Origin of the sequence: Ruminiclostridium sufflavum DSM 19573, from assembly GCF_003208175.1 — a bacterium.
In the GTDB taxonomy this organism is placed as follows: Bacteria; Bacillota; Clostridia; order Acetivibrionales; family DSM-1351; genus Ruminiclostridium; species Ruminiclostridium sufflavum.
The window spans coordinates 1-115,343 of record NZ_QKMR01000003.1; the positions used below are offsets into that span (position 1 = coordinate 1).

The window sequence follows — 115,343 nt, forward strand, 5'->3', positions numbered from 1 at the left end:
AGGTATCTTCTGGTTGGAGCAGGAACATATTTTTCATAAACACCCTTAACATGATCCTGCAATTCTTTCTCAATTGTGCTATCCTTTTCTCCAAGATAGAACTTTAAAGCCTCCAGTTTTTCCTTTGAAAAGCTCACCTGCAGTACTGCTTTTTCTGATCTGATAGTCATAAAAATCACTCTCCCATATTCATAAGATTTATTGTATTTTGTTTTAAATTTTTACAGTAATCAAGGTATATGCTCATATCATAGCAGCCATCTTCCTCTGCTATTTCAGCCATTTCCTTTCTGCTTTGGAGCTCCGATAACAGCATATTTGCTATGCCATTGTTCTCTTTTACAGTTAGCGTAAATTGTTCGCTTATTTCTTCAAAAGAAACAGTCCAGTTTCCGTCTGGTGTATTTTCTGCCGCAGTACGTATGATTTCGTTTGCCGCAAGTAAAATATTTTGTTCGATATGGGCCTTTATATTGGGCATGAAACAAACATATCTTGCATAGTCATATCCGCTGCTATTTATTAAAATCCCGTCACCGCCTTCCTCATCCATAGCAAGCAGGCAGTGAATTCTGCCGGACGAATCTGTAAACATATCCTCTGTCCTGTCTGAAATAAATGCCCTATCCGTTAACAGATTATATTTAAATTCTTTAAATGCTTTGCTGCTCATTAACTCAACTGCCTCTATAACACAAGGAGTTGTCCTCAGTGCATCAATTTTTCTTTCAAATATTGCGTTTGTTATTAGCATACTCTGCTTCATCTCCTATTTTTTTATATGCGGCCTGCCGTACAGAACCTGCTTGTTTGAATTGAATAAATCCCTGTAAACTACCATGCCTTCAGAGGAGGATGCATCTATTACTTTTCCGTCTCCGGCGTAAATACCCACATGGGTTATGTTCATAAACCTCCCGTTCGGCCTGTAACTCCAGAACACCAAGTCACCGGGCAGCAAAAAATTTTTAGATATTGTCAGTTCGTTTTCTGCACAGAATTTCCCCTGCTCTGCTGCCGTTCCAGGAATATAAATCCCCGCTTGCCTGTAACACCACATAGCCAGATAACTGCAGTCAGTGTACCTTTCAATGCCTCTCTTTTCCTGTGAATACGGATTGCCGAGCCTTGACAGTGCATACTTTACAATTTCTCCGCCCTTGCTGCCTGCGGGCAGATTATGCTGCAATTTTTCTTTTTCTTCTGCTGATAATTGATATGTCCAGCCATCCCATCCTTCAGTGCTGTCATCCTCAAGAGGTGCGGGAATTCCATATGCGATGCGATAATATATTTCATTTGCATTCGACATTTCCTTATAATCAACGGTTTTACCCAATGTAAAATTAATTTTTTTATAGACTTCAAACATATCCTTTATTGGCACGGCAACCGTATAAGTTTCCCGGGATGCTGTGCCATCTGATTTTTTGACAGTTCTGGTGCGTTGTTCGTATGTAACAAAGCAGTTAATATATTTGCTGCTGTCAAGCATAAAAGGCTGGTCTGAACCGAAATATAGAGAATAAAAAACAGCCTTGACCCTTATTGAGTCGAGACTGTCGCCGTTCTCCATCCTTGCATTGACTGCCGATATTTTTTCATCAATTACTGTAAAGCTGCTGCGCATATCTTCTATGTGTTTTCGATAATCTTCCGGTACATTCCCTGATATTACCCCTCCATGGAAGCACAGATCAAGCACTTTGTTATTATGGTCTGCGCCTCCTGAAAGCATTCCGAATATAACAATCAGTATTACTACTACGGGTGAAAGTATTGCTGCTATTGTCCAACCGATTCCTTTTCTTATTTTCTCATCACTTAATAACGTTGCTGCTGCCTTGGCTATTAGAACAGGATCAACCATAAGTTATCACCACCATTTCAGTCCAAACAGCTCCTCCTGTTCAGGCAGATTCTCCTGCTCAACAGCCATTTTTTCTGCGGTATGTGCAATAGCATCTTTAAGTATTGAAGTATCAAATCCCGCTGTCTTGTAGCCTTCCTCTATTGTTCTTTTGTAAGACTCAGACGGCATACCGAGCTGGTGACCATCTGTCATGACATACACAAAGGCGGAGACTGTTTTTCCCTTTAGCTCAAGTTCCATGCTTTCTTTTTCATAAAAAATCGGATAACCCTCATAACGATCAAGTGCGATTTCATCCTTTGGCTTTACCCTCCAGAGCAAAACAGGAACAGTACCTCCTTCGCAAGGTTCAATCGTTGCATATGAACCTGTTTTTGAACCCCTGAACAACAGTGCATAGCCTTTGATTTCTGATATTCCTGCCACTTTTGCTGTTGGACAGCGGTATTTCATTTGCCTTAAATTCAGGTTGCTGCCGTAGGCAATATAAAATTTTTCTTTCTGCATTTTAACCTCCTATGTTCCCAAAGTCATAGAAAAAGCAGGAGAATTTTCCTCCTGCTCATTTAGCTCTATATTTTCTTCTTCCTGACTATGCTGTTCTGTCTGATCTGTTTCTGCTTCGCTGCCCTGCTGCAGCTCCTGTTCTCTTTTTTTACGGATTCTCTCCTTTTGTGCCTCTGCTTGTCCAGGTGATTTCCAGGCTATATTTCCATCCAGGTGGTCAAGGAGATGCTTTCTCGCTGTTTTAAAATCATCACCGATTAGTCCAAGGCGAAGGAGCCATACACGAAAAGTATATTTTTCATTCTCCGAAACGGTTTTAATAGGGCTTGCCGATCTTTGGTTATATGCCTGCGCTGTTATTGCCATGCAAAATTGTATATATGCTTTTAATTTTCCGGCATGAATAGAGCCGTTAAAGGCACGAAATTCTATTGTCCCTTTTTGAAACACTGAATGCAGATTAAGGCAGTGATATCTGCTGCCATGGTAATGCTGACGGCTGCCGTCCCTGCCGTTATACCACAAATCCTGCAATTCACTTCTTGTATTTGGCTTCCTGCGGTTTAATCTTTCCAGAAAGTCGGAATCAATTTTCTTGCAATACCGGTTTTCACGCTCTGAATCAACCTGCAAGGCACGATAAACCAAGTCTTCCTTAGAGGCAATTATATTAACAAGATTTCTCAACTGATATGCCTCAAACGGTTCGGCATTAATGTGGATATGAATGCCGCAGGACTTGTTACAAAATGCTCCTACCTCCCTGAGTAACCGTACCATCTCCTGTATTTTCTCAATATCCTCATACTCACAGATCGGGCTTACAAACTCAACGCTGTATTCCCGGTCAGCAGCCAGCTTTCGGCTGCCAACCTTCTTCTGGCACTGAATGCTGGCATCACTTACAAGTTTCCATTTCCTGTTCTCCCTGTCAGAAACAGAATATGCTCCGTATGAACCGCCTTCATAATCAGGCTCAGCACTAAAATATTCTGCAATTACCTGTGCGGCTCTTAGCCTTGTAATTCCTGTGATTTCAATTTCTATTCCGAATTTTTGTTCCCTCAAATCCACAAAATCACCGCCTTACCATGTGCGATGCTCATTAATGATGTTTTTTACACCGTCACACTTTACAGTTCTGCCTGCCTCCTCAAGGAAGGCGATTAGCTTTTCACGCCTGTATGTATCAATCATGTGTTCCCGGCAGCTTGAATTAATATTGTTGAGTTCATTCACAGTTTTCAGGACAATTTGTCTGGTTTTGAAGGGTTCTTGACGGCATACTGCAATGTAATCGATGAATTTATTGAGAATCTGGTCAAGCCTTGAGATGTCATCCTGAGAATAACAGTAATATACCTCAAAAGGGTTTTCATAAGCTTCTCCGTCCATACACCTTCTTATCTGGTTAAGAAGCCTCGGCCTTTTTTCTTTTTCTGCCTTTAGATACTGCTCCATAAGGCAAAGCAGGTCATCCTCCTGATTCGGCGTATATGTAATACAGGCTTTCAAATCCTTAACGATTTCCTCTTTTTTCTTCCGCAGCTCTTCCAATTGGCTTTGAATGTTCATCATCTCCCACCTGCCTTTCCGAATAATTTTTCTTTGTATGCCGGGGCATGGACTGCCAGATTATATCGTTCATTTCCGCATTTATACAGGCATACACCTCTCTGCGGAAACTTAATCAGATTGTATTCCGACTCCTCTAATTGCAAGGTGTCAATATAAAATTGCTTATCAATATTTCCTGCATTAAATAAAAACGAATGCGTTGGGATGGAGAATAATGGCTTGGTAAGCTCTCTGATACCCTCTATGTTGAAGTCCTCAAGGTTCTGAGAGCTCAGAATAACCGCTGATTCCTTCTTACGCACTCGTTTCATAAAATTTCGGATATATTCAATTGCTGTGAGATTTGTCAGGAACAGATACAGTTCATCAATGCCTGCAGCTGTGTTACCTTCCGTCAGAAGCTTGTCACTCATAAAGGAAAGGACATTAAACAGTAAGGCGTTTTTAACATTCCGGCTTGCCTGCAGCAGACCCTTCACTCCAAACACAATAAAGCGGCCAGAGGTGATATTGGTATGTCCATTAAAGAATTTACTCTCCGCTCCCTGACACATGGAATGAAGCCCAAGCAGTATCTCTTGAAGTAATTCTGCCGTATACAGCTGATATTTCGTTTTGTCATAGCTTTTGTATTCTTCATCTATCAGCTTGTAGAGGTCTGAAAGGATAGGATAATCAGAAGAGCCGAGGCTGCTGAAATCAGCGCAGTCGCTGATATTCCATTTGCTGTACAGCTTGCCGAGCATAATCTCTATTACGTCAATATGCTTATCGCTAAAATCCTTATAGCATCTGAAAAAGTCTTTAAGAAATGAGATATGCTGACTTAACTTTGTTGCCTGCCGGAATGTTATCGGTGCCTCCTTGTCATGAGGTGAGCCTCCCTCATCCCAAGTCTTTGGCTCTAGCGGGTTTATCATATACTCTCCAGACATCAGATCCACAAAACAGCCTCCAATATTTTCTGCAAGCTCCACATACTCATGCTCGGCATCCAGGCAAATTACATTCTTTCCAGACTCCAATATGTTGCACAAAATTAGTTTCAAAAGATAGCTTTTGCCTTGCCCTGAGTTGCCCAGAATAAGGATGCAGGGATTTGTTTTATCATCCTCTCTCTTATCAAAATCCACAAGAATATTTGAGCCGAACTTATCCCTGCCCAAATAAAAACCGTTGCCATCTGTTTTTCCTGAATAATTAAAGGGATATAAATTGGCAACGGAGGATGCCGGGAGCACTCTTTCAAACTGGCTGCCGAATATATTGCTGCCTGTCGGACCGACACACAGAAAGCCCTGCTGCTGGCGAAGCATTAGGCGGTCAACATTTAGTTTGCTTCGCACAAGCTCAGTCAGAACGTCGGTCTGCAGAAGTTTCAAACTGTCATAGTCATTTGCAGAAAGCTCAATATATACAGCACAGTGCAGCAGTGGCTCTCTGTTCCGATGCATAACAGATACCATTGTCACCACATCCTGCAGATTGCTTTCCGCTGTAACAGTTTGCTGCAAGTCATTTGTATTTGTCGTATTCATGCGGTTCTTATTGGCTGCATTATGAATTATTTTCTTTTCTTCTGTCGGTGTTACCTGCCTTGTGTAGATGCGCAGAGTCACTCCATCCTTCTCTCCTAAATGGCGTAGAATGGCCTGCTCGCTTGTACTTGTGGGATACTCACGGAGTGCCCATACACAGCGGAAGGTGTTTCCGCATATGAAATGGTCTACATTGAATTTGATGACGGAGGGGGCTATCATGTCTATAAATGTTTTGATAACACTGCTTGGCTCTGCTGTGTTTTTTGTTCCTATCATTGGATCATCCTTTCTTGGTATTAAAAAAACAACCTCTCGTGTGGAAAGGTTGTTTTATACAAATTAAAGTTTATTAAGTTATTAAATCACAGTTTCGTCCTAAAAGTTAAGCCGTTAGATAAGTTGGAATTTGCCAGTCTCACATCAAGCTCATTAGCCTCGATAGCCATAAATAACAAATGTACCGCTTAACTCTTCAAATGGTATGCCGTATTTCTCTAAAATAGATAAAAAATCTTTAGTTTCATCGATTACTTCATCAGAGATTAGTCGTCCTCGCTGCTTTGTATAGCGCGGTCTGACTTTTATGTATTCGACCGCATAAAATGGTGTTGCATACATGTCTCCACCTAAATAGTTATCCAGATAAAGCCCCCAATCTCCATGCCAACTTACATCTTCATCAAATTGATGATATGCTGTTTCTTCTTCATCAACAGTTTTGATAACGAATGGAGGGCAGAAGGATAATTCGGCTACTCCGTTTTTTAATTCCCTCCATTTTGTGTTGTTCATCATTGAATATAGTCCTTTTGATTGAACAATAGACATAATTTTTTCTTTATAATCTTTCTTGTTAGACATATATCATCCCTCTTTATCATTAGCTATTATAAATAACCCTTAATTCAAAACTGCCTGATAAATTCTTATTTATCTACATAATTTTAAAATCCATATTACTATATTTGATATTACTTAACAATCGTATGCTTTTTAACAAGTTCGGCTATTGTTTCGTTGACCAGTTTATCATTTCCCACACAACGCCTTATTCTATCCTTATCAGCATCTGTAAGCGGCATTCCTTTTATAGACATTGAGCCATTAACCTCATTAATCAGTCTTTCCAAGTCTTTCGTACAATCCACTTCTCTATGCAACAAAAAATCAATCATCCTCACTGTCCTCTTCTCCGTACAGATATTTCTTACGCAAATATACTGCCTGTTCTTCTGTAATACGACCTCCCCAGAAGTTTGCATTAATAGACCCATACACTTCATCCGCCAAGCAATCCAGATGCAGTACATGTTCTTTTTCTCCCTGTATATAATCATCAATTGCCTTCTGTAAGCTTCCCGGAAGGTCAGTTTCCAGATAGCTCTTGTCAGTCGGCTTCCCATTTGAACCTATATCTTTAGGCTCTGTATCCAGTGACAACAACTCCTCCAAAGTGAGTTCAAGTGCTTTAGACAGCTTCATAAGAGTCCCTGCGCTGCACCTTTCCAGATGTGTTTTCCCTGAACAGATATCCGCTAGTGTCGCCCATGGTATTCCACTGCTTTTTGATAAACTGTAGCGTGAAAAGCCCTTTTCCTTCAAAATTTGATTGATTGTCAATTCTACCACCTCTATAGATATTGTATAGGTGTTCTGGCATAATATCTATACAGAAATCAATTTAATGCTCACGAACAATCCACCTCTCTCCATCATAATCCTCATATTTCTCTGTAGTAACATTCTGCTCATAGTAAACTCCAAGCAGTCTTTTAATATCTGCATTATCGGATCGTCTTGTAGTAAATCCCTGATCCTTCAGGCTTTTTTCTATCCTTGAAAGGTAAGAAAAAATGTCCGCTTCCTTTTCATTTTTAAGCCGGATAATAATCAGAAACTCTCTGGCGGTTGCCATCTGGACCTGCATACGGTCGAGGTTTGAGCTGTCCTGCTGGAGCAGTTTTTGTATGACGGGGTTCGTTTCGTCTTCAATTCGTTTTTTCAGATATTGCTTGTTATCATCAAAATTCTCTTTTGAATTGAGGCAAAGCATTTCAATTTCCGCAATCCCTTTCAGAACAGTCATCAGCGCATATATCCTTGCACTGACACTTGTATCTGAAAGTACTGATATATTTGTTGGGCGGATTATAAAGTAAATAAGCTCTCCTGCCGGAGTTTTTATGCTGTAATCCGTAATTTCATTAATCCCCATAAGATCTCTGGTTGATTGCTTTTGCTTTTCATTTTGTTTCAAAATTAAGACCTCCATTCATACATCTGCTGTTTGAAAATAAAAAAGGCACAGGCATAGCGGATAAAATCCAATATACTTGTGTCCTCAAACCGTATTGACAAGAAGGCATAGGCTGCGGTTACCACAATCGGAAGCATAAATCCAACCTGTGACAGCGCAAAAACAGAAATGAGTAAACCTACACCGATAATTCCAATATCTCTTAACTCCCAAAGCCACAAAGTTGCCTTTGCCTTCAGGTTGTCTGGATACATATACATTTTGCTGACCTCCTTTATTATATCAACGCATCTCCATGCACAGCTTATTATCTACCTGTACCATATCCATGCTCTGAATCCTTTTTACAGGGATGTTATTCTGCCTTGCAAACTCTATTTCTTCAAACATCCCTTGTGAAATTCTGTTTCCGAAAGCCCACAGTTCATCGCACTTCAAAAGCAGCTGCTTTCCCATATTTAAACCGAGTTTCCGCTCTTCCGGCTCGTTGTCATCTAGAACCTGTGGGTATAACAGATGGGGACAAAAAAAGGCATTGCCTGTGGTGATTACATATTTGCAAGCCTGTTTGGCAAACTCTATGTTATTTTTAACATCTCCTGCATACGGAGATGCGATATATATAATTTTCATAAGTCCTCCCGCGTTTTGTTATTTTGGAACCGCCTGCACTATTGTTTTTGTGACATTTACAGCTGCCTGTGCTGTATGAACGGCACCCATAATATTTGCTTTTGTTGAAGTATCAAGTCCGAAGGCTCCTGCTATCCTTGGTACTTCTCCGGCTGACAGCATTAGTCCCAAGCCCAGCAGTGCATGATCTTTCAGTACCATTAATCCAGCTGCAAGTATGGTAGCCTGTAAAAACGATGTAAGGCACAGCCCTATAATTTGCTTTGTCCATTGCAGGAAGCCATCAACATATCCTCTCGGAACAGAAAACATATACAAGCTTCCTACTGCGATCTGTATAATCAGTATTCCACCTCTTTTTAAGTTGGCAAAGAATACTTTGATAATGGCATATCCCATCATTATTATAAGGAACAGCGCCATTATTGAGCTTTTTATCCCGGGCATGCCTCCAAAGATTCCTGAATTTCCTATACTTGCAGCATCCTTTACATTGAGCAGCCCTCCGATAATTCCATTTGCAAGGTCGCCTATCCCGTTTTTGTGTCCTGTTATTCCATAGCTCAGGCTTGCCTGCAAATTGACAGACAGCTTATACAATTCAATCGGAGCAACTGTAAATAAGCTGACAGCCATAAAGCCTTTGATTGCATTTAAAGCTGCATCTTTGACACTGCCTCTGCCGTATTGGTATTCTATTCCGGTTTCAAAGCAGGATACAACAAGACCTGTCCCATAAAGAGCCCACGCCAGATAAGAGAAAAACAAAACGATACTTTTAACCCAAGTTAAATCAAACAGCTCTACACCCATATTTCCCATTTGTGCAAAGAAATCAGCAAGAAAAGCTACAAACTGATTGTATCCCCAATCAATAAACTGATCCATTACCTTTCCCATGACAAAATCCCATATAAACATTCAGTTATCAACTCCTTCCTTTAAAATTAAAAGGCATACCGCTTTTATCCGGTATGTCTCACTTTTTACATCTATTGTTTATGAAAAAAACATTTTTCGTTTACTGCAGCTCCTCTTTGGCATTTCTTATATTCCAGAAATCTTTCAGACAATACCCACATAATAATGGTGAAATTACTAGTGCAAATATACAACTTTTAAAAATTAGTTTGCATTTCATTTTAAAGCATTGTATTGTGAAAAAGGACCGGTCACAATGTTATGAAAGAGGATTAAAATACAATGAATATGAATATTGAAATCATCCCATCATGCTCTATTGCGTATATACGTCAAATAGGAGCTTATGGTGCAGGAAATATCCGAACCATGGAACAATTGAAGCACTGGGCGAGAGCAAACAACCTAATGAATAATAAAACTGTGATTTTTGGTATTGCACATGATAATCCGCAAACAACACCGCCTGAGAATTGCCGATATGATGCCTGTATTCTCCTTGCGGATAGACACTTCCCGGCAGACAGCAATGTACAGCATTGTGATATTGCTGGAGGAAAGTATGCGGTTTTTACAGTGAAACATACCGCCGAAGCTGTAGAACAGGCTTGGGTAGAAATCTTCCCTGTATTAGCCGAAAGCTGCTGCCTTCTTGACACTACGCGACCAATTTTGGAGCGTTATGCAGCCGAAAAGGTTGAGAAGCATCTCTGCGAAATCTGTGTCCCAATTATTTGATTATCAATTGTAACGTTAAAATGATATTGTCATCAAAGAAGCACATGTTGGTATAACCAAAACCCATTATGTGCTTTTCTTGTTTCCTACATCCCGAGATTCTTCCAAAAGATGCTTGCATAAAGGCAGTGATAATGTGTTATTTGCTTCCTTACACAATTCATTCAACTGACCTATTATTCAACAAAGTGATATACAAAGCAAAAAAGCGGCTGAAAGTTTCGTCTTAATCTAACTTTTTTACATATAAGTTTATACTACAATTTCTACCAAAAGTACGACTTGTTCTGGACAGGTATATGCAGTAGAATATACGGTATGTCAGATATTTATTTGTTGCATCGGAAGGAATGATCATAATGGGAAAATGGAAAAGCCTTTTAAAGCTTAAGCCCTTTCTAAAAAAATATAGATTGATTCTGTTTGCCGGGATTGTCGGAATTATCCTGAGTTCCGTGCTTACTACACCTGTTCCGTATTTCATTGGACATCTGCTCGACAAAGTTCTTATGGGAAATAAAAGTTATCACGATCTTTACCTATATGTTGGCGTAATAGCCGCGCTGTATCTGTTGGATTACGGTATTTCTCTGATTTCGAAAAATTTGTTCGTTCGCATTAACAACTCCGTTGTAAATGAAATGCGGTATTCTGTGATGGGCAAAGTAATGGATCTACCGATGAGTTATCTTTCCAACACCGAAAAAGGGTATGTTCAGGGAAGAATATCGGAATGCAGCTCGGTCGGCGGCATATTCTCCCCGATGATTGTCAGCATGCTTCTCAGTGTGATTAGCGCAATGTTTGCTGCTGCCACGATGTTTGTCATCAATTACAAGCTTGCTCTTGTGGTTCTGGCTCTGACTCCAGTCTTTTTCTTTTCCTCGAAAGCCTCTACAAAAGGGTTCGTGAAAAACACAAAAGACATGATGGAATCCAGTGCAGTTTTGAATGGTGAGTGTTTTGAAATCATGAACGGCATTGAGGATATCAAAGTACTGGGTGGAAAGGAAAAACATCTTTCCAAATTTCAGGCCAAGATCAGTGAATTAGTTCATTATAGTGTAAAACAAAGCAAATCCATGATCCTGTTTGTGCAAAACATCAGCCTGATTAACAACGCCGGTACCCTTTTGATTCTGCTGATTTCCGGTATCCTGATTTTAAAAGGGCAGTTTACCATTGGCCTTTATACCTCGTTTTCCCTGTACAGTGTGAAAGTATTTGCAAGTACGCAGGGAATCGCCACATTGGGCACCACACTAAAGCCCATTTGCCTTAGTATTGAAAGAATTTATGAACTTTTGGACATGAAAGATGAAAACAGCGGGAAGGACAAAATATTGGATTCTGTCATTGAAACAATCGAATTTGAGCAAGTCGGTTTCCGATATAAGGACAATTTGCCCGATGTATTCAGAGAAATCAGTTTTCACCTTCAAAAAGGAGACAGCGTGCTTTTAGAGGGCGAAAATGGTTCTGGAAAAACGACACTAATCAAACTTTTACTTGGACTTTACCAGCCGACGTCAGGTATCATCGTAGTCAATGGGCTGAACACTGCAACCTTGAACTGTGACAGCCTGCGGCAGCGGATCGGTGTTGTTTCGCAAAATATTTTCCTGTTTCGAGGAACGGTATTGGACAATATCCTATATGGACAAAACGAAAAGACTCGGCAGGACGTACAGGATCTGGTCGAGAGCCTCAGTTTACAGGACTACATTGGCAGGCTGACAAAGGGGCTGGATACGGAGATCAGCCAAAACACTTCCGGTGTATCAGGCGGTCAGGCACAAATTATTGCTTTCATCCGGGCGCTGCTTTCCCAAAAAGATGCTATCATTCTGGATGAACCTATCTCAAATGTTGACGCTGAAACCCGCAATCTGATACTTCATATTCTGAAAGAGAAAAAATATGATGGTATTTTAATTGTGATTTCGCATCAGACCGAAGGAATGGATTTTCTGAGCAAAGTTATTGAAATCGAATGAGTCCAACAGATCATCAATTATTTTGGATGATCTGCAATCTCTTTATTACATACCGAGAATCTTCCAGAGTATCCTTGCATAAGGGCAGTGATTTATTTGACTTACTATCTTTTTCTTCTGCCATAAAATATCCATATTTTAGTTTTCGTATAAGACAGCGATATCGTGTATTCTGCGTTTCATTTCTGTGCGTATATACAATGGCTCTAAACACTCGCATTTATTTCCAAAACTAAGAAGAATATCAAAATAGTAATCGTTCTCTATAAAAGGGAAATCAACAATGTAATACTCGTCGCCATCTGGAGCAAATTCTTCATAAGCACAATAATCAAGCACCCGATCCATCACAGCTTTATGAATGCGAATTTTAATTTTTGTTTGCATTGTCTCTAAAATATCCAAAAATTCTAAAATCGGTTTGTGATAATCTCGTGGTATAAAAGATTCATCTTTTATTTGTAGATTTGATATACGCGATAGTTTGAATAAGCGATAATCACTCCTCTTATGGCAGTAGCCTTGTAAGTACCAATGGCTATTTTTCAATACAAGCTGATACGGCTCGACTACTCGTGCAGTTTTATTTCCGTGGTGAGCTGAGTATTGGAACGAAATCAACCTGCTTTCCTGTAGGGCTGTTTTGATAATTTCCAAATACGGCCCTATATTTCTGTTACCTGTCCACGGGCTTAAATCTATATGAATTTGATTTACTTTTAATTCTATGTCTTTCGCTTTATCGGCAGGGATAAAGCTCTTGACTTTTGCAATGGCATTTACCAATTCATCACCTCGTACTGTGTTTGAAAGGCTGGAAAGCCCCATTAAGAGAGCAGAAAGATCAGTCGTGGAAAAAACCTTTTTATCAAGTTTATAGTTTCGCATAATTTCAAATCCTCCACCTACTCCCGATGCGGAGTGGACAGGAATACCTGCCATATTAATTGTATCTATATCACGGTAAATTGTGCGGGGTGAAACTTCAAACATATCCGCTAACTCCTGTGCACCTACCCGTTCTTTATCAAGAAGTATCATAATCATACTAACAAGTCTGTCTATTTTCATTTAACCAATATTCTCCTTTTCTAATTGTTGCCACACTGTTGTCAACAATCATATGATACAATAAAAAAGCAAACAAAACAATATTACACATCCATTGGAGGAAATTTATGATTACAATCTATGTTTATATTCTTGATACTTTAGCTGACTGGGAATTGGGATATGTTACTTCGGAGCTAAATTCCGGTCGATTTTTTAAAAAGGATACACAGAATGTATCTCTCAAAACGGTCAGTTATTCGAAAGACCCAATCCATACAATGGGCGGACTTATAATTGTGCCTGATTGTCTAATTGAGGATATGGTTGCAAGTGAAACAAGTGTATTGCTATTGCCAGGCGCAAATACTTGGAGCGACCCAAAGCATGGAACTATCATCGAAAAAGCAAGTGAATTCCTTTCTGCAGGTGCGGTGGTGGGTGCAATCTGTGGAGCCACTGCTGCGCTTGCCAATGTTGGGCTTTTGGATAATCGTCCGCATACCAGTAATGGAGTTGGATTTCTTGAAATGGTTTCTCCCTGTTATAAAGGCCAAAGTTTTTATATAGACGATATGTCTGTAGCCGATAACAACCTCATTACCGCCGGTTCTACCGGAGGCTTATTGTGGGCAAAGCAAATCATTGAACATTTAGGCATGTTTCAACCAAACACACTGGAAGCCTGGTACAAGTATTTTAGTACCGGTAAGCCTGAACATTTCTTTGCGCTGATGCAGACTTTGCCATCTAACAATGAAAATTGATACACCTTTGACTTAAGCAGAACAGTTGTTAAATCCGTATGAAATTGAGGACAGCCTTGCTGATAATGCAAGACTGTCCTCGTTATATTTCCACCGTCACATCCCAAGTATCTTCCAGATATAAATAGGAGCAGTCAAAGTAAACACCAGACAAGCAAATAATATTGCTGGTGCCGCCCAGTCGAATTGGCCACTTTTCCGATAATCAAAATAAGCAAGCCCAAGTTTAGCAAAGAAAAAAACCGCCAGAATAAGGTCAATTGCCGGAAATACAACCTTGTTAACAACGGTTTTTATTTGACTTGATGCATCTGTCCATGTTCCCTCAATAGCTCCTGCCACATCACCGCTTCCTGCCGCAAACGCTATAGTACTAAAAATCATAGTTAGCAACAATGCCATACAAAGCACAGATGCAATTTTTTTATATTTATTCATATATATTTTCCGCCTTTCATTAGTAGTTGATATTATCTTGAATTCCTGAGACTACGGATTCAACGGCGCAAATGACGATAGGTAATCTTTTGATGTCATCGCTAGATTTTCCCCCGCCTCACACCGTGCACGAGAGTTTCCCCTCACACGGCGTTCCATCGGGAATTACATCTGGTATTACAAAGCAGTTGTCAACAATAGCAAGCTTTCGTAACGCGTTTAACTTTTTGATTTGAGATTTATCAGGATTTAAGCTTTTTAACAATCGAAAAATCGTATCACCATTGTTAGCGTGTATCAGCTTGTGAATAGTTTCGGAAACAATGATGAGATTTTGATAGTTGTCTTTGCCACCTAAATGCCGTGGCTTTTTGTGATGGCAATATACATCATCTTTTTCCAATATCATTTTGCTGACAGCACATTTTCCTTGCTGTGCACAGTAAAGAGATAAACGGTTGTCGTTGTATTCTATGGTTTTGTTTTTAACAGGATTTCGCATTAAATAATGCAAAATATTTTTGTCAATTCGTTCTAATCCTTTGTGTATGCTTGCTCTACCCTCGGCGGTGTATTTATTGATAACTTTTGCTTTTGCCAAAGGCTTTTTGTGAGATACGTACCCAATAGGAACTAAAACCTTATCGTTCCCAACAAAACGTATCTGTTTACTTTTTCCGTAAACCTCCTGTATGTGTTTAGGCATGGTATACTTGATTTTCTTATTGTCAAGCTGTCCTCTCGTTTTTAATCTGTCACGAAGTCTTACTTTTAGGCTCTTTTGAATAGGAAAGGCAATTTTTCTGAAGTCCTTTTGAACGTGAGTAGCCATGTCATAATAATTATGTACACCTATGACAAAAGAATTGTACATATAGGTTGCTGTAAACTGACCATTTCTGTCCTTTGGATATTCGATTTCATAAATCAATGTATGTGCTTTTTGAACAATCTTTTCTGTTGCCTTTTCAGTGATATGACTCTGTACAATATATTTTGGTTCACCGTTTCTCTTTGTTCCTCGTCTGTTTAGCTTCATTTTGAAGCCAAGAAATTCCGAATACCGCTTTTTGAGATTAACTATCTGTGATTTTTGCTCGTTAATCTCTAACCCTAATCGGTGCTTCAACCAATCCCTTGTAGCGAAATACAGTTTTTCTGCATCACTTCTGGTCTTGCAGAAAAGTCTAAAATCATCTGCGTACCTTACAATGTAGCACTCTTTTAAATGAGTTTTTAGCCTAAGTGAACCATATCTGCTACTGTGTATCAGAGTTCCGTTAGCACTTACACCGACTGCATACTGCTTTTCTGTTGGCATAGCTACCCATTGACTATTTATCCACCAATCCAATTCGTTGAGTACAATATTAGATAATAAAGGGGATATGATACCGCCTTGCGGTGTGCCTTTTTCGGGAAAACCAATGCCTGCAACCTCTGCTTTTAACATAGCTGATATAATGGAAATCAAAGTTTTATCCCTGATTCCCATAGCCCACATTTGCTTTAACAGTTTACCATGATTGACATTATCGAAAAATCCTTTAATGTCTACATCAACTACAAATGAGCAATGGCTTAACTGCATCAGCTTGTATGCTTCTGCAACGGCGTGTTCAGTACTTCGGTTTGGTCTAAAACCGTGACTGCTGTTATGGAATTTTGCTTCACAGATAGGCTCTAAAATTTGCAATACACATTGCTGTATCAGCCTGTCCATAATTGTTGGTATTCCAAGCGGTCGTTTCTTTGTAGGGTCGTTCGGTTTTGGAATTTCCACTCGCCTCACGGGTTGCGGTTCGTACCAACCAAGTTTCCTTTGAACGAGGTAAATTAAACGCTCATCACTTAATTTAGCAAGATTTTTAATTGTTCGATTGTCTGTGCCTGCTGTTTTACTCCCTTTGTTCTTCTTTAAAGTGCGGAATGACAGCTTTATATTTTCTTCTGCTGTGATTAACGGCATTAGATTTTTGAACATCTTACCGTTTTGACTATCCGCATAAAGAGTATCTAAGGTATCTTGTAGGTCGTAATATTCAGCATAGCGTAATTTTGCCTTTTTCCTTTGCTTACCTTTTGTTGCCATAGTCGGCTCACCTCACTTTGGGTGTGGTTTGCCTTTCTTATTCTTACTCGAACCTATGATTTGTCTGCTTTTGTTTTACTATTTTTCAGTATAATTCTCGACTTGTGGCTATCCCTCCACTATGTTTCCATAGTTTCAACGGTACTGTGCCACAACTTTCAGTTAGATAAAAGCAAGTTATATCCTATGGACTTTCCTTGCCACCGTTTCACAGCGTTGTAATCCGCTCCGCGTTCTAACCTTACTACGTTCCGATATTCCTATCTGTGCATATACCCTTAGGTTGTCCTTTGGGCCTGTACGATTGATGATACCTGTAATATCATAAGGTTTTTCATGGGCACTATTTTACTAGACCTCACGTACACCGTACGTTGACGGTTACAGCATTTCTACTGTATTGACTTTTAGACCCTTTCATTCGGACGTTTTGTCAGTGAGCTTCCAATCTCACATTCTCACCATAGGTATTTTGTAGACCTCCGGCATATAGGCAACACCATTCACCTCTGAACAGCTTTCGTACAAGGAAAATCCTTGCTTACGGTCACTTTCTGCCGACTTCACCGAGCTTCATACACGAAACTATTACACATTTTCGTGCATGTCGGAGTATTAAGGGGGCGTTTCAAGGCGTTACCCTATCATTCCACCCATTGGAATATCAGTTCTCCTAAACTGAACATTTTACGTTCTTTTGTTTAGCGCCTAACCTTTTCAGTTAGGAACGTATCGCACTATGCCAGTCATCCCATAAGCTACCCTTTATTACCAACGAGTCAGTTAAATTCATTGACAGCATTCCAACCGGGGTCCATGAATCTATAACCCATGTATTCACCGTATAGCTTCCGTCCGGCATCCAGACAGGTGTAAAGTGGGTTCGATTTTTATAGGTGCTGTATGGGTTTTTTTGAAACTCAAATTTTGCTGTTGAACCGCCTTGCATCTTTTCAAGCAGCCTCCAGTAAGTTTTGTATTGAAACTCAGGGAAGTAGGATACTGCATTTTGAGGGCATGTGACGGCAGTACTTTGGTTACTGCTTACCGATGCAGTTACAGTTTCATTGATTCCATAGCCGCTTTTCATTGTTCTACCACTAGCTGTTGGATTTTTACTGTCACAGCTGATGCTCATATCAGCAGAAAAAGAGGCATAGTACCTGTCAAGGTCAAACTCCCACCAGCCTCTGTCCACCCAGTTTGCTATCCAGTCGCTGCTCGTATGTGTTTCCCCCTTACTGTCAGTCCAAGTGTAGCTGTTCCAATGTCCTTCATCCACCCAGTGCTCCTGCCACCACGGACGCCAGATAGTCCAGTCAGCCCTTTCTTTTTCTGGCCTTGCCGGGACAGCAGAAGGAGAATAGGAATCATTTGTATCATCTGCTGTGGGATTCGGAGGCGGATTTTTGTCAAGATCCACAATCTTTACATGGATAACTGCTTTTGAAATGCTACCCGGGCCTCTAACTGAAACTTGAATATCCATATTCTGTTTGGTTACTGGTGTTCTCCATTTTACCCAAGCAAGCTGTGACTCTCCATCTGGATAGAACACATTTGAGACATTATACGTCGTCCCACCGATGTTAAAGCTGACCAGAGTCGGATTGTCAGGATCAGATTGTCCTCCGGAAACAGTTACCGCTGTGATAACTTCCGTATTCACCCGGTATTCATAATCATGCGTACTTATTATTGGTGCTTCTGCTGCCTCATCATTGAAACGGACAATCCCAAGACCCAAGGAAGACTTGATATCCGCATCGGAAGCCGGAGTTGTCCTGCTTCCGTTCCACGCAGGATACCCCAAATCTCCCACCTCTAAAAACATTGACAGCGGCAGATTCTTATGAGTCAATGAAACCATTCTTCTTCGCAATAATCCGTTTATCTGCTCATCATATATTGCTGCTTCAGTAGCGGTTGTTGCAATCATGACCCCTTCAAATTTGTAGAAAGCAATCGGCTCAAGAAGTAATTTATATTCTCCGCTGATCAAAATATTAAAATCCATTCCGGTTAATACCGCAATTGAGCGAATTACTTGCTCATCTGTGAAATAACTTTTTATGGCCTGTATATTATTTTTGCCATTTACACTTATTATTTTGGGGATTGCTTGTTTTGGTTTTACACATTTATAGCCGCCTTTTACCGGAGATATGCTTCTTCCTGAAGAGTATTGAATTTTGCTTACTTTTCCAAAGTTGTATATTGAAGTGTTTGGCGGCTTGTTTGTAATATCAATCGGAGTTGTAACTACTGCATGGTCACTTGCTCGAATAACAGTTACCCTAACCCCTTCATCCCTCGAAGACCATCTATTATTGCTGTTCCCTTGCCCCAGTCCACCGCCTCCGGAATCAATATTTCCGTCCCCAACTGCAAATACTTTTGTAGTAATTATTAAGCTACAAAGCATAGTACTTAAAATAACAGCTTTAAATAAACGCTTCATTTTCCCTCCTTTGCAAACAAAAAGCACCGCATCTCTGCAGTGCCGATTTACTTGCTATATTTTTAATTCATATCACCTATCTTATTTCCGTTTTCGTACATACCACTTGCTTCGGTTACTTTGTTTGCTCCTCCATCCGGTACATTATCAAAACCCGGAAGTCCGCCGGAGGTCTGACCTTTTGTACCTGTTTTCTTTTCTGGCTTGGTTGGCTTTGATGGTTGTACAGGCTGTGAAGGCTCATCTTTTTGTTTAGTAGGTTCTACCGTTTTTGTACTTGGTTCTTTAGTAGAAGCAAAAGACGGCTCTGTCGGTTTTTTAGGTACATCACTCTGAATCTTCTGATCAGTACCGGTATCGACTGCTCCATTATCCTTTTGTGTCTCTTCCGAAACTGTTGCCGGTGTTTTTGCAGTACCCGTTACTTCCGTTGGATTTTGACTATCTGCAGCAGCAGTGTTGTTTTGAGTACTTTGCGCCGGAATATCAACCTCTTTTACAGGTTCCTTCTTAAATTGTGATGCTATCAATATTATAAGCACAATGCTTATTACAAGTCCGACTGATACAATCAGACGTTTTTTTATTTTATCAGTTGTATTTTTCATAAGCAACTGCCTCCTCATTTCTTAAATTATTTCGCTCTTTGAGGCTCACCCTACCATAATTGTCTAAATAAGTCTACTATTTTTTTCTAAACTCTAAAACTCAGGTGTATAGCCTGCACTGTTTTTTACTTTTATCTGCATGCATGGCAGCAGTTTTCCTCCAAATGATACGGGAACCTCAAGTATAATTGAACTGTCAATTTTAAATCGCTGTCCTGACTTGTCACCATCGGCAAAGGGGGCATTTTGTATTTCCACATCTAAATCCCATATTTTAAATTCCGTTTTGCCCTCACTGGATATTTTTGAATGGTATTCACCGCTTTGATTTAAACCAAGGCTTGTATCCATTTTATCATAAATATTTCCATAATCAACCGATTCCTCGAAATCTGAATCTATAGGCTGATATCCTCCCGAGTAGCCTTCACGGACTCCATGATAAACATCATCGTAGTTTTCACTGACAGTGGAAATAACAGCATTTTGCAGTGTATCACAAACACCCTGCGATATAATCATGAGCTTTAAGTACTCAGATACTCCTGCAAATACCATGACGAGACAGAGAGTAACTGCCACTGCAAGAGGAAATCCGCTACCTTTGTTATTTACCAATGCCCTACGTGCCTTATTTATTTCCAATAGACTTCCCCCTTTCCTGCCGCATCAGCCCGCAAGGTAACCGGGAAAGAACCGAATCCCCCAAAAAGGCCTATGTTTACATCATAAGTCACTGTCAATGATATTTCTTCGTTTAACTGAATCTGGCCTGTCTTTGACCATTGAACAGCAGGGGATATTCCTGTTTTCTCTCTTAGTAAAACCTCACGTCTTGATGTTTCGCTTCCTATTCTGCCTGCAATTTCTGCTTCTCTCACCAGCTCCGTTGCGAAGGTATCCACCTTCTGTTTTGCTATGTATGCCGGAAATACCTTGACAGCGGCTGCAATTACAAGCATTGCACACATTACAAGTACGACAGTGTCAATATATCCTTCGCCACGATTGTTTTTTAATAACTGTTTCATCGTTCGCCTCCTTAGAACATTCCGCCAAGCGAGCGGAGAATTTCAGAGACAATAACTGCCGCATAAGTCATGATAAAACACAAAAGCATAACAAAGCTGAACACTCTAATTTTGGGAGGAATTTTCATTGCTTGGGCTTTCAGCCTTTGGAGTTCCAGTTGTTTCATGTCATGTGCAAGCATTTGAAAGTACATTGCTCCATCATCCCCACGAAGAACACCAAGCAAACCTCTTGTTATGTCTGAGAGCATAGGAGAACCGATTTTTGCCTCAAACCTTGTAAGTGCGGCTTCATAGCTGCTTGAACGCATGTCCGCTGTTAAGATATCAAGTTCATTTTCAAATTCCCATCCTGCATTCTTTTTGAAATTTTCCAAAATGCCAAGCACATCTCTGCTTGCCTTCAGCTCCTGTGTTATCGTTGCTGCAAATCTCGGCAGCTCTGCCTCAATCTTTTCTCTTTTAGCGGAAAGCTTTTTATCCGCTTTTTGTGTTTCCTTAAAGTAAATCATAACTGCAAGGAAACACAGAATTGGAGCAAGCATCGGCAAAAGCAAAAGGCAGGGAACGACTCCAAGAGCCACAAGTGCCGATTTTACTAATGCAAATGCCATAAATTCCTCGGGTGTCCCGTTAATTCCGGCTGCATTAAGTGTATTTTTCATACGTTTCCTTTTGTACTCATTAATAGGCATATATTTTGCAAGCTTTACTGCCCAACCGTTTATGAGTACATCAATGCTTTTTCCTCTCTCTGTCCCTTTCCCGGCTGCTAAAACCACTGCCCTGCCTGCGGCAAGAGTAGGTAATTTCAGCGCATCTGCCAGAATGAAGAAAACCCCTGAGGCAAACAGTATTCCGAATAAAATGATTAATATAGTCATATCCGCCTACCTCCTGTACTCAATGGGCTGTGTAAGCCTTATTACAAATGCCGCAGAAATAAAGACTGCTGTAAAACAAATTGCAAGAATGATTTGTCCAAGAGGTGTATGCATCAGTGTGTGATACCAGTCCTTATTCAGAAAATACAGCAGAGGTATATTCCCAATCACTAGAATTTGCATTGCAATGAATTCTTTTCTCGGCTCAAAGACCATATTTTCAAGTTCTCCGTTTACAACCCGCATATCTGAAAGTTTTGAAACTATAGGTATCAGCGTTGTTTTAAGGCTTCTGTCAAGCTGGCAGGCAATTAATGCATCGCACCATTCACGAAACACAGCATTTTCAATCTGCTCTCTCATTTCCTGTAAACCTGCCGTAATATCAGGATTTATCATTTTAATCCGACATGCAAACCCGTTGAATACAGACAGGACAGGAGGATTCAGATAGTTAATATTTTCTTCAACTGCCGTCAGAATATCTTCTGTTCTCAGGTATGCAGTGGTAATAATAGAGAGAGCTGTTTCAAGCTCTGCTGCAATATCCTTTTTAAAGTGTGACTGTGTGAACCTTACATACCAGAATGGCAAGAGCATGAAACCTATTCCAAGGACGGGAACAGCGAAGAAGTTTCCAAAAGAGATTGCAATTGCTCCACCAATACCAAACAGCAGCAGTGACAGCGAACAAATAACCGGGAACCATTCCTCACGCCCGGTGTTTTTTAATATAGACTGCACCTCTGCTGTCTCACGTCTTAAGTAGGATATTTTTTTACGTTTGGTTACTTCATTAATTTCATCCTTGATGCTTCTGGGTTTCCCTAAAAGATTTTTAAATATGCTATTTGTAAACTCCATCGGTGATATTGAAAATAAAATAAACAATCCTGTTATTAAGCCGGTACAGGCAATAACCAAAACTACATTCATTCAGAAACAGCCTCCCTTCCTTCCATGCTTTTTAACATTTCGAGAGGCATTCCGTTTTCAAGCAGTCTTTTTGCAAGACTATCAGAAATACGGCTTTTTTGCTCATGGTAGCCGCTGATATGAAACCTCCCTGTATCATCCATCTGATTCTCTGTAATGACATATTGAAACAGTGTGCGGTAGTTCCTTTTTCCGTCATGTAAAATCTGGCATTCCATTATTTCCATTAAACGTCTTTGCTTGTTTTCAAGCTGTTTGCAGAATACTATAATGGGATATGCCTCTGTTACATACCCCATCAAAGTTTCATCGGACATATCCACGGCACGTTTGCAGAGCGAGACCATTCTTCGGTAGGTTGCCTCACAGGAATTGGCATGAATTGTTGTAAGCACGGCGATACCTGTTCTGGCTGCCTCTTGTGCAGCATTGGCTTCTGCACCACGCATTTCTCCTACTACTGCAATGTCGGGATTAAAACGAAGTGCCATATCAAGCAGCATTATCTGATCAACCCTCTGCTTTTCATTTTCGCTGTCACGGGTAATTGTATGAATAACGGAATTAACCGCCTTCCCATCCTCAAACCTTGTCAAATCAAGTTCACGGGAACCATTTTCAATTGTATATATCCTCTTGCCGTTTGGAATAGTTGTGAGCAACCATCCAAGTACCGTAGTTTTGCCTGAACTTGTCGCACCTGCCACACAGACTGAGATTCCATAGCGTATGAGGTTTGATAAAAAATCCAGCATTTGCTCAGTTGCTGTTCCGCTTCGGACAAAATCCTCCTTTTTCATGCTCTGCGGATTTACAATACGGATAGAAGCCGCAATTCCTACATCCTCGTCCACAAGAGGTGTTTTAAGCACAGCAATTCTGATATTCTTTGATAAATGACCGAGTACCGCCGGGCTTGCATTATCAAGAACAATCCCTGAGACATGCAGCATTCTTCTGATTACATTGACTGCGTGTTCGGGAGAATCGAAATGCTCATCTAGCTTTACATTCCTGCCGTCGGAATACTGCACTTCAATGTCACGCCATGAGTTTATATCAATTTCCTCAATCCCTTTTCCGAAAATATATTTTGTCAGAAAGCCGTACTCTGCCATTTCAGTATAAAGTGCATCGATCAGCTCCTGCGCATCCATGCCTTTTACTGCAGTTCTTTCATCCATTACATATTTCCCGATGTATCGTTTCATATGGTTCTCGGCATTTTCCAGTTTTTGATTTGTTATCAAAGCAGAATAGTTGCTTGAAATGTATTCTTGCACATCCTTTAAGACTGTTCTAAAATCCTTTTTCTCTGACTTCGGCATAAAAAACAAGGAGTGGGTACGATTTTCATTACCCAACTCCTTATTGTTCTGGTTTTTTTGGCCTTTAAGTAATTCCGCTATTCTATTTTCCACCTCATTTGTATCGGCATCTGTTGCCTTGTTAGCTTCAGCCTCTGACAAAATATTTCGTTTCTTAGGTACAGTTTGTTCAATTAATTTACTGGTTTCTTCCTCAAACTGTTCTTTTTGTTCCGCAGCACCCTCATGAAACACAGAATTGCTTTTAACATTTTCTAGCATCCGAACACCTCTTTTGCAATTTTCTTTATTTCTCTGCGAAACTCTCTGCTGCTTTTTAATGTAAGATCGGCAAGTAAGTTTCCTGAAAGGTATTGTTCCTCAACCTCATCTGAATAAGGCAGTTTAAAGGAAATACCTCCTAATGCTGCTGCCATATGTTCAATGTCGTGGTTGGATTTAATATTTGATAGGGCTTTGTATTGTTTATCCATATCCCAGTTGCCGTTTTGCAGAAGCGGCAGCTGACTGGAAAGGTAGCTGATGGATTTCAAATCACAGTTTGCAAGTCTCAGGACGCTGTCACTCTCCAAAAGAGAGACCGCCGACAGTATGTCATTTGCAATATAGCTCGAACAGTCAATGATTATGAACGGAGCTATTTTTCTCAGAGACTCGATGAGCTCCTGTGCCTGAGCTTTTGTGTATGAGGCGTAGGTAAATTCATTTTCTCCTTTGAGCATTCCAACCATTGTAATGTACGACATCTTTTTATGTGTTATCAGATTGTACTTTACAAGAGGTTCTGTTACATGGGCTGCTGATAAGATACTTCCAAGCGATCCATATGGCCTATTTGAATTCTTTTCACATTCCAAATCTGCCGGAGGACAGATGCAGGAAAGCATCGGAGCTGTCATATCACAAAGCACCAATACCACATTTTTCTTATTATCAGCAAGGTATTTGGCAAGCTTGACCGCTGCAGTTGTTTTTCCTACCCCCGGACTTCCCCATACAGCGAGTACACCTCCGTGCAGGATATCGTCCTTTGCCGTTTTTTCTCTGGCAGCACGGGAAAAGATGGTATCTTTCTTAAAGTTTATCATCCTTAGTCCTCCTTGTTGCTGATGCTATTTTCACTTACCCCATTGGAATTTTTAGAAGCAATCTCCACTTCAACTTCTGCTTTACCTTTAGTTATCTGCGCTTTATCAGCTGAGTTTTCTGATACCTCTTTTTCTTTTGGATATAGTTCTTCCAAGATGTTTGTCTGCATATCAAGAAACTTCTTTGAATTATCAGGAGCTCCGCGGTAAACAAGGGAAAGGTGTATTCCTCCGTCAGCCTCAAGTTCTGCTAATATATTTCCTTGTTCTGGTGTTACCAGCAGGGTTACTGTTGACGGAAGTTCTCTTTCGTCTGCTTTTGGCTTTTCTTTCTTCTCATCAGTGTTGGCATCGTAGCCATTTGATGCAGTAACTGAGATCACTTCGACATATTTAAGCTCCGGAGGAATCAATGTCGCTCCTTGTTTTTTGTAGTCAGGTGCAATTACCGACACTATATCTCCGCTTTTGAGCTTTCCCGAAAGACCGTTTGCAAAGCTTTTTATAGTTATTGAAATAGCCTGCCTGCTTCCATCAAGACTATATAAATATGTATTTTCAGCGGCAGGAGTTTTTGATATCTTTGTGTTTAATATATAATCTCCAACTGACATGTCAACAAGCGCATAACACCCTACCACAGTATCCTTCTTTTTGATTACATTTTGAGGAAGATTATATCCTCCGACCTCTGCTGCCTGCACCATGTCCTTAGTGATTTCATCGCCTGCTTTGATATTTTTTGTCACACGGACAATCTCTGTTTTCTTGCTGATTCCTTTGTTAAACAGCGGTGTAATGCCGAAGCAGATGAGGAGTGAAAGCAAAATGCAAAAAACTCCCACCACTGTTCTGTTTTTAAATATCTTCATATATGAATTCCTCCCAATTTCATTAGATATGCGACAAGAAAGCCTACTGCAAGGCATGGTGCAAGAGGCATAGAGTGATTCAGTGCCTCCTGCTTTTTCATCCCTTTTACAAGTGCATAAGAAATAAATATGAGCACTTGCAGTGTGAATCCTATTATTAATCCGCAGTTCGTCATTTGCAGTCCAAGAATTAATCCAACAGCTGCTGTAAATTTAATATCACCGCCGCCTAACCGCTCCGGTGCTATCCACCTTACTATTATGAAAAGCGGCAGTGCTGCAAGTATGCCCAACAGATTTATTACTTTAAAGTCCAGTACCGATAAAGCTGCCGTTGAAATACATATGTAAGGCGGTATTTCTTTTTTTCTGATATCTGTATATGCCGCCCAAAGCATTATACAAAAAAACAGCACCGCCTGAACGATACTGTTAACCTGCATAATTGAACATGCCCTTTATTTTATTTGTAAGTGTCGGCATTACCACATCACCGAACAATGCATATAACCCTGCAAGAAGCAATGCTCCAAGTACTACTGCGATCAAAATTTTAACCGCGGTATCTATGTATCCGTCCCCTCTGTTGTTTGCTAACACCATATGCGTTTTGGCAGCCTGCACTTTTACAAAATCACTTGCTTTTATCACTAATTTTTTCATATTCATTTACCCCATTTTCTTAGATATTTTTTGAATTTTATTTACATTGTCATTGTGTGAGTGTTTCCCTGCTCTGTTCCAGTAGGCATTTCCTGCTTCTGCACTTTATTCTGCCCTTGTGCAAGTGCATGTTCATAAGCTCCTATTACAGCATTGTCAAACTCTTTTCTGGCTTCTGCAGTACACGGAAAACATATATCCTTGTATTCACCGTTCCCTGCTTTATAACTCGGCATTGAAACAAAGAGTCCTTTCGAGCCCTCCATTAGTTTCACACCACGTACGGCAAAAGCACCATTGATATTAACTGTAGCAGTTGCTCTCAGTGTACCTTCAGGTCTTATGCTTTGAATTTTTACATCATAACGAAGCCCTGTACCATCTTTCTGTATGTTTGTTGTTTCTTCCATAACTCATTACTCCTTCCTTTTACATTCCCATTTTTATGTCCTGCTCCTGCTGGTCTGCGAATTCAATTTTCTGAAAACCAATCGTATTAACATAGTAAAAGTCGCTGCCTCTTTCATTATATATCTCCACCACATCAGATATCGAAAGTGAATGCCCTGTAAATCCATTTGGATGATCCAGGTTGAATTTAGCATAGATACCTTCCAAATCATTGGTTTCAAGCTCACCATCATAAACAGCTTCATAATTTACCATGCTTGGCTCTCCGGAAGCTTTAACCACTTCGTCATAAGATCTGAACCTCAGGTCAAAATCAGAGTCGGCCTTCAACTGCCAGATTCGGACATTTTTAAGAGACTTTTTGTCCTTCAACAGTTCTTCCGCTTTTTCTCCGCTTGATAGGCGGTCAAACACTCCGTCTTTCCAATCTGAAACAAACTTCTTTTCAGACAGCCATTCCTCAAACTCCTTGCTTTGAAATATTTTATCCACTGTCGCCCTGTCCTCTTTTACATATCCAGCCGGATTGCCATAGTAAATAATACAGCCGTTTTTTACTTCAATGCCGCTCAATTGCGTCACCTCCTCCGGCGTATTTATTCATCGGATTTGTTTTCATAGCAGCAAATCTGTTTCCCATAGATGATTTCCTCTGACATCAGACTATTATTAAGCCCTGCCATACAAACTCCTATTTCTTTTAAAATATGAAGTATGCCTTTTGGAACATCTGACAGGTCATGCTTGTACTCCGCCTCAACAACTGTCACTTCACCGCTGTCTTCACTGGTATAGGCACATAGCTTTGCATCCTTTGGAATCCCGGCATCCTCAAGAATAAATTCAGGAAGCTTGATTGACACCGCATCTTCTGTTTCTGTACAGCAGCTACAATCTTCACAGATACCGGCAGACATGACCAGAGCCAGATATAGCTCTTTAATTATTTTTTCCAAGCCTTCAAGAGTTTCTATGACTTCAATTGCAGTCATTTGGGATTTTAAAAGCACCAGACCATTATCTATAGCTTCTGCCTCCAGTTTCCCAACATCTCCGATTTTGTTCTCAACCGTTTCCGTAACGGGCAGACACAAAAACCTTTTTACCTTTTGCTTTGTATTTTCCATTATTTCACTTCCTCCTCGGATAATCCGTTTTTCAAATCAAATAAATTCATTTGTGCCGGAGCATTTTGCTCTCTTTCATGCAAGTTATAGCTAGCAATTAATATTTCAGGAAACTGCGCACCATTGTCATATCTCTGCTTGATATTGTTTATTCTTGTGTAGCTTTCAATTACAATTCCCGGTTTATCATAAAGAGTCCTGATAAACTCACAGTCGTTATATGACAGAAGAAACTTTCCTTCAATAGAAAGCAGCGTATCTCTGAGCTGGATGTGATCCTCCTTTTGAAAGCCCTCCTCTCCGACATTTTTGTAGTACTTTTCTGTATCATAGTATGGAGGATCTAAATAAAAAAAACTGACAGGGCGGTCATACTGCCTTATCAGTTTCTCAAAATCCTTATTCTCAATAACCACTCTTGCGAGCCTTCGATGCGCCTGCTCTATTAAAGGAAAATTGCTCCTCATATCATGGGGCTGGCTGCTGAAGCTCGTTAGCCCAGATGCGTAACTGTATCGTATCAGCTGATAAAAATATGCTGCACGTTTCACATTATCAACAATAGTTTCTTTATCTAACAGCTCTCTGATTTTTTCAAAATCCTCACGGGAATTTAATACATACATCAGCTCCTTCTGTAACTCCTTGTAATCATCTCTTACGCATCGGTACAGATTTACAAGCAGACTATTGAAGTCATTGTATACTTCAAAATCATTGCCGGGCGGTTTATGGAACAGCACCCAGCCTCCGCCGCCAAACACTTCTATGTATCTCTCATAATATAGCGGGAATAGAGATACAATAAGCTCTCTCATAGACTTTTTCCCACCAATCCAACTCATAAAACTGTTAATATCTTATCACCCCTTTACGTTCACAAACCAAATTTGAAGCTTGGCATCACTGCCTGAATCAGGAAAGCAAGACATTGAACGGATCAGTCCATTCTTAGCTTCTGCGATTTTTTCAATTCGACTGTTTAGTTGACAAATGCTCCCCAAAATCTCACTTTTATTGGCAGCGTAATAATAACCACCTTCATCGCTGCAGACGGGATGACCCTCGCATCGAAGCATATTGACTATGTCACGGATTTTTCTTCCGCTCATTTGAAATCTCATTTCCAAGCTCTTGCTCTGCGAAGCCTTCCCTGCTCCTGTGTGGTTTCTTTTCAAATATCTCAAGAATTTTTCGTTTATACTTACATGGTCCACCTCCTATCGCCTCCTACCCTCGGTGGTATAAAGTTTTGAGCAGCAAAAAAGGCCGGCTGTTTCACTGTGTACTGCATCAATTCAACCTGCCTCATTTGTTTTCAATCATAAAAAACATACAGTTTCTATGCCATATTCCAATGCTTTGTAACTTCCCACACTCCCTATTAATAATGACCTTGCCGCAATTCATTTACATACTCATCCCTCTCATAGATTGCTTTTGTTCCTGCTCTTGACTTTCTTCCTGCGGTTTTGAAATAACTTTGAAGCTATCCTCTCCGGGAACTATTCCAAGAGTTCTGCCGTTATCCCATTTCATTTGTAAGCCACCTGCATCGTCAACTAATTCAACCGTCCCCTGCATACCAGGTTCAATAGGTGCGTAGGGGTCATCCATACTGATTAATTCAATTCGAGTCCCTGCCGGATATCGCTTCTTAATTCTTTCAACTTGACTTCTTGACGGAAAACCATTCATATTCTCTTTCCTCCATTTCTTTATTCAAGACATAAAAAAAGAACTTCTTCTATTTCTGTAGATGAAAGCAAACATCTCATTCATAAAAGCAGCTCATATTAACAATTCACTTGAAACATATCTGCACCAAATTTTGAAATCAAGATAGCGTTAATGATGGCTTTGAATATATCTGCTCTAATCAAAGCCTCATCCGCTATCTCACTCATACTTATGTACTCTTTTCCAAAAAGGATGGTTCGTGCTGTTTGGTACAATGCATATCCATCAGTATCAATTAAATTCAGGTTCATCCGTTTAAAATCAAAGCAATCCAAATATATATGTCCCTTAGCCGAATCCCATAGCCTGTCATCCGCAGTAAGTAGAAACAAAACAGCTAGGTAAGCCGGATTTCTGTTTTCTATTGATATATTTTGTATCCGGCATACCTTACAAAATCGGAAACGGTGATTGAGATTTATAAAAACCTCTCCATCAAAGTTTCTGGCTAATCTGGCAAGCCTTCTTTTAAAACGGTATGCCTTGAATTCTTTGAAGCAGTTATCAACAATAGTTTCATAACATATCATCCCTGCTGCTAATCTCTCGGTGAAGTAATTACAAATATTTTCACCGCAAGGGCATTGCAGATTTCCTTTTTTATCATTCGTCTCTTTTACAACAATCACCCCGCTTCCTCTTGGCATAAAATTTGGTACAAGCATCATTAGCTGTTCAATCTCCTGTAGCTCTGTACCGTACATAAAATATTTTGACATCGTTTGTTAACCTCTCTTTCTGATTTTGGGTATAAAAAAAGAGGCTATGTTTTTCAGTAACGAAGAACATAACCTCTTGATTGTTTACCCGATGGGATTTATTAAGTTGTTTTCGGTTTTATATGAAAACAGAGGCACCAAGATTTATCATCGAGGTATCTCTGAATTTTCTTAATTTTAATTTTAAAATGTTAGGCATGCCTACTATATTCTCATTAGGCCAATGAGGTGCACTGCGCCCAATACTCATTGGACTGGTTCAGAACATTAATCAAACAAAATAGGCAATAATGTTTTATACTATTCCGTTCCTGTCAAAACAACCTTTTTCCGTCTGATATATTTATACCAAGCTCTTTCGCCATACTGGTTTGCTTAAATGGATTTACTTTTTCCACTACTCCGTCACGTTTAAAAAGTGAGCCTGTATTTTTGAACCAAAATGTTACATTTGCTTTTACGCATTGTTCACGGATATTAAGTACCCAATCATAATCACATTCACGAGCCTCTCTCCCCGTTTCACCTCCAACTGTAACATGGTCTACTCCATGAAGATATGATGTTAAATCTATCGCTTCTAAAAGCGGTGCGCAGGCAATAAAACGTCGCTTTATCGGATAGGATAAAAATAATGGAAGCCTATAATCGGCTAATATTTGATTTTCGACAGTACATCCAATATTCACATTGTCATATCCAGTATCCCAATCTGACGGAAGCGATACAAGGAAGCGGTCAATCCTTTTTGTCAAAATCAAAAATTCTATATCTGTTCTTTTCTTGATGATAGCCCATATTTCTTTACGCCATTCATCTGCTTCAGGAAGAAAAAAGTCAGTTGCAAAACAAGTTGCAAGAATTTTGTTACCTTTAATGTTGTATTCGCCTTTAGCATTAGTCCTTATAGGCCAATCAAATTTGTCTGTTTTTTCTATGGCGTTTTGACCATATCGTTTTGCATGGGGTCCATAAAAATAACAATATGTACAACCATCACTAATTTTGTAACAGCCTGTCCATGGTTCCCAGTTCATAGCGTCCTCCTTATTTAGTGAGTTTTATTGTGTCTATATATAATCAATCTTTTTGCGCCTTTTCCGCCAAATGCGTACAAGTTATTATTTACCTCAAAGCCTCGTTTTCCATCTGTCATTTCTCAAATATCTCTATGTCATCTATATTTTTGCCCTTTTTTAAGCCTCAAAAATGATCATTTTTTTGCTCATTTTTTGCCCAAAAATCGCTCCAAAACCACAACATGTTGTGGTCAAACTCTACTTTTTATCCTCCGAACCACATTTCGTCATCAGAATTATCGCTTCTACGTGCCCCGTCCACGGGAACATATCCACCGGCTGGACCTCCTTCACCTCAAACCCATTCTCGCACAAGAACTTCAGGTCTCGTGCAAGCGTGGATGGGTTACAGCTTACGTATACGATACGTGCAGGCTTCATTGCAACAAGTGTCTTTAACAGGACCTCTTCGCAGCCCTTTCTGGGCGGGTCAACCACAACCACATCCGCCCGGATTCCCTCGTCATACAGCTTCGGTATTACAACCTCTGCTTCACCCGCCAAAAATTCAACATTAGCTATGCCGTTTAGTTCAGCGTTTTTTTTGGCATCGTCAATTGCCTCCCGGACGACCTCCACTCCAATAACCTTTTTAGCTTTTTCAGATAAGAAGAGAGAAATAGTTCCTATACCGCAATACAGGTCGAAAACAGTTTCATTTCCGGTAAGTCCCGCATATTCAAGAGCTTTACTATACAGCACCTCAGTCTGAACAGGATTGACCTGAAAAAAAGAAAAGGGTGAAATATTAAATCTATATTTTCCAATATAGTCTGAAATGTATTCCTGCCCATAAATACAGGTATTCTTGTCACCCAGAATAATATTTGTACTTCTGGTATTCACATTAACGATAATACTCTTAATATTCTCGTACCTTTCACACAGAAGCCTCACCAATTCCTCTGCCTTGGGGATTTTTTTACCGTTTACAACCAGCACAACCATAAGCTCATTGGTTTTAAAGCCTATCCTGACCATTACATGACGAAGAAAGCCTTTGCCTGTCTTTTCATTATAAATGCTTATCCTCCTTGATGCAAAGAAGCCGCGGACAACCTCGCTTATATCACTGCTTTCCCGGGGCTGAATATTACATTCCATACTTTCGATAATATTATGTGAGCCCTTTTCATAAAATCCGATTTTAACATCGGCACCGCAGCTTCCAACAGGATATTGAACCTTATTTCTATAATGAAACGGCTTCTCCATTCCTATAGTATTATATACCTGTACATTTTCAAGACCGCCGATTCTCTTGAGATTTTGACGGACAGTATCAGTTTTGAATTCCAGCTGTGCATCATATGACATATGCTGAACAGAACAACCGCCGCACCTGCCAAAAGCCGGACAAAATGGCTCTGCCCTTTTTTCAGACAGTCTGTGAATATCAACAATAGTACCGACTGCATAGCTTTTGGTCTGCTTAATAAGCTTCACATCAACTGTCTCACCCTCAAGAGCACCGTCCACAAAAACCACAAATCCGTCAAGTTTGCCTACTCCTTGGCCTTCATGAGTTAATCCCGTTATGTTAATTGTATATATTTCACTCTTTGATAATATCTTTTGAAAAGATTTTTTCATTATTATGTTCATGCCCTGCAATCAGTTCGGAAAATTCCCGTTAATTGTACAGACACGGACCCATTCCCCCTTTTATATCCGGATAAATTCCAGGACTCTTCAGTCCTGTTTCATGAGAGCTTCCGACTTTTAATATCACCTTTTACTTCCGGCGTCCACTCCGCCTGTAAGGACACCCTTGTGTCTGAAAAGCTGCAAGTATTCAAGCTGCATTGGAATTAGCTCTTCTGCAAGATAAGTCAATTACTATAGGCTAAAGACCTACGATATCGGCCGATAGCTTGTATCTGAGGCTCAAGCTGGCTTCAAAACCAGCTAAAAACCTTATTAATTATTCTGTTTTTGACCTTCTATCTTATAAAATTTGTCATAACGCGTTTTTCTTCCGACGGAACAGGAATCTTATCCTTGCCTGCTTCAATTATCTTGAGCAGCCATGCCATAGCTCTGGCATTTTTGCGAAGAGTTTGAATGCCTTCCATATCCTGAAGAACCTCCCCTTTTTCCTTGCCATATGCTATAGTCCAGTATTGAGAAGGGGGTATGACTGTCTGAGCCAAATTAAGATAGTTATTAAGCTGATGTACCGCATCTACACCGCCTGCACGTCTTACAACAGAAAAAGACGTTGCCACCTTATATTTAAAATAAGCCGAGCTTGTATAAAATACTCTGTCCAGAAAAGCTTTCATAGTCCCTGCTATTCCTGCATAATAGGTCGGAGAAGAAAGAATAAAACCATCTGCTTCACGCATTTTCTTCGCGGTCTCATTAACAATATCCTCCCTGAAAACACAGTGATGCTCATCAGAAGTCCCACAGTATCCGCAGCCGATACAGCCATGAATATCCAATTGGCCGACTTGAATAATTTCAACATCTATTCCCTGCTGTTCAAGTTCATCTGTCATAACCTTCAAGGCTTGACTTGTGTTCCCGTTTTTACGCGGACTCCCGTTAATAGCAATAACCTTCATAATCATACACTCCTTTTGTGCTATATTTCATAGTATACCCCCTGCCCTTGACTGTAAGTCAATAGTATTAATAAAAATTTATTAATTGTTGCTCATTTGCAGATAATATACAGTAATTAATTTTTTAAATTATTTTACGCATTATTATACATTAAGAATACACAATATTCATTATGATGAAAAGCAGCAATAAATTTCTTAATTTATGGAACCAAACCCAAGCTTTTACCGTCTAAACCGATATACTATTTACATACTCAGCTTCTACATAAAATATTAGTGCTTTCTGTTGACAAGCTTGAGCACATACAATTTTCAACTGGCAAAGTTAAATAAAAATATCTTTCAGCCGTAAATTATCTTCAGCAGCCATTAAATTTTAAAAAACTTAATGGCTGTGCACAAAGAAAGGATGGAACCAAAATGAGAAAAAGATTAATAGCCGGAAGTATTCTATCCCTGACTATTACTATTTTATCGGGAATTATACTGCCTGCATCAGGCCAGTCTACGGACATACCTGTACAGGAAAGCACCGCCGTGCAAAATACTCAAAGCAGCGAGGTATATCTATATTTAGGAAGTCCTCTTATACTGTCACAGGACAAAATATCTCCTCTTGATCCTGTAAATCTCGATGTTGCAGCCACAGTTGCCGACAATCGCACCTTGGTGCCTCTTGCCGCATTATCGGAGTATTTCAAAGCTGAAGTCAGCTATAACAGTGCAGAAAGGAATGCAGTAATTGATTACAAAGGCAAGCAGTATCTATTCCCGATCGGTGAAAAAAAATATATTATAAGGGCAGGCTCAGCCGAAAATGAAATTCCTATGGACACCGAAACCTCTGTTCTGAACCAGAGGGCTATGGTTCCATTAAAGGTAGTATGCGAAGACATACTTGGAAAAAAGGCTACCTACCATGATAAAATAATTGCAATAGGTGATAAAGAAATTAATCTGAGAGAAAACAAAGAGCTTACAGCCAACATAAAGCTAAAAATTGGTTCGGCATTAAAGGCACAGTCGCTTGAGCAGATAAAATCAATTATGTCCCAGTCATATATACGCCGCGACTATGCAGCCGCAGTTACCAATGCTCTGGATTCTGGCAACGCCAAATCTGCTGCCATCGCTGAAAGCGATTCCACACAGGCAGAAGCCCCTGCTGTCTCTGAAGACTATTCTGCAACCAACACACAGGTACAGGGAATTGATGAGGCTGATATTGTTAAGACAGACGGAAAGTATATTTATATAGCCGGAAACAATGCTGTCCGCATAGTCAGTACTGATAGCAGCGGAAGCCTAAAGGATATTTCCTCTGTCAGAATGCCACAGAATAAGACGCTGTCTGAAATATACATTGACGGCGACCGCCTTGTTTTGATGGGAAGCCGGTATGAAACTGAAAGTCAGAATCAACCCGTCCCTGAGCAGAAATCTGAATCCCCGGCATTGGAAAAAGACCTTGTGATTAATAATGATATAGCTATAGACTCCAAGATGTCTATGCCCTACAGATACAAAAGCTACAGCTTTATAGATGTATATGATATTACAGATCATCTGAATCCTAAGTTCGTCAAAAGCCATGAAATGGAAGGCAATTATCAATCCAGCCGCAAAAATGGTGACATCGTCTATCTGATAACAAATACATACGTATATGACGGTATAGTCCTCCCCCTTATGAGGGATACTGCGGCAGGAGACAAGACGGTGTCTTTGCCCATTAAAGATATAATGATAATGCCGGATTGCCAGTCCTCGGGATATTTAATTGTATCTGCGGTCAATATTAAAAATAATGAAAAAGCTCAGACAGAAGCTATTTCCACCTCCGGACATATTACCTATATGAATGATTCATCACTCTATCTGGCTGGTAATGACTACACCGGGCAAACTATAATAACAAAATTTAATATTGACGGAATGAACATAGGATATGCAGGCTCCGGCAAGATAAGCGGCTATATATTAAATCAATTCTCCATGGATGAATATAACGGTTATTTCAGGGCAGCTACCACCTGGAATAATGAGAATAGCCTGTTTATACTTGATAATTCTCTCAATGTATGCGGCTCTCTAACCGGCCTGGCAAAGGATGAGCAGATATATTCCGTCCGTTTCATGGGAGATAAGGGCTATATAGTAACCTATAGAACAATGGACCCCTTATTTGTATTTGATTTGTCTGACCCCAAAAACCCCAAAGTGACAGGCGAGCTAAAAATACCCGGCTTCAGCAATTATCTGCATCCTGTGGGAGAAAATTTGATTTTAGGTATCGGACGTGATACCTATGAAATATATAAAAAAGATTCCTCCGGTAAAGATATTGTAGTCGGAACAAGACAGGGCGGAATCAAGCTGTCTTTATTTGATGTATCTGACACGGGCAAGCCGGAAGAAATCTCAAGCTATGTGCTCGGCGATTCAGGCAGTTATTCCGATGCCTTTTACAACCACAAGGCTGTGATGTTTAATTATATTAATAATAACGTTGCTTTTGATGCCTATATTAACGATATTTCAAATAAAAACAGCCAAGGGGCGGCAGTCTTTAATATAGCCAACGGTGAAATAAAGCTCAGAGGAATTTTAGATTATATACAGCCAGAGGTCTACGGCTCCTATATACCATATGGCCGCAGAATCTTATATATCGGTGATGAGCTTTACTATATACAGGATGGAATTGTGTCCTCGTACAATTATAAGACATTGGAAAAAATAGATACCTTAATGCTAAAGTAAATTACTATCGGCTAAATAAACAATGATATCATAACCGGTTACATTGGGTCTTGAAGGCCTTAAGCCTCCTGAAAAAGCCTGCAAGCCCATTGATAGCCGGCTTGAAAGCAATATTCACCTAAAATTTTTAACAATAATTATTGCTCAACTTTTTCAGTTAAAAATTATAGAATTTTTTATTTTTAGTATATTTTTATATTCTTACTTCCATAACTTATCAGAATAATAAATACGTATAAAGAAAAAAATATACTGTAGTTAAAATATCTGTATCAAAGAAAGGATAATTTACTATGGAAAAGGTAGAGTATAAAGAAAGATCCAGTGTTGGGCAGTTTTTATTGCGTTTAGTGGTTGGAGCGGTTGTTTTGGCAATTACAGCATTTTTTACGCCCGGATTTACAATTTCATCCTGGCTTTCGCTTGCAATTGCCGCTATTGTTCTGGCTGTACTGGATATGCTTGTGAATATGATTTCCGGCATAAATGCGGCGCCGTTTGGAAGAGGAATATCCGGCTTTGTACTGGCTGCTGTTATTATTTATGCCATCAAGTTTATTGTTCCGGGATATAATATAACAATTTTAGGTGCTTTAATCGGTGCTGTTATCTATGGAATAGTAGATGCTATAATTCCCGGACGCGCAATGTAGCCTTCACTTAATAGTTTTCTTGGGACTGCTGCAAAAATGCACAGTCCCATTTAGTTTTAGCAATATAAATACCGGCAAAAAAAATGTCCCACTAAGGGGACAGAAATCAGTGTATTAATTGAATCAGTTTGCCGTTAATATAAGTATTCCCTTTTGTATGCATTTAAACCTTTATTTTCCAATTTATTTTTCAAGCTTTCTATTTTCTTATTAATTCTTATAGTTCCAAAAATAAGTCTGAATTCAGTTACCCATCAGATTTATTCTATTAACTTATTAGAATAAGTCTTTGAGCTGTAAAATTAACCAGCAAAACGGATTAATTTATTAATATGTATATAAAACCGGTAAATTCAGGCAATAATAAAATAAAGGCCTGATTTTTGATATAGCTCCGATTTTGGATGCCTTCACCCTGATTATATCATATGCAGCTATATAAATAATTTTTCTTTTTTCTGTAAAAGTATTGCATCATTATCTCAACAATGGTATAAAACAAGTAAAGGATTATCCTTGTAACATTAATTTAATTATTTTCCCAATGGTTTAATCTCAGATAAATTGTTTAATACATATTCGCCCGAAAACGTAGGTTTAATCCTTAAATCTAATTTTTATAAAAGGAGAACGGTGGTATTAACTAATGAAAGTCTCAAGTATTATTAAAAAGCTGAATAAGACATACTCTATTGTTATTATTCCAAACAGTAACGATTCAGTTAAAAGATATTCTCTTAAAGCACCCTTTGCCAAAATATTGCTTACATTACTTATAGTGTTTTCAGTTTCAATTACGGTATATCTCATTAACTATTCACAGAAGAGTGCTCAAATGCAGGAAATAAGCAGAGAAGAGCTGCAGCAGCAAATACAGACCTTATCATTATCACTCATAAAACAAAACGAAGCCTTATCGGCAAGCAATAATCATATTCAAGAATTGCAGTCAAGGGCTGCGGCCGACAAAGACAAAATTGACGAGTTTACAAAAATGTATAAGGAAATAGCAGATAACTATATTTCAAAATCCAGCAGAGGTACTTCTTCAAAAAACGTAAGCATAAGTCAGACAGGCATGGATTTGATTAAATTGAATAATGTCGTTGAAAAATTGAATGAAAACTTTAACAATGACGGTCAATTGCTGTCAGAGCTCAAAAATTCAAAAACTGACCTTGAAAAGATTGTTGACGCAATTCCTACATTAGCACCTGCTTCAGGAAAAATCGGGTCACCCTTTGGCATACGTATGCATCCTATAAAAAAAGTAAAAATAGCCCATGACGGTGTGGATATATCCTCCTCAAGCGGTGATCCCATTCTCGCATCTGCTTCAGGTGTAGTTGAATATGCAGGATATTCAAACGGATATGGCTACAATGTCATAATTGATCACAAAAACGGCTTTCGTACAATATACGCACATTCCTCAAAGCTATTGGTTAAAAAAGGAGACAGCATTGACAAAGGACAAAAAATTGCATTGGTGGGAAGTACCGGCTTAAGTACAGGCCCTCATCTGCATTTTGAAATAAGAATCGGCAACACCCCTGTTGACCCGACTCTGTATGTTGATTTTTAAATTCAAAATTAATAGATTATCTAAAGGAGGAAAAACATTGTTTAATAGGCAGACAGATTTCGAAAAAGCAACCTTTGACACCTTAATAGGTTCAAATACAGATTTAATAGGTGATATTAATTCTAAAGGCATTATACGAATAGATGGCAAGGTAACCGGAAATATATCCGTACAGGGTGATCTCTTTATAGGTGAAGCTGCTTACATCAAGGGCAATGTTACCGCATCAAATATACATATTGCCGGCAGCATTGACGGAGATGTATCTTCTTCAGGTCTTCTTAAGCTTCTCTCTACGGCAAAGCTGATTGGTGATATACAGGTAAAAACCTTTATCTGCGACGAGGGCAGTATTTTTGACGGGAATTGCAAAATGCTTGAAAATCAATCCTCAAAGTCTATTCTTATGGGCAAAAAAAAGGAATACAAAAAAAGCTCTGCAATTGATGAGGAGCAATCTGAAAATTAATGTTTTTATCCTGTCGGAAATACTCCATTTCATAAGAGGCATGAAATGGAGTATTTTTACGGAAAAAATCACAAAGCACAAGGCAGGTCTGCTCAAAAGTACTTAGACCCAGCTGTGCTAAAAGCCTGATTAAAAGCCTTATCCGCCCTTAAAAATCAGTGATTGCGGTCTCAATATTCAATTAGCCTTAGCCTTTGAGCCTTAACTGACTCTAGCAAAAATTATGCATTTGAATGTATTTGTGGTATAATGTTTTGGGCAAATATATTATTTATTTCCGTTATTCAGCTTAAAATTGGATATAGTATCGTATATATTTGTATGATTTCGGTTTATGGAGGTTATGTATGAAATCTAAAGAAAATACTGCTGCTGGCAGAAGTGAGCAAAACAAGAAAAAGAAAAAAAAGAGTACATACTCGCTGTTTGCTCTTGCTGTTATAAAAACAGTAGTTATTATTTTTATATCCATCGGATGTACCTTTGCAGGTATATTGGGTGGAGCTTGTCTTGGTTATATAAAAAGTGCGGATGCTATAACACCTGATCAACTTGAGTTAACTAAGCTCACTTCTTTTATATATGATAAAGACGGGGCTGAGCTGACTCAAATCAAAGGAAGTGAAAACAGAGTTTTAGTTGTGCATTCAGAAATACCCGACAACCTGAGAAACGCATTTATAGCAATAGAGGATAAGAATTTTTATAATCATGGCGGCGTTGACAGCAAGAGATTTATAAAGGCTGCCATAAGCTATATAATTCATTTCGGTGATGCTTCCTTCGGCGGCAGTACAATTACACAGCAATTAGTTAAAAATATTACCGGAAACCAGGATTCCACAATAAAAAGAAAGGTGCAGGAGGCCTGGCAGGCAATGCAGCTTGAACGAAACCTGTCAAAAGATCAGATACTTGATAATTATATGAATCGTATTACTACAGGTTCAGGCTGCTATGGAGTACAGGCAGCTGCAAGAAAGTTTTTTAATAAAGATGTAAAGGATTTGTCACTTGCGGAATGTGCAAGCATTGCAGGTGTTACAAAATCCCCCGGATATTATGATCCTACTCTTAGTGAAGGCAACAAAAAAAACAACAAGGAGCGGCAGGAAACTATTTTGCAGGCAATGCTCGATCAAGGAAAAATAACCCAGAATGAATATAATGAAGCTATTGGAGAAGAGCTTAAAATATATAAGAAGGATACTGATGAAAATGTTTCTTCCAGCAATGTTCAGAGCTATTTTGTTGATTATGTTCTGACTCAGGTACAGAAGGACTTGATGGAAAAATACAATATATCGGGTGATGCCGCTAACATAAAAATTTACAATGGCGGTTTAAAAATATATACAACACAGGACACCAAAATTCAGAAGGTAATGAACGAAGAATTTACAAATATAGAGAACTTCCCTGCGAACGCTAAAATCAGCAACCCTGATATGCAGGCTCAGGGGGCTATGCTTATTTTAGATCCTTATACCGGACAAATACGAGGCATGTATGGCGCATATGGAGCTAAAAAGGGCAATTTCACGCTGAACAGAGCCACCTCAATGAAAAGACAGCCCGGTTCCAGCTTTAAACCGATCGCAGTTTATGGCCCTGCCATAGATTTAGGCTTAATAACACCTGCAACTGTTGTTGATGATGTTCCGATTTACCTTGACCCACAACATCCTACCACCCCCTATCCAAAAAACTCGGAATCCACATTTAAAGGGCTTTCAACAATAAGAACCGGTATAAAAAGCTCTATAAACGTAGTGGCGGCAAAGGTCTTTATGGACTATCTGGGTGCTGATAAATCCATTGAATATTTAAAAAAGGCAAATATAGACAGATCAAAAGAAGGTTATGTATCAATGGCTCTCGGCGGTTTGAATGAAGGCGTGAATCCTTTGCTTATGTCAGCCGCATATGTACCCTTTGTCAATGACGGTGTTTATCTTGAGCCTATTTCATATACAAAGGTAACTGACGAAAGCGGAAATGTTATCCTTGATAAAACTCAGGCACAGCAAAAAAATATTGTCTACAAGGAAACAACGGCCTTTCTTATGACCAGTATGATGAGAGATGTTGTAACCGCCGGTACAGCAGCATCAAACGGATTAGGAACCGTTAAAAATTCCGCTGGCAAGGTCATCCCGACGGCCGGAAAAACAGGTACGACAAACGACAACTATGATAAATGGTTCGTTGGCTTTTCTCCTTATTACGTTGGAGCCAGCTGGTATGGCTACAACAATCCTAAATCATTAAAATCCTCTGAGTATTATCAGGCTCTGAAAATGTGGAATAAAGTAATGAATAGGATACATTCGGATTTAGAGGTCAAGGACTTCAAGCAGCCGGATGGAATAGTAAAAAAATCCATATGCATATACTCTGGAAAATTGCCGGGCAAGTACTGCAGTCAGGATCCCCGAGGCAATGCCATCAGAACAGAATACTTTGCAAAAGGTACGGAGCCTACGGACACCTGTGATGTTCATGTACTGGCAAAAGTAGATACCACAAGCAAGGATATATACGGCAGACCTTTGCTTGCAACCCAATACTGCCCGGAATCTGCAGTACAGGAAAAAGTATTTATTCAGAGACCTGTGCCGTACCTTCCGAAAGATACGTCTTTAGTATCAAAAATTCTGGATTGGATGTATGAACTGCCTCAAGGTGAGTATTGTACCAAACACAATGCGTCTAATGTTGTCGGTCCGCCTGCCGGCTCCGTCAGCACAGGAAGCAGCGAAGCTTCTCACGGAAATCAGGGCGGAACAGGAATAGACTCTCCACTGCCTCCTTTGCAGGATGATAACGGATCAGATGTGATACCTTGATAAACGCTTGATATTAATAAAAAGTGCATCGAAAGGACATAAAACAGTCCTTTCGATGCACTTTTTAATTATAAGAAAAGCTGTAAATGTAATACTATAAACGTGAAGAATTCTTCTTACCGGCTCCCACAAATACTGTGCCGATATCCTGTCCATTAATTATATCCATAATTATTTCAGGATTGCTGCCGTTTGTCAAAACCACATTAACACCTGATTTTGTCGCAATTTTTGCCGCCTTCAGCTTTGTGACCATCCCTCCGGTCCCTCTCTTTGTTCCGGCTCCTTCTGCACACAGCTCAATATCGGGAGTTATTTCGTTAATAACAGACAGCATTTTTGAATCAGGATTTTTCCTTGGATCCGAATCAAAAAAGCCATCTATATCAGACAATATAATAAGCAAATCTGCATTTATAAGCTTGGCAACAAGCGCAGACAAGGTGTCATTCTCACTGAAGGTATCACTTTGCCCTACCTTCAGCTCAACAATTGATACAGAATCATTTTCATTTACTATCGGTACAATCTCCTTTTCAAGCAATGTTTCAAAGGTATTTACCACATTTTCACGGCAATTACTGTCACTCATTATATCCCGGGTCAACAAAATCTGAGCAACCGTATGTCCGTACTCCGAAAAGAATTTACTGTACATATGCATCAGCTCACACTGTCCGACAGCAGCTACAGCCTGCTTTTCCCGTATTGTCTTCGGTCTCTCCGGCAGCTTCAGCTTATCAACTCCCACACCGATAGCTCCGGAGGTCACAAGTATAACCTCCTTGCCCTGATTGGACAAATCGGAAATAATTCTCACCAGCTTATCTATCCGGGTAAAATTTATCTTACCTGTATCATAGGTCAATGTGGATGTTCCCACCTTAATAACTATTCTCTGTGAATCCTTTAAATATTCTCTTTTGAAGCCCATTTTAACCTCCGTTTGAACGATGTCCCATATGAATAAGGTCAATTACTATCTGCTGTATAAACGATATAAATATCGTCTCGAATTTCTTCTGTCGAGAAGGCTTGAACCGTAATTGACTTTCGTTATAAACTGTACACCGGTAATTTAACAAAAAAGTATATAACAATAAAATATTATATACTTTTTTAAGCTTTTTTTCTATATTTGAATAGATATCTTTTATCTATTTTTGCCCATAATATGAATTTGAGCCATTCTTGCGAAAATAATGCTTGTTCAGCAGCTCCCGCTGCATAGGTTTAATATCCGGATTCATCATCTGACTATGCCATGCCATAAAAGCTAATTCCTCGAGTACAACAGCATTATGAACTGCATTGCCCGCATTTGTCCCCCATGTAAAAGGGCCGTGGCTGTATACTACAACCGCTGGAATATCGTCCTCATTTTTATCTGCAAAGGTTTCCGCAATCACATTTCCGGTTTCTAATTCATAATGTCCGGGGTCTCCGTCTATTTCTTCCGGAGTCATCCTTCTTGTACATGGAATCTCTCCATAAAAATAATCTCCGTGGGTTGTGCCAAGAGCCGGAATTCCTAAACCTGCCTGTGCATAAACAGTGGCCCATCTGCTGTGAGTGTGCACTACACCGCCGATATTAGGAAATGTACGATACAAAACCAGATGCGTGGCTGTGTCGGAGGATGGCTTCAAGGCACCTTCCACCTGCCAGCCGGTGTCTATGTCAATAACAGCCATATCCTCTGCTTTCAGCCTTTCATATTCCACACCGGAAGGTTTTATGACAACAAGTCCGCCTTGCCGGTCTATACCTGACACATTTCCCCATGTAAAAGTAACAAGTCCATGTCCGGGCAGCAGTAAATTAGCTTCTAAAACTTCCTTTTTCAATGCTTCAAGCATAATTTTCCATCCTCCTTGAACTTTTAGACTATTATTTCAATTTCCATGCAAGATCATCAAGAAATAATTCATGCTCCAATGCTTCAATAGCAGTATCCCTTGAAATGTGAACAAACTCAATATCCATCATACGGGCCCAGTCCCTCATCTGTTCTGCGGTTATATCATATGTCAGCACCGTATGATGCGCACCTCCCGCAATAATCCACGCCTCGGCACCCGTCAGCAAATCAGGCATGGCCTGCCACATAACACGGGCAACAGGCAGCTTGGGCATTTCATATATTGGCTTCACACACTCAATATCTTGGCAAATCAGGCGCAGTCTGCCGCCCATATCTATAAGGCTGACTACAATCCCCTTTCCGGCTTTTCCTTCAAAAACAAGGCGGGCAGGAGCGGCCTTTCCCCCAATACCAAGAGGATGTACTTCAATTCTGGGCCTTTCCGCTGCAACACTTGGGCAAACCTCCAGCATATGGGCTCCCAAGCTGTATTCCTTCCCCTTTGTCAAATCATAGGTATAATCCTCCATAAAAGTGGTCCCGCCTGTTTTCCCCTCAGCCATTGCTTTTATTACCGCAGTCATTGCAGCTGCCTTCCAGTCACCCTCACCGCCGTAGCCGTAGCCCTGTTCCATCAACCTCTGACTTGCAAGCCCCGGCAGCTGCTCCATTCCGTACAAGTCTTCAAATGTATTGGTGAAAGCCTTGCACCCTTCACTGTCCAAAAGCTTTTTAATGGCAATTTCCTCTTTTGCCTGATAGCGGACACTATGGAGATTGTCAGTACTTATATCATATTTTTTTACATACACAGCCATCAGCTCTTCTGTTTCAGCTTCAGTAACATTATCAATATAATCCGCAAGAGTACCTACGGGCCATGTATTCACCTGCCATCCCAGCTTTGTCTGCACCTCTACCTTGTCACCCTCAGTAACGGCAACATTACGCATATTGTCGCCAAATCTCATAACCTTTAATGTCTTGCTGAACGCAGCACCTATGGCTGCCCGCATCCAAGCTCCCAGCCTTTCCTGTACACCGTCATCCTGCCAATAGCCTGCAATAACCTTGCGCTTCATACGCAAACGTGCACCAATAAAGCCATGCTCTCTATCACCATGGGCAGCCTGATTAAGATTCATGAAAGCCATATCGATAGTATCGTTTGGAATTTCCCTATTGTACTGAGTAGCAAAGTGGCAATAAGGTTTTTGAAGCTCCTTCAAACCATTAATCCACATTTTGGATGGGCTGAACGTATGCATCCATACTATTATTCCAGCGCAGCTGTCCTGATAGTTGGCATCCTTTACTATATACGATATCTCTTCCGGTGTTTTTGCAGTAATTTTATATGTCATCCTACAGGGCAATATACCTGTTCCATTCATTTTTTCAACAATTTCTGCCGCACGGGAAGCAACTGTATTGAGCACCTCAGGGCCGTACAGGAACTGACTGCCTACCACAAACCAAAATTCATAATCTTTCATTACCATATCATATGCACTCTCCCTTTTATTTTATTGAGGCCACTGCGGCCCGTTCAATGGTAAGCCCCTTGGTGTAGCGTTTTATAAAGCTTTCAAAGCCTTGTACCTCTATTGAATCAGGCTTGATAACTGAACCTGCTTTTCCGGCGAAAACCTTTTTTCCCAGATAACCTTCCAGAGTCTCTCCCTGCTCTTTATTTTTCATATAGGCAGCCAGAAGGGCAATACCCCAAGCACCGCCCTCACCTGCGTTTTCCATTACTGCGACGGGAACATTTATGGCATTTGCCATAAGCTTTTGTCCCGCAGACTTCGTCTTGAAAAATCCCCCATGCCCCATAAGCTTCTCAAGGCAGACATGCTCCTTTTCAAAAAGGATATCCATTCCAAGCTTTAATGTGGCAATAGCCGAATAAAGCTGCACCCGCATAAAATTGGCAAGAGTAAACCTGCTATAGGGTGTGCGCATAAATAGCGGACGGCCTTCCTCCATATGTGTAATTTGCTCTCCCGAATAATAATTGTAAGCAAGCAAGCCTCCGCAATCAGCATCACCCTCAAGTGCCTTGCCATAGAGCCTGTCGTATATAATCGACTTATTCACCTCGTTTCCCAGCACAGAGGTAAGCTCCATGAACAGCCCTATCCATGCATCCAGATCCGAAGTACAATTGTTGCAATGCACCATAGCTACAGGCCTGCCGCTTGGTGTCATAACCATATCAATCTCAGGATAGACCTGTGAAAGCTCCCTCTCCAGCACTATCATAGCAAAAACGGAGGTACCCGCAGACACATTCCCCGTACGAACAGCCATGCTGTTTGTAGCTGCCATACCAGTACCCGCATCCCCCTCCGGAGGGCAAAGCGGAACACCGGGCATCAACTGTCCCATAACGTCCAGAAGCCTTGCACCCTCCTCTGTCAGAGTTCCTGCAAAATCACCTGCCCTCAGTACCTCCGGTAATATATCCTTCAATTTCCACGGAATATTTTTATCGGCAATAAGTCCGTCAAACTGCTGAAGCATATTCTCACTGTAACCGCAGGAGCAACTGTCAACGGGAAAGATGCCCGAGGCATCTCCAATCCCTAAGACCTTCTTCCCCGTTAACCTCCAGTGAACATACCCTGACAGCGTTGTAAGAAAATATATTTTTCTTATATGCTCCTCTTTATTCAGAATCGCCTGATAAAGATGCGAAATACTCCACCGCTGAGGAATATTAAACCTGAAGCTTCCCGTCAATTCTTGGGCTGCTTTATCCGTAATAGTATTTCGCCATGTCCTGAAAGGCACCAGTTGATTTCCTTCCCTGTCAAATACAAGATACCCGTGCATCATGGCAGAAAATCCAATTGCACCAAGCTGTAAAAGCGGTACATTATACTCCTCCCCTATTTGCCCGGCAAGCTTCTGATAGCTTTTCTGTATTCCTGTCCAGACATCCTCCATATGATATGTCCAGATATTATTTTCATAATGATTCTCCCATTCATAGCTTCCGGATGCCACAGGCACATGCTTGTCATCAGTCAACACTGCCTTTATACGTGTAGAACCAAGTTCAATGCCAAGAATCATCTTCCCATCCTTGATCTTTTGTATAATTTTAGCTTTATCCGACTCCATATCTGCTCCTCTCACCTACACTTGTAAGAAACCCTTTAAGGCTTTTTAGCTTATTTGCCTTCTTTAGCTATTGCATATCACTTGCATACCACTTACATATTATACTACAAGTTGTACGTACAACTTGTAGTATAATAATACCGCATTAAATACATGCGGTACAAGAATAAACATCTCCAAAAATCATTATAATATTTTAGTACATATGCAACAAATGCTAATTTAGGCTATTCATATTCCCATGGCAAAACAGCCGGGTTCTCTTCCTCATTTTTTAAAATATTAAGCATTTTGCTTGCGGCAAGATACCCGATTTTTTCCTTTGGATTTGACAATGAAATAAACGGCACTGCTGAAAGCTTTGCAATAGTGCTGTTATCAAAACTGACTACTTCCAGCTCCCGAGGAATTTCCGAGACTCCTTCCTGCAAATGCTTCAAAACCTGAAGCGCCACCTCATCATTATAGCATATAACAGCTGTACAACCGGATAATACCGGTGCTACAGAGCTTGCAATAAGGCTTTCCCTATTCTCGGTAGCATACCACAATACCTTGTCATCCTCTACAGAAAGCCCTGCTCTGTGCAGTGCTTCAGCATAGCCTGCGTAACGGCGGTGTCCTTGAATATCATCACTCTTAAAAATTCCCGCAATATGCTTATGACCTTTTCTTAAGAGAATTTCACAGGCCATAGTACCGCCGCATCTGTCGTCTGCGACAACATATATGGGATTTTTAAGCTCAGAATAGAAGCCATTAATAAATACAACAGGAACTCCAAGTCTGTTAAATTGTTCATACAAGTCGATATTCGGATTAGGCAGAGCGGTCTTGGTGCCTTCAACAATCAAACCGTCTATAGGCTTCTGAAGTAATTCTGTCAGAATCTTGCGTTCATTGTCCACACGGTTTCGAGTGGCTGAAAGCATAGACGTATATCCATTTTCTGCAAGTACATGGTCAATCCCCTTTAAAATCGCCGGAAAAATATATTCACCGATGTATGTAGTAACAACAGCAATGTTATTGGTAGGTATCCTGTACAGCATGGCTCCTTTCACATATGTGCCGCTGCCTTGTATGCGGCTTGCAAGACCTTCACTTTCCAGAACGCTGATTGCCTGACGTACTGTCTGCCTGCTGTAGCCTGTTTGTGAAGCCAATTCATTTTCGCTGGGAAGCTTTTGTCCCTCAATGTAAATTCCTGTTTTTATTGCTTCACGAAGCTTATTTGCAAGCTCTGTATATTTGTGATTGCTCATGTATATCACCTTTCAGATATTGTCTGCCGAATGCACAATAATATGCATTATCGCTTATAAAAATTGCTTTCCCGGCTATTGTATCATACAAAGATGTATTTGAAAATTCCTCAAACAAATCCGTAAAGGCTGCCTGACATAAATAAACCTGTTATATATGCTTGCATGTTTTTTATACTTAAAGGGCTTTCAGCCACCTTGTATCAGACAATAAAAAATCAGCCAATTACCGGCTGATTCTTCTTCCTCTAACTGTCACACCCTTAGGTGCGCCAAAATCCGAAGGTCTGCTCAAGGATATTCCTGCTTTTTTACCTTGCCGCCTTTCGTCCCAGCTTCCACCCTATGGACTGTTCACGCATTCCTATAAAGTCGGCATAGCGCCCGCCCTCTGCCATAAGTGTCTCGTGGGAGCCCTGCTGGACGATGTGTCCATTTTCTATTACAATTATCCTGTCTGCATTTCGAACGGTTTTCAGCCGATGGGCAATCATAATAACTGTTTTTGATTTGGTCAGCTCTCCTATGGCATGCTGTAGCATCCATTCGTTTTCCGGGTCTACATTGGCAGTTGCCTCGTCTAAAATGATAATGGGGCTATCCTTAATAATGGCACGGGCAATGGATATACGCTGTTTCTCTCCGCCTGAAATGCTGGCTCCTCCTTCTCCAAGGACGGTGTCATAGCCATCGGGCAAGGCCATGATAAATTTGTCACAGCAAGCTCGCTTGGCAGCCTCCCGCACTTCTTCCATGCTTGCGTTTGGTTTGCCAAAACGTATATTATTAGCGATGGTATCGTTGAAAAGATAAACATTCTGAAACACCATGCTGTAGTTCTTCAAAAGGCTGTCCAGCTTATATTCTCTCACATCGCGGTTACCAAGCCTGATGCTGCCCTCGTCCACATCCCAAAACCGGATAATCAGGTTGCAAAGGGTGGTCTTTCCGCCGCCTGAACCACCGACGATAGCCAGTGTAGAGCCTGCCGGAATATCCACGCTCACACCATCAATGATTTTCCGCTTTTCGTAAGAGAAGCTGACATTCTCAACTGAAATGCCTGTGTTCTCCGGCACAATATCCGCGCCCTCTTCATCCATGACAGGCATATTCATTGCCGCATTGATATTATCAATAGACAGAGCGGCCGTACGCATGAGTGCGGACATATTCCCACCGGTTGCCAGTTCATTGTATACCATAAAAGAAGCGATGCATACCATCAGCGCGTTTTTCAGCTCCATTGAGCCGTTGATGCAGAAAATCACCGCACATACGACAATTGCAAGTCCTGCCGCCTTGGTTACTATGCCCTGCAGGGACATTAAAGGAATAAATGCCCGCTCCATTCCATAGGATACCGTTTTTTCTTCCTCTATGGCATCGGACACCTTCTTGTTCGCACTGCCGGTCAGATTGTAGGACTTTATAACGGCAATACCCTGTACATACTCTAGTATAGCCTCCACGGCGCTTTCCACCGACCTCACCTTTCGTCCGGACATGGCTTCTCCTGCCTTATGCAAACCATTGTTCACCAGCAAAAAAAGTGCAAACCCCATCAAGGTCACAAGTCCGATGCGCCAGTCAAAGAAAAACAGCATAATTGTAATTGCCGCGGTAGTCAACACTCCCTGTACAGCCAGGAGCATACAGCGGGTCAAGGTTTCCTGCAGGCTTTCGGCAGTGTTGGTGGCTATGCTGGTAATCTGCCCCAGATTACGCTGATTGAAATAACCCATGGGTGCATAACGCAGCTTTTCCGCTATGCGGATGCGCGCTCCTGCCGCAGTGGTATAGCCTGCCTTGGTCTGCAGCTGCGTTGAAAAATAATTGCAGAAATACCCGCCCACCATACCGGTAAGCACGATACCAATTGAAATCCAAGCTGTACGTGTGCTTACGCTTCCGTCCAGAATAGCCCCCAGTACATAGGCTGCCGCTAAAAGGCTGAAGGCGTTGAACATGCTCTGAAAAAAGCCCAGCACCAGCGCACCTGCCATCTTCTTGCGCTGTTCTCCCGCAAAGTCGAGAAACTTCTTTATATATTTAAACATCACTGCACCTCCACTGCGTCTTTTGAGCCTATGTGCGTTTCCCAAAGCCGGTGATACAGCTCACAGCCCTTGAGCAACGCTTCATGTGTGCCTGACGCTTCAATTTTCCCCTGATTGACAACTGCAATCTGATCAGAATCAGTGATAGTGGACAGGCGATGTGCAACAACAATCAGAGTCTTACCCTCCACCAGCTTGGCTACCGCGCTTTGGATAACGGCTTCGTTCTCCGGATCAGTGTAGGCCGTCGCCTCATCCAGAATTACAATAGGCGCATTCTTGAGCATCGCCCGCGCAATAGACATACGCTGGCGTTCACCGCCTGAAAGATGTCCGCCTGCACTGCCCGCTATGGTATCATAGCCATTTTCCAGCTGCATGATAAAATCATGGCAGCCGGCGGCTTTGGCAATCTCCTCCACCTCGGCATCCGATGCACCGGGATGCCCTTTTCGGATGTTTTCACGTACCGTTTCATCAAACAGAAAATTATCTTGGGATACATAGGCAATCATATCATTGAGCTGCCTCAGAGGGATATCTCTAACATCCACACCGCCGATGGTAATATTACCGCCGGTCACCTCCCACATAGAAGCAATCAGCCGGGCAATCGTGGACTTCCCGCTGCCGGAGGGCCCGACCAGTGCGTTCACAGTTCCTTCCCGGAAAACAAAATCAACGCCGTGGAGCACCTCTGTATCCTTGTAAGCAAAACATACGGCATTACCTGCAATATCAAAGCGGTCAATCTTTGCTGGCTTCTCCGGACGGTGCAGTTCTTCGTCCTCAAGAATCTCATTAATTTCTCCCACAATCGTTCCGATTTTCCCCAAATCATCGGTATAGCTCATAGCGCCAATGAGAGGGGTCATCATACCAAGGCATAATACAACAATCATAACAATTTCATTGACCGGCAGCGTCCCCTGTAAATAAAACAAAACGGAGGCAGGAAGGACACTCACCAGCACCGAAGGAATAATCACCATTCCCGCAGAGAAAAAAATCTGGGTATCTCTCATCCAGTCAATGGCAGAGTGCGCGGATTCTCTGACTGCATCGGTAAATTTCTTATAGGTTTTTGCCGTCTGGCTAAAGGTCTTGATGACCTCAATGCCGTTAATATATTCCACGGCAACAGAATTCAGCTTTTTGCCTGACCGGACATACAGGCTGAATCTTTCTTTGTAACCAACCATCATTCCCATCATGGCCAGCAGGCCAAGCGGCAGCGTAATGAGAGACCATAGTCCCACCCTCCAATCCAGAATGAGAACATATATGAGAATAACGACAGGTGCCAGCAGCTTGCTTGTCATTTCCGGAACAAGGTGTGCGAGGGTCGGCTCAATGCTGTCCACCCGCTCAACAATCAGGTTTTTGGTTTCACCGCTGGGGCGATCAAGAACCTTTCCCATGGACATCCTCGCCAATTTTCCGCACATACGCCTGCGAATATCCGCAATGACGGCGAAGGTTGCTCCATGTGATATGGTGGTTGACACAGCATGAAACAGATAATTGCAAATCCAAAAAATCGCTGCTATTCCAATCCAGACAGCATATGTGGTAAAACCACGCTCCTCATTAATCAGCAGTGTAACAATTCTGCTGACACAATAGTAAGGAATTATCGAGCTCAGCACACCAAGTATCGCCGTAAAAACAGATGCGATATACTTGCTTTTGTATGGAGCCGCCCATTCAAAAAGATATGAAAACGGCCCACGTTCCTTGTTATTAATATTATTATTCAACTGATATTCGCTTCCTTTCTCCATTCTCAAAAAAATACCGCAGCTTCAGAAGCCCCGCTTCATTCAACTGGTACTGCTCCTTGACCCCGCCCCATTCCATATGAAGCACATAATCACAACAGCGGACAATCAGTTCCGGGTCGTGGGTTATAATTAACACAGTTTTCTCCCTGCCGAGAGAAAACAAAAGCTTGGCGGTTCGCTCCATATGATAAAAATCCAGTCCGCTCGTCGGCTCGTCAAACACCAGAAATTCCTTTCCTGCCAGCAGAGCGGAGGCAATGGCAACCCGCTGCTTCTGCCCGCCGGACAAAGACATCGGATGCCGCTCTTTCAAAGCTGTCAGCTCCAGCGAATCCATCACCCGAACAAGCTCCTTCTCGTCCGCCCCATCCATCCCAAGGCGAAGCTCCTCCTCCACACTTTCACAAAAGAGCTGGTGATTCACATCCTGCATCACAAGATAGCTTTTTTTCAGCATTTGGCGGCGGGAATAAACTGCACTGCCGCAACGGCAGTGACCGCCAAACCGCTTTTGCAGCCCGCAAAGACATTTTGACAAGGTGGATTTTCCCGCTCCGTTATTGCCTATAATCGCAATAACTCCTTTCTTTGGCAGAACTGCCTCCTGAATATCAAGAACAGGGGGCATACTTCCGCGATAAGAGTACCGGTAATTTTGCAAGGTTAAATATTCCCCCGCCTGAGATGAGACTTTCCTATAGCAAAGCTCTTTCAGAGATCGTGTGCGCAGGCTGAGCTTTCTCAGGCCTTCCGGTGTGATGCGGCAAAACTCCCGCATCGGCATATCGCACTCAATTTCTCCATTACGCAGATAAATCACGCGGTCGCACAGCTCTGTCAGCCAATACAGCCGATGCTCGGCAATAATGATCGTTTTACCCTCCTTTTTCCACAGACGTATGGTTTCCTTCAAGTCATGAATAGCATTTATGTCCAAGTTAGACGTTGGCTCATCCAGCACGAAAACCTCAGGCCGCATGGCAGATACAGAGGCACAGGCTATTTTTTGTTTTTCTCCTCCTGATAGCTGAAAAATACTGCGCCCTAACAGGTTTATAGCCCCCATTTCACGGGAGGAAAGCTTAACCCGCTCTTCAATTTCATCGGGAGGCAGCCCCAGATTTTCACACCCGAAAGCAATTTCTCCGGTGGTATCCACACAGAAGAACTGACTGCGCGGATTTTGAAAAACACTGCCGACAATGCGGGCAGTGTCGTACAACTCAATGTCCCGCACATCCAGTCCGCCAACCACTACTTCACCGGACAATTCCCCTTCATAGTAGTGAGGAATCAGACCGTTGATCAGGCGGGTAAGCGTGGTTTTGCCGCAGCCTGACTGCCCGCACAGCAACACACATTCCCCCTTCCTTACACGAAGGGAAATATTCTGCAGGGAGCCGGAATCGGCATTTGCATACTTAAAACTGACATTTTTAAATTCAATCATAGCAACTCCTCACAATACGCCAAGATATACCAAAGCAACTGCTGCAAAAGCAGTAAAACACAGAGCAATGAAAATAACATCTTGCATTTTAAAACCAATGCAGCAAATATTGGTGCGTTTGACATTGCCTCCAAGTCCGCGGGTCAGTGCGGCTGCCGATAGTTCCTCTCCTATCCTTGCCGAACAGGTCAACAGAGGTACAAGCCGATATTCAAGCATCTTCCCGATTCTTCCCCCGCCGAAGCTGATACCTCTCATCCGCATGGCGGCGTTAATAGCACTGAATTCTTCTCCCACTGTAGGGAAAAAGCGAAACATGACCGAAAAAGGAATTATAATTTTTTCGCTGATATGCATTCTCTGCATGGCGGCAGTGAATTCACTAACAGTCGTAGTGGAAACAACATAAACACCCATTGCCACACCCGGCATAACACGGCTAAAAATACCTACACTGCCCAGAACAAGAAAATAGAGAGGCCCCGACAATTGCGGCAACAGCAGCAGAGCTGCCAGCCATGCAGCCAAATATGCCGCAAGGTAAATAACTGCCGCCTTTATCCTTCCTGCTGTCAGCAATAAAATCAGTGTTATCAGACATAAGGCAGGGATAACAGAAGAAAACTTTTCTCCTCCCAATCCGCCCAAAACAAATGTAGAAACAGTAATAAGCAGCAGCAGCTTGGTGCGCGGATCAAGAATCATCCCACGCTGCTGCCCCGTTGTTTGCAGAATACCCAAACTCATTAGGCAATCCCTGCTTTTATAAAGTGCTTCTTGAGCAGTACTCTGCCTAAGAGCCCGCCAAGAATACCGAATGCGAAGCAGCTGACCAGCAGTACAGGACTCATCCATGAGGGCAGCAGAGCCGTCAAAGCCGCCTCATAGCCTGCACCAAATTCCGTACGGGTGGAAAAATAACCATCCGGATTAATAAACAAGGGAATAAAATTGCCCCACATCCAAATGTTAAAGAAACCGCATACCAAAACAGAACTGCTTGCCTTGCTGTATTTTGCCCTCTTCCAGATAAGCTCTGCTACAAGACCTGAAACAAGAGCTACCGGAAGCGAGTAGAGCCCCATCCCGGTCAGTGCCATCATGATTCCCATAATGGCACTCATGATAAGAATCATTCCAAACTTTTTTACCTTGGTCAGAAACAGCATAAAAGGGATTCCTCCCGCAAGGGGGCCTATGACGCACAACAGGGGCATCATAATAGGTATGTATCCCGTCATGGCAAGTGCCATGATGATGACAAAATAAATTGCCGAATAGATTCCTACGTTAATAAGGTCTTTTCCGGCCAAACGATTTGAGTTTTTGCGAGTAGTAGTAGTATTTGTGAACATAATAGTAGCCTCCTAAATATTAGAATTGAGTTAGTTAACACTAACTATAGTGTAAAAAATTAAGGCGAAAGCCCTAATATTTCTTGCCATCCGGCCATGCCAAACCGTTTTGCGCTGTCCATAACGGCAACAGCCTGTTCATAAGGCAGATCGTGCGAGACAATCTCTACCAAGTATTGAAACCCGGAAGAGGCATTGATATGCAGGAACATATCCTTGATCTGATGTCCGTTTTTGCCGAGAGCATCGCAATAAATACGATAAGCTTGCTCCTCAACGGCAATCAGCTCTTCCAAGTATGAAGCCCAGCGTGTGCCCTCAGAGCGGCAAAAAATCAGACGGAATGCCAGCATATTTTCATAAATATAATTCAGCATCCAATCCGTTCCCGCATATGCCGTTTCCCGCATATGGCCACTCGTCAGCCCCGGCAAAACCTTCTTCACATCAAGATGCATGCTGCGAAACCGGTACAGCATTTCCTCAGCCGGAACCTGAACCAGTGCGTCAAATAAAACCGATTTATTTGCAAAATGGTTATACATAGCCCCGGTTGTAACTTCCGCCAATTCCGCGATATGCCGCATATTTGCTTTTTGATAGCCATGCTCCATAAATTCCTTCCGGGCACATTCCAGAATGCGTTTACGGGTCAATTGTGAATTTAGACTCATAGTTTTCCAGCTGCCCCTTATCAGAAAATCTAATAACAATGTTATCACTTTTCAGCAAAAAGTCAAGAGATAATAATTTTCTGTTTTTCTTCTTCCTACTCCGGCACAAGACGAACCTCCCTAAACAAAAGAGCTCCTTTTTAAACTATATGAGAATATATTTTAATATCAGATTGACAAACCAGAAAAAGAGTTTTATAATAAAAACGACCAAATTTAATTAATGGTCATTTTTATTATAAAAATGTTCTCAAACAGAGGTGATTAAACGGTGCCAAAGATTTTTACTCTTCTGGAAAGAAGCGAAGTCCGTATTAAAATGCTGGATGCAGGCTTTTCACTTATTAAAGAGCATGGCATGATCCATGCTTCCGTTGAAAAAATCACCAAGGCTGCCGGGTTGGGAAAAAGTACCTTTTATAACTTTTTCCCGTCCAAGGAAATGTTTGTTTATGAAATTATTCAGTACCAAAGGGATAAGGCCAAGCAGTCTTTTATGGATGCATTGGGTTCAAGAAAAAAGATAACAGCGGCAGAAGCTAAACTATTTCTGAAAAAGATTATTTTCAGTGAGGACAGTATCTACCGCTATCTAACCTCGGAAGACCAAGCCAGACTTAAGGCCGTCCTCCCAGCTGAATACGGAATAAATCCGGAATCGGAGAACATGGTCATGGCAGGTTTGTTCAGCCATATCGAAGGAGTCAGGAAGGATATCAACTTTAAACTGGCAGCCAACCTCATTAAGATTATGGCAATTTCAATGTTTCATCAGGAGGACCTCCATGCCGATGCACTGCCGGATACACTTGATCGTATCTATGACCTTTTGTTTTCCTGTATTTTTGAAGAGGGCGCATAATAGGCGCTTTTTTCAGAACAATCAGTTAGTTATAACTAACTGCCTAAATAAATTTGAGAGGAGAATACACATGGCTGAAGCTTCAAAAAAATCCAAAGAAAAAACGGGGGTTTCCCGGCTCTTCGAGCTGGCCGGTTCCAAAAAGAACAAGCTTATCCTCGCCTGCCTTTTGTCTGTCGTTTCATCGGCAGCCCGTCTGGTTCCCTTTTTCACGATTTACGGGGTAATCCGTGAAATTCTGGCACATTATACCCTTGCAGGGGCAATTGATATGAAAAAAATTTACACGCTGGTGGCATATACCTTTTGCGCCGCACTGGTATACGGCATATGCGCCTTTCTTTCCTCGTCGCTGGCCCACGGCTCTGCCTACGACATTATTTTTGAGCTGCGCATCAAGCTGATGGAAAAGCTTGCACGTATTCCATCCGGTTATTTTACCGGTACAACACAAGGAGCCATCAAAAAAGTAATTTCTGATGATGTGGAACAAATTGAGGTTTTCATCGCCCACCACGTCACAGATATTTCTGCTGCGGTATCAATGCCCCTCTTTACGCTTATATATCTATTTATTATGGACTGGCGGCTGGCACTGGTGACACTTCTTCCTATCTTCATATCCATATTCCTGCTTGCCGGTAGTATGAAGAATCCAAAAGGCGCGCAAACTCAGGTGGATATGCACAACGCCAAGGAGAAAATGGAGGGTACCATTGTAGAGTACATACACGGAATGCCCGTCATTAAGATATTCAACCGGACTCTCAGCGCTTTTCAACGGTATGAACAGGACGTTTCCGGTTATGTTAGCTCTGTAGAGCGAGCAGCGTATCATTTTGCACCCGGTATCGGCGTATATTATGCATTTTTTGGTGCCCAGCTACTGTTCCTGCTTCCGGCAAGCCTGCTCCTTGTTCCTTTCGCATCCTCTTATCTGGACTACCTGCCTCTGGTGCTTCTGTTCTTTCTCGTAGGAGGAGGGCTGAAAGAACCAATGGAGAATATGATGCAGATGGTCATACACTCCAAGCGCATAACGGAGGGAGTATCCCGTATTGATCGGATACTAAAGCAAACAGAAATACCGGAGGAGGGAACCGGAAATCCTGAGTCCTATGATATAGCCTTTGAGGATGTCTCCTTTTCCTATTCCGAAAACGGGCCTCAGGCTGTTAAAAATGTATCCTTTTCCTTGCCGAAGGGGACTGTAACCGGAATCGTAGGCCCGTCCGGCGGCGGAAAGTCTACTCTGGCTCAGCTCCTTCTAAGGTTTTATGAACCCCAGCAGGGGTGTATCAAAATAGGCGGTGTAAATATCGGGGAAATTCCGCCATCCCGGCTGACGGGACTTGTGTCCTATGTGTTTCAGGATTCCTTCCTATTCCATGATACAGTGGAAAACAATATCCGAATGGGTAACAGGGAAGCCGCATTTGAAGCATTGGAACAGGCGGCTAAAAGTGCAGGCATCCATGAGGTTATCATGTCACTGCCGAAAGGCTATCAGACTGTTATTGGCGAAAAGGATGCCTACCTCTCAGGCGGAGAAAAACAGCGAATCGCCATTGCACGGGTTTTTCTGAAGGACACTCCCATCGTTATTCTTGATGAGGCTACCGCCTATGCAGATGCAGAAAATGAGGCAAAAATCCAGCAGGCCTTTGCCCGGCTTGCTCAGAACAAAACAGTATTGATTATCGCCCACCGGCTGAAAACAGTAGAAAACGCTAATCAAATTCTTGTTCTGGAGGAAGGAGAATTACTGGCAGCGGGGACGCATGAAGAACTTCTCCACAATTGCCCGCAATATGGCAATATGATTGCAGCCAATGAGCGGAGAGACCGCTGGACAATTCGGAAAGGAGTGAAAACAGCATGAACAGATTTAAAAAATGGTTCCATACAATAACCTTTGGAGAAACAAAAAAATATGCAGCACTGACGCTATGGAATTTTCTCGACAGCTTTGTGGTGACAATTCCTTATGCAGTTATGCTGCTGTCTATTTATCTGTTTCTGATTCCGCTGGCACAACCGGGAGAAGCTCTGCCCGAGAACCGGCTGTGGATTCTTTGCGGTATACTGCTGGCACAGATTATAGTATATTATTTCATTCGCAGAAGAACCTATATCGCTATCTGTGTAGGCTTTGCGGGTACTGCAAAAATCGCGCGCATTTCCATGGGCGAACATCTTAGGCGGCTGTCCATGGGCTTTTTCGGGCGGCGTGATGCAGGAGACCTTTCCACAGTACTGCTGCGCGACTACACTGAGGTGGAAAATCTTGGGTCAGGGCTTATTCCTCAGATTTCGGTTATACTGATACGCCTGACTCTGTCCGTAGTCGTCCTGTCTGTCTTTAATTGGCGGATGATGCTTGCGGTTCTGCTGGTCATCCCTCTGTCACTGCCCTTTGCTTTTGCCAGCTATAAGAAAATGGGGCGTATCAGCGGAGAACTGCTTGCCGCCCAACAGGATGCCGCATCGGGAATTCTTGAATATGTTGGAGGCATCCAGACATTGAAAGCATTCAACATGGCAGGAAAGCAGTTTGAAACTCTGAAAAGCTCTTTCTCAAAGCAGCATCGGCATTCCGTTGGCATGGAGCTTGCCGCGGCTCCGGTGGGCATGATTGGAAGGTTTGTGCTCAATTGCGGTATCGGAGTGGTCATGCTGGCAGGTGCATGGCTCTTGACAAGGGGAGAACTGCCGCCCTTTTATTATATCGCTTTCCTGCTTCTTTCCCTGAATATTTATGAACCGATAATGATTCTTTTTGGCTTCATTGCTGACTTTGCCAGAACCAACCGGTCTGCTCTGCGTATTGATGAGCTGAAAAGTGAGCAGACCTTGTCGGAAGCTGCCGAAAATGCCGTACCCGCAAATATGAATATAGAATTCAAAAACGTCTCTTTTTCATACGGTAATCAGGAGGTTCTTCATAATCTCACACTACGTTTCCCTGAGAAGAGTATCACCGCACTGGTCGGTCCCTCCGGCTCCGGCAAGTCTACAATTACACGTCTGGCAGCACGCTTTTGGGATGCAACAGGCGGTGAAATCACACTGGGCGGCATACCCGTCAGGCAGATGAAAGCCGATGGACTGCTATCCTACATTAGCATGGTATTTCAGGATGTTTACCTGTTTCACGATACAATTGAGGCAAATATCCGCATGGGGAAGCCGGATGCTACAATGGATGAAATTATGGAAGCCGCAAAAACAGCAGCCTGCCACGATTTCATCATGGCGCTGCCTGACAGATATCAGACTATTGTCGGCGAAGGCGGCTCTACTCTCTCAGGCGGGGAGAAACAGAGAATATCTATTGCACGGGCGTTGCTGAAGGATGCACCGGTCGTATTATTGGATGAAGCAACTGCTTCTCTTGACCCTGAAAACGAGGTACTAATCCAACAGGCCATCAGTGCGCTTGTAGAAGAGAAAACAGTGATTGTCATCGCACATAGGTTGCAATCCGTGTGCAATGCAGATCAGATTATCGTACTTGAAAATGGGGAGGCCAAGGAGCTCGGCTCCCATGAGCAGCTGCTTAGTCAGGATGGCTTATACGCCCGTCTTTGGGAGGAGCAGAGTCGCGCTGGAAGCTGGAAAATTGTCCGGAATGCCTCTTGAGCCTTGGTACCGGCTATAAGGATTGGCCCCAAATAGAAAAAGCGCTTCAGGTTGATAATCACACAATTATTATTATCTCTTCAAGTTGACAGCCGGCAAAAAGAGTGATAATTTAATAATTGAAATACCAACTATGATTATATAGCAATTAAATATCAACAGCTTTGCAAAACTGGTAGAATTTACAGCAATGGAACATACCGGGAGCTAATGGAAAAAGCAGCCTTTGTCAGGAGGTTTTTTTATTCAGAGCAAGTTAGTCTATTCTAACCGTTTGGAGATACTTCCATTGCACTATGAGATTACTTGGCGCTGCAGTTCCTATCTGTCAGAGGATGTCCGGCTATGATAATAACCGGATTCCGGGTGCTTCATCATGGGATTCCCAGACGTCGGCTTATGTTGAGCATCAAGGTTTCCCCACACTGAAATGTTATCCTGTGGGCAGCAGCATCCGGCCGCTGTTCTGCCTGTTTGTACGCAAGCTAAGAAAAGGAGGCCTTGACTATTATGGCTCATGAAGAAATACAACAGGCTTATCAGATGCTTGGGAAAGAGGCCAATGCTTACGACGGAATGATTACATGCTCCACGCTGTTGGGCCGGGCTATCTGCAAAATAGTCTGGAACATGAACAAAGCAGACAATGACCGCTATCTGCAACTGGCACTCTCTGGTATCCCGGAAGCATTTGCCGGAAACCTGCTGGAGATTCCGGTAGGCACCGGCGTGCTTACCATGCCGGTTTATAGAAAGCTGAAAAGGGCTGAAATAACCTGCCTGGATTATTCCACAGAGATGATGGGCACCGCACAGCGTCGGGCAGAGAAGTTTGGGCTGAATAATGTCCGGTTTTTACAGGGAGATGTCGGCGCACTGCCTTTTGCCAATAGTCATTTCGACACAGTGCTCTCCCTGAATGGATTCCACGCGTTTCCGGACAAAGATGCCGCCTACCATGAAACCTTTCGGGTTATAAAGCCGGGCGGTTTTTTCTGCGGCTGCTTTTACATCAAAAGGGAAACTCCCCGTACCGACTGGTTCATTCGGCATTTTTACGAGCCGAAGGGATTTTTTACGCCGCCTTTTGAGACAGCAGAAAGCTTACAAAAGCAGCTGGAGCTTTTGTATACCGATGTAACCTTAACCATAGTGAAATCCATGGCCTGCTTTTGCTGCCGAAAAGGTGAGAACTGATTCTTCTTGGCTTGTGGACTGAATTGGTTATGTCAGAAGAGGGTGCAATCTGCAGCAAAAAGAAGCTGCTACTCGTTCCTGTAGAAAATACGCTATTTGACCTGCGCACCTTAAGGAGGTAATTTATGAAAAACAAAAACATTCCATTTAAAATCGGACATGTGCTGATTCAAGTCGATCATCTTGATACAGCCATCCTGCAATACCGTCAGATGGGATTTCAGGTAGTGCCCGGAGGACTTCCCGGCAAAGCACATAATGCTTTGATTTATTTAAGGAATGGCTCTTTTTTAGAGCTGTTTTCTACTAATCACGGCAAGATTATCAACACGATGCTTAAAGTCATGGTGAAAGCGCTAGGAATGTTCGACCGCTCCTATTCCTGCCGCCTTGCGCGTTTCCTGCCAGGCTGCGACGGTCTGCGCGATTATGCTCTGGATTCCATTCCGGCTACTAAATATCAGGATAATATAGAAAAGATCAGGACAAACGGTCTGATTATCTCCAAGCCACGTCCAAAATCACGGGTAGATCACCGTGGAATTCGTCTTAAATGGACTCTCAGCTCACCCGAAAACATTTCCCTGCCTTTTCTTATGAGTCAATATCAGCCCTCCATGGAAATAAAAGAAAAAGATATCTCCCATCCTAACGGAGCGCTTGAAATCCATGAGCTCCAAATTACAACCAGCCAATGGGAGAAAACATACCATGAATATTCTCTCCTTTTTGGTGTCAAACCGGAAATCACACTCGAAAAAACAGGGAGGAGCTGCTTTTTTCCAATTCAAGGCACTTCAATTTATCTGATAGAAAATGAAAAGGATGGGATTGAGCGTGTTGTTTTGTCCTGCAGCAGCCAACTTGTAAATACAGATACACATGCCGCTCCTCCCTCCTTTATTTTACTAAAGCAATAAGCTACTTTTAACTACATTTAATTATCTTTTATTACATGTTTGTTTCACTTAGCTGTTCACGGACATCTCCGCCGCCATACATAATACGGATAACATTTACTGTATTTTTGGATTCGTCCGGCAGATAAAACACTAAATAATTATCCGCAGGCAGATATCTCTCTCCTTGTCTGCTCTAAGGCTCATCCCTGCATAACTGATGGTAAGTAGTAAGAAAATAGTATAGGAGTGGCTCACATTTTCATGCTAACCACCCCTAACCACTTTTTTAAACCTCTTAAATACGCTATTTAACTAGATTTTATGCTTTCGCAGCTTCCTCAACAGCAACCGCAATTGCAACGGTAGCACCAACCATCGGGTTGTTTCCCATTCCGATAAGACCCATCATCTCAACATGTGCAGGTACTGATGATGAACCTGCGAACTGCGCATCTCCGTGCATTCTGCCCATTGAATCTGTCAAGCCGTATGAAGCAGGTCCTGCGGCAACATTATCAGGATGCAGTGTTCTTCCTGTCCCTCCGCCTGAAGCAACTGAGAAGTATTTTTTTCCGTTCTCAGTTGCCCATTTCTTATATGTTCCTGCAACCAAGTGCTGGAATCTTGTAGGATTAGTTGAATTACCTGTGATAGAAACATCAACCCTTTCCTCCTTCATTATTGCAACACCTTCAAGAACATCATTAGCTCCGTAGCATTTAACCTTTGCCTTTTCTCCGTCTGAGTAAGCCTTTGATCTTACAATATTTAATGTATCAGTTGAAAAATCATAATCAGTCTCAACATATGTAAATCCATTAATTCTTGAAATAATAAAAGCTGCGTCCTTTCCAAGTCCGTTTAATATAACCTGAAGAGGTTCTTTTCTAACCTTGTTGGCTGTCTTTGCTATACCGATAGCGCCTTCGGCCGCAGCAAAGGATTCATGTCCTGCAAGGAAAGCGAAACATTTTGTTTCTTCTCTTAAAAGCATTGCAGCAAGGTTTCCGTGTCCTATACCAACCTTTCTTGAATCAGCAACTGATCCCGGAATACAGAAGGCCTGCAATCCAAGCCCTATGGCTTCTGCTGCTTCTGCCGCATTTTTCAAGCCCTTTTTAAATGCAATGCCGCATCCTAATGTATAAGCCCAAACTGCATTTTCAAAAGCGATTGGCTGCACTCCTCTAACGATACTGTCAACATCCACGCCATTTGATGTACATAGCTCCTTAACTTCCTCCAAGCTCTTAAAACCATATTCAGCCAAACATTTATTTATTGTATCTATTCTTCTTTCATAACCTTCGAAATTAACCACTAGTATCACCTCTCTCTTTTTTATTCTTTTCTTGGATCTATTGTTTTTGCCGCATCGGCATATCTTCCATATGTACCGATATTCTTTTCATAAGCCTCTTTTGGATCAGCACCTTTTTTGATTGCTTCCATCATCTTTCCAAGATGTACAAACTTATAGCCGATTACTTCACCGTCCGCATCAAGTCCGATACTGAGAACATAGCCTTCTGCCATTTCCAGATATCTTACACCCTTTGCCTTTGTTGAGAACATTGTTCCAACCTGTGAACGCAGTCCCTTGCCAAGATCCTCAAGTCCTGCACCTATAACAAGGCCATCCTCTGAGAAAGCCGACTGAGTTCTTCCGTATACCAGCTGGAGGAATATCTCTCTCATGGCAACATTAATAGCATCACAGACCAAGTCTGTATTTAAAGCCTCAAGCAAAGTCTTGCCGGGAAGTATTTCCGCAGCCATTGCAGCTGAATGTGTCATACCTGAACATCCTAATGTCTCAATCAAAGACTCTTCAATAATACCTTCCTTAATGTTCAGAGTCAGCTTACAGGCTCCCTGCTGAGGTGCACACCAGCCTACACCGTGTGATAAACCTGAAATATCCTTAACTTCTTTTACTTTAACCCATTTACCTTCTTCAGGTATTGGCGCAGGCCCATGATTTGGTCCTTTTTTTACAACACACATATTTTCAACTTCATGTGAGTAATTCATTATAACTTCCTCCTTCAATAGCAATTTAAAATTTATTCAGCTTAGCAGCCAAACCTGTCAAAAACACCAATAAACAGACAAAATGCCTCTAAGCTGAGAATTCACCTCTTTTTGCACCTTGCTCCGCCTAAAAAAGCAAAACAAAAGCCGATATTTAAAGATAAACTATCCTAAATATCAGCATTTATTATATCATAATTATTTTATAGTAAGAAGTATTTTGTTAAAAAATATACTATCTCCTTTATAAAAGTAATTACTATCGGCTAAAACCGATTCCATCTGCCGATAGTTTCTATTTGAGGCTGAAGGCTTAAACCGTAATTGACTTTAGTCACCCCAGCTTTAACACACAGGGTTATAATTTATTTGGGCAAATCATTTTTTATAGCGGCATACCATACATCAGCCATTTTATCATAACCGGTTCTGTTGCAATGAACACCGTCTGCAAGATCAGCTGTAGTAATTTTGCTGTACATTTCAACAAAATAAACAGGCTTTCCGGCAGTTGCCTTTGATTGTACAATACCGGGAATCTTACTGTTATAATCAATTATTTGAGAATTCCAATTTCCCATAGACAAAGGAATGATTGAAGAAACATATAACTTGCCGTTAGCAGGCAATTTTGCACATATTTTGTCAATCAATGCACTTAATCTGTCAGGAGCACTTGCTACACTATAGCCTTGTGCTATATCATTTGTACCGATATGCAGCATAACAATCTGCGGCTTATATGCAGTCATCCATTCATTTATTTTTGCATCAATCTGATCAATACGCCATCCGGAATGCCCTTCATGATTCTTATCTCCAAGCTCGGTAGGTCCGTTTGACATAGAGCCTACAAAATCAACCTTCTGGCCATTGCTTACAATCGTATTCCATAATTTGATACGATAACCGCCGGCTACAGTCAAACCGTCAGTTATTGAGTCTCCCAAAGGCATTACAACAATAGGGCCGCTTGGCTCGGCAGTCTTTGGAAATTTAATAATAATTCCTAATAAATACTGCTTTTGCAAAGCCAAATCCAAGGCATTTACGCTCCCGTCCCCATCAACATCGGCAGCATACAAATCATTCTGAACCGGCAAGTCAGTAACCAAGCCGAGGAGCATTTGCTTTGTCAAAGAATAATCCAATGCGTCAATTGCCCCATCCCCATTTAAATCTCCTATCAGGCCGCTTTCTGACGTGCCTGCTGCAAGAGCCTGATTATCTGAACCGCATATAAAGCAAATACTCAAGCAAATACTTAATACCATAACAAATGCCAAAACTTTCTTTCCAAACATTTTTAATATACCCCCTTTTATTTTTGTAAAGAAGCAATTCATTAATATCTTTATATTAAGCCATCCCTCCTTTCCGCTTTCTTGCACAACCTTCTTACAATTAAGCAATCTCCCCCGATAAAAATATATGCTTCTTAACTTGAAACAAATAAATTGCAAAACCGCCGCCTATACTAATTATTTTTTGTTAATTTCTTCCCATTTTTAATTATATTATATATAATAGTTTGCACTAATACCATATTTTTTCTTATTTATTGACATTATAACAATATTTGTATAACATTTATAAATTTACAAAAAACATATTGTGCAAATATAAGGGTATGAATATAAATTAAGAGACTGCTCCGTTAATTAAATTGCTTTTTCCGTAAACAATTCAATCAATGGATAACAGTCTCCGTTTATTTTTATAATGTACCTATACTAGCCTTTAAGCTGTTTTGCGATATTTTTTCCTATTTCAATGCACTTTTCAATTTCTTCGGAAGTAGGCTTATATTTAACACCAAATGGCTCTGCACATATTGTCAGTCCTGATTCCTCAAGCTTTTGACTTATTATCTTATGAGCCTCACCGCTCCATCCGTAAGAACCAAACCCAAAGGCAAGCTTGTTTTTAACCTTTAAGCCTTTTATTTCATCCAGCAGGGAAGCAGTCGGTCTCAAAACTGAATTATTTACCGTACAGCTGCCTAGTATAACTGCATTGGCTTTAAATATTTCCACATTTAAATCACTTCTGTCCTTAGTTGCGGCATTAAATATCTTAAACTTCATGCCTTCCTCTTCCAATCCGCCGGCTATTGCTTCAGCCATATCCTTTGTGGAATTGTACATAGTATCATAAATAATAACCGCATACCCCTCATTATAGCTTAAATCTGACCATTCAAGATATCTTTCAAGTATCTGAGCCGGATTCTTCCTCCATATGACGCCATGGCTCGGTGCAATCATATCAATGTCCAGATTCATTGCTGAAATTTGCTCAATTTTTCTTGTAATTAATGGTTTGAAGGGCCCTAAAATATTAGCAAAATATTTAATTGCCTCCTGATACAGCTCACACTCATCAGTCTCATCATTAAACAAGCTTGTACCGCAATAATGCTGACCGAATGCATCATTTGATATTACAAGCCTTGCCCCATCAACATATTCCAGTAAGCTGTCCGGCCAATGCAGCATTTGCATCTCGACAAAATTCAGCTTATATTCTCCAAGCTCCAAGTAGTCTCCGGTTTTAACAATATTAAAATTCCAGTCTTTCCCGAAATATTTTTTTATAATCTCAGCACCGTTTTTTGTACAATATATAGGAGTCTCCGGAATACGGTCCATTAACAGCCCCAAGCTGCCTCCATGGTCAGGCTCAACATGATTGATTACAATAGCATCTATATTTTTTAAGCCAACATTCTTTTCTAAATCCTCGACAAACTTTTCCTTATACGGATCCCATACTGTATCAATCAATACAGTTTTTTTGTCTTTAATCAAGTATGAATTGTAGGAAGACCCTCTATGTGTAGAAAGCTCGTGCCCGTGAAAAACTCCGAGCCCCCAGTCTCTGATACCGCACCAATAAATATTCTTTTTAATTTCCTGCATTTTATTATCATCCTTTCAATTATCTCATTAAATTTAATCAGCATTATCTTTTATACCCTGTTTTTTCGATAATAAACATTTTTCACATACTAAATGTCAATTACGGTTCAAGCCTTCGCGACTATATTTAGTTCGTCTTTTTCAGCTTTTAAGCTAATTTTGAATAAAGTTTGGGCTTGAATTTGTTTCGGCTTTAGGGGTGCTTCAGACTCAAACCCAACTGTCGGCAGATGGAGCCCATATTTATCTGATATTAATTGCCTTTTTCATTTTACCATATTGTATTATATCAGACCAACTTGTTTATAAACATGCATATGTGTATTTTTTTGTCTTTTGTGAAACTATTATGCTTATTATCAATTTATTAAAGGATTTAATTTTATTATGTGGAATATGTATATTATTATTTATATAGTATAATTTAAGTATTCCTTCAAAAATACATTGTGTATTTTATTGTCTCTGCAACAATATTTATGCTTAGTAATAAATCAATAGGAATTTTTTATCAAATTTTTTATGAATTATATTTAAATTGTGCTTTATTGTTCACGTAGACACGTATGTTATATGTATTCGTGTAGTGCCCTGTTTATGGGAATTATTAAGAGGAGGAATCGTCATGGATTTTATACGCCGCATTATTGCTATTATTTGTAAACCCTTTAAAAAGAAATCAACCAAGTTAAATACTAACAGCAGCGCTGCAACTTCTTCCCTGTTTAGTTTTCTGAGGAAAATCAGGATTCAGACAAGGCTGATTTTATCATTTGTTCTTATTATTTTGCTTTTGCTTGTATTTACATGTATATACACTTACGACAAATCATCCGAAGCAATTGATGAAAATGTAAAAAGTTATTCCCAGCAGGTTTTAAATCAAACAAGTATTATTTTAGAGAATAACATTAAGAGCTTTGAAGATTATGCATCTAATCTTGCCATCAACAGTACTGTACAAAACTCCTTGGAACAGTATGCTACGGGTGATTATAACATTCGTTCCGATGAGAAGCGCAAGCTGACAGATGCCTTCCAGACCTCCATATCAGCCAATAACGCTATTAAAACCTTTGGCTTATACGCAACCAAGGATTATGAAGCGGTATTAGGCAATTCGTCGCTGTTGGAAAACAATAAAGAGGTCATGGATGAATCCCAGGGTACAAAATCTACAAGATGGGTTCAATACTCAGTAAACGGTCAGAAGGTGGTTGGATTAAGTAAATCTATATTTTCCGCTGTTACAGGTGATTATTTAGGTGTTATTGCTCAGCTTCCCGATGCTCAGCTTTTTACCGGAAGCTATAAGGATTTGGATATAGGTATCGATAAAAACACAAGCCAGCCCTTTGATATATTTATAGTATCAAAAGACGGCACGGTAATATCCTCACGAGGAGAAAACTTTCCCGTATTTCAGGCAAATGATATTTCAAAAAATATAGCTCAGAAAATTTCAGAAAAAAATAAACCCACAGGAAATTTTGATACCGACAATAATGGTGAAAACTGCTTAATTACATACTCTTCACTTAATTTAAACAGCTGGTATATAGTTTCGGTAATTCCGTACTATCATTTAAACAGTACTGCAAATGACTTAAGAAAAAATATAATTATTTTTGGCATTGTATGTATATTAATAGCAGTATTAATATCGCTTCTGATTTCAAGAAGTATAGCAATGCCTTCAATTAATCTTGTTCGTTACATGAAAAAAGCAAAAGATGGTGATTTGACTATTTCAATTAATGATACCGGAAATGATGAACTATCTGATATCAGCAGAAACTTCAACTCTATGCTTGTTAACATAAATGCTCTGGTTGAAAAGGTAAAGCATTCGGCGCAGAAAATACTTGATTTTTCCAATAGAATCGCAGCCTCTGCAAGTGAAAGCGAAAAATTGTCTCAGCAGGTTTCCATCACTATTAAGCAGATTGCCGAGGGTGCAAATGAGCAAGCTGATGACATTAATAACGGCGTTGAAACAATGAGTAATCTTTCAATTGAGATTAATATAGTCGGTAACAATATGAATGATGTGGCTCAGGTTGTAGGACACACAAAAGCTTTAAGTGAGGGAGCTTCTGAAGTAGTCAATGCTCTTAATTTCAAATCCCATCAAACCAGCTCCGCTTCCGATAGAATTGTTGCAAATATCTCAGAATTAAGTGCAAGCATGAAGGAAATTCAAAAAATAGTAAAGGTTATCGTAGGAATTTCCGAACAAACCAACCTACTTTCACTGAATGCTTCAATAGAAGCCGCCCGTGCAGGTGAAGCCGGTAAAGGCTTTGCAATAGTTGCCTCAGAGGTTAAAAAGCTTGCCGATCATTCAAAAGAAGCCTCAGTAAGCATAAGTGATATTATTTCAAAAGCACAGATTAAGACAGAGCAAGCCGTTTCCGAAGCCACAAGCTCAAGCCTGCTGATACAGGAGCAGTTGGAAACTGTTAACGATGCGGATCATACGTTTAAAACCATATTTGCATCTATGGATAAGATTATTGAAAGCATGGATAGAATGTCACAATCAGTATCAAGTATAATGAAATCAAAAGAAAATGTATTGGATTCCATGCAAAGTATATCTGCTGTTTCAGAGCAATCTGCCGTTACAAGCGGTGAAATATTTGAAAGTACATTGACTCAGATGAGTGCTTCAAAGGAATTGGCTGAATATGCCAATACTCTTCAATCAATGTCCGACGATTTGGAAAAGGCTATATCAATATTCAAAATATAGATATAAACAGCACAAAAAATATAACTAAACTAAACCGATAATGCCGGGCAAACTAAGGTTATCTCCTTTGTATGCCCGGCATTATCGGTTTTTATTAGTAATAAAGCCAGCTATAAAAAAGGAACCGATTTTCATCGATTCCTTTTTTTTATATTTAGGTAATAATTATTCAATAACCTTTGAAACGTTACCAGCACCAACTGTTCTTCCGCCTTCACGGATAGCAAACTTAAGTCCTTCACTCATAGCGATAGGAGTGATTAACTTAACCTTCATTGTGATGTGGTCACCAGGCATAACCATTTCAGTTCCTTCCGGAATCTCAATAACACCTGTAACGTCAGTAGTTCTGAAATAGAACTGAGGTCTGTAACCATTGAAGAATGGCTTATGTCTTCCACCCTCTGACTGAGTCAAAACGTAAACCTGACCTTCATAATAAGTGTGAGGCTTGATTGAACCTACCTTTGCGAGAACCTGCCCTCTTTCGATTTCATTTCTCTGAATACCTCTGAGAAGAGCACCGATATTGTCACCGGCTTGTGCCTGATCAAGAAGCTTTCTGAACATCTCAACACCGGTTACAACAGTCTTTCTTGGAGCTTCCATCAAACCAACGATTTCAACTTCATCTCCAACCTTAACAACACCGCTTTCAACTCTACCTGTAGCAACAGTACCACGGCCTGTAATTGAGAATACATCCTCGACAGGCATCAGGAATGGCTTGTCAGTTGCTCTCTCAGGTGTAGGAATATACTTGTCAACCTCATCCATAAGAGCAAGAATTGGAGCATATTCAGGAGCATTAGGATCAGTTGAGTTTGATTCCAGAGCAACAAGCGCTGATCCTCTTATTATTGGAGTATCATCACCTGGGAAGTCATATGAGCTTAATAATTCTCTAACTTCCATTTCAACCAACTCGATAAGCTCTTCGTCATCAACCATATCGCATTTGTTTAAGAATACTACTATATAAGGAACTCCAACCTGTCCTGCAAGAAGGATATGTTCTCTTGTCTGAGGCATTGGACCGTCAGCAGCAGAAACAACCAATATAGCACCATCCATCTGAGCAGCACCGGTAATCATGTTCTTAACATAGTCGGCATGGCCCGGGCAGTCAACGTGAGCATAGTGTCTTGTTTCAGTCTCATACTCAACGTGAGCAGTATTGATTGTGATTCCTCTTTCTCTTTCCTCGGGAGCAGAGTCTATTGAGCCGTAATCTTTAACTTCAGCTCTTCCCAACATTCCAAGTACTTTAGTTATAGCAGCAGTCAAAGAAGTCTTACCATGGTCAACGTGACCAATTGTTCCAATATTAACGTGTGGTTTTGATCTTTCGAATTTAGCCTTTGCCATTTTAAAATCCATCCTTTCATTAAAGCGCATTGCGCTATTTAGTAGATTTTGTTTATATTTGTCCTTAACAAGAGTTATACTCTTGCAATTAACATTTGCATGCAAAAATTGACTGTCTCAATTCTTCGTTAGTCAGCATTTGCAGTTCTGCCGGATAGAATTTTCTCTTGAATACTCTTAGGCACTTCTTCAAAGTGACTGATCTCCATTGAGAACACACCTCTGCCCTGTGTTGAAGAACGAAGTGAAGTAGCATATCCGAACATCTCGGACAATGGAACCAAAGCCTTGATGTTCTGTGCACCGCTGCGTGCTTCCATACCTTCAATACGTCCTCTTCTTGAATTTATTCCACCCATAACGTCTCCCATGTATTCTTCAGGAACGTTAACGTCAACCTTCATTATCGGCTCAAGGAGAACAGGGCTTGCTTTTCTGCATCCATCCTTAAATGCCATCGAGCCGGCAATTTTAAATGCCATTTCAGAGGAGTCAACTTCATGGTATGAACCGTCAACAAGAGTAATCTTTATGTCAACAACATTGTATCCGCCAAGTACACCGGCTTTCATAGCTTCCTGTATACCGGCATCAATTGCAGGAATGTATTCCTTAGGAATAGCACCTCCGACAATTTTATTAACAAACTCATAACCTGCTCCCGGCTCTCTAGGTTCAATATCAATAACACAATGTCCGTATTGACCCTTACCACCGGATTGTCTTGCATACTTCATCTCTGATCTTACAGTCTTACGGATAGTTTCCTTGTATGAAACCTGTGGATTACCGACATTAGCTTCAACATGGAATTCTCTCATCAGTCTGTCAACAATAATATCAAGGTGAAGCTCACCCATACCACCGATAATAGTCTGTCCTGTTTCTTGATCTGTATGAACCTTAAATGTGGGATCTTCCTCTGCAAGCTTCTGCAAAGCAACACCCATCTTTTCCTGTCCTGCTTTAGTCTTTGGCTCTATGGCAATTTCAATAACAGGCTCAGGGAATTCCATTGATTCAAGAATAACAGGATTGTTTTCTTCGCAAAGAGTATCACCTGTCGTTGTGTCCTTCAGACCAACAGCAGCAGCAATATCTCCAGAATAAACAACATCTATCTCTTCTCTGTGGTTTGCATGCATTTGAAGAATTCTTCCGATTCTTTCTCTCTTATTCTTTGTGGAATTAAGAACATAAGAACCTGAATTCAGTGTACCGGAATACACTCTGAAGAAACACAGCTTACCAACATACGGGTCAGTCATAATCTTAAATGCAAGTGCTGAGAACGAGCCGTTGTCATCTGCCGCTCTTTCGATCTCAGTCTCACCATCCAGTGAAATACCCCTTATAGCCGGGATATCAAGCGGTGACGGCATATAATCAACAACTGCATCCAGCATCTGCTGTACACCTTTATTCTTATAGGATGAACCGCAAACTACAGGAACCATCTTTAAATTAATTGTTGCAATTCTGATACATTTTTTAATTTCCTCAACGGTGATTTCTTCACCCTCAAGGTATTTCATCATTATTTCCTCATCTTGTTCAGCAACTGATTCCAATAATAAGTCACGATATTTTTTTACAGTATCAGCCATGTCTTCAGGGATATCCCGTTCTTCAACTACCTTGCCCAAATCATCCTTGAATGCAAGTGCAGACATAGTAACTAAATCTACCATACCTGTAAAGGTATCTTCACTTCCTATTGGCAATTGTATAGGTACAGCATTACACTGTAATCTGTCTTTCATCATAGCCATTACATTATAAAAGTCAGCTCCCATAATATCCATCTTATTTACATATGCCATACGTGGAACTCCATACTTGTCAGCCTGTCTCCAAACTGTCTCAGATTGGGGTTCAACACCACCCTTAGCACAGAAAACTGTTACTGAACCATCGAGTACACGAAGAGATCTTTCAACCTCTACAGTGAAGTCAACGTGCCCCGGCGTGTCAATAATATTTATTCTGTTACCTTTCCACTGTGCAGTAGTAGCCGCAGAAGTAATTGTTATACCTCTTTCCTGCTCCTGCTCCATCCAGTCCATAGTAGCAGCACCTTCATGAACTTCGCCGATTTTATGAGTCTTACCTGTATAGAACAGTATACGCTCTGTTGTTGTGGTTTTACCCGCATCAATATGAGCCATTATACCGATATTTCTTGTGTGTTGTAAGTCAAATTGCCTGGGCATGAGTACCCTCCTTTCACGATAGTCCAAATTGATTTATAATCAATTTATCTGTTAAATTTTATAATAGCAGCAATAACATAAGCAGCCTTTAAACTGCAGGCAAACTCATATTAACCTTATGCTTTTTTGAGCACAAAACACTGTAAAAGCAGCGTGACAGTGCTCTGGTATTTTCGTAGTTGCAATAAAGTTCACTACCATCTATAGTGAGCAAATGCTCTGTTAGCTTCAGCCATCTTGTGAGTGTCTTCTTTCTTCTTGAAAGATCCACCTGTATTGTTGACAGCATCTAACAATTCACCTGCAAGTCTTTCCTTCATAGTACGCTCGCCTCTTTTGCGAGAGTAATCAACAAGCCATCTTAATCCCAAAGCTTGCCTTCTATCAGGTCTAACTTCCATAGGAACCTGGTATGTTGCTCCACCAACTCTTCTAGCCTTAACTTCAAGTACTGGCATAATGTTTGCCATTGCCTCTTCAAATACTTCGAGAGGATCTCTGCCAGTCTTTTCTTTAATGATGTCAAATGCATCATAGCAAATCTGCTGTGATACACCCTTCTTCCCATCATACATAATGTTGTTTATTAATTTAGTAACTGTTTTACTTCCGTACATTGGATCAGGCAAAACATCTCTTTTTGAAATATGACCTTTTCTTGGCACTTTACTTCCCTCCTTTTATGATAACATTTTACGCGGGCACGCCCACTCAACGTATCACAGGTACTCGTGGTTTAAACCGTCGTCAGCGCAAGTACATTAATATACCTTACCAGCTTAACAGACTATAGATCAATGATAAAAAAACCTATCTTCTCTTAATACAAAAAATATATATAATCACGTACTAAGCACCTAACATTTTAAATTGTCAGCACGCTGTGTTTTTACTTACTTGCGGCACCTGCCTTAGGACGCTTAGCACCGTATTTTGAACGGGACTGCATTCTCTTGGCAACACCTGCTGTATCAAGAGTACCTCTTACAATGTGGTACCTTACACCAGGCAAGTCTTTAACTCTTCCACCTCTGATAAGAACAACGCTATGCTCCTGCAGGTTATGACCTATTCCAGGAATATATGCGGTTACTTCTAATCCGTTTGTAAGACGAACCCTTGCTACTTTACGCAGTGCTGAGTTTGGCTTCTTTGGTGTTGAAGTTTTTACAACAGTACAAACACCTCTTTTTTGAGGACTGTTAGTATCTGTAGCCTTCTTCTTTTTTGAGTTAAATCCTTTCTGGAGAGCCGGAGCAGTTGACTTCTTTTCAATGACCTCTCTGCCCTTTCTGACCAGCTGATTAAATGTTGGCATTAGTACACCTCCTTCCAAAGGTAAATATTATATATATAATACTTATTCCGATGCAGAAGCTGTACCGGAAATAAATAAATATAGCTGTTAGTTACATAGTAGTATGCGGCTTATTTCAGAATACATGCAACAGCTGCTTCAACCTCAATACCGCATGCCTTTCCAAGCTGCTTCATGGAGTCAACATATGTTATAGGCAATAACTGCTTCTCACAAAGCTCAATAATACCTCTTACAACCCTTTGCTCACAATCCTTCGCGATTAAAACACTTGCTACAATGCCATTTTCTATAGCCTTTGTTGACTGTTTTACACCAACTAACTTCTTATAGTGTTTAAGATCATCCAACAATTTGCTCCTCCAATTTAAGATTTGCAGCACTGACAGTAAAGCTCTTCAAAGCTAACTAATGCTGTCTACCTTTAAAATATACGATAAAGAAAACTTCATCTAAAATTAAACCCTTAATATTGAAATACGCGCACAAAAAAAAGCATAAATTTAATGCACTGAATTATTTTATCACTCAATTACAGCTTTTGTCAAGCATACTGAATGTTAAGTGCAAATAAATATATTGAAAACACAGTAGCTTTTCTTATTTTGCCTTCAGCAACACAAATTGACTTTAGTCAAAAATATACCTTGAGCCTCATATTTTTATATATAAAAGGCTGCCGCATAATATTCCCAAAATGTCATGTTCTCAATAATTGATAATCGGAACAATACCATTGCGGTTCAGTTCTATTTTGCAGCAGCCCAAAAAAGCATTTAATTAATAATTTCAGTACTTAATCACTCAATAACCTGACTGATGCTGATATCCTTGTATCTGCTCATACCTGTACCTGCCGGAATAAGCTTACCAATGATAACATTTTCCTTCAGACCAACCAGAGGATCAACCTTGCCCTTTATAGCAGCTTCAGTAAGAACTCTTGTAGTCTCCTGGAAGGATGCCGCAGATAAGAAGGAATCGGTTGCAAGAGAAGCCTTTGTAATACCTAATAAGGTACGTTCTCCTGTGGCAGGTGACAAACCGGCCTCAAGAGCCTTTGCATTCTCACTGTCAAACTCAAGCATATCAACCAGACCACCCGGCAATAAGCTTGTATCACCGCAGTCTTCAATCTTAACCTTCCTCATCATTTGCCTAACAATAACCTCTATATGCTTATCATTGATATCAACACCCTGCATTCTGTAAACTCTCTGAACCTCTTGAAGCAAATATGCCTGCACTCCCTTGAGTCCTTTAATTTTCAGAATATCATGAGGATTTACCGAACCTTCCGTTAATTCATCACCGGCTTCAACAACGTCATCATCGAAAACCTTAATTCTTGAACCGTAAGGTATCAGGTATGACTTGGTTTCTCCATCCTCGGCAGTTACAATAACCTCTCTCTTTTTCTTGGAATCGGCCAATTTAACTGTTCCTGCTATTTCAGTGATAATCGCAAGTCCTTTTGGTTTTCTTGCCTCAAACAATTCCTCTACACGAGGCAGACCCTGTGTGATATCATCACCGGCAACACCGCCTGTATGGAAGGTTCTCATTGTCAGCTGCGTACCCGGCTCACCGATTGACTGAGCCGCTATAATGCCGACAGCTTCACCAACATTAACCGCATCTCCTGTTGCAAGGTTTGCACCATAGCACTTGGCACAAACACCAACCTTTGATTCACATGTAAGCACCGATCTTATTCTCATTTTCTTATAGCCGGCCTTAACAATTCTATCGGCTATATGTTCGTCCATTGGCTGATCCTTTGTTACAAGCAGCTCCTTTGTATTAGGATCATAAATATCTTCGGTAGTATACCTTCCTATGAGTCTTTCGGCCAATGGCTCAATTACCTCGCTGCCGCTCTTAACGTCAGATATCTCAATACCCTTGTCTGTACCGCAATCCAGCTCTCTGACAATAACATCCTGACTTACATCAACCAAACGTCTTGTCAGATAACCGGAGTCAGCTGTTCTAAGTGCCGTATCTGCCAGACCCTTTCTTGCACCGTGAGTTGAAATAAAGAATTCCAAAACATTAAGTCCTTCACGGAAGTTTGATTTAATAGGAATTTCGATTGTCTTACCTGAGGTATCGGCCATCAAGCCTCTCATACCTGCCAGCTGCTTAATCTGATTGATATTACCTCTCGCTCCTGACTGCGACATCATGAACACAGGATTGAATCTGTCAAGGTTATCAATAAGAGCCTTGGTGATATTTTCACCTGTTTCCGTCCATGTAGCTATTACAGAATTATATCGTTCCTCGTCTGAAATAAGACCTCTTTTGAACTGCTTGACAATGTTGTCTATTGTTGCCTCGGTTTCTTCCAGATACTGCTTTTTAACAGCAGGCACAACCATATCCGATACACTGATTGTAATAGCACCTCTGGTTGAGTATTTAAAGCCCAGAGCCTTTATTCTGTCAAGTATAATAGCTGTGGTGGTAGTTCCATGAACTCTGATACATTTGTCAATTATCTTGCCAAGCTCTTTTTTCCCAACTATGAAGTCAATTTCAAGATCAAAAGCTTTGCTTTTATCGCTTCTGTCAACGAATCCCAAATCCTGCGGAATCGCTTCATTAAATATAAGCCTTCCTGCAGTACAGGAAATAATCTTACTCTGCTTAACTCCATCAATAAGCTTATCTATTCTAACCCTTATCTGTGCATGCAAGCCTAATTCACCGGCATCATAAGCCATAAGGACTTCATCCATATCACTGAATACTTTACCTTCTCCCGGCTCATCAGGCTTCTCTATTGTCAGATAGTAGCTTCCCAAAACCATGTCCTGTGTAGGTACGGTAATAGGCTTGCCATCCTTAGGTGCCAGCAGGTTATTTGCAGATAGCATAAGGAACCTTGCCTCTGACTGCGCCTCAGCTGAAAGAGGAACGTGAACAGCCATCTGGTCACCGTCAAAATCGGCATTATAAGCGGAACACACCAAGGGGTGAAGCTTTAAAGCCCTGCCCTCAACCAGAACAGGCTCAAATGCCTGTATACCAAGCCTGTGAAGTGTCGGAGCACGGTTCAGCAATACAGGATGATCCTTAATTACGTCCTCCAATACATCCCATACTTCATTTCTGACTCTTTCAACCATTCTTTTTGCACTCTTGATATTATGGGCTAAGCCATCGTTTACTAATTTTTTCATAACAAACGGCTTAAACAGCTCAAGCGCCATTTCCTTCGGCAGACCACACTGGAATATTTTAAGGTCAGGACCTACAACGATAACAGAACGTCCTGAGTAGTCAACACGCTTACCCAGCAAGTTCTGACGGAAACGTCCCTGCTTCCCCTTAAGCATATCAGATAATGATTTCAGAGGCCTGTTACCGGGTCCGGTCACAGGACGTCCTCTTCTGCCGTTATCAATCAAAGCATCAACAGCTTCCTGAAGCATACGCTTTTCGTTCCTGACTATTATATCAGGAGCGCCTAAATCCAGAAGCCTTTTTAATCTGTTATTTCTGTTAATAACCCTTCTATACAGGTCATTCAAATCAGATGTTGCAAATCTTCCTCCGTCCAGCTGTACCATAGGTCTCAATTCAGGAGGAATTACAGGGACAACATCCAGAATCATCCAGTCAGGATGATTTCCTGAAAGTCTGAAGGCTTCTACAACCTCAAGCCTTTTGACGGCTCTTATTCTTTTTTGACCTGTTGAATCAGTCAAATCATTTCTCAATTCTTTTGAAAGAGCCTCTAAATCTATTTCCAAAAGGAGCTCTTTTATTGCCTCGGCACCCATGCCGGCTTTAAAACTGAGTCCAAACTTTTCAACACTGTCTCTATACTCTTTCTCTGTCAAAACCTGTTTTTTGGATAATGGTGTCTGACCCGGATCAATTACAACATAGGAAGCAAAATACAATATCTTTTCAAGAGATCTGGGTGACATATCCAACAGCAAGCCCATTCTGCTGGGTATACCTTTAAAATACCATATGTGAGAAACCGGTGCAGCAAGCTCAATATGCCCCATTCTCTCTCTTCTTACTTTAGAACGGGTAACCTCGACACCGCATCTGTCACAAACAATACCCTTATATCTGATTCTTTTATACTTACCGCAGTGACATTCCCAGTCCTTTTGAGGTCCGAAAATTCTCTCGCAGAACAAACCGTCTCTTTCGGGTTTCAAAGTTCTATAATTTATTGTTTCGGGCTTTTTTACCTCGCCCTTTGACCATTCCCTAATCTTTTCCGGAGAAGCCAATCCTATTTTTATGGAATCAAAATTGTTCAGTTCAAACATAGCTTACCTCCCTCCTTAAAAATCCTCATCATCGAAATCATCGCTGAGTTCTTCATCCGCGAATAATTCATCTGTAAGCTCTTCTTCAAGATTATCCCCAGTGCTGATGCTTCCGATATCATCTATATCATCAATATCCAAATCATCCTCAATAAGAATGTCATCTTTCAGTTCATCATCAAAATCATTTGTCAAAGCAGCTTCATCTTCTCTGCCCTCTATGTTAACATTCAATTCCTCTATTTCATCATCGACATACTCTTTAATGGCAATTTCGCCTTCCTCTTCCGAATAAACCTTAACATCAAGAGCCAGGCTCTGAAGTTCCTTTATAAGGACTTTAAAGGATTCAGGAATTCCAGGTTCAGGTATATTTTCACCCTTAACAATAGATTCATATGTCTTAACCCTGCCTACCACATCATCTGATTTAACAGTCAGTATTTCCTGCAGTGTGTATGAAGCACCATATGCCTCCAGCGCCCAAACTTCCATCTCTCCGAATCTCTGTCCGCCAAACTGGGCCTTACCACCTAAAGGCTGCTGAGTTACCAGAGAATACGGGCCTGTAGATCTGGCATGAATCTTATCATCAACCAGATGGGCAAGCTTCAGGTAATACATATAGCCCACTGTTACTCTATTATCAAACGGCATACCGGTTCTTCCATCATAAAGAAGAGTTTTACCGTCCGGCTCTTTTCCTGCCTGAATCAATGTATCTCTGATATCTTCCTCTGTGGCACCGTCAAAAACAGGAGTTGCAATCTTCCAGCCTAAAGCCTTCGCAGCAAAGCCCAAATGGACTTCAAGCACCTGCCCGATGTTCATTCGTGAAGGAACTCCAAGAGGGTTCAATACTATTTCCAAAGGAGTACCATCAGGTAAGAACGGCATATCCTCTTCAGGAAGAATTCTTGAAATAACACCCTTGTTACCATGTCTTCCTGCCATCTTATCTCCGACGGAAATTTTTCTCTTCTGGGCAATATAGGCCCTGACAAGCTGATTTACTCCGGGCGGCAGCTCATCGCCGTTCTCACGGGTAAACACCTTAACATCAACAATAATACCTGCCTCACCGTGAGGCACCCTTAATGAAGTATCCCTGACTTCTCTTGCTTTTTCACCGAATATAGCTCTCAGCAATCTTTCCTCTGCTGTAAGCTCAGTTTCTCCCTTTGGTGTAACCTTACCTACAAGAATATCTCCCGAACGAACCTCGGCTCCTATTCTGATTATTCCTCTGTCATCAAGATCCTTTAAGGCTTCCTCTCCGACATTGGGAATATCTCTGGTTATTTCCTCGGGGCCAAGCTTGGTGTCTCTTGCTTCAGCCTCATACTCTTCTATATGAATAGATGTGTATACATCTTCTTTTACAAGCTTTTCATTGATAAGAATAGCATCCTCATAGTTGTAGCCTTCCCATGTCATAAATCCTATAAGAATATTTCTTCCTAATGCTATTTCTCCATTATCCGTTGAAGGACCATCTGCGATTATATCACCCTTCTGAATAATTTCACCTTTTCTGACTATAGGTCTTTGATTTAAACAGGTGCCCTGATTGGATCTCATATATTTAAGGAGCTTGTATGAATCCTTATTGCCGCTGTTTGTTTTAATAACTATCTCATTTGCCGAAACTTTATCCACAACTCCCGAATTTTTGGCAATAACACATACGCCGGAATCTCTTGCAGCCTTATACTCAATACCGGTTCCAACAATTGGAGAGTCTGCTTTTATAAGCGGAACAGCCTGACGCTGCATGTTCGAGCCCATAAGCGCACGGTTGGCATCATCATTTTCAAGGAAAGGAATCATGGCTGTAGCTACCGATACCATCTGTTTCGGAGATACGTCCATAAAATCAACCTTTGTATTCTCTACCTCCAAAATTTCATCCATAAACCTTGTAATAATTTTTTTAGAAATAAACCTTCCGTCTTCATCCAAAGGCTCTGTAGCCTGAGCCACAATAAACGGGTCCTCTACATCTGCCGTCAGATATACTATTTCATCCGTAACTCTGCTGTCTGCTTTATCAACTACTCTGTACGGAGATTCAATAAACCCGTACTCATTAACTCTGGCATAAGTACTTAAAGAACCAATCAAACCTATATTAGGACCTTCAGGAGTCTCAATAGGACACATACGGCCATAGTGGGAATGGTGAACGTCTCGGACTTCAAAGCCCGCTCTTTCTCTGCTCAAGCCACCGGGTCCCAAAGCACTGAGCCTTCTCTTGTGAGTAAGCTCGGCAAGAGGATTTGTCTGATCCATAAATTGTGACAGCTGGCTGCTTCCAAAGAATTCCTTTATTGAAGCAGCAACCGGCCTTATATTAATAAGAGCCTGCGGAGTAACCACATCAATATCCTGGATAGTCATTCTTTCTCTTACGACTCTTTCCATTCTGGACAAACCTATTCTGAACTGGTTTTGCAGCAACTCACCTACAGAACGCAATCTTCTGTTTCCTAAATGGTCAATATCATCAACAGTACCTATTCCATAATCAAGATTAATAATATAATTAATTGACGAAATAATATCATAAGTAGTGATATGCTTCGGAATCAAATCGTTAATTTTTTCTTTAAGCGCCTTTTTAAGCTGATCCTTTTCAAGATTACTGTCAAGGATTTCTTTTAAAACAGTATACTGAACCTTTTCTGTAATGCCTATATCTGAAACATCAAAGTCAATAAACTCACGAATATCAACCGTATTGTTTCCGAGCACCTTTATCGGCTTGCCGTCAACTAATAAATGTACGATGTTAACCCCTGAATTTTGTACTTCTTCTGCCTTCTTCCTGTCTATCAGCTCGCCTTCGGCAATCAAAAGCTCACCTGTTTCAGCTGAAGCAATGTTTTCGGCAGCAACCTGACCGCTTATTAAATTTGATAATGACAGCTTCTTATTAAACTTAAACCTGCCAAATTTTGCAAGATCATATCTCTTTGCATCAAAAAACAAACTATTGATAAGATTTTTTGCACTATCAACAGTAGGAGGCTCGCCCGGCCTTAATCTCTTGTATATTTCAATTAAGCCTTCTTCATATGTTTTAGCATTATCCTTCTGGATAGTAGCTAAAATCCTTTCATCCTCTCCCAGCAACTGCGTTATCTCATAGTCGGTGCCATAACCTAAGGCTCTTAAAAGCACAGTCAGAGGCAATTTCCTTGTTCTGTCAATTCTTACTGATAAAATATCATTGGAATCTGTTTCATATTCAAGCCACGCCCCTCTGTTCGGAATAACAGTGTTTGAATATAATTTCTTTCCTATTTTATCAAACTTCATTGAGTAGTAAATACCGGGAGACCTTACAAGCTGGCTTACTATTACACGCTCCGCACCGTTAATTATAAAGGTACCTGTGTCTGTCATCAGAGGAAAATCTCCCATGAAAATTTCCTGCTCTTTTACTTCTCCGGATTCCTTGTTAATCAATCTCACTTTTGCCTTCAGCGGAGCAGAGTATGTAGTGTCTCTCTCCTTGCATTCCTCGACACTATACTTTGGCTCATCATCAAGAGAGTAATCCACAAAATCCAAAATTAAGTTTCCAGTATAATCTGTAATAGGGGAAATATCTCTGAAAACTTCTCTTAGTCCGTCATCCAAAAACCATTGATATGAATTCTTCTGAACTTCAATCAAGTTTGGCATTTCTAGTACGTCTCGTATTTTAGAAAAACTCATTCTTGTGTTTCTACCCAATTTTACGGGTTGTACCATATTTATATCACCTCATAAACTTATGACTTTATTAGGAATATTTTAAAATCTTACATAATTAGAATTATATTATGTAAAATTGTAAATCAAACCAAGTATATATTTTGTAAAAAAACATATAATAAAACTATACAGACATACATTAAAATATTATTAACAATTATTGTCTTGATTATTCGCATATGCTATAATTTATGTAAGCAAACAAATAAATTTCCCTTATTGGGACATGACAACAGAATTTTAATGCAGTTTATAATGATATCATAGTTGATACTGCTTGTCAATAAAAACGTGTTAATTATACGTTTTTTTATTTTGTATATTTATGTATATTTTTTACTGGTATTTTATATAATCTGCAATTTCAATTTACATTTATTATATATCAGAATATAAAAAATAGGCAAAATACAATATTAAGAGTTTGTAAACATTTCTGCAAAATGATATTGCAATCTTAACAAAAGAGGCCACTCATTATCCTTGAGTAGCCTCCTTTGTTTCTAGAAATAACCAAATAATAATAACTCTTTATTTTAAAGCGGCTATTTTCTTTAACAAACTACTGTCAGAATCAGCAATAGAACAATTATAATGCCTTCTTACATATTGTATTGTCAAAAAATCTCCCCTTTAAAATCGGGTTCTACTATTTCGGTATTTATTTTAATAATTATTTAATTTCAACTGTAGCTCCAACTTCCTTGAACTTAGCTTCAACTGAAGCAGCCTCATCCTTGGATACATTTTCCTTAATTGTGCTTGGCGCTCCATCAACGAGTTCCTTAGCTTCTTTTAAGCCAAGACCTGTTGCTTCTCTAACAACCTTAATTACCTTAATCTTGTCTGCTCCAACTTCCTTCAATATTACATTGAACTCAGTCTTTTCTTCAACTGCTGGTGCTGCGCCTGCTGTTGCTGGTGCTGCAACTGCTACAGGAGCTGCTGCTGATACTCCGAATTCTTCTTCAAGAGCCTTAACTAATTCTGATAATTCCAATACTGTTAAATTCTTTACATCCTCAATTAATTTTGTAACTTTTTCGCTAGCCATTGTATAATACCTCCAAATAATTTTTAATAATTTTTATTTTCTTAAATTCAAAATTAAGCATTTGCCTTTTGCTCAGCAATAGCATTTAATGCCACTACCAAACCTTTCAGGTTTGCATTCAATACATTTGCAAAGCCTGTTATAGGAGCATTGAAGCCACCCAATACCTTTGCGATAAGAACCTCACGTGACGGCAATTCAGAAAGCGCCTTAATACCATCTACATTAATGATCTTACCTTCTACCACACCAACCTTAAGCTCAAGCTTTTCGTACTTCTTAGCATATTCGGAAAGAATCTTCGCAGGTGCTACAACATCTGTTGAACTCATAGCCATAGCAGTCGGTCCATTCAGATAACTGTCTAAACCGTCATATCCATTTTCCTTCATTGCCAAGCCGGTTAATGTATTCTTAACCACCTTGTATTCAACTCCGGCAGCTCTCAAAGCATTTCTCATTTCAGTATCCTGCTCAACAGTTAATCCTCTATAGTCAGCCAATATAAATGATTGTGCTGCTTTTACTTTTTCAGATAACTCTTTTACAACTTCCTTCTTCTGTTCAAGTATCTTGTTACTAGGCAAAACATCCACCTCCTTTTCTGTTTGCTGCAAAAAAATAAAACCCTTTGCATGCACATAAACAAACAAAGGGTGATTAACCATTATTAATTCAACCTCGGCAGGATGACTACAGTCAATTACGCATCGGCATATAAAAATACCTTGCACCTACTGTCTATGGCATACTATTTAATTGTCTTATAATATAATAATACTAAACAATTAATTTGTAAAGTAAATTGCTGAAATTCTAAATATTATTCAATAACCCTCACAGGGTTAATCTTTATTCCAGGTCCCATTGTGGAAGTTACTACAACACTCTTCAAATACTGACCTTTTGCAGCAGCAGGCTTAGCTTTTACAACTGCTCCCATCAATGTACGGAAATTATCCTGCAGCTTCTCTGAAGTAAAGGAAGCCTTTCCTATAGGACAGTGAATAATATTTGTCTTATCAAGTCTGTACTCAATTTTACCGGCTTTGATATCAGCAATAGCCTTAGCTACATCCATCGATACCGTACCTGCTTTGGGATTTGGCATAAGACCCTTAGGTCCCAGTACCTTACCAAGTCTACCAACAACACCCATCATATCAGGCGTTGCAACAACAACATCATAATCAAACCAGTTTTCACCCTGAATTTTTGTTACTAATTCCTCAGCACCAACATAATCAGCACCGGCCTGTTCTGCTTCCTTTGCTTTGTCTCCTTTTGCAAATACCAACACTCTGACTGTTTTACCAGTTCCATGAGGAAGTACAACCGCACCTCTAACCTGTTGGTCTGCATGTCTGGAGTCAACACCAAGTCTTATATGAACTTCGATAGTCTCATCAAACTTTGCTTTTGAAGTCTTCTGAGCAAGCTCAAGAGCCTCTGCAGGTTCATGAAGCTTTTGCCTATCAACAAGTTTTGCACTCTCTTGATATTTCTTTCCTCTAAACATACGTCACACTCCTTAAGTGGTTAATTATTGTCGGAAACTTTCGTCTCCTCCCACAAACCTAACGCCGTACTTATACGGCTTTAAACACCATTCATCCTTACAGCTTGACAAATACATTATCTATACGTTTACGTATGAAATAATATACGCATTAAAAATACATCTATAGCTGTGACAGCATCAGTCAACTACTACAATACCCATACTGCGGGCTGTCCCGGCAATCATGCTTGCTGCCGCGTCAATACTTGCCGCATTCAAATCAGGCATTTTCTGCTCTGCTATCTTACGAACTTCTTCCTTTGTTATCTTTGCAACTTTGTCCCTGTTTGGCTTACCAGAACCGCTTTCAATCTTGCACGCCTTTTTCAGAAGAACAGCGGCCGGAGGAGTCTTTGTAATAAATGAGAACGATCTGTCAGCATAGATTGTTATTACAACCGGAATGATAAGTCCCGCATCTTTTGCTGTTCTTTCGTTAAATTCCTTACAAAATCCCATAATATTTACGCCGTGCTGTCCTAAAGCTGGTCCAACCGGTGGAGCCGGAGTTGCTTTCCCCGCAGGAATCTGAAGTTTTACATAACCTGCTATTTTCTTTGCCATTAATTCCACCTCCCAATTTTCTTACCTATTGCTCAAAATTATTTATTAAAACGATAAAATAATCATTAACTTGATATTCTATCTGCCTTGTGGCCTAAATTTTTTGAATCTGAACCAGTTCAAGCTCAACTGGAGTCTCTCTCCCGAACATTGAAACTGAAACCCTGACCTTCCTTTTCTCAAGATTGATTTCTTCAACAATCCCGATAAAGTTTTCTAAAGGACCAGAAATAACCCTGACGTTATCATAAACTTCATAATCAACCTCTGGAGCAAACTCCTCCACTCCCATCGCCTTAACTTCATCATCCGACAAAGGTACGGGCTTGGATCCAGGTCCGACAAAGCCTGTAACACCTCTTGTATTTCTGACAATATACCAGGATTCATCAGACATAATCATTTTGACAAGCACATAACCCGGAAACACTTTTTTAAGCGTCGCCTTCTTTTTGCCGTCTTTTATCTCAATTTGCTCTTCCATAGGAACAACAATATCAATGATATAATCCTGCATACCTCTATTTTCAACTATTTTTTCAAGATTTGCCTTTACTTTGTTTTCATACCCCGAATAAGTATGAACAACATACCACTTACTCTCTTCTTCAGACATACCAAAAACAGGCTCACCAATTTAAAGCCCCATGTCCTCCTTATGTTCTATCGTTGCTTTATTTTGTAAATACTATTCTGGATACATGTCCAAACCCGAAATCAGCAATCCATATTACACATCCAATAATCAAGCAAAACAGCAGTACTGTTCCGGTATTGTTTATAAGCTGAGTTCTGTTAGGCCAAATAACCTTTTTCAATTCAACCCTGACTTCTTTGTATAGTCTTACTATACCTTGTCCGCTTTTTTTAAATCTAGAAACTTTTTTTGTTTCATTTTCAGCCATTTTTATCACATCCCGATAATAATATTTTAAATATCATTTGGCATCCATACATTAATTGTTGACACAATACGTATTATTAATCATTGCCGCCGAATATTCACTGAATTATTTAGTTTCCTTATGAACAGTGTGCTTGTGACAGAATTTGCAATACTTTTTCATTTCCAGTCTATCCGGATCATTTTTCTTATTCTTCATATTAGAATAATTTCTTTGTTTACAATCAGAACATGCGAGCGTAATCTTAACTCTCATCTATAACACCTCCAAATGCTGCGTTTCTATTTCACTATGCAAGTCAGCTTAAAATTTTTAGACATAAAAAAAAAGACTTACACACGAGCAATAATAAATTTAACATATATACTGTTAAAAGTCAAGTATATGTTTTTGATAAATGGCTAATCCGCGAAACAAATATCTAATTGCTTCTTCAAGAGTCTTTTAAAAATAATATTATTTAGTATATTAACATTTAGCCTCCTGCGGCATTCCATAAGTTACCCACTATAATCTGAAAAAGACAGCCTGGGTTTTGAGGCTGGCCTCCACATCCAGCCTTAGCGTGATAAAATATTTCTATCCTTGCAGAGGTACGCATTTTAAATCCAAGCGTCAGAGGCTTCACAAGCTGCCTGAAGTATATTTTTTTATAAGGACACTTATATAAAGTCTCATTAGCTGCAGCCTTACTATTTCAGGTAATCAACGGCAGCTCTTTCAACAGCCAGTCCTGCTGTGTAGCGTTTCATAAATTCATTGAAGCCGGCAACATCTGCCGGATCGGGATTTACCGAGCGTCCCTGCTCACCGGCAAATACCTTTTCATTAAGGAAGCTCCCTAGGGATTCGTCATTTTTACGATTAAGCATGTAGGAGCCAAGTAAGGCAATTCCCCATGCTCCGCCCTCACCCGCAGTTTCCATGATTGATACAGGGGCATTTATAGCGGCGGACATTATCTTCTGTCCGACTTCCTTGGTCTTGAAAAAGCCGCCATGTCCCAAAATTTTATCTACTCTGACCGCTTCTTCTTCAAAAAGGATATTCAAGCCTGTTTTCAGAGCGCCAAGTGCCGTGAATAGGTTAACCCGCATAAAATTAGCCAGATTAAAGCTGCTTTTTGATGTTCGTACGAACAGAGGACAGCCTTCTTCAAAATGTGTGATATGCTCGCCGGAAATATAACCATAAGCCAATAACCCTCCGCAATCCGAGGCACCCTTTAGTGCCAAGCCCAGTAAAGTATCATAAAGCTTTGGTTTTCCAATATCCATGCCCAGCGCTTTTATTGCCTCCGAGAACAAGCCCATCCATGCATCATAGTCCGAGGTGCAATTATTGGAGTGCACCATGGCTACCAGCTTTCCCTCCGGCGTTGTCACAAGGTCAATCTCAGAATAAGTTCTGGATAATTCCTTTTCAAGTACAATCATAGCGAAAACCGATGTTCCAGCAGATACATTACCGGTGCGGACTGATACGCTGTTTGTCGCCACCATGCCTGTTCCCGCATCACCTTCAGGAGGGCAAAGAGGAATGCCTGCTTGCAGCTGGCCTGTAATGTCCAGAAGCTTAGCTCCTTCTGCTGTAAGCTCTCCGGCTTTTTCGCCGGCAACCATAACAGTCGGTAGAATATTCTTCAAATTTAATTGCAGCTTGTCAGAATTGATTGCTTCATTAAACTGCATTATCATCCTTGAATTAAAATCACAGGTCTTTAAGTCTATAGGAAACATACCGGATGCGTCACCGATTCCCAGGACCTTCTGCCCCGTCAATTGCCAATGTATATAACCTGATAATGTTGTCATATAGGCGATTTCAGATACATGCTCTTCCTGATTCAGAATTGCTTGGTAAAGGTGGGCGATACTCCATCTTTGCGGTACAGGATAATTAAAAAGCTTTGTCAGAGACTCGGAAGCCTGTCCAGTTATATTATTACGCCATGTGCGGAATGGAGTCAGAAGTCTATTGTTCTTGCCGAAAGCCATATAACCGTGCATCATAGCACTGATGCCGATTGTTCCCGTAGTTTTGACAGCTACTCCGAATTTATCCTTGACACTCCTCGTCATTTTCTGATAGCTATCCTGAACACCCTTCCATATATCCTCTATACTGTAAGTCCAGATGCTGTTGATATACCTGTTCTCCCATTCGTAGTTGCCGGATGCAATCAGTGTATTGTCTGCGCCGATCAGAACAGTTTTAATCCTGCTTGATCCCAATTCAATCCCGATTACTGTTTGTCCATTAATAATTATGTTTCTGATATAATTTGTTTCACAGCTCATATTTTCCTCCTCTGAGAATTGACATATCCCCCATAAGTCTGAATAGGATTCCTGCAGCCGGTGATAAATACAGTCACGTTATATAAGCTTGGTGCAGCCCTGATTAGCCGGCAATTATTTTCTCAATTGTTTTTGTGACCTTGATGCTGATTTCACCTTTATCCGTAAATGCTTAAAAAATCAATACGCCCAGAATCCCTGCTCCCAAAATTAAAAATACCGGGCTGATTTTTGTAGTCAGAAGTATCACAAAAGATATAATGCTAATTATAATACTTTTAACTTCAAGGATGTTATAATCAAAAATCGAAAGGTAGACACCTTTAAAAATAAGCTTATCCTGTGCAGCTATAATAATATTATTTTTTAAGGCTATGCTGATGGCAGCGTAAATTATTATTCCTGTTATAACCGGTCTTAAACCATAAAGTGCTCCCTGCACCTTTGGATGAGAATATACCTTAAAGAAAAAGGTGGCTACCAGAATGACTATAATTGCGCATGGAAGTGCAATTCCCAAAAAACTGGCTGCGGCACCGGGAAAACCTGCCACCTTGTAACCATAGCCTACTGCCGCATTTACCGCAACCGGCCCCGGCGACATGCCTGCTATGGCTATGACATCGGTTAATTCTGCCGCGGTTGCCCAGTGGTTAGCCTCGGAAGCTTTAATTAAGCTAGGTATCATGACATATCCCCCGCCGAAGGCAAAGGCACAAAGCTTAAAAAACATTAAAAACAACTTGAAATATATCATCTGTTTACACTATCCTTTCCTAAAGGCGGCTTATGGGACTTATACAAATTCCTTGAACGGATAGTTGTGATCGCGATGCCAAAGATTGCTCCGAATATGATAAGGGGAATTGGTTCCATATTCAAAAATAACGAGCAGCATAATGTAATTATCATTATAATTACTCCTGTTTTATCTTTTATGGCTGTTTTCCCAATTTTATAGGAGGCATAGGATATTAAACCGATTATCACCGGATAAATTCCTTTGAAAGCTGCTTTCACCGAAGTATAGGTGCTGAATTTGACAAACAAAACCGATAGTGTCAATACAATAATTATTGAAGGAGTCATATTTCCTAGTAATGCAAGGATAGCTCCGGGTATACCGGCAACGGAATACCCTACAAATGCGGAGGTATTTAATGCCGTAGCCCCCGGAAGAGATTCTGCAACAGCAAAGATATCTACAATCTTTTCTTTCTCCACCCACTTTTTTTCTTCTACGACTTCACGTTCTATGAGAGGAATCATGGAGTATCCTCCTCCAAAGCCAATACACCCCAACTTAAAAAAAGTTATATAAATTTCTCCAAGCTGATTTTTGTTTTTTTTAAGCATTAAGACACCTCATAAAATTTTAATATTCACACTTATCTATTGTAATCAGAATTTAAATGCAACCTTGAAATCTCCGTATTTTCCCGTAGAGTATTCGAAAGCCTCTTCCCAGTCTTCCAAGCTGTAAAATCTGCTGACAACACCATCGGTTTTAAGCTTTCCTCCGGCAATGTTTTCTATTACAAACGGAAAGCAATACGGGCTGAGGTGCGCTCCCAGCACATCCAGCTCCTTTCGGTCTCCTATAATGGACCAATCCAGCAGTGTCGGCGCTCCAAATACCGAAAATTCAACAAATCTGCCCAGCTTTCTGATCATTTGCATACCCTGCGTAACAGACGAGGGATGCCCTGTGGCTTCGATATATATATCACAGCCGTAGCCCTCTGTCAGCTTCATAATTTCAGCGGCGACATCCACCTTTGAAGGATTCCATACTATGTCCGCACCAAATTCCAGTGCCTTTTCAAGCCTTGCATCTATCATGTCCAGCACAATCAATTTCTTTGGTGTTTTCAGCTTTGCATAAGTAATCATTCCCAAGCCAAGGGTTCCCGCACCGGATAGCACAACTATGTCCTCACATCCAATCTGAGCGCGGTCCACACAGTGCTTCGAGCAGCTGTACGGCTCAATCAGAAGGGCATCCTGCAAAGGCATTTCCTTAGGCACCTTGTGTATAACAGAATGCTTTGCAGGAATACGGACATATTCTGCCATTCCGCCGCAATAATCCTTAAAGAAGCCATAAATTTTGTGGGGCTGGCACATCCAGTAATGCCCGTCCTTGCAAAATCTGCACTCTCCGCAAGGTGCAATCTGATCAACTGTGATTCTGTCCCCAACAACGCAGTCCTTTACATTTTCTCCTGCAAACTCTACAATTCCCAAAAATTCATGACCGGGAATAAAAGGCGATTCAACCCATGAAGGCTGCTCCTCATCCCCCCAGAACATAGCCGCACCGTGCCGGCATTTCAAATCACCGGCGCAGATGCCGCAGCCCTCTGTCTTAATCAGGATATCATCCGGCCCGCATTCCGGCACAGGATATTCCGGTTCGAAACGATAATCAGTTTTACTGTATGCAACTAATGCTTTCATTGTTTTTGGAATTTTGTCCATTATTTTTCCTCCCAGTATTCGTAGTTATTGTTTATAAGATAATTTCCGTTCATTTTGCGCAACCATTACAAGGCGGTTAAAGCAATGTTCAAAGAAGGCTTTTACCGCACTGCACAGCACATATCGTCCTTCCGTATCCCTGTAACGTTTACATCCGCCGCCGCAAATGCGGTAATACTGACAGCTCTTGCATTCTTCACTTATAGGTGCTGAAGCTGCCGGAGATAAAAAATGTTTATGTAATTCAGCAAGTAATTCTTTTATTGAATTAGTCTCTATCGAACCGAGAAGCATATCCTCTCTTACATAAAAATCACAGGGATAGCATTCTCCGTTTTGTTCTATCACCAAAGAAGGGGCACAAATTCCCAATAACCCACATTGCTCGTAGCCTCCTCCTGAAAGCAGCCGGATATAATTTTCAAACAAGCGGATGCCAACGTATTTTCCGCGGCAAAGATCTTCAAACCAGAGATCAAACAGCGTATTGACAAATTCAGCATATACACCGGCTGACAGAGCCTGTACCATTCCGCTGTCCGGCATGCAAGGAATAATATGAAGATTGCCCCACCCATTCTGCTTACAGGTTTTGTATACCTTTGACGCCTGACCCTTAAGTACATCGGTGACAGTAATCAACACCGAGTATTCCACGCTTGCCTGCTGCAGGCATCTGATTCCGGCAGCAGCATAATCAAAGGAGCTTCTTCCGTCCGGACGCTTGCGGTACTCTTCATGTGCCTCTTTAGTCCCATCAATGGAAACGCCTACCAGAAAGTTGTTTTGCTTGAAAAATTCAGCCCACTGTAAGTCAAGCAGCTGTCCGTTCGTCTGAAGCATATATTCTACCTGAATGTTATTTGTATTGTAAGCCTCGACATATTTTACAAACTTCTTGTAAAACGGCAAGCCACACAAGGTTGGCTCACCGCCCTGAAAAAGGAAGGTGCATCGTTGATTGCAGTAGTTCATAGCCTTTTTTACCAGCACCTCCATGGTACCTTCACACATCACAGGATTTTGTCCATGAACCTGTCCTTTATAAAAGCAATATTTACATATAAGATTACACTGACCTGAAATAGGCTTTATAAGAAAGGTTAATGAAGCCATTGCCGTATCCTCCTAAAAGTGAATTTTCTCAGCATTATGAAGCATGTCAGGCTTTGCTGCCATAGGCACTTGATTTAGTACCGCCTAGGCAACTCTGTACCAAAAGGATAAATTTGAGGAACCTCTTCGCCGGCTCTTAGCATACACTCTCCAAGACGCTTGGCCAATGCCGCGCGGACATCCTTATAAGCAGCCTCACTTACCAGATTGTGCTTTTCATAGGGATCAGCCTCCAAATCAAACAGATATTGCTCAACATAGCTGTCACTGCCGGGCTTGGAGTTTTCAAGCATTTCATAGTAGCCTTCGGTGGTAAAATGCTCATCCATATGAAGCAAAGGCTGCACATGCGGTGCATTAACAGAATACTTCCAGCGTTTGGTACGGATACCGCGTCCAAGTTCAGTCTCACTGATCTGGAAGAATACATCGTCACCCCAGGAGCAATTCTCGTCAAGGGCCTCCTCAAGGGACTCATATACCATATCCTTCGGCATCTCAATACCCGCAAGGGATAATATGGTGGACGCAAGCTGAATATTGCTGACCAGCCTGTCGCTGCGCAAGCCTCCTTTAAAAGGTCCGCCGCTTATTACAAGCGGAATTCTGAGGCAGCTGTCAAAGCTGTTGCGCTTGTACTCACCCTCCTGCGTTTTAAAATGGCATCCATGGTCAGAGGTATATATAATTATGGTATCCTCATACATACCCTTTTCTTTGAGGGTAGTAATAACCTTACCCAGATTGTCATCCAATTTCCGGCAGCAGCCGAGGTAATCGGGATAGTTTTCCTCCCAGTCACCCTTATACTTGCCGCCAATAAGATCCTTAGGCACCTCATAATCCTTGAAGCGCTCTCTCGAGCCGTCCGGCCCTTCATAGCAATCACGGTCGTTCTGCTGATGAGGCTCGATATGTGAAAGGAACATAAAGAAAGGCTTGTCCGAGGTTTTATTTTGCAGGTAGTGTATAGCGTAATCAGTGATACAGTCGGTGCGGAAGCCGGTAAAATCTACTCTTTTTCCGTCCTTATCAAAAACATAACCGTCATAGCCATGTGAAGTAAGCTCCAGAGCTTCTGAAACCATGACATAATCGGTATATCCGCCCATCCTCTCCGGCGGAATCGGCTTTTTAACCATTACCAGATCATTTTTAAAATCACTGGCAAGATGCCATTTCCCAACATATGCTGTTTCATAACCTGCCTTTGAAAGTTCCTTTGCAATGGTGACTTCATCATTGCGTAATCCCACCTCATTCACATAGCAGCCTGTGAGGTTTGGATATTTACCCGTCTGCAAGCAGGCACGTGCAGGCCCGCATACCGGCTGACAGGTGAAAGCTGTTTCAAAAACAACCCCCTCCTTCGCCAATTCATCCAGTACCGGCGAAACCTCCAGCTTCTGTCCGTAACAGCCCAGTGTATCATGCCTCTGCTGGTCACTGAGATATACAATAATATTTGGTTTATTTTTCATAGATAGGCCCCCTAGTTTAATTAAAATGTATTCTTTTCTTCGTTCATTACCACCACTTAATCATATCTACTATATGTGTACGGTATTCAATAAACTTTTTGGAAGCAATGTCCCTCGGCCTTGGCAGATCTATTGCTATGCTTTCCTTTATGCTTGCCGGCTTCTGGGAAAGAATCAGCACCCTCTCGGCAAGATATACAGCCTCTTCCACATTATGCGTAATAAATACTATCGTACAGCCAAGAGTCTCCCACAGACGAACGACCTCGTCTTCCAGATAAAAACGTGTTTTGATATCCATCTGCCCGTAAGGCTCATCCATGAGAAGCAGATCCGGGTTCATGGCAAAAGCACGTCCGATAACGATTTTCTGCTCCGCACTTGTAGACAGCTCATGCGGATAGCGGTCACGATATTTACTAAGTGCCATCATGGAAATAATATTTTCCACACGCTCATCTATATATTCTTTTGGCTTCTTTTTAATTTCCAGTCCAAACCGGATATTCTGTTCAACTGTAAGCCACGGAACAGCAGAAGGCTCCTGGAATACAAAAGACAGATTATGCTTTTCAGGATTTGCCGGCTCGCCGTCTACCAGGATTTCACCTGAGGTTGGCTCAGTCAGACAGGTCAACGTGTTTAAAAATGTTGTTTTTCCGCATCCGGTTGGCCCGACAACACATACAAATTCACCGCGTTTTATGTTAAAACTACAGTCCTTTAATACCTCAAGCGTTCCAAAGCTCTTACACAGGTTTTTTACTTCCACCTTATACTCTTTTTCAGACATACCCTGTCCTCCTTTCATTCCAGCGTTAAATCTTCGTTGTCAGAGATTTCTGTTCGAATTCGTAAAAATTCTTCATCCACATAATTTCTCGGACGAGGCAAAAAGCTCAGATCATACTCCTTTTTCACCCGCGCCGGCTGCTCTGTAAATTGGATAATACGGTCACCCAGATAAACAGCCTCCTCAATATTATTTGTTACAAAAATAATAGTGCGCTTTTCCTGTGACCATATTTTCAAGATTTCTTCCTGCATGGAATAGCGTGTTTGTGCATCCAGTGCTCCAAAGGGCTCATCCATTAACAGTATCTCAGGATTTGCCGTATATGCTCTGGCAATGCCGACACGCTGCTTCATACCTCCTGACAGCTGTTTGGGATATGCATTTTCAAAGCCATGAAGACCCACAAGATCAATATACTTTTGTGCGTTTTCCGCCCGTTGCTTCTTCGGCATTTTTTTATACTTCAAGCCCAGCTCCACATTCTCCATAGCGGTTTTCCACTCAAACAGCCCGGTTTTTTGAAAAACGAACCCTATCCTTGTATCAACGTCCTTTATTACTTTGCCGTCCAGTATGACCTCACCGGAGGTTGCGGATATTAATCCCGACAGTATATTCAAAAAAACTGTTTTCCCGCACTGACCCGGTCCCAGCAAAACCAGAAACTCGTTTTCCCGTACATTAAGGGAAACATTTTCAATGGCCTCTGTGTCACCTTTTTTTGAAAAAAAAGTCTTTGAAATGTTCTTCGCCTGCAAAATCAGCTTCTCTTCCACGGACATAGCCACCTTTCCAAATAATCAAATCCATAAGCAAACAGCGCTCCCATAACACCAATCATAACCATACCGACAATGGCAAGCTCCAAATCACTGTTATTGGTGCCCTGCATAATCAGGAAGCCTATACCGCTCTTTGCCGCCAGCATTTCAGATGCCAATAGAACCATCCAGCCTGTTCCTACCGCCGTACGGACACCTGCGAAAATCGCTCCCAGTGAACTGGGCAAAACTATATCGAACAGCATATCCAGGCTTTTTGCACCAAATGACCTGCCTACATCAATATTCAGCCGGGGAACCATAGATACACCGGCATATGAATTTACAACTATAGGCATAAGTACTCCCATAAAAATAATAATAATTCTTGGTATTTCCCCCGTACCAAACCATAAGGTTACCAAAGGCACCCAGGCAATGGGAGGTACAGGCCGGATAGTTTCAAATATGGGTTTGAAAACTGCGCGGAAGGTCTTGTTCCACCCCATTGCAACACCAAAGGGAATTCCAAACAGCACCGCTACAATAAGGGCACTGACGATTCTCCATATACTCATACCCACGTGGGCAATCATCGGTTGATTTGAGATTTCGGTTCCCCAGATTGTTATCAAACGCCAAATAGTATCAGCAGGAGTGGGCAGCATTGTTTTTCCGCTTATTGCAGTAATATGCCACAGTATCAAAAAAAGAATAAGTGCAAAGGTGGACGAAATATAGTAGAAAAACTTATATCCAATGCTTGTATTCTTTAATAACGGATTAGTTTTCATGATTCTTAGGCCTCCATTTCAATACAATGTCCTCTAAACAGCCAATCATCCAGCTTGATATGAGTCCGAATATACCAATTACTATAATGCCCGCCAAAATCAAGCTGACTTCGCCATACATTCTTCCCATCTGAATCATATAGCCCAGCCCCTTGCTTGCCGACAGCATCTCTGCGGCAACTACCGTAGCCCATGCCGCACCCATGGCAGTCTTCAAGCCGGTGAAAATCATAGGCATGGCAGAAGGAATTCCTATCTTGTAAAATATTTCAAAGTTAGATGCGCCACAGGTTTTTGCCACATTAATCAATACCTGATTTGTTTGCCGCACCCCAACATAAGTATTCAATACAATACCTACAAAGGAACCAAAGAAAATTATTGCCGATCTGGCCGCCACACCAATGCCTAAAAACAACAGAACAATCGGAATCCAAGCCAGCGCAGGAATAGGACGTACCATTTCAAACAAGGGTCTTATCAGGTGATCGAATATACGGTACCATCCCATGAATAACCCAAGTGGAATTCCTACAAGAGAACCCACTAAAAATCCCACCCACACAACCTTCGCACTCTCTATAATATGCTGATGCAGATAGCCTCCGTCCGGATTTATATCTGTAAACTTTGTAATAATAGTATTAATAACAGTAACCGGAGATTCCAGAAATCTCGTGTTGACAAGCCGGAAGGTAACCACAAAATGCCAGATGAGCAGTAAAGCCGTAATGCTAAGTATGCTGAAAATCATCATTTTGCGTTTATTATTTTTTATATATTTCAATTCCTGCTGTCGTGCTTGCTGACGTAATAATTCTGAATCATTTGTCATAATTGCCTCCCTGAATTCTATACAGGTTCTTTTCCTCTTCAAGCTAACCTCCATCTCGCCGATACCGCCGGCGACACAAATAGCAATTAAAATGTGTATGGTCCATTGCTTGATTGTTCAAATCCGCAAAAGCTGCAAGCAGCTTTTTGATATGCGAAGAGAACGATGAATGCACGAAATGTGAACTTCGCATTTTTAAGCTATATAGCTTGAAGAGAAAAAGATCTGTCTTTTGGGTTCTCATTCAAAATCAATTAAGATATATTATGATCTTTCTTGTATAATTCAATTGCTTTCTTCAAATAGGTACAATCTACCGCATCAAGTACCTTCTGCATATTTTCTTCCTTTTGCGAGCCTATAATTACATGGTACTCGTAAAATTTCTTGAATTCACGCTGCAAGCCCGTCAACCCATCAGAACCCTCTTCACATAGGCTTTCATAGAATTTCAAATCTTTAAAGCCCGTCTGTTTGATATTGTCAAGGGCATCTATTTTTGTCATCTCGACACCAAAATCCTGTTTCATACCTTGAACAAACCAATCTGCAGCCTGATTGGCATTATTTTCATCGTTAAGCCACAGCAAGACCTCGATTGAGCCTTCAAGATACTTGACAACTGCATCTTCGTTCTTGCTCAGGTAATCGCGGTTAGCAATTATATTACCGGCCATGCCTGCATCCATACCCTGCATTGTATGAATCGTCTTATAGCCAGGCTTTGCCGCAACCTGAATAGCATAGGTAGAGGAGCCAAACCAAATATCGCCTGAACCCGAAAGGAATGCCTGCATACCGGTGGAGATATCCATATTTATAATAGTTACATCGTTAGCACTGAGTCCAAGCTCTTTAAGTGTGAGCATCAGGTCGGCATAGTTGACCGTACCCACTCCAACGATAATTTTCTTTCCTCTCCACTCCTCAGCTGTGCCCAAGGTTCCTGCAACACCCTTGTCGCCTGCTTTTACTATGTCACTGTCCTCACGTGCAAAGGCGACATTTGAATAATCATACCCTGAAAGTCCAATCACATTCATATCATACTTAAGAATACCTGTGATAGCTGCCGTCGCACCTATCCAGCCAATGTTCCAGTCTCCTGAAGGATTTGCTTCCAGCTGCGGCGGACCGCTGACATAAGATGTTTTCTCAACCTCCAGGCCCAACTCCTTCCATGTACCCATTGCATCACCGGCTACAAGCGGAACAGAGGTCTGAACCACATTCTGACCGCTGGTGAGGACTTTTGTAAGCGCATTTGAACCGGAACCGGACTGAGGTGTTGTGGTGTCCGTAGCTGTATCCGTCCCGCCGCACCCTGTTAAGCTCATTACAACAGATGCCAACAATACAAATGTCAATATTTTTTTCATTTTTTACTGCTCCCTCCATGTTATTTTTTATTTTATACCTAAATCAGGTAACAAATACTTATCTTGTCCCAATGGGAATATCTGATTTGGACACATTAAGGATATAATTCAAATGACATAGACTTTAAAAGCTGCTTGACTTCCTTGAAAACTATTTTTATGAAATATCTTCCGAACCAAAATAGCCACATCGCCAACACTCAAAGAACAAATTTCAGCAATGTCTGTTTTCTTTCTCTGTTGAATTTATTATACATTATGGCCATCCTCATTGTCAGTATGTAAATGTTCTATCTTGCATTGACTTTTACATCTTTTACACTGGTTTTTTCAATTGCCTTCTGTTTTCAGGCAAGCCATATGCCTTATTAAATACTTTGGTATAATTTTACTTAACGCAAGGCAATCATTGAATCATACCCCATAGCCCTTCTATTGTGTCCAGCACTTACCGGAAAGTATTTAATTTTTCATTATTTACATTTTAATAAGAATGTTTTACAATTTAATATGTAAATGTTTTTATAACTGTTCATTATTTTGTGTATAAGGAGTTTAATTGATGGTAACTATTAACGACATAGCAAATGCTGCCGGTGTATCTATTGCTACGGTTTCCAGAGCATTAAATTCAGATGCAAATATTAACGAAAGCACTAAAGCTGCTATTCAGAAAATTGCTGATGAGATGAATTACCGGCCTAAAAATTATCGTAAGCGCATCAAAAGCACATGGAAGCAATCCATGATCGGTGTGATTATTTCCTGCAACAACTACCCGTGGTTTAATCGTATTATGTCCGGAATAAGCAGTGTATTGGAAAGCGAGGATATTACTCCGATATTTGCAAATACCAGTGAAAATCCCCAGAAGGATATTACCTGTATCAATAAGCTTAAAGACATCGTTCAGGGCTTGCTTGTTGTCACCTCCACAGAATTGGACGGCTACAACACCAGCTTTTTGGAAGAAATAAACCAAACTATCCCGGTTGTCACGATGATACGAAATACAAATATCCCCTGTATAGACAGCATCAAGGTGGATGGGTTTCGTCCAACCTATGATGCCATTAATATTCTTCTTGATGGCGGGCACCGGCATATTGGAATCATTAACGGCCCTATGATATTCAAGCCGAGCTTTGACCGCTTCGCCGCCTATACCGAGGCACTGAGCAGCAGGGGAATACCCATCCGTAATGAATATGTGTGCTATGGCAATTTCAATGAAGAAAACTCCTGTGATTTAACGGTTAAGCTCATAAAATCCAATCCGTCTATCACAGCTATCTTTGCAGCAAATACCGCTATATCCCGAGGCTGCTTGCTGGCCTTTGAGCAATGCAATATTCATATCCCGGACGATATGGCCTTTATTTCCTATGGCGATGATTTTTCCTTTGGGCTGAAGAATCTGAATATCTCTGTCATTTCGGACCCTGATATTGAAATTGGATGTCAGGCAGCAAACTTACTTTTGCAGAGAATTAAGCAGGTACGGATTCAAAAGAATAGAAATCCCGAACGAATTATCGTCACACCAAATATTATTTTAAGGGGTTCCGAGGTGTACCCCAAAAACTGTGAAAGAGCCAGACAATAATTGTAGTTAGATTTTTTAACAGCAGCTTTGTGCTGTATCTGTGAAAGCAGTAGAATATTTTTCCGCATATGATATATCCTCTATTATGTAATTGCTTGCCGCATCATACACAATAGAGGATATATTGCATACTTTCATAACCAGCCGGCAGCTATGCCAACCTTGTGCTTTTATGAAAGCATGGGATAAGCCTTGCACATAAGGATTTTTCAACTAGCAATCAACTACATCACACAAGGCTGCTCCTGGCGGAACTATCGGGGATACCTTGTCATCCTTGTCAATAGCAAAGTTTATAAGAACAGGCGTATCAGTCTCAGCCAACGCACTGGTTATCGCAGCATCCACCTCTTCGGGACGTTTTACATTTATGCCTTTCGCACCAAAGGCATTCGCCAGTGCGGCAAAATCTGTTCCCCTGTCAATAGAGGTCTGGCTGAATCTGCTGTCAAAAAACAATTCCTGCCATTGTCTGACCATACCCAGCGCCCTGTTATTAAAAAGCGCTATTATTATGGGAAGCTTATATTCAACTGCCGTAGCCAGCTCATTCAAATTCATTCTAAAGCTCCCGTCGCCTGCAATATTGATAACCTTTTTATCCGGTCTGCCCAATTGAGCCCCTATACATGCTCCCAGACCGTATCCCATGGTCCCCAGTCCGCCTGAGGATATAAACTGCCTGAAATTGCTGTAATTATAGTACTGAGCCGCCCACATCTGGTGCTGGCCAACCTCGGTGGTAATAACAGCCTCTCCCTTGGTTAATTCGTATAACCTCTCGACAATGTACTGAGGGCGGATAATTTCATCAGAATAAGCGTATCTGAGCGGATATTTCTCTTTCCATTCATTAATCCTGCTTATCCATACGGTGTTGCTCCTTGAGACAATTCCCGCCTGCATAACCTTCAATATCTTTTTTATATCTCCCACAAGAGGGAAATCAACATTTAAATTTTTGCCTACCTCAGCACTGTCTATGTCAATATGCATTATTTTTGCTTCCGGCGCAAAGCCGCTTACTTTACTGATAATTCTGTCACTGAAGCGGTTCCCTATAGCTATTACAAGGTCAGAGCTGTGAAAGGCATAATTTGATGTTTTTGTGCCATGCATTCCAACCATTCCCATAAACAGCTTGTGTGTACCCGGGAAAGTCCCCATTCCCATAAGCGATGTACTTACCGGTATGTCAGCCCATTCCGCCAGATAAAGCACTTCCGCTTCAGCTCCTGCTATTCCCGCACCGGCTCCGGATAATATAACAGGCCTGCTTGCATTATTAATTGCAGCAATTGCCTCGGCTATTTCCTCACTGCTTACATTATGATACTTTGTACTGACATAGTCGGATTTATCAGGCTTTTTAGGAGTATATTCCACTATTGCGGCAGTAACATCCTTGCATACATCCACCAAAACAGGCCCCGGCCTCCCTTCTCTGGCAATGGCAAAGGCTTCTCTCATCGTATCAGCCAAATGTGAAATATCCTTGACTATATAATTATGTTTTGTTATAGGCATTGTTATTCCGGTAATGTCAACCTCCTGAAAGGAATCCTTTCCCAGCAGGTTAGTAGGCACCTGCCCCGTAATTGCCACCATTGGGACAGAGTCCATATAAGCTGTTGCAATTCCAGTCACAAGATTAGTTGCTCCGGGTCCCGAGGTTGCTATACAAACTCCTACCTTACCTGTTGCTCTCGCATATCCGTCTGCGGCATGAGATGCACCCTGCTCATGAGATGTAAGTATATGAGTAATCTCATTTCTCGCCCTATACAAAGCATCGTAAATAATTATAGCCTGCCCTCCCGGATAACCAAATACAGTATCAACGCCCTGCTCTTTCAAACATTCTATAATAACATCAGCACCTGATAGCTTCATACGCTTATCATCTCCCCTTACATATAAGAAATATCAGCTGCGGAAAGCTCTTCTCAGCAATGCCTTCCGTAACCCTTTTCACTTCAACACAGCTCCTGTACTTGCGGATGTAACCATTCTTGCATATCTTCCCAAATAACCGGACGTTATCTTGGGTGCAGGTGCTGTCCAGCTCTCTTTCCTCCTGCTCAGCTCCTCCTGCGGCACCTCAACATTCAAAGCTCCTGAAGGAATATCAATACTTACGATATCTCCTTCCTGTATCAGCGCTATAGGGCCACCCTCCATCGCTTCCGGAGACACATGTCCTATCGACGCACCTCTTGATGCACCTGAAAATCTGCCGTCTGTGATAAGTGCCACATCACAGTCCAGTCCCATACCCGCTATTGCGGAAGTCGGTCCCAGCATTTCTCTCATTCCGGGTCCTCCCTTAGGGCCTTCATACCGTATTATAACTACATCACCCTTAACTATTCCGCTGCTGTAAATTGCCTTGATAGCGTCATCCTCACTGTCAAATACCCTTGCAGGGCCTCTGTGCACCAGCATGGAATCTGCAACGGCAGACCTTTTGACAACAGCACCGTCAGGTGCTATATTCCCTCTCAGCACTGCTATACCGCCTGTATTGCTATATGGAGCATCAATGCTTTTAATGACATTGCTGTCTTTAATTTTTGCATTTTGAATATTCTCTTTAACAGTCTTTCCTGTAGCTGTAATCAGACCGGTGTGCAGCAAGCCTTTTTCGGAAAGCTCCTTCATTACAGCCTGTACTCCTCCTGCAGCATATAAATCCTGAATATGGTACTTGCCTGCCGGAGCCAGCTTGCATAAATTTGGAGTCCTTGAGCTTATTTCATTTATTATGTCTAAATTTATCTTCACACCCGCTTCATTTGCAATAGCAGGCAGATGTAAAACAGAGTTTGTGGAACAGCCCAGAGCCATATCTACCGTCAATGCATTTTCGAAAGCCTCCGGTGTCAATATATCAGAAGGCTTAATGTCCTTTTCAACCAGCTCCATTATCTTCATGCCTGCTTGCTTTGCCAGTCTTATTCTCTCTGCATATACCGCCGGTATTGTTCCGTTTCCTGTCAAGCCCATTCCAAGCACCTCTGTAAGACAATTCATGGAGTTTGCCGTAAACATACCCGAGCAGGAGCCACACCCGGGACAGGCATTATTCTCCATATCGCATACCTCGTCCTCGGTAATTTTTCCTGCCTTGAATGCACCTACAGCCTCAAAAACACTGTTCAAGTCCAGCTGGTTTCCGTCTTTATTCAATGAAAGCATCGGCCCTCCGCTGATAACTATGGAAGGAACGTTGACTCTGGCTGCTGCCATAAGCATACCGGGCACAACCTTATCACAATTAGGGATAAATACCATTCCGTCAAAGCTGTGAGCTCTTCCCATCGCCTCACAGGAATCTGCAATGAGCTCTCTTGACGCCAAGGAATACTTCATTCCAATATGCCCCATAGCTATTCCATCACATACCCCTATCGCGCCAAACTCAACAGGTGTTCCTCCCGCCATTCTGATACCTGCTTTTACGGCTTCAGTAATCTTATCTAAATGTATATGTCCGGGAACTATTTCATTTTTTGCATTTGCCACACCTATGAGAGGTCTTGCAAGCTCTTCATCCGTATATCCCATTGCTTTAAACAGGGATCTGTGGGGAGCCTTTTCAATGCCCTTTTTTACAATATCACTTTTCATATAACTTACCTCCTTGAGCTTACCTTGCTCAAATAATGTATTATGCTCACTTTTTCAGCTGTAAATTAATACTTGATTTTTGTATATCCAATAAGCTTGATTTAGCTTTATATAATTATTATCTATCAAAAATTGCCAAGTATTCAATAAGTCCGGTAAAACAACAGCTGGAATGCACTCCCAGCCTAATTAAGAATATTGTACTATTTAGTTAAATTCATGTCTATAAAGAAAAAAGAAATGGATAAGAAACATTCAAAAGAGAATATGTTCTAAATAAGAAACATTAAGTCGGAGTCCTTGCAGCACTACGAATTAAGCTCCTCCTCAGGAGCAATCCAGCTCACTATAAAATTATTCTGGTAAAAGTAATTTGCAAATTTTGAACCCTCTATGCTTTCTATTGCAGGCCCAAACTTCGGAAACGCACTAAAAAGAACAAGCACTGCACACAATATATAAATTGCAAGAATACCCTCTATCGCACCCAGAACTATTCCCCCTGTTTTATCAAGCTGCTTAAACACAGGAAGTCTTGATATTGTTTTTATTACAACCTTTATCAAAGCCAAAGCACACCTTATTATTACATATATCAGGATAACACTCAGAATATTTATTACAAGCATTGCTATCTCGGAGCCAATCATATCCATGATTTTGTTTACTCCAAATATATCCTGTCCGATTATCTTATTATTTATGGATTCCTTTATGAATGCCGGAAGCTTCAATCCATCAATTATTGCCGTCCTTGCAGAGTCTCCGTTAAAAACGGCGGCATCACCCGCCCTGCCTTTGACAATACCGCTGATTACGGCAGCCTTTATATTTGTAAACAGCACCGTTTGCTGAAGAATGTCCGATATCACAGGATAAAACTTAATGGCAAAAATTACAGACAGAACATAAGAAACCAGTCTGAAAACAGAATACAAAAAACCGTTTTTCAGACCGATAACCATGAAACCTGCTATAATAATAAAAACAGCTATGTCTGTCCAGTTCATTACAAGCCCTTTCTCTATAATCCATCTATGTCCACCAAGGATATAGTTCCTCCTGATATTACAACTGCCTCACTTTTACTGACAAGATAAACATCCTTTATCTCATTGAGGGAGGAATACTGACCAAGCCTTTTGCCTTTTAACGTGTACAGATAAACACTTTTTTTTGTTCTCAAAACCATCCTGTCACCATACAAATGTATCCCCGTCACATTCTCAGGCTGGTCAAATCTGTATATTTCCTCGCCCTTCGTATTTAAAACCAGTATCTCCTGCTTTGTTGCACCGGAAGCATTTTCAAATTTTCCTGCAAGTATCACATATTTTTCAACGTTCGGGGCAACACAAAAAATTGAATCGGCATTTTTCCTCCAAAGCTCCTTACCCTGCTTGTCCATGTATAGGATAAGATTCTGTCCTGCGGCTATTTCATTATCGCCGCTTGAAATCAATATGGGGAGAATGCTCTCAGCCGTATTAATAGTTGAAAACGGCTTTTCCTCATATATATTGTTAAATTCCAATTGTGTGCCCGCTTTTATGCTACTTGTGACGACCTTGCTTATAAGCACATCCTGCCCTTCATGTATGGTCTTTGCATCAATAACAATATCCTCGGCGCAAAGCTTGGTATACTTATCCGCACCATTTATATCAATAACCTGAACAGAAGATTTGTATTCCTTTGACTGTGTAACTACGGTGCAAATTCCGTCATTACTGACACTGGCATTTATTATCTGATTGTCCAGCTTTTTTGACCATAGAAGAGTCTTATCTTTATAAAAGTAAATATCCCTTCCTGAAATATCGGCAACAGCCATATATTTATCTGATAGCCGTATAACAGGTCTGGTAAGTGTAAATGCATTTTCCTGAAGCATTGCTCCTTTTTTATCATACCACTTTATTCCATCCTTTGAGATGGCAATAATATAATTTTTATATATTTTGCAGTCGACACTTCCGTCCTGAGAAAAGGATATTTCGGATTCTGCCCTGGCTTCCGCTTTTTTATTCTTTATAAAATTAATGGCATCCTTTGGTTGCAATGAAGAGAAATCGTATCCCGCATTCTTCAGGTAAACAGTAAATGCCACTATAGAAACCGCAATAATAAGAAGTAAGGAAACCGCTACTCCCATGGCAGAGCTGGATTTTTCCACGCCTGAGGCACTGGATTTTAGTTCTGAATCATTCATGCTAATACGCCCCTCATTTTTTCTTTCGTATTAAAATTTTAGCACATGCAGATAATTATGTCTATTCCCCGCAATATTGCAAGCCCTCTTCAAAGAAATTGAGACAGCCTTGAAAGGTTCATATCTGATTTCTAAAAGCTATGTCTTATTAACCAGCCGGCTTCTAATGAACTGCAGCAAAATTACAAACACCAAAAACAATCCGAAATATCCGAATACCGGATAAAGCGTTGATATCAAGCTTGAAAAGCCAATTGAAGACATTGGAATTACAAGAGCGCATAATACCGCCGCAACCAGTTTGTAATTTAAATTTAACTTTGTTTGTATTCTCTCTGTCAGACAATATCCTGATGTTATAGCCGACGTATACATGGCCAGGAGAAGGATTATACTGTATATATTTCCCAAAAGCTTGTTGTTGTTTTGAAGTATGCTTAACAAAGGCATTTCAGCAGTTATTGAATGGGGATAGAAAAAGCTTAATGCCAGATTTAATATAAACACTGTTAAACATAGCATGCCGCCTCCCATTATACCACTCCATGTACTTACCCTCCTTGTCTTTAAATATGGCAAAACTGAGGTAAGCATAACGGTTGACAGTATTGTATTATAGCTGACATACAGCATAGCTGAAAATACCCAGTTATCAGTCACTCTTACAACCTTATCCGAAAGACTGAATACGGAAGTATCCTTGGTTACAAGTATGTAAACTCCCACAAATAATATGCCTGCAACCAGAAACGGAGAAAGGAAGGAGCTGAGAGTGACAATCCCCTTTATATTTGTCATTATTGCCAGCAAACAGGCAATAGCACTTATAACAACACAATACCTGAATTCCAATCCCGATAATTCCACAAGGATATTAGCAAGACCGGCCACCATAACACTCATCACACATGACATAAACAGCATCACTACAAATTCCATCAATCTTCCCAAAAAATAACCCATCATGGGAAATAAAAATTCATCATATGTTTTTATTCTTTCACAATAAACTCTGTCCAAAACCACATATCCAATAATTGAAAACAGTATCCCTGCCAATAATATACCAAAGAAGCCTCCGCTATAGTACTTGGAGAAAAACTGGATTATTTCCTGTCCCGATGCAAAGCCTGCACCTATTACTGTTGCCATGTAAAGAAAGGCAACCTTAAATATATTACTCCATTCTCCCTTTATCAAAAAAAGCAACTCCCAACATAGATTTTATTAAGGTCAATTAATATCCTACCAGTTGTCCTTTAATTAATTCTATGTGGAAGTTGCTTGTTACATTACATTTTGTTTTGACTTTTTACTGCTTTTCAGCACTGTTTAATGCCTCGGTCAATTCTTTATATGTTGTTCTCAAGCCATCCTTTTCAGACAGCTTTGACTTTTGAACCACCTTATTTGTATATACGCCGTCTTTTAAAGCGTAATAGTAGTTACTGTCCTTTGATATCAAATCAACGGTAACAACCTTTGAATCCTTCATATGATACTTGATAGAAATCTCAGGAGTACCGGAAGGCTTGGCATTCATCTCATACTTTTCCATAGTAATGCCTATCATGGACTGGTACATATTTCTGAACAGGGAATTCCCATTTTCGTTTTTCATGTTGGCATCTGTCCCGTTTACCTTGAACTTGTCATCATCTGCATCTTCAGCTGTTGTAATATCACATACCGATTTCTTGCCGTCAATTAAGAGCTCCACCTTGCTTACATCCTTAATATTCGGTAAATAGATGAAAGAATAAATGACATCATCGAGCTTTGTATCCAAGAAGGTCAGCGGAGCAACGTCAACGGAAAACACGCTTTTACCTTCGGCATATTTTGCATATCTGACAGTTCCTGTACCCACATAGCTGCCGAATAATATATTTTTAGTTGTGGAGGCATCTCCGTACTTAATGGCAAATGCAGGCTTATCCAGTCCGTATTTCACCAAATCAGAAGGATTATTGTCGATGACATCTGCAATAGTCAGCTGAGTAACAGCCTGAAGCATTTTTGTGACTTCAGAGGTCTCTGCCACTTCCTTTATCGGCTGTGTGATATTCATTTCCTGTTCAGAGACAACATCTACTGCATACTGCATTTGTCCATTCTTCTCATAGGAAAAGGTTTTAAGAGTTGCAGCATCAACAGGCAATATATCCTTTTTTACAAAATAGCCATAGGTAGGCTCAAATTTGCTGGTATAGTAAGTACCGACAATGTAGACCTTTGAATCCCCTGCCATCTTGCAATACCTGCCTTCTTCCGTAGGTGTGTAAGAACCTACCTGAAGCTCCTTTGAGCTTCCGTCTGAAAGCCCGACCTTTATCGTTACAGGCTTGTCCAAGCCGTACTTCGCCAAATCAGTGGCATTTTCCTCAATAATCTTATTGGCAATTATAGCAGACATATCTGTTGCGGCACCATTTGCGTTTAGATTATCAGCTTCAAATTCATATTTAGGCTCTATTGTCCAGTCAGTATCCTTCTTCTTTATTGTAAAAGAACCATTTGTATTATTGTAGGCTATTGAAGTAATCTTCTCCTGCTCTGATTTCATGACATAAATTGAATTATCAACTGTGCTGTCACTGACTGCATCTGAATTTGCCGACTGCCTTTTGGTTATAAAAAAGTATGAAGCTATCAGCAAGCCTAAAACAACAACAAGTATAATCGCATTTCTATATAGCTTCATATTTTACAAGTGCCTCCTTCTATTCCATACAATAAAGCCTATAACAAATATCAGAATTGGAACGGCACCGATTAATATAACGGACATAACCTTAGCCTGTCCTTCAGTTGTTGATAAGCTTTTCGTTGAAACCAGTTTTGGTGATACGGCTGTTTCATCTGACTTGTCGGACATCCAGTTAACTATGGTTCTGGTAAAAAATATTTTGCCGTTTGAAAAATAGGATGCATACTGGCTTGATAAAGCAGCATCTGTCATAAAGGTTCCGTTTCCGAAAACCAGCACCTTGCTGCCGCCCGATATTTCAGAAGCTATTGCCAAATCAAAAGGTCCCTTCTCAACCGCACCCTGCTCCGCAATTTTATCCGCCTCGGCAGTATCATTGGTTTTAATCAGAGATGTGGTAGTAAGCCATTCCTTGGCTATCTGCAATATGCTCAGGCTTCTTGAATCAGGCATAAATACCTGATATTCGCCATAAGCATTAAGGCTTGCATTAATATCATTGGATTCTAGTGATGCTATAATTGAAAATTGATCATTAGGCAGGCATCTGCTGCTGTCGGTTTCTCTTACCTTATCGTAATTCAAGCCAATATTAAAGGTTGTCAGAATTTCTTCAAAGTTAGTTAATTTGGCGGTTGACTCTACAGGATCAAAGAAGAATACTGCCCTTCCGGATTTCTCAAGATATGCCTTCAAAACAAGCTTTTCCGACTCTGACAGGTCTACCTTTGGAGAAGCAAATATCAACAACTTGCAATCCTCCGGAATGCTCTTCACTGTCATAAGAGAAAGGGTTTTAACCTCAAAATTATTGTTTTCCAATTCAGTTCTCATCTGGGTCAGATTGTTGGTCAGAGAATATTCATTGTGACCTTCAACAAAATAAGCCACAGGTGTGACATCTGCTGTTACAAACTTGACAGCACCTGTTATAAGCGGTTCTGCCTTATAAACTCTGCCGTACTCACTATCTTCACCGTATAAATCCTGCGCGCTGAGCCTTTTAACCTTGTCACCGCTTTTGACAACAAAATCACCCTTTGCGATACCCTTTGTTTTATCCTTGTCCAAGAAAGTCAGTGTGCCGGGATCCTTATCAGGGTCAACATAGGTTACCTTGATACCATATTCCTTATACTCATCCAAAAGATTAATCATCTGTTTGTATTCAGAACCGCCCGGTATCATTCCGTCATCAAAGAGTCCATATATTGTTACATCTTTTTTAACGGCTTCTAATATTTTCTTACTGTCATCACTGAGACTGTACAAATTGTCCGAGGTCAAATCCCACTTAAAATCACCTAAGCCAACCAGCATATTAATCAATACTGCAATAAACAATACAATAACTATTATAATTATAGAATTTGAACCATATTTAAGAGACCTTTTATTAATTTTAAATTTCCCCATTTTTATCACCCCTTACTCCAGCGTCTTTTTTCTATTACTCTTATTGCCAAGAATACAAATACTGCCGAAAAGCTAAGATAGTATACAATTGCCTTTACTGAAAGTATTCCTGCAAATAAATCCTCGGTCCTTGAATACAATGAGAACCAATTGAGAATATCTGACCATATTCCCCCAAGATTAGGAGCGATACCTTGCAGAAGCCACATAATCAAAAGGCCTACTATACCTACTATAGCAGCTACAATCTGGCTTTCGGTCAAGGAGGATGCAAATATGCCAAAAGCTATAAAGGAGGCTCCGAGAAGTATATAACCCACATACCCTCCGATTATCTCAGGAATATCAGGATTTCCGTATATTTTTAGCAATATCGGATATACAAAAGTAATTACAGTCATAACCATAAATACTGCAAAAGCAGCCAGGTATTTGCCGATGACGATTTTTGTCAGGCTGGTGGGAGATGTGGTTAAAAGAACCTCCGTACCGCTTTTCCTTTCATCGGCAAGTATTTTCATTGTTAATACAGGGATAATAAGTATCAGGAAAAGTGACATATAAGTTAGATTTAAGTAATTATATTCGGCAGTCGGTGAAGCCAAATTAATATAGAAAACCATTGAAGAAAGCAGCATAAACAAGCCGATAAGCACATACGCTATCGGTGAGGTAAAATAAGCTCTGAACTCCTTTTTAAATACTGATAACATAACTACATAACCTCCTTTTCCTGCGTGGTCAATTGTAAGAATATCTCTTCAAGAGAAAGGTCTAAGGACTTCAATTCAATTATAGGATATCCGGCTTTTGCCATGGCAAAGAATAAAGGTCGTCTTATATCTGTTTCTTTATCGGATTCAATTATATATTCAATTACATCAGAATCCTTTTCAATGTGGGGCTCTACGTACTTAATCCCGTAGATTTCCTCAATGCTGCTGACAATCGAGCTCTTTGGCCCGGCAATCGTCGCCGACAGCTTACTTACTGAGCCCATACCCTTAGAAAGGTTCTCAGGGGTATCGATTGCAGCAATCTTGCCTTTATTGATAATTACAACTCTTTCGCAGACGGCACTAACCTCAGGCAATATATGCGAGCTGAGAATAATAGTGTGCTGCTTGCCAAGTGCCTTAATTAATTTTCTTATTTCGATAATTTGCATCGGGTCAAGTCCAACAGTAGGCTCATCAAGAATTAAAACCTCCGGAGCACCCAGAAGAGACTGGGCCAGTCCGACTCTTTGCTTGTAACCCTTAGACAGATTCTTTATCAATCTCCCGCGTACATCGACTAATTTTACAAGCTCCATAACATCTGAGATTTGCCCTTTTTTCTGATTTTTGCCAACAAGCTTCAAGTCAGCCACAAAATTCAGATATTCGTAAGTAGTCATATCCATATACAATGGAGGCAATTCCGGCAAAAATCCGATTTTTCTTTTAACCTCTTCCGGATTTTCCATAATATCATACCCGCACACCTTTACCGTACCCTCGGTAGAAGGAATAAAACCGGTAATGATATTCATGGTAGTTGACTTACCAGCTCCGTTTGGACCAAGGAAACCAAGTACTTCACCTTTTTCAACTGTAAAACTGATATCGTCTACAGCTTTTATCTGACCGTAACTTTTGGTCAAATTCTGAATCTCGATCATTATTTTCCCCCCTAAATTGTTACGTGCATTTTTTCAAAAAGCATTCTTCTACTGATACACAATACATATTATCCATAATTATTTTTAATAAACTATGAACGGATTGTTAATATTTTAATGGAAGAGCGCTTAAATTCAAAAAATAAAAATGGCTAATAACTTTTGAGTTTATAGTTTAGCCATTTTATGATTATATATTCTTTTTTACCTATTTTCAAGTAAAAGCCAATATCGCTTCTGACTGCCTGCTTTTACCCATATTTTACAAACACAATATTCATTTCTGCTTAAAAACAATTACTATCGGCTGGAAAACCGATAGTAATTGTCCGCGGCTTTTTTCAAATTTATAAATTACTGCCTCTTAATTTTCCTGCCGGTTCCTATCATACTTGACAATATTGGCACTATAAGAGAAAACCCGATTATCAAAAACCACTCGCTCATTCCTAACGCCGCTGTTTCAAACACACCTTGCAGTACGGGAACATAAACAACCGCCAATATCATAACAACTGAGCACAGTACTGACATCACCAAAGGCATATTGTCAAAAAAAGATATCTCAAAAATATTCTTGGTTTCTGATTTACACTCAAACACATGTATCAGCTGAGTTATAACCAATGTCATAAAAGCACCTGTCCGAGCCAGTTCTACATTATTCAGAAAATATAGAATACTTACAAACACACCTAAAGTGCTTAATCCGATAAAAACTCCTCTTGAAACAATCAGCTTGAGCAGCCCATGTGAAAAAATATTATCCTTTGTACCTCTGGGCGGTCTCATCATAATATCCTTTTCAGGAGGATCCAGACCCAGAGCTATTGCCGGCAATCCATCAGTTGCAAGATTCACCCACAAAATCTGAATAGGAAGGAGCGGCATAGGCAGCATCATAAGTATGCCCAAAAACATAGTTAAAACCTCTCCCAGATTACAAGCAAGCATATATCTTATAAACTTTCTTATATTGTTGTATATTACACGTCCTTCTTCAACCGCCGCCACAAGTGTTGCAAAGTTGTCATCCAGCAGTACCATTGATGAAGCTTCCTTTGTTACATCAGTGCCTGTTATACCCATCGACACCCCTATATCAGCCTCTTTTACCGCCGGTGCATCATTTACTCCATCTCCGGTCATAGCTACAATATGTCCCAGCTTTTTAAGCACCCGGACAATCATCAGCTTATGCTTTGGAGATACCCTTGCATAAACAGAAACGGAACCTGCCACTTCTGACAGCTGCTCCTCGTTCATTCTGTCCAGTTCGGCACCGGTAAGAACCTTATCGCCGTCGCAGTATATATTCAGCTCCTTTGCAATAGCGGCAGCCGTCAATTTATGGTCTCCTGTAATCATTACCGGCTTAATGCCTGCCAGCCTGCATTTCTGTACAGCCACAACAGCTTCTCTTCTGGGAGGGTCTATCATTCCCATTAGGCCTACGAAAATCAAATCCTTCTCGATATTTTTGGATTCCGTCCTGTAGGTCCCCGTTTCCAGCCTTTTGTATGCCAGGCCCATTACACGGAGTGCCTTGTTTGCCATACCGTCGTTTATCCTTGTGACAGTTCTTCTGGCTCCAGCATCGAGATTTATAATACCTTTCGAGGTCATAATTCTGCTGCATTTATCGATTATCATGTCCGGAGCACCCTTTGTAAAGACAAATATTTCACCCGAGGACTTTTTACAGATTACAGACATACATTTTCTGTCGGAGTCAAAAGGCAGCTCATCCAGCCTCTTATAGCAGCTGTTAAGGTGTCCTTGTGTTATTCCCGCCTTTGCCGCCGCAATCGTAAGCGCAATTTCAGTCGGATCTCCTGTAATTTTCGTATCAGGCTGCTGTTTTGAAAACAAGGACTTTATTTTACCCATTGCGGGATTATTGCTCTGCAAGCTTGAGATAACCGAATTATTGCACATAGCACCTATCTCAAGAGCCATTTTTATACCTTCTGTTTTTATGGGGTCAGCCGGCTTATTTCCCATTAAAAAGCTGCCCTCTGTGTTATAACCGTTTCCTGTTACATCCAGCTCGCAACCGGAAGCATATATCTTGCGGACTGTCATCTTGTTTTCTGTTAATGTACCCGTCTTGTCAGAGCATATTATACTGGCACAGCCCAAGGTTTCAACCGCAGGCAGCTTACGTATCAGGGCATTTCTCTTTAACATTCTCTGCACACCTAATGCAAGCGAAATAGTAACAATAGCCGGCAGGCCCTCCGGAATAGCCGCAACAGCCAGACTGATTCCTGCCAGAAGCATTGTCAGAAGCTTTTCACCGCGTAATATCCCTGTTATGGATACAATAGTGCAAATAGCCAGACAGCCTATTGCAATAATTTTTCCAAGGTGTGCCAGCCTTCTTTGAAGAGGGGTTTCATCCTCCTCTATATTCTGTATCATATCGGCGATATTTCCCATTTCGGTGCTCATGCCTGTGGCATAAACCACAGCCTTTGCCCTTCCTCCTGTTGCAACCGTACCCATATAGACAGAGGTTTTTTTATCGTATGAATTAATATAGGAATTCTTGACTTTCAATGAATGCTTCTCCACAGGAACAGATTCGCCCGTAAGAAGTGACTCGTCAACACTTAGGCTGCTGCATTCAAAAACTGCCGCATCTGCTGCAATCCTGTCTCCGGCTTCAATCACAAGAACATCTCCGGGAACAATTTCCTCCGCCGGAATGCTAATCTGAAGTTCGTTTCTGATGACCTTTGCATATGGAGCCGCAAGAGACTTCAATGCTTCCATCGTTTTCTCTGTTCTGAATTCCTGAACAAAGCCCAGTATTGCATTTACAATTACTATAGCTATTATTGTTACCGCCTCTGTTGTGTCACCCATAAACCCGGAAATAACCGTTGCCATTAAGAGAATGACAATCATTACATCTGTAAACTGCCGGAATAAAATTTTTAGAGGAGATATTTTCTTTCTCTCTGCCAGAATATTGAGGCCATGCTTTTGA

105 protein-coding genes and 1 other annotated feature (1 of these 106 running past the window's edge) are annotated in these 115,343 nt (G+C 40.8%); of the genes, 16 read left to right on the forward strand and 89 right to left on the reverse strand.

Annotated features, from left to right (window positions below; translation table 11 throughout):
* The 14 genes from LY28_RS19475 to LY28_RS02800 form a co-directional block, all read right to left on the reverse strand.
* Nucleotides 1-170: DUF6103 family protein (locus tag LY28_RS19475; RefSeq protein WP_242981141.1), on the reverse strand; the 170-nt coding region annotated here is incomplete at its 3' end.
* Nucleotides 171-175: 5 nt separating this feature from the next.
* Complete coding sequence (locus LY28_RS02740; RefSeq protein WP_110460646.1) at nucleotides 176-754, reverse strand: DUF6329 domain-containing protein; 579 nt, start codon at nucleotides 752-754, stop codon at nucleotides 176-178.
* 15 nt (nucleotides 755-769) lie between these two features.
* Nucleotides 770-1,870 carry a C40 family peptidase gene (locus tag LY28_RS02745; protein WP_110460647.1) on the reverse strand — a complete coding sequence of 367 codons (1,101 nt, stop codon included), beginning with the start codon at nucleotides 1,868-1,870 and terminating at the stop codon, nucleotides 770-772.
* Nucleotides 1,871-1,876: 6 nt separating this feature from the next.
* Complete coding sequence (locus LY28_RS02750; RefSeq protein ID WP_110460648.1) at nucleotides 1,877-2,380, reverse strand: gamma-glutamylcyclotransferase family protein; 504 nt, start codon at nucleotides 2,378-2,380, stop codon at nucleotides 1,877-1,879.
* Between the two features lie 9 nt (nucleotides 2,381-2,389).
* Complete coding sequence (locus LY28_RS02755) at nucleotides 2,390-3,454, reverse strand: amidoligase family protein (RefSeq protein ID WP_110460649.1); 1,065 nt, start codon at nucleotides 3,452-3,454, stop codon at nucleotides 2,390-2,392.
* Nucleotides 3,455-3,466: 12 nt separating this feature from the next.
* Nucleotides 3,467-3,958 carry a hypothetical protein gene (locus LY28_RS02760; RefSeq protein WP_133250173.1) on the reverse strand — a complete coding sequence of 164 codons (492 nt, stop codon included), beginning with the start codon at nucleotides 3,956-3,958 and terminating at the stop codon, nucleotides 3,467-3,469.
* Entirely contained in the window at nucleotides 3,955-5,775 is a 1,821-nt protein-coding gene (locus tag LY28_RS02765; RefSeq protein WP_110460651.1) for a VirB4 family type IV secretion system protein, read from the reverse strand. Before LY28_RS02765 ends, LY28_RS02760 begins: the two co-directional genes overlap by 4 nt.
* Nucleotides 5,776-5,928: 153 nt before the next feature.
* On the reverse strand, nucleotides 5,929-6,360 hold the full coding sequence (locus LY28_RS02770) for a DUF6678 family protein (protein ID WP_110460652.1): 432 nt from the start codon (nucleotides 6,358-6,360) through the stop codon (nucleotides 5,929-5,931).
* Nucleotides 6,361-6,470: 110 nt separating this feature from the next.
* Entirely contained in the window at nucleotides 6,471-6,674 is a 204-nt protein-coding gene (locus tag LY28_RS02775) for a hypothetical protein (RefSeq protein ID WP_110460653.1), read from the reverse strand.
* A complete protein-coding gene (locus LY28_RS02780) occupies nucleotides 6,667-7,128 on the reverse strand; it encodes a helix-turn-helix domain-containing protein (protein ID WP_340162527.1) in 462 nt (153 codons plus the stop codon). The genes LY28_RS02775 and LY28_RS02780 overlap by 8 nt, the downstream gene beginning before the upstream one ends.
* Nucleotides 7,129-7,180: 52 nt before the next feature.
* Nucleotides 7,181-7,771, reverse strand: coding sequence for a hypothetical protein (locus LY28_RS02785; RefSeq protein ID WP_110460655.1), 591 nt, complete (start codon nucleotides 7,769-7,771; stop codon nucleotides 7,181-7,183).
* Complete coding sequence (locus LY28_RS02790) at nucleotides 7,759-8,016, reverse strand: hypothetical protein (RefSeq protein ID WP_110460656.1); 258 nt, start codon at nucleotides 8,014-8,016, stop codon at nucleotides 7,759-7,761. Before LY28_RS02790 ends, LY28_RS02785 begins: the two co-directional genes overlap by 13 nt.
* Before the next feature lie 22 nt (nucleotides 8,017-8,038).
* Nucleotides 8,039-8,389, reverse strand: coding sequence for a DUF7768 domain-containing protein (locus LY28_RS02795; RefSeq protein WP_110460657.1), 351 nt, complete (start codon nucleotides 8,387-8,389; stop codon nucleotides 8,039-8,041).
* An 18-nt stretch (nucleotides 8,390-8,407) separates the two neighbouring features.
* Nucleotides 8,408-9,310, reverse strand: a complete 903-nt coding sequence (locus tag LY28_RS02800; protein WP_110460658.1) for a conjugal transfer protein TrbL family protein — start codon at nucleotides 9,308-9,310, stop codon at nucleotides 8,408-8,410.
* Between the two features lie 282 nt (nucleotides 9,311-9,592).
* Here LY28_RS02800 and LY28_RS02805 point away from each other — a divergent pair, with 282 nt between their 5' ends.
* Both LY28_RS02805 and LY28_RS02810 read left to right on the forward strand, forming a co-directional pair.
* The gene (locus LY28_RS02805) at nucleotides 9,593-10,048 is read left to right on the forward strand and encodes an AraC family transcriptional regulator (RefSeq protein WP_110460659.1); all 456 of its coding nucleotides are present in this window, start codon (nucleotides 9,593-9,595) and stop codon (nucleotides 10,046-10,048) included.
* A gap of 359 nt (nucleotides 10,049-10,407) precedes the next feature.
* Complete coding sequence (locus LY28_RS02810) at nucleotides 10,408-12,045, forward strand: ABC transporter ATP-binding protein (RefSeq protein ID WP_110460660.1); 1,638 nt, start codon at nucleotides 10,408-10,410, stop codon at nucleotides 12,043-12,045.
* Between the two features lie 138 nt (nucleotides 12,046-12,183).
* On the opposite strand, the gene LY28_RS02815 is transcribed toward LY28_RS02810, so the two are convergent.
* Nucleotides 12,184-13,116 carry a helix-turn-helix transcriptional regulator gene (locus LY28_RS02815; protein WP_110460661.1) on the reverse strand — a complete coding sequence of 311 codons (933 nt, stop codon included), beginning with the start codon at nucleotides 13,114-13,116 and terminating at the stop codon, nucleotides 12,184-12,186.
* 107 nt (nucleotides 13,117-13,223) lie between these two features.
* On the opposite strand from LY28_RS02815, the gene LY28_RS02820 reads away from it, so the two are divergent.
* Nucleotides 13,224-13,862 (forward strand): type 1 glutamine amidotransferase family protein, encoded by a 639-nt coding sequence (locus LY28_RS02820; RefSeq protein WP_110460662.1) that lies wholly within the window; start codon nucleotides 13,224-13,226, stop codon nucleotides 13,860-13,862.
* A gap of 96 nt (nucleotides 13,863-13,958) precedes the next feature.
* Here LY28_RS02820 and LY28_RS02825 read toward each other — a convergent pair whose 3' ends face one another.
* From LY28_RS02825 to LY28_RS02935, 23 genes are all read right to left on the reverse strand, one after another.
* On the reverse strand, nucleotides 13,959-14,300 hold the full coding sequence (locus tag LY28_RS02825; protein ID WP_110460663.1) for a DUF3852 domain-containing protein: 342 nt from the start codon (nucleotides 14,298-14,300) through the stop codon (nucleotides 13,959-13,961).
* 118 nt (nucleotides 14,301-14,418) lie between these two features.
* The gene (gene ltrA, locus LY28_RS02830) at nucleotides 14,419-16,392 is read right to left on the reverse strand and encodes a group II intron reverse transcriptase/maturase (RefSeq protein WP_110460664.1); all 1,974 of its coding nucleotides are present in this window, start codon (nucleotides 16,390-16,392) and stop codon (nucleotides 14,419-14,421) included.
* 721 nt (nucleotides 16,393-17,113) lie between these two features.
* On the reverse strand, nucleotides 17,114-18,853 hold the full coding sequence (locus LY28_RS02835) for a DUF8193 domain-containing protein (RefSeq protein ID WP_165835473.1): 1,740 nt from the start codon (nucleotides 18,851-18,853) through the stop codon (nucleotides 17,114-17,116).
* Nucleotides 18,854-18,915: 62 nt separating this feature from the next.
* Nucleotides 18,916-19,461 (reverse strand): DUF6550 family protein, encoded by a 546-nt coding sequence (locus tag LY28_RS19020; RefSeq protein ID WP_110460665.1) that lies wholly within the window; start codon nucleotides 19,459-19,461, stop codon nucleotides 18,916-18,918.
* 93 nt (nucleotides 19,462-19,554) lie between these two features.
* Nucleotides 19,555-20,100, reverse strand: coding sequence for a hypothetical protein (locus LY28_RS02845; protein WP_110460866.1), 546 nt, complete (start codon nucleotides 20,098-20,100; stop codon nucleotides 19,555-19,557).
* Nucleotides 20,097-20,492 (reverse strand): DUF4320 family protein, encoded by a 396-nt coding sequence (locus tag LY28_RS02850; protein ID WP_110460666.1) that lies wholly within the window; start codon nucleotides 20,490-20,492, stop codon nucleotides 20,097-20,099. Before LY28_RS02850 ends, LY28_RS02845 begins: the two co-directional genes overlap by 4 nt.
* An 11-nt stretch (nucleotides 20,493-20,503) precedes the next feature.
* Nucleotides 20,504-21,376: a secretion protein F gene (locus LY28_RS02855; protein ID WP_110460667.1), complete on the reverse strand. Its 873-nt coding sequence runs from the start codon at nucleotides 21,374-21,376 to the stop codon at nucleotides 20,504-20,506.
* 6 nt (nucleotides 21,377-21,382) lie between these two features.
* Nucleotides 21,383-22,312, reverse strand: coding sequence for a type II secretion system F family protein (locus tag LY28_RS02860; protein WP_110460668.1), 930 nt, complete (start codon nucleotides 22,310-22,312; stop codon nucleotides 21,383-21,385).
* Nucleotides 22,309-23,640, reverse strand: coding sequence for an ATPase, T2SS/T4P/T4SS family (locus LY28_RS02865; RefSeq protein ID WP_479692067.1), 1,332 nt, complete (start codon nucleotides 23,638-23,640; stop codon nucleotides 22,309-22,311). Before LY28_RS02865 ends, LY28_RS02860 begins: the two co-directional genes overlap by 4 nt.
* Before the next feature lie 254 nt (nucleotides 23,641-23,894).
* Entirely contained in the window at nucleotides 23,895-24,728 is an 834-nt protein-coding gene (locus tag LY28_RS02870; protein ID WP_110460670.1) for an AAA family ATPase, read from the reverse strand.
* 2 nt (nucleotides 24,729-24,730) lie between these two features.
* Nucleotides 24,731-25,600: a Flp pilus assembly protein CpaB gene (cpaB, locus tag LY28_RS02875; protein ID WP_110460671.1), complete on the reverse strand. Its 870-nt coding sequence runs from the start codon at nucleotides 25,598-25,600 to the stop codon at nucleotides 24,731-24,733.
* Nucleotides 25,597-26,043 carry a prepilin peptidase gene (locus LY28_RS02880; RefSeq protein ID WP_110460672.1) on the reverse strand — a complete coding sequence of 149 codons (447 nt, stop codon included), beginning with the start codon at nucleotides 26,041-26,043 and terminating at the stop codon, nucleotides 25,597-25,599. Before LY28_RS02880 ends, cpaB begins: the two co-directional genes overlap by 4 nt.
* A complete protein-coding gene (locus LY28_RS02885; protein ID WP_110460673.1) occupies nucleotides 26,033-26,263 on the reverse strand; it encodes a DUF6133 family protein in 231 nt (76 codons plus the stop codon). Before LY28_RS02885 ends, LY28_RS02880 begins: the two co-directional genes overlap by 11 nt.
* A gap of 41 nt (nucleotides 26,264-26,304) precedes the next feature.
* A complete protein-coding gene (locus LY28_RS02890) occupies nucleotides 26,305-26,673 on the reverse strand; it encodes a SpoVG family protein (RefSeq protein WP_110460674.1) in 369 nt (122 codons plus the stop codon).
* A 19-nt stretch (nucleotides 26,674-26,692) separates the two neighbouring features.
* Nucleotides 26,693-27,256 (reverse strand): YodL domain-containing protein, encoded by a 564-nt coding sequence (locus tag LY28_RS02895; RefSeq protein ID WP_422784978.1) that lies wholly within the window; start codon nucleotides 27,254-27,256, stop codon nucleotides 26,693-26,695.
* A gap of 14 nt (nucleotides 27,257-27,270) precedes the next feature.
* The gene (locus LY28_RS02900) at nucleotides 27,271-27,801 is read right to left on the reverse strand and encodes a hypothetical protein (RefSeq protein ID WP_110460676.1); all 531 of its coding nucleotides are present in this window, start codon (nucleotides 27,799-27,801) and stop codon (nucleotides 27,271-27,273) included.
* The gene (locus LY28_RS02905; RefSeq protein ID WP_110460677.1) at nucleotides 27,801-28,646 is read right to left on the reverse strand and encodes a DNA adenine methylase; all 846 of its coding nucleotides are present in this window, start codon (nucleotides 28,644-28,646) and stop codon (nucleotides 27,801-27,803) included. Before LY28_RS02905 ends, LY28_RS02900 begins: the two co-directional genes overlap by 1 nt.
* 18 nt (nucleotides 28,647-28,664) lie before the next feature.
* Nucleotides 28,665-29,018 (reverse strand): hypothetical protein, encoded by a 354-nt coding sequence (locus LY28_RS02910; protein WP_110460678.1) that lies wholly within the window; start codon nucleotides 29,016-29,018, stop codon nucleotides 28,665-28,667.
* Between the two features lie 193 nt (nucleotides 29,019-29,211).
* Nucleotides 29,212-29,499 carry a DUF4314 domain-containing protein gene (locus LY28_RS02915; RefSeq protein ID WP_110460679.1) on the reverse strand — a complete coding sequence of 96 codons (288 nt, stop codon included), beginning with the start codon at nucleotides 29,497-29,499 and terminating at the stop codon, nucleotides 29,212-29,214.
* A gap of 98 nt (nucleotides 29,500-29,597) precedes the next feature.
* Nucleotides 29,598-30,260, reverse strand: coding sequence for a hypothetical protein (locus LY28_RS02920; protein ID WP_110460680.1), 663 nt, complete (start codon nucleotides 30,258-30,260; stop codon nucleotides 29,598-29,600).
* Between the two features lie 314 nt (nucleotides 30,261-30,574).
* On the reverse strand, nucleotides 30,575-31,297 hold the full coding sequence (locus tag LY28_RS02925; protein ID WP_110460681.1) for a DUF5131 family protein: 723 nt from the start codon (nucleotides 31,295-31,297) through the stop codon (nucleotides 30,575-30,577).
* 240 nt (nucleotides 31,298-31,537) lie between these two features.
* Complete coding sequence (rlmD, locus tag LY28_RS02930; RefSeq protein WP_110460867.1) at nucleotides 31,538-32,932, reverse strand: 23S rRNA (uracil(1939)-C(5))-methyltransferase RlmD; 1,395 nt, start codon at nucleotides 32,930-32,932, stop codon at nucleotides 31,538-31,540.
* 350 nt (nucleotides 32,933-33,282) lie between these two features.
* Nucleotides 33,283-33,909 (reverse strand): flavodoxin family protein, encoded by a 627-nt coding sequence (locus LY28_RS02935; protein ID WP_110460682.1) that lies wholly within the window; start codon nucleotides 33,907-33,909, stop codon nucleotides 33,283-33,285.
* Between the two features lie 423 nt (nucleotides 33,910-34,332).
* Between LY28_RS02935 and LY28_RS02940 the strand changes: the two genes are divergently transcribed.
* The 5 genes from LY28_RS02940 to LY28_RS02960 all read left to right on the forward strand — a co-directional run bounded on the left by LY28_RS02940 (nucleotide 34,333) and on the right by LY28_RS02960 (nucleotide 42,231).
* Nucleotides 34,333-36,675 (forward strand): beta-propeller domain-containing protein, encoded by a 2,343-nt coding sequence (locus LY28_RS02940; RefSeq protein ID WP_110460683.1) that lies wholly within the window; start codon nucleotides 34,333-34,335, stop codon nucleotides 36,673-36,675.
* A gap of 293 nt (nucleotides 36,676-36,968) precedes the next feature.
* Entirely contained in the window at nucleotides 36,969-37,328 is a 360-nt protein-coding gene (locus LY28_RS02945; RefSeq protein WP_110460684.1) for a phage holin family protein, read from the forward strand.
* Between the two features lie 646 nt (nucleotides 37,329-37,974).
* Complete coding sequence (locus LY28_RS02950; RefSeq protein WP_110460685.1) at nucleotides 37,975-38,913, forward strand: M23 family metallopeptidase; 939 nt, start codon at nucleotides 37,975-37,977, stop codon at nucleotides 38,911-38,913.
* Between the two features lie 37 nt (nucleotides 38,914-38,950).
* Entirely contained in the window at nucleotides 38,951-39,382 is a 432-nt protein-coding gene (locus tag LY28_RS02955; RefSeq protein WP_110460686.1) for a bactofilin family protein, read from the forward strand.
* A 347-nt stretch (nucleotides 39,383-39,729) separates the two neighbouring features.
* The gene (locus tag LY28_RS02960; protein WP_110460687.1) at nucleotides 39,730-42,231 is read left to right on the forward strand and encodes a transglycosylase domain-containing protein; all 2,502 of its coding nucleotides are present in this window, start codon (nucleotides 39,730-39,732) and stop codon (nucleotides 42,229-42,231) included.
* Between the two features lie 94 nt (nucleotides 42,232-42,325).
* On the opposite strand, the gene proB is transcribed toward LY28_RS02960, so the two are convergent.
* The 12 genes from proB to LY28_RS19025 form a co-directional block, all read right to left on the reverse strand.
* Nucleotides 42,326-43,165, reverse strand: a complete 840-nt coding sequence (gene proB, locus LY28_RS02965) for a glutamate 5-kinase (RefSeq protein WP_110460688.1) — start codon at nucleotides 43,163-43,165, stop codon at nucleotides 42,326-42,328.
* 223 nt (nucleotides 43,166-43,388) lie between these two features.
* Nucleotides 43,389-44,090, reverse strand: coding sequence for an L-ribulose-5-phosphate 4-epimerase (locus LY28_RS02970; protein WP_110460689.1), 702 nt, complete (start codon nucleotides 44,088-44,090; stop codon nucleotides 43,389-43,391).
* Between the two features lie 31 nt (nucleotides 44,091-44,121).
* Complete coding sequence (araA, locus tag LY28_RS02975; RefSeq protein WP_110460690.1) at nucleotides 44,122-45,597, reverse strand: L-arabinose isomerase; 1,476 nt, start codon at nucleotides 45,595-45,597, stop codon at nucleotides 44,122-44,124.
* Between the two features lie 19 nt (nucleotides 45,598-45,616).
* The gene (locus tag LY28_RS02980) at nucleotides 45,617-47,224 is read right to left on the reverse strand and encodes a xylulokinase (RefSeq protein WP_110460691.1); all 1,608 of its coding nucleotides are present in this window, start codon (nucleotides 47,222-47,224) and stop codon (nucleotides 45,617-45,619) included.
* 227 nt (nucleotides 47,225-47,451) lie between these two features.
* Nucleotides 47,452-48,489, reverse strand: a complete 1,038-nt coding sequence (locus tag LY28_RS02985) for a GntR family transcriptional regulator (RefSeq protein WP_110460692.1) — start codon at nucleotides 48,487-48,489, stop codon at nucleotides 47,452-47,454.
* Nucleotides 48,490-48,800: 311 nt separating this feature from the next.
* Nucleotides 48,801-50,549, reverse strand: a complete 1,749-nt coding sequence (locus LY28_RS02990) for an ABC transporter ATP-binding protein (protein ID WP_110460693.1) — start codon at nucleotides 50,547-50,549, stop codon at nucleotides 48,801-48,803.
* A complete protein-coding gene (locus tag LY28_RS02995; protein ID WP_207658054.1) occupies nucleotides 50,549-52,333 on the reverse strand; it encodes an ABC transporter ATP-binding protein in 1,785 nt (594 codons plus the stop codon). Before LY28_RS02995 ends, LY28_RS02990 begins: the two co-directional genes overlap by 1 nt.
* The gene (locus LY28_RS03000) at nucleotides 52,302-53,783 is read right to left on the reverse strand and encodes an ABC transporter ATP-binding protein (protein WP_110460694.1); all 1,482 of its coding nucleotides are present in this window, start codon (nucleotides 53,781-53,783) and stop codon (nucleotides 52,302-52,304) included. The genes LY28_RS02995 and LY28_RS03000 overlap by 32 nt, the downstream gene beginning before the upstream one ends.
* A 9-nt stretch (nucleotides 53,784-53,792) precedes the next feature.
* On the reverse strand, nucleotides 53,793-54,530 hold the full coding sequence (locus tag LY28_RS03005; RefSeq protein WP_110460695.1) for an energy-coupling factor transporter transmembrane component T: 738 nt from the start codon (nucleotides 54,528-54,530) through the stop codon (nucleotides 53,793-53,795).
* Nucleotides 54,530-55,138, reverse strand: a complete 609-nt coding sequence (locus LY28_RS03010; protein WP_110460696.1) for an MptD family putative ECF transporter S component — start codon at nucleotides 55,136-55,138, stop codon at nucleotides 54,530-54,532. The genes LY28_RS03005 and LY28_RS03010 overlap by 1 nt, the downstream gene beginning before the upstream one ends.
* Nucleotides 55,139-55,197: 59 nt before the next feature.
* Complete coding sequence (locus LY28_RS03015) at nucleotides 55,198-55,812, reverse strand: TetR/AcrR family transcriptional regulator (RefSeq protein ID WP_110460697.1); 615 nt, start codon at nucleotides 55,810-55,812, stop codon at nucleotides 55,198-55,200.
* A complete protein-coding gene (locus LY28_RS19025; protein WP_165835474.1) occupies nucleotides 55,784-55,921 on the reverse strand; it encodes a hypothetical protein in 138 nt (45 codons plus the stop codon). The genes LY28_RS03015 and LY28_RS19025 overlap by 29 nt, the downstream gene beginning before the upstream one ends.
* A gap of 162 nt (nucleotides 55,922-56,083) precedes the next feature.
* On the opposite strand from LY28_RS19025, the gene LY28_RS03020 reads away from it, so the two are divergent.
* The 6 genes from LY28_RS03020 (at nucleotide 56,084) to LY28_RS03045 (ending at nucleotide 62,433) form a co-directional block, all read left to right on the forward strand.
* A complete protein-coding gene (locus LY28_RS03020) occupies nucleotides 56,084-56,674 on the forward strand; it encodes a TetR/AcrR family transcriptional regulator (RefSeq protein WP_340162528.1) in 591 nt (196 codons plus the stop codon).
* Nucleotides 56,675-56,744: 70 nt separating this feature from the next.
* Nucleotides 56,745-58,556, forward strand: coding sequence for an ABC transporter ATP-binding protein (locus tag LY28_RS03025; protein WP_110460698.1), 1,812 nt, complete (start codon nucleotides 56,745-56,747; stop codon nucleotides 58,554-58,556).
* Entirely contained in the window at nucleotides 58,553-60,316 is a 1,764-nt protein-coding gene (locus LY28_RS03030; protein WP_207658051.1) for an ABC transporter ATP-binding protein, read from the forward strand. Before LY28_RS03025 ends, LY28_RS03030 begins: the two co-directional genes overlap by 4 nt.
* Before the next feature lie 296 nt (nucleotides 60,317-60,612).
* Nucleotides 60,613-60,837 (forward strand): hypothetical protein, encoded by a 225-nt coding sequence (locus LY28_RS03035; RefSeq protein WP_110460699.1) that lies wholly within the window; start codon nucleotides 60,613-60,615, stop codon nucleotides 60,835-60,837.
* The gene (locus tag LY28_RS03040; RefSeq protein ID WP_110460700.1) at nucleotides 60,827-61,513 is read left to right on the forward strand and encodes a class I SAM-dependent methyltransferase; all 687 of its coding nucleotides are present in this window, start codon (nucleotides 60,827-60,829) and stop codon (nucleotides 61,511-61,513) included. The genes LY28_RS03035 and LY28_RS03040 overlap by 11 nt, the downstream gene beginning before the upstream one ends.
* Before the next feature lie 125 nt (nucleotides 61,514-61,638).
* Nucleotides 61,639-62,433 carry a VOC family protein gene (locus LY28_RS03045; RefSeq protein ID WP_110460701.1) on the forward strand — a complete coding sequence of 265 codons (795 nt, stop codon included), beginning with the start codon at nucleotides 61,639-61,641 and terminating at the stop codon, nucleotides 62,431-62,433.
* Nucleotides 62,434-62,734: 301 nt separating this feature from the next.
* Here the strand turns inward: LY28_RS03045 and LY28_RS03050 are convergent, their stop codons facing one another.
* The 4 genes from LY28_RS03050 to LY28_RS03065 all read right to left on the reverse strand — a co-directional run bounded on the left by LY28_RS03050 (nucleotide 62,735) and on the right by LY28_RS03065 (nucleotide 67,370).
* The gene (locus LY28_RS03050; RefSeq protein ID WP_110460702.1) at nucleotides 62,735-63,736 is read right to left on the reverse strand and encodes a GGGtGRT protein; all 1,002 of its coding nucleotides are present in this window, start codon (nucleotides 63,734-63,736) and stop codon (nucleotides 62,735-62,737) included.
* Nucleotides 63,737-63,756: 20 nt separating this feature from the next.
* Nucleotides 63,757-64,449, reverse strand: a complete 693-nt coding sequence (locus tag LY28_RS03055) for an iron-sulfur cluster assembly scaffold protein (protein ID WP_110460703.1) — start codon at nucleotides 64,447-64,449, stop codon at nucleotides 63,757-63,759.
* A 365-nt stretch (nucleotides 64,450-64,814) separates the two neighbouring features.
* Nucleotides 64,815-65,753 carry a dockerin type I domain-containing protein gene (locus LY28_RS03060; protein ID WP_110460871.1) on the reverse strand — a complete coding sequence of 313 codons (939 nt, stop codon included), beginning with the start codon at nucleotides 65,751-65,753 and terminating at the stop codon, nucleotides 64,815-64,817.
* Between the two features lie 429 nt (nucleotides 65,754-66,182).
* Nucleotides 66,183-67,370, reverse strand: a complete 1,188-nt coding sequence (locus LY28_RS03065; RefSeq protein ID WP_110460704.1) for a flavodoxin domain-containing protein — start codon at nucleotides 67,368-67,370, stop codon at nucleotides 66,183-66,185.
* Nucleotides 67,371-67,995: 625 nt separating this feature from the next.
* On the opposite strand from LY28_RS03065, the gene LY28_RS03070 reads away from it, so the two are divergent.
* Nucleotides 67,996-70,125 carry a methyl-accepting chemotaxis protein gene (locus tag LY28_RS03070; protein WP_110460705.1) on the forward strand — a complete coding sequence of 710 codons (2,130 nt, stop codon included), beginning with the start codon at nucleotides 67,996-67,998 and terminating at the stop codon, nucleotides 70,123-70,125.
* Nucleotides 70,126-70,290: 165 nt separating this feature from the next.
* On the opposite strand, the gene tuf is transcribed toward LY28_RS03070, so the two are convergent.
* The 25 genes from tuf to LY28_RS03195 all read right to left on the reverse strand — a co-directional run bounded on the left by tuf (nucleotide 70,291) and on the right by LY28_RS03195 (nucleotide 99,111).
* Nucleotides 70,291-71,493 carry an elongation factor Tu gene (tuf, locus tag LY28_RS03075; RefSeq protein ID WP_110460706.1) on the reverse strand — a complete coding sequence of 401 codons (1,203 nt, stop codon included), beginning with the start codon at nucleotides 71,491-71,493 and terminating at the stop codon, nucleotides 70,291-70,293.
* 128 nt (nucleotides 71,494-71,621) lie between these two features.
* On the reverse strand, nucleotides 71,622-73,706 hold the full coding sequence (gene fusA / locus LY28_RS03080) for an elongation factor G (protein WP_110460707.1): 2,085 nt from the start codon (nucleotides 73,704-73,706) through the stop codon (nucleotides 71,622-71,624).
* A gap of 194 nt (nucleotides 73,707-73,900) precedes the next feature.
* Entirely contained in the window at nucleotides 73,901-74,371 is a 471-nt protein-coding gene (rpsG, locus tag LY28_RS03085) for a 30S ribosomal protein S7 (RefSeq protein WP_110460708.1), read from the reverse strand.
* 224 nt (nucleotides 74,372-74,595) lie between these two features.
* Nucleotides 74,596-75,024, reverse strand: coding sequence for a 30S ribosomal protein S12 (gene rpsL / locus LY28_RS03090; RefSeq protein ID WP_110460709.1), 429 nt, complete (start codon nucleotides 75,022-75,024; stop codon nucleotides 74,596-74,598).
* A 110-nt stretch (nucleotides 75,025-75,134) separates the two neighbouring features.
* Complete coding sequence (locus LY28_RS03095; protein ID WP_479692065.1) at nucleotides 75,135-75,374, reverse strand: ribosomal L7Ae/L30e/S12e/Gadd45 family protein; 240 nt, start codon at nucleotides 75,372-75,374, stop codon at nucleotides 75,135-75,137.
* A gap of 450 nt (nucleotides 75,375-75,824) precedes the next feature.
* The gene (rpoC, locus tag LY28_RS03100; RefSeq protein ID WP_110460711.1) at nucleotides 75,825-79,322 is read right to left on the reverse strand and encodes a DNA-directed RNA polymerase subunit beta'; all 3,498 of its coding nucleotides are present in this window, start codon (nucleotides 79,320-79,322) and stop codon (nucleotides 75,825-75,827) included.
* Between the two features lie 15 nt (nucleotides 79,323-79,337).
* Entirely contained in the window at nucleotides 79,338-83,081 is a 3,744-nt protein-coding gene (gene rpoB, locus LY28_RS03105; protein ID WP_110460712.1) for a DNA-directed RNA polymerase subunit beta, read from the reverse strand.
* 676 nt (nucleotides 83,082-83,757) lie between these two features.
* On the reverse strand, nucleotides 83,758-84,138 hold the full coding sequence (gene rplL, locus LY28_RS03110) for a 50S ribosomal protein L7/L12 (RefSeq protein WP_110460713.1): 381 nt from the start codon (nucleotides 84,136-84,138) through the stop codon (nucleotides 83,758-83,760).
* A gap of 53 nt (nucleotides 84,139-84,191) precedes the next feature.
* Complete coding sequence (gene rplJ, locus LY28_RS03115; RefSeq protein ID WP_110460872.1) at nucleotides 84,192-84,725, reverse strand: 50S ribosomal protein L10; 534 nt, start codon at nucleotides 84,723-84,725, stop codon at nucleotides 84,192-84,194.
* 25 nt (nucleotides 84,726-84,750) lie between these two features.
* Nucleotides 84,751-84,903: a sequence feature (ribosomal protein L10 leader region), on the reverse strand.
* A 58-nt stretch (nucleotides 84,904-84,961) separates the two neighbouring features.
* Entirely contained in the window at nucleotides 84,962-85,657 is a 696-nt protein-coding gene (gene rplA, locus LY28_RS03120; RefSeq protein ID WP_110460714.1) for a 50S ribosomal protein L1, read from the reverse strand.
* A gap of 180 nt (nucleotides 85,658-85,837) precedes the next feature.
* Nucleotides 85,838-86,263, reverse strand: coding sequence for a 50S ribosomal protein L11 (rplK, locus tag LY28_RS03125; RefSeq protein WP_110460715.1), 426 nt, complete (start codon nucleotides 86,261-86,263; stop codon nucleotides 85,838-85,840).
* Between the two features lie 94 nt (nucleotides 86,264-86,357).
* Nucleotides 86,358-86,879, reverse strand: a complete 522-nt coding sequence (nusG, locus tag LY28_RS03130) for a transcription termination/antitermination protein NusG (RefSeq protein WP_110460716.1) — start codon at nucleotides 86,877-86,879, stop codon at nucleotides 86,358-86,360.
* A gap of 58 nt (nucleotides 86,880-86,937) precedes the next feature.
* A complete protein-coding gene (secE, locus tag LY28_RS03135; protein ID WP_110460717.1) occupies nucleotides 86,938-87,168 on the reverse strand; it encodes a preprotein translocase subunit SecE in 231 nt (76 codons plus the stop codon).
* A 105-nt stretch (nucleotides 87,169-87,273) separates the two neighbouring features.
* Nucleotides 87,274-87,423 (reverse strand): 50S ribosomal protein L33, encoded by a 150-nt coding sequence (gene rpmG / locus LY28_RS03140; RefSeq protein WP_110460718.1) that lies wholly within the window; start codon nucleotides 87,421-87,423, stop codon nucleotides 87,274-87,276.
* Nucleotides 87,424-87,860: 437 nt separating this feature from the next.
* On the reverse strand, nucleotides 87,861-89,468 hold the full coding sequence (locus tag LY28_RS03145; protein ID WP_110460719.1) for a xylulokinase: 1,608 nt from the start codon (nucleotides 89,466-89,468) through the stop codon (nucleotides 87,861-87,863).
* Between the two features lie 172 nt (nucleotides 89,469-89,640).
* Nucleotides 89,641-90,225: a chromate transporter gene (locus tag LY28_RS03150; RefSeq protein WP_110460720.1), complete on the reverse strand. Its 585-nt coding sequence runs from the start codon at nucleotides 90,223-90,225 to the stop codon at nucleotides 89,641-89,643.
* Complete coding sequence (locus LY28_RS03155; RefSeq protein WP_110460721.1) at nucleotides 90,222-90,824, reverse strand: chromate transporter; 603 nt, start codon at nucleotides 90,822-90,824, stop codon at nucleotides 90,222-90,224. The genes LY28_RS03150 and LY28_RS03155 overlap by 4 nt, the downstream gene beginning before the upstream one ends.
* A gap of 45 nt (nucleotides 90,825-90,869) precedes the next feature.
* On the reverse strand, nucleotides 90,870-91,949 hold the full coding sequence (locus LY28_RS03160; protein ID WP_110460722.1) for an alcohol dehydrogenase catalytic domain-containing protein: 1,080 nt from the start codon (nucleotides 91,947-91,949) through the stop codon (nucleotides 90,870-90,872).
* Nucleotides 91,950-91,973: 24 nt separating this feature from the next.
* Nucleotides 91,974-93,065, reverse strand: a complete 1,092-nt coding sequence (locus LY28_RS03165; RefSeq protein ID WP_110460723.1) for a radical SAM/SPASM domain-containing protein — start codon at nucleotides 93,063-93,065, stop codon at nucleotides 91,974-91,976.
* 74 nt (nucleotides 93,066-93,139) lie between these two features.
* A complete protein-coding gene (locus tag LY28_RS03170) occupies nucleotides 93,140-94,546 on the reverse strand; it encodes a sulfatase family protein (RefSeq protein WP_110460724.1) in 1,407 nt (468 codons plus the stop codon).
* 46 nt (nucleotides 94,547-94,592) lie between these two features.
* Entirely contained in the window at nucleotides 94,593-95,339 is a 747-nt protein-coding gene (locus LY28_RS03175) for an ABC transporter ATP-binding protein (RefSeq protein WP_110460725.1), read from the reverse strand.
* Between the two features lie 14 nt (nucleotides 95,340-95,353).
* On the reverse strand, nucleotides 95,354-96,124 hold the full coding sequence (locus LY28_RS03180; RefSeq protein ID WP_110460726.1) for an ABC transporter ATP-binding protein: 771 nt from the start codon (nucleotides 96,122-96,124) through the stop codon (nucleotides 95,354-95,356).
* Nucleotides 96,103-96,897: an ABC transporter permease gene (locus LY28_RS03185; RefSeq protein ID WP_110460727.1), complete on the reverse strand. Its 795-nt coding sequence runs from the start codon at nucleotides 96,895-96,897 to the stop codon at nucleotides 96,103-96,105. Before LY28_RS03185 ends, LY28_RS03180 begins: the two co-directional genes overlap by 22 nt.
* The gene (locus LY28_RS03190; protein ID WP_165835475.1) at nucleotides 96,887-97,774 is read right to left on the reverse strand and encodes an ABC transporter permease; all 888 of its coding nucleotides are present in this window, start codon (nucleotides 97,772-97,774) and stop codon (nucleotides 96,887-96,889) included. Before LY28_RS03190 ends, LY28_RS03185 begins: the two co-directional genes overlap by 11 nt.
* 212 nt (nucleotides 97,775-97,986) lie before the next feature.
* Complete coding sequence (locus tag LY28_RS03195) at nucleotides 97,987-99,111, reverse strand: ABC transporter substrate-binding protein (protein WP_110460729.1); 1,125 nt, start codon at nucleotides 99,109-99,111, stop codon at nucleotides 97,987-97,989.
* Nucleotides 99,112-99,673: 562 nt separating this feature from the next.
* Between LY28_RS03195 and LY28_RS03200 the strand changes: the two genes are divergently transcribed.
* Nucleotides 99,674-100,717, forward strand: coding sequence for a LacI family DNA-binding transcriptional regulator (locus LY28_RS03200; protein WP_110460730.1), 1,044 nt, complete (start codon nucleotides 99,674-99,676; stop codon nucleotides 100,715-100,717).
* Nucleotides 100,718-100,930: 213 nt separating this feature from the next.
* Here LY28_RS03200 and ilvB read toward each other — a convergent pair whose 3' ends face one another.
* The 10 genes from ilvB to LY28_RS03255 form a co-directional block, all read right to left on the reverse strand.
* A complete protein-coding gene (gene ilvB, locus LY28_RS03210) occupies nucleotides 100,931-102,610 on the reverse strand; it encodes a biosynthetic-type acetolactate synthase large subunit (protein WP_110460732.1) in 1,680 nt (559 codons plus the stop codon).
* Nucleotides 102,611-102,688: 78 nt separating this feature from the next.
* Nucleotides 102,689-104,347, reverse strand: coding sequence for a dihydroxy-acid dehydratase (gene ilvD / locus LY28_RS03215; protein WP_110460733.1), 1,659 nt, complete (start codon nucleotides 104,345-104,347; stop codon nucleotides 102,689-102,691).
* Nucleotides 104,348-104,655: 308 nt separating this feature from the next.
* Nucleotides 104,656-105,357, reverse strand: coding sequence for a CvpA family protein (locus LY28_RS03220; RefSeq protein ID WP_110460734.1), 702 nt, complete (start codon nucleotides 105,355-105,357; stop codon nucleotides 104,656-104,658).
* A 14-nt stretch (nucleotides 105,358-105,371) separates the two neighbouring features.
* Nucleotides 105,372-106,559 carry a DUF5711 family protein gene (locus tag LY28_RS03225; protein ID WP_242981133.1) on the reverse strand — a complete coding sequence of 396 codons (1,188 nt, stop codon included), beginning with the start codon at nucleotides 106,557-106,559 and terminating at the stop codon, nucleotides 105,372-105,374.
* A gap of 138 nt (nucleotides 106,560-106,697) precedes the next feature.
* Complete coding sequence (locus LY28_RS03230; RefSeq protein WP_110460736.1) at nucleotides 106,698-107,759, reverse strand: YkvI family membrane protein; 1,062 nt, start codon at nucleotides 107,757-107,759, stop codon at nucleotides 106,698-106,700.
* 112 nt (nucleotides 107,760-107,871) lie between these two features.
* Complete coding sequence (locus LY28_RS03235; RefSeq protein ID WP_110460737.1) at nucleotides 107,872-109,263, reverse strand: DUF4340 domain-containing protein; 1,392 nt, start codon at nucleotides 109,261-109,263, stop codon at nucleotides 107,872-107,874.
* Between the two features lie 3 nt (nucleotides 109,264-109,266).
* Nucleotides 109,267-110,685 (reverse strand): GldG family protein, encoded by a 1,419-nt coding sequence (locus LY28_RS03240; RefSeq protein ID WP_242981134.1) that lies wholly within the window; start codon nucleotides 110,683-110,685, stop codon nucleotides 109,267-109,269.
* 5 nt (nucleotides 110,686-110,690) lie between these two features.
* The gene (locus tag LY28_RS03245) at nucleotides 110,691-111,398 is read right to left on the reverse strand and encodes an ABC transporter permease (RefSeq protein WP_110460739.1); all 708 of its coding nucleotides are present in this window, start codon (nucleotides 111,396-111,398) and stop codon (nucleotides 110,691-110,693) included.
* A gap of 2 nt (nucleotides 111,399-111,400) precedes the next feature.
* Nucleotides 111,401-112,348, reverse strand: a complete 948-nt coding sequence (locus LY28_RS03250) for an ABC transporter ATP-binding protein (RefSeq protein WP_110460740.1) — start codon at nucleotides 112,346-112,348, stop codon at nucleotides 111,401-111,403.
* 354 nt (nucleotides 112,349-112,702) lie between these two features.
* A protein-coding gene (locus LY28_RS03255; RefSeq protein ID WP_110460741.1) for a cation-translocating P-type ATPase crosses the window boundary here: on the reverse strand, nucleotides 112,703-115,343 show its 3' portion. It continues 89 nt past the right edge of the window; only the last 2,641 of its 2,730 coding nucleotides appear in the window; its start codon lies beyond the right edge, outside the window; the stop codon is at nucleotides 112,703-112,705.

Excerpts from the sequence above, each read along its gene's own strand:
- LY28_RS02740 (WP_110460646.1), bottom strand. The coding sequence starts at position 754 with ATGCTAATAACAAACGCAATATTTGAAAGAAAAATTGATGCACTGAGG.
- LY28_RS02745 (WP_110460647.1), bottom strand. The coding sequence starts at position 1,870 with ATGGTTGATCCTGTTCTAATAGCCAAGGCAGCAGCAACGTTATTAAGT.
- LY28_RS02750 (WP_110460648.1), bottom strand. The coding sequence starts at position 2,380 with ATGCAGAAAGAAAAATTTTATATTGCCTACGGCAGCAACCTGAATTTA.
- LY28_RS02760 (WP_133250173.1), bottom strand. The coding sequence starts at position 3,958 with ATGATGAACATTCAAAGCCAATTGGAAGAGCTGCGGAAGAAAAAAGAG.
- LY28_RS02765 (WP_110460651.1), bottom strand. The coding sequence starts at position 5,775 with ATGATAGGAACAAAAAACACAGCAGAGCCAAGCAGTGTTATCAAAACA.
- LY28_RS02770 (WP_110460652.1), bottom strand. The coding sequence starts at position 6,360 with ATGTCTAACAAGAAAGATTATAAAGAAAAAATTATGTCTATTGTTCAA.
- LY28_RS02775 (WP_110460653.1), bottom strand. The coding sequence starts at position 6,674 with ATGATTGATTTTTTGTTGCATAGAGAAGTGGATTGTACGAAAGACTTG.
- LY28_RS02785 (WP_110460655.1), bottom strand. The coding sequence starts at position 7,771 with ATGGAGGTCTTAATTTTGAAACAAAATGAAAAGCAAAAGCAATCAACC.
- LY28_RS02790 (WP_110460656.1), bottom strand. The coding sequence starts at position 8,016 with ATGTATATGTATCCAGACAACCTGAAGGCAAAGGCAACTTTGTGGCTT.
- LY28_RS02795 (WP_110460657.1), bottom strand. The coding sequence starts at position 8,389 with ATGAAAATTATATATATCGCATCTCCGTATGCAGGAGATGTTAAAAAT.
- LY28_RS02800 (WP_110460658.1), bottom strand. The coding sequence starts at position 9,310 with ATGTTTATATGGGATTTTGTCATGGGAAAGGTAATGGATCAGTTTATT.
- LY28_RS02805 (WP_110460659.1), top strand. The coding sequence starts at position 9,593 with ATGAATATGAATATTGAAATCATCCCATCATGCTCTATTGCGTATATA.
- LY28_RS02810 (WP_110460660.1), top strand. The coding sequence starts at position 10,408 with ATGGGAAAATGGAAAAGCCTTTTAAAGCTTAAGCCCTTTCTAAAAAAA.
- LY28_RS02815 (WP_110460661.1), bottom strand. The coding sequence starts at position 13,116 with ATGAAAATAGACAGACTTGTTAGTATGATTATGATACTTCTTGATAAA.
- LY28_RS02820 (WP_110460662.1), top strand. The coding sequence starts at position 13,224 with ATGATTACAATCTATGTTTATATTCTTGATACTTTAGCTGACTGGGAA.
- LY28_RS02825 (WP_110460663.1), bottom strand. The coding sequence starts at position 14,300 with ATGAATAAATATAAAAAAATTGCATCTGTGCTTTGTATGGCATTGTTG.
- ltrA (WP_110460664.1), bottom strand. The coding sequence starts at position 16,392 with ATGGCAACAAAAGGTAAGCAAAGGAAAAAGGCAAAATTACGCTATGCT.
- LY28_RS02835 (WP_165835473.1), bottom strand. The coding sequence starts at position 18,853 with ATGAAGCGTTTATTTAAAGCTGTTATTTTAAGTACTATGCTTTGTAGC.
- LY28_RS19020 (WP_110460665.1), bottom strand. The coding sequence starts at position 19,461 with ATGAAAAATACAACTGATAAAATAAAAAAACGTCTGATTGTATCAGTC.
- LY28_RS02850 (WP_110460666.1), bottom strand. The coding sequence starts at position 20,492 with ATGAAACAGTTATTAAAAAACAATCGTGGCGAAGGATATATTGACACT.
- LY28_RS02855 (WP_110460667.1), bottom strand. The coding sequence starts at position 21,376 with ATGACTATATTAATCATTTTATTCGGAATACTGTTTGCCTCAGGGGTT.
- LY28_RS02860 (WP_110460668.1), bottom strand. The coding sequence starts at position 22,312 with ATGAATGTAGTTTTGGTTATTGCCTGTACCGGCTTAATAACAGGATTG.
- LY28_RS02865 (WP_479692067.1), bottom strand. The coding sequence starts at position 23,640 with ATGCCGAAGTCAGAGAAAAAGGATTTTAGAACAGTCTTAAAGGATGTG.
- LY28_RS02870 (WP_110460670.1), bottom strand. The coding sequence starts at position 24,728 with ATGATAAACTTTAAGAAAGATACCATCTTTTCCCGTGCTGCCAGAGAA.
- cpaB (WP_110460671.1), bottom strand. The coding sequence starts at position 25,600 with ATGAAGATATTTAAAAACAGAACAGTGGTGGGAGTTTTTTGCATTTTG.
- LY28_RS02880 (WP_110460672.1), bottom strand. The coding sequence starts at position 26,043 with ATGCAGGTTAACAGTATCGTTCAGGCGGTGCTGTTTTTTTGTATAATG.
- LY28_RS02885 (WP_110460673.1), bottom strand. The coding sequence starts at position 26,263 with ATGAAAAAATTAGTGATAAAAGCAAGTGATTTTGTAAAAGTGCAGGCT.
- LY28_RS02890 (WP_110460674.1), bottom strand. The coding sequence starts at position 26,673 with ATGGAAGAAACAACAAACATACAGAAAGATGGTACAGGGCTTCGTTAT.
- LY28_RS02900 (WP_110460676.1), bottom strand. The coding sequence starts at position 27,801 with ATGGAAAATACAAAGCAAAAGGTAAAAAGGTTTTTGTGTCTGCCCGTT.
- LY28_RS02905 (WP_110460677.1), bottom strand. The coding sequence starts at position 28,646 with ATGAGTTGGATTGGTGGGAAAAAGTCTATGAGAGAGCTTATTGTATCT.
- LY28_RS02915 (WP_110460679.1), bottom strand. The coding sequence starts at position 29,499 with ATGAATGGTTTTCCGTCAAGAAGTCAAGTTGAAAGAATTAAGAAGCGA.
- LY28_RS02920 (WP_110460680.1), bottom strand. The coding sequence starts at position 30,260 with ATGTCAAAATATTTTATGTACGGTACAGAGCTACAGGAGATTGAACAG.
- LY28_RS02925 (WP_110460681.1), bottom strand. The coding sequence starts at position 31,297 with ATGAACTGGGAACCATGGACAGGCTGTTACAAAATTAGTGATGGTTGT.
- rlmD (WP_110460867.1), bottom strand. The coding sequence starts at position 32,932 with ATGAAAAAATCTTTTCAAAAGATATTATCAAAGAGTGAAATATATACA.
- LY28_RS02935 (WP_110460682.1), bottom strand. The coding sequence starts at position 33,909 with ATGAAGGTTATTGCTATTAACGGGAGTCCGCGTAAAAACGGGAACACA.
- LY28_RS02940 (WP_110460683.1), top strand. The coding sequence starts at position 34,333 with ATGAGAAAAAGATTAATAGCCGGAAGTATTCTATCCCTGACTATTACT.
- LY28_RS02945 (WP_110460684.1), top strand. The coding sequence starts at position 36,969 with ATGGAAAAGGTAGAGTATAAAGAAAGATCCAGTGTTGGGCAGTTTTTA.
- LY28_RS02950 (WP_110460685.1), top strand. The coding sequence starts at position 37,975 with ATGAAAGTCTCAAGTATTATTAAAAAGCTGAATAAGACATACTCTATT.
- LY28_RS02960 (WP_110460687.1), top strand. The coding sequence starts at position 39,730 with ATGAAATCTAAAGAAAATACTGCTGCTGGCAGAAGTGAGCAAAACAAG.
- proB (WP_110460688.1), bottom strand. The coding sequence starts at position 43,165 with ATGGGCTTCAAAAGAGAATATTTAAAGGATTCACAGAGAATAGTTATT.
- LY28_RS02970 (WP_110460689.1), bottom strand. The coding sequence starts at position 44,090 with ATGCTTGAAGCATTGAAAAAGGAAGTTTTAGAAGCTAATTTACTGCTG.
- araA (WP_110460690.1), bottom strand. The coding sequence starts at position 45,597 with ATGGTAATGAAAGATTATGAATTTTGGTTTGTGGTAGGCAGTCAGTTC.
- LY28_RS02980 (WP_110460691.1), bottom strand. The coding sequence starts at position 47,224 with ATGGAGTCGGATAAAGCTAAAATTATACAAAAGATCAAGGATGGGAAG.
- LY28_RS02985 (WP_110460692.1), bottom strand. The coding sequence starts at position 48,489 with ATGAGCAATCACAAATATACAGAGCTTGCAAATAAGCTTCGTGAAGCA.
- LY28_RS02990 (WP_110460693.1), bottom strand. The coding sequence starts at position 50,549 with ATGTTTAAATATATAAAGAAGTTTCTCGACTTTGCGGGAGAACAGCGC.
- LY28_RS02995 (WP_207658054.1), bottom strand. The coding sequence starts at position 52,333 with ATGGAGAAAGGAAGCGAATATCAGTTGAATAATAATATTAATAACAAG.
- LY28_RS03000 (WP_110460694.1), bottom strand. The coding sequence starts at position 53,783 with ATGATTGAATTTAAAAATGTCAGTTTTAAGTATGCAAATGCCGATTCC.
- LY28_RS03005 (WP_110460695.1), bottom strand. The coding sequence starts at position 54,530 with ATGAGTTTGGGTATTCTGCAAACAACGGGGCAGCAGCGTGGGATGATT.
- LY28_RS03010 (WP_110460696.1), bottom strand. The coding sequence starts at position 55,138 with ATGTTCACAAATACTACTACTACTCGCAAAAACTCAAATCGTTTGGCC.
- LY28_RS03015 (WP_110460697.1), bottom strand. The coding sequence starts at position 55,812 with ATGAGTCTAAATTCACAATTGACCCGTAAACGCATTCTGGAATGTGCC.
- LY28_RS03025 (WP_110460698.1), top strand. The coding sequence starts at position 56,745 with ATGGCTGAAGCTTCAAAAAAATCCAAAGAAAAAACGGGGGTTTCCCGG.
- LY28_RS03030 (WP_207658051.1), top strand. The coding sequence starts at position 58,553 with ATGAACAGATTTAAAAAATGGTTCCATACAATAACCTTTGGAGAAACA.
- LY28_RS03035 (WP_110460699.1), top strand. The coding sequence starts at position 60,613 with ATGAGATTACTTGGCGCTGCAGTTCCTATCTGTCAGAGGATGTCCGGC.
- LY28_RS03040 (WP_110460700.1), top strand. The coding sequence starts at position 60,827 with ATGGCTCATGAAGAAATACAACAGGCTTATCAGATGCTTGGGAAAGAG.
- LY28_RS03045 (WP_110460701.1), top strand. The coding sequence starts at position 61,639 with ATGAAAAACAAAAACATTCCATTTAAAATCGGACATGTGCTGATTCAA.
- LY28_RS03055 (WP_110460703.1), bottom strand. The coding sequence starts at position 64,449 with ATGAATTACTCACATGAAGTTGAAAATATGTGTGTTGTAAAAAAAGGA.
- LY28_RS03060 (WP_110460871.1), bottom strand. The coding sequence starts at position 65,753 with ATGTTTGGAAAGAAAGTTTTGGCATTTGTTATGGTATTAAGTATTTGC.
- LY28_RS03065 (WP_110460704.1), bottom strand. The coding sequence starts at position 67,370 with ATGCAGGAAATTAAAAAGAATATTTATTGGTGCGGTATCAGAGACTGG.
- LY28_RS03070 (WP_110460705.1), top strand. The coding sequence starts at position 67,996 with ATGGATTTTATACGCCGCATTATTGCTATTATTTGTAAACCCTTTAAA.
- tuf (WP_110460706.1), bottom strand. The coding sequence starts at position 71,493 with ATGGCAAAGGCTAAATTCGAAAGATCAAAACCACACGTTAATATTGGA.
- fusA (WP_110460707.1), bottom strand. The coding sequence starts at position 73,706 with ATGCCCAGGCAATTTGACTTACAACACACAAGAAATATCGGTATAATG.
- rpsL (WP_110460709.1), bottom strand. The coding sequence starts at position 75,024 with ATGCCAACATTTAATCAGCTGGTCAGAAAGGGCAGAGAGGTCATTGAA.
- rpoC (WP_110460711.1), bottom strand. The coding sequence starts at position 79,322 with ATGTTTGAACTGAACAATTTTGATTCCATAAAAATAGGATTGGCTTCT.
- rpoB (WP_110460712.1), bottom strand. The coding sequence starts at position 83,081 with ATGGTACAACCCGTAAAATTGGGTAGAAACACAAGAATGAGTTTTTCT.
- rplL (WP_110460713.1), bottom strand. The coding sequence starts at position 84,138 with ATGGCTAGCGAAAAAGTTACAAAATTAATTGAGGATGTAAAGAATTTA.
- rplA (WP_110460714.1), bottom strand. The coding sequence starts at position 85,657 with ATGTTTAGAGGAAAGAAATATCAAGAGAGTGCAAAACTTGTTGATAGG.
- rplK (WP_110460715.1), bottom strand. The coding sequence starts at position 86,263 with ATGGCAAAGAAAATAGCAGGTTATGTAAAACTTCAGATTCCTGCGGGG.
- nusG (WP_110460716.1), bottom strand. The coding sequence starts at position 86,879 with ATGTCTGAAGAAGAGAGTAAGTGGTATGTTGTTCATACTTATTCGGGG.
- secE (WP_110460717.1), bottom strand. The coding sequence starts at position 87,168 with ATGGCTGAAAATGAAACAAAAAAAGTTTCTAGATTTAAAAAAAGCGGA.
- rpmG (WP_110460718.1), bottom strand. The coding sequence starts at position 87,423 with ATGAGAGTTAAGATTACGCTCGCATGTTCTGATTGTAAACAAAGAAAT.
- LY28_RS03145 (WP_110460719.1), bottom strand. The coding sequence starts at position 89,468 with ATGAGCTGTGAAACAAATTATATCAGAAACATAATTATTAATGGACAA.
- LY28_RS03150 (WP_110460720.1), bottom strand. The coding sequence starts at position 90,225 with ATGATATATTTCAAGTTGTTTTTAATGTTTTTTAAGCTTTGTGCCTTT.
- LY28_RS03155 (WP_110460721.1), bottom strand. The coding sequence starts at position 90,824 with ATGCTTAAAAAAAACAAAAATCAGCTTGGAGAAATTTATATAACTTTT.
- LY28_RS03160 (WP_110460722.1), bottom strand. The coding sequence starts at position 91,949 with ATGGACAAAATTCCAAAAACAATGAAAGCATTAGTTGCATACAGTAAA.
- LY28_RS03165 (WP_110460723.1), bottom strand. The coding sequence starts at position 93,065 with ATGGCTTCATTAACCTTTCTTATAAAGCCTATTTCAGGTCAGTGTAAT.
- LY28_RS03170 (WP_110460724.1), bottom strand. The coding sequence starts at position 94,546 with ATGAAAAATAAACCAAATATTATTGTATATCTCAGTGACCAGCAGAGG.
- LY28_RS03175 (WP_110460725.1), bottom strand. The coding sequence starts at position 95,339 with ATGTCTGAAAAAGAGTATAAGGTGGAAGTAAAAAACCTGTGTAAGAGC.
- LY28_RS03180 (WP_110460726.1), bottom strand. The coding sequence starts at position 96,124 with ATGTCCGTGGAAGAGAAGCTGATTTTGCAGGCGAAGAACATTTCAAAG.
- LY28_RS03185 (WP_110460727.1), bottom strand. The coding sequence starts at position 96,897 with ATGAAAACTAATCCGTTATTAAAGAATACAAGCATTGGATATAAGTTT.
- LY28_RS03195 (WP_110460729.1), bottom strand. The coding sequence starts at position 99,111 with ATGAAAAAAATATTGACATTTGTATTGTTGGCATCTGTTGTAATGAGC.
- LY28_RS03200 (WP_110460730.1), top strand. The coding sequence starts at position 99,674 with ATGGTAACTATTAACGACATAGCAAATGCTGCCGGTGTATCTATTGCT.
- ilvB (WP_110460732.1), bottom strand. The coding sequence starts at position 102,610 with ATGAAGCTATCAGGTGCTGATGTTATTATAGAATGTTTGAAAGAGCAG.
- ilvD (WP_110460733.1), bottom strand. The coding sequence starts at position 104,347 with ATGAAAAGTGATATTGTAAAAAAGGGCATTGAAAAGGCTCCCCACAGA.
- LY28_RS03220 (WP_110460734.1), bottom strand. The coding sequence starts at position 105,357 with ATGAACTGGACAGACATAGCTGTTTTTATTATTATAGCAGGTTTCATG.
- LY28_RS03225 (WP_242981133.1), bottom strand. The coding sequence starts at position 106,559 with ATGAATGATTCAGAACTAAAATCCAGTGCCTCAGGCGTGGAAAAATCC.
- LY28_RS03235 (WP_110460737.1), bottom strand. The coding sequence starts at position 109,263 with ATGAAGCTATATAGAAATGCGATTATACTTGTTGTTGTTTTAGGCTTG.
- LY28_RS03240 (WP_242981134.1), bottom strand. The coding sequence starts at position 110,685 with ATGGGGAAATTTAAAATTAATAAAAGGTCTCTTAAATATGGTTCAAAT.
- LY28_RS03245 (WP_110460739.1), bottom strand. The coding sequence starts at position 111,398 with ATGTTATCAGTATTTAAAAAGGAGTTCAGAGCTTATTTTACCTCACCG.
- LY28_RS03250 (WP_110460740.1), bottom strand. The coding sequence starts at position 112,348 with ATGATCGAGATTCAGAATTTGACCAAAAGTTACGGTCAGATAAAAGCT.